The sequence below is a fragment of the Fibrobacter sp. genome (genome assembly GCF_045131395.1).
Lineage (GTDB): Bacteria > Fibrobacterota > Fibrobacteria > Fibrobacterales > Fibrobacteraceae > Fibrobacter.
This window is the reverse complement of sequence record NZ_JBGUQY010000045.1, coordinates 1-94,592: the sequence shown is the minus strand read 5'-3', so window position 1 is coordinate 94,592 and position 94,592 is coordinate 1. Positions and strand designations below refer to the sequence as shown.

Here is a 94,592-nt window from a genome sequence, read left to right as displayed (position 1 = left end):
GGACGAAGAACTTCTATCTGACCAGGAGAACGCCATGTCGATGAAAGAGGACTACGAGATTATCCTTGCAAGCACCGAAATCCGTGCCCGCCAGGAAGGCGAATCCGTTGGCGAGGCTCGTGGAGAACTGAAAAAAGCCCGCGAAATGGCAAAGGCTCTTAAGGGTCTAGACGTTTCAATTGAAAAAATCGCGGCGGCGTCTAAGCTTTCCGTAGCGGAAATCGAAGCCCTGTGATTTAAGGAAAAGTTGCTTTGGGCGGTCGTAAGGCCGCCTTTTTCGTTTAGTTTGTTATATTTTGCAAAAAATTTGAAGGTTAGGTGAGATTATGAAGAATGTTATTGCAGCAAGTCACCCTCGACTGGCAAGGAGGGGGTCCATACATCTCGTATTGGCTTTTGTTTTTGCAATCTTTGTTGCCGGTTGTGGTGACGATTCTTCCTCTTCAGTTTCCCCTGAACCGGCCTCTGAAAGCCTATCCTCGTCAAGTGTCACCCTGAGCGAAGTCGAAGGGTCTAGTTCTTCGGTCGGTATGGAAAAGTCTTCTTCGTCTGTAAAGTCCGGAGATGATTCGCAGAAGAGTTCTAGTTCTGTGAATGGCAGTGGCCGTAGCTCGACGCAGGAAGAGTCTTCTTCTTCGTCAGAGGTTTGCGTGCCGAATAAGCGCAATGATGATGGTAGCATAACTGTGTTGGAACGCTGCTGTAATGGAGATACGGCTTCTTTTTATGATGAAGATGGTGCGTTTGTTTATTATACATGCAGGGCTCATATGTGGTTGATGGACTCTATTGCTGGCCAAGACACCATAAAGCCCTATGTGCCGCACCCCAATATGGAAAAACAGTTTGCATCAAATATTGATTATGAAACATTTGTCGATGAACGCGATGGTCAGGAATATAAGATTGTTACAATTACAATTGATTATGGTCTTGCCAAAACGCGTACATTCTTTGCCGAAAACCTGAATTACGGAAAGCAAATTATGGCAAATGCGACGGAGTTTAGTGACTCCGTGGTGGAAAAAGTCTGCTACAACGACGACGAATGGTATTGCGATAACGGCTTTGGCGGTCTCTATTCATGGAGTGAGGCCATGAACATCCCTAAAAAGTATGATACAGTTGCCGTCGAAAAACTCGATACAACGTATTTTGATAATGGTGAATACATTAATCAATACATTCAGGGAATATGCCCGAAGGGTTGGCATATCATGACGGAAGATGAATGGCGCCTTATTGGAGGGGGTGGCAGAGTTAATTCCAGGGCTGTATGGGGAGGGTATGACCTTTACGGTTTCTCGCTTCTTCCGGCAGGGTATTCGTTAAAAGGAAAATTTTATGGGTATGAAACATTTGCGTATGTATGGCAGCCGAGTTTGATTCCGAAGTACGATGATTGCGGTAAAGCATCTGTGATAAGTAAAGATGGTATTGAGTGGGACTCTGGGGCTGAACGGTTTAGCTATTTACCGGTTCGCTGCACGAAGGACTATTAAACAGGGAAATTCCGGTGGCTTGGGGGTGTTAGGGGGTGTCCCCCTAGGCGAGAGGGTGATGGAAGCCTTGCTTGGATCCTTCGACGGAGTTTACCCTGAGTTTATCGAAGTGCCTAGGATGACACAAGCAAGGCTGCAATCAGGGAGAGACTTCTCCCTTTTTTTCTATCTTTGAGTCATGCCGTTTTTTACGAAGAGTAACCTTGTTGACTTGCGGGCGGAAGCCGAGCAGCTTTCGATTTGCGTGGAGCATTTTCTGTATGCGTCTGAGCGCGTGGTCGAAGGCGATTACAAAACGAAGGGTTTCTACGACAACTGTATCGAGAAATGCAATGGACGCCTGAAGGCGATTCACTTTTTGATGGAGTCCATTCGCCAGAACAGGCCCGTTTCGGAAGAAGAACTGGAAGAAACTTTGCCGGATTTTCTAAATTGCCAAAAGAACGCTAAAGACCAAAAGCGCAATGTTTGAGGACGAATTCGAAAACGAACGAGAGCCTAGACGTGTAAGGCCGACCCGCCGCGATCACCGCAGCAGGCGTATTGACGTTATGCGCGAATTGGAATCGGGTGTTGTGGATGAACGCCCCGTCAAGGAACGCTTCAGCCGCGAATTCAAGAATCCCCGCATCAAGAAGATTAAGGACCCCCTCGAAAAAATCGACGAAAAGGATTGCGTCGAGGGGTTGGTGGTGGAAGTGCACCGCCGGACATGTGAAGTCAGATTAGATCCTTCGGCTTCGCTTTGCTCCGCTCAGGATGACATTGGGCGCGAGACGGTGACTGCGATGTACCGCGCGACCACTTCGAAGGCTTTGGGCGAATTTCCGGCCGTGGGCGACCGCGTGTTGCTTGGCCAGGTGAACGAAGACGAAGATAGCGGCGAAGGCGTGGGCTCCCAGAAGTATTGCGTGGTGCGCGTGCTTCCGCGAAAGAGCGAACTCAAGCGCCCCGGTCCCCGCGACAGCTTTAGGCGTAAGCTTACCCTGGCGGCAAACATTGACCAGGTGGTGATTGTCGCGAGCGTGACGCAGCCGGAGTTCAATTACGGATTTATGGACCGCTTTTTGCTGGCGGCGAACCTGAACAACTTGCCTTTTGTGCTGGTGCTGACCAAGATGGACTTGCTCCCGAACGGCGAGGCCGACTTGTCAGACGATATCCGCGACTTTATGAGTATCGTGGACAAGGTGATTCCCGTGAGCGTGAAGTCGGGCGTGGGCCTGGAACGCTTGCGCGAGGAACTGCTGGGCAAGTCTTCGGTGTTCAGCGGACAGAGCGGTGTGGGCAAATCGACGCTGGTGAATGCGCTGGTGCCGGGGGCCGAACTTGAAACGGGCGCCGTGCGTGAACGCGACGGAAAGGGCCGGCATACGACGACTTCTTCGAGCCTGTTCGATTTTCCGGGGGGCGGATACGTGATCGATACGCCGGGGATTCGAAGCATTGGCCTTGCCGACGGCGACGACGACATGGACGGCGAAACTTTGGCGAAGATTTTCCCGGGATTCTTCGAGGGCGACTTGTTTACCTGCAAGTACAGCAACTGCAAGCATTTGAAGGAACCGGGCTGCTCGGTGCGCGAGGCGGTGGAGTCGGGGAAACTTTCCCGTGCACGCTATGCGAGTTATTTGCGAATTTTGAATTCTAGGAACTAGGTTTGATGGATATTGCGGTAAAAATTACCTTGGTGGCGTCCATTGTGCTGGTGGGTTATAACCTGCACCAGCTGGTGACGAGCTACGAGGCAATTTGCGAAAAAGTCAAAGAATTCAAGGCCTTGGCGCTGGAAAACGATTCGGACGAGGGCGCTGTGCGCCGTTCGAATTTGGTGCTGACGGGTACGCTTTCGCTTTTGTTTATTGCGCTGACTTACCTTTCGGACTTTGCCTACTGGGTGGTGGGCGCCGTATTCTTGAAACTTGCCATTTCCATGTATCTTTCCCATTTGGAAATTTCGCAGATTTTTAAGGAAGATTCTATCCGCCCGAAGTTTTTCAAGATTACCAAGGTCGATGCCGCGGTGAATGTCTTGATGGGCCTTGGGGTGGCTTTGATTTCTGTATCGTGAGGGCTTTATGAAAAAGTTAATCGCCTTGGTTATTCTTGCTCTGTTCGCCAGTGTGCCGGCCTGGTCCCAGGATGCCATGTCTATGGGTGCTGGTGGGGCACCGTCCGCAGGACCGTTGCTTAACGGAATCCGCACGCCCTTGATTTTGGGCGGAGCCCTTGGTTTTGGTTCGGGCACGGGCGTTGGTACGGAACGGGGAATCGGGCTTTACCAGATTGAACCCATGATCGGTATCTGGTACCCGGGACTCGGTGTGTTCCGCGTGGGATACGGCATGTTCTGCTATGACGAAGATATGGAAAATGGCGAAGAATACGACGTGGACCATTCTGAATTTGATTTTGAACTGGGTATCCATTTGCTGGGTGAAGTCTACCTGATGGGTAGCTATTCGCGCGTCAAGGAACTGAGCGACTTGGGCGATATCGCCTGGAACGAATGGGGCGCAAGCTTTGGTTCGCTGTTCTCGATTTTCTCGAAGACCTTGCTCTTTGCCGAAGTGGGTTACCGCTGGGTGTTGACCCATTACGACCCGTTTAAGGACAAGAAGGTTCATGGCGGTCGCTTGCAGCTGAATGTGGGCTTTGCCTCTTACGTGTTTTAGTTAAGGATTGATTTTGTCTGAATATACGAAGAATGTTGCTGTTTTAGGGGGAGCTTTCGATCCGGTGCACTTGGATCATATTCGGGTGGCTAAGACTTGCCTTGCAAAAAAGTTTTGCGATGAAGTCTGGTTCATGCCGAGTCCTGACCGTTGGGACAAAAAACTTAATGCTAGCCCCGAAGACCGCTTTGCCATGCTTGAACTAGCCATGGAAGGCGACCCGCGACTGATTCTTTCGGATTTGGAAATTCAACAGGGCGATTTTCGTGGTTCGTACGTGTTTTTGTGCGGGCTCAAGGAAAAATTCCCGGATATCAATTTCCGTTTGCTGACGGGCGCCGATACCTACGACGGCATTCCGCACTGGCGCGACCCCATGACGTTCTTCGGTACGAATTATAACGGACACTTGCTGTTGCGTGACATTGAACTGATTGTGTTCGCCCGCAACGGTTACCCGAAGCCGGACATGGAGGCTCACAAGGCGAAGGGCTATGCCGACCTTTTGTGGCTTGGCCCCGAAGAGGGTTTTGAAGGCGTGTATTCCAGCACGGCCATTCGCAAGGCGCTGTTGTGCGGCGACGAGCCCAAGGGTTTGCACCCGAAGGTGTACGAGTACATTAAGCAACATGGATTGTACAGGGACTAATGTCGCGCGCGCCTTCTGACATGTATTTTGAAAGCGTGGTGCAGCCCGAACACGAGGGCTGGCTGTTGCTGGATTCCTTGTGCAAACGCTTTACCTACCACAGCCGCGAACTTTGGGGCGAAAAGATTGCCGGCGGGTTCGTGAAGGTGAATGGGGAAGTGGCGAACCTTGAAACGGTGGCCCACCGTGGCGACAAGGTGATTTACCATGTGGCGAACTACACCGAGCCCGAAGTGCCCACGGATTTCAAGGTCGTTTTCGAAGACGATGAGTTTATGCTGGTGGCAAAGCCCGCGGGCGTGCCGGTTCACCACACGGGGCACATATTCTACAATACCTTTGCCTCGATTGTGCGCCGTGGGACTGATTACGAGACCGCGACCCCGATGCACCGCTTGGACCGCGACACGGGCGGGTTGATGCTGTTTGCGAAGTATGCCGAGTCGGCGGCGCGGTTCCAGAAGAATCTGGACCGAATCTTGCTGAAGAAGTTTTATATGGCGGTCGTGCGCGGGGACTTCGCGGTTGAGGGAACTCCTGCGAACGAGCCTGTGGACTGCACCATGCCTTTGCGCGAAGACCCCGCGGACCGCTTGCGGCTCCGCATGCACCACTTTGCCGATGGCAAGCCCTGCCACACCCGCTTTAGGAAGGTAGGCGTTGGTATATTGCCGCAGCCGGTGGGTGGCGAGACGAAGTATTCCGTGGTGGAGGCCGAACTCTTGACGGGCCGCAAGCACCAGATTCGTGCACACCTCGCCGAGCTCGGGTACCCGATTCTGGGCGACCGCCTGTACAGCTTCGATGGCGTTTACTACGAGAAGATGTCCCGCTCCTGGTCCCGCGATGCATCCGTGGACAATTCTGAAGCGGGACTTTCCGCCGAAGACCTGGCGGCCCTCGGCGGTAGTTCGCAGATGCTTTACGCCTACAAGGTGGAAATCCAGTTGCCTTACTGGAGAGAATCCCGCGTTTTTGAATGCGGAGATTTCCCTGCAGAGATGGCGGAGTTGGTGGAAAGGGCTGAAAGCGGCGTCTAAAATTGCAAAAAGCTCTCGAAAATGATTTTTTTCAAAAAAATCGCAAAAAATTCGCACTTACCCCTTGACGAAATATTCTGATTATCTATATTTGGTGCCGTCGATGAGAGCAATCTCAAAGGCAAAACCAAATTGCTTCATAGCTCAGTTGGTAGAGCCCGCGACTGTTAATCGCGTTGTCCTTGGTTCGAGTCCAAGTGAAGCAGTGAAAAAGGTTCCGATGAGAGTCGGGACCTTTTTCTTTTGCTATATCCAGGCGATTTGTATCTAGGAAATTTAAGAAATATTTTTATTTTTTAACAAATCAGTTCTATTTGGAGAATAGCACCGTGCGTTTTCTAAAAACATACCTCTTTTTAATTTTGTGGGTGGGGATTCCCTCGGTGTCTTTTGCTGACGACGACCTGTGGGGAAACGATAGCGAACTGGGCAGTTCAAATGCCGAAAACGACCTGTGGGGAACTCCGGCTCCCGAGGCGAAGCCTGTCAAAAAAGCTCCGGTTGCAAAACCTGCCGCAAAACCGGAGGCGAAGCCGGTTGCTAAACCTGTGGAAAAGCCTGTTGCGCAACCCGTTGCGGAACCTGTTGCCCAGCCCGCCGCGCAACCGGTTGCTCAGCCTGTAGCCCAGCCGGTTGTTGAACCGGTGGCCAAACCTGCACCGGAACCGATTATTCGCCGTGGCGATCCGCTGCCTCAGCAGGGTGAACCTGCGGTTACCGAACCAGCTCCTGTTGTTGCGGAACCTGTGCAAGAACAGCCTGTGGCTCCTGTAGTGGCAGAACCGGATTCGGCTTCTACGGAATTCGGTGCGGAGATGATTTCTGAATCGTCGGAAACGGTTGTGGATTCAAATGCCGTTGTTGATTCTCCGCTGGTGGATTCCTCTAAGACTGATGCCGCAGCAATGCCTGTGGCTGCTGTAGATTCTGTAGCAAAAGATACGGTGGCGCCGGTGGCGGCAAAGCCTGATTCTGCCGCGACTGCTACGGTCGATGGCTATGCCATGTACGATTCGCTCCATGCAGATAAAAAGGAATCTCCGCGTTTTTGGGGAATGGGACTTTTGGTAAACGGTTCCTATGGCTTGTTTAATCAGAAGTTGATGTCCAATTCCTTTACGGTTCCGAGTGCCGGAGCCGGCATTACGGCCATGATTGGCTATTCGCATTTTGCCTTGCGCCTTGAAGGTCTTTTCAAGTACGAACGGATCTATGTGAGCGAAGAGATGGGTACCGTTAACGAAGGGCTCTGGCGTTTGGGCGGCGGTGCCTTTGCCCGCTTCATGTCTGGACTGGAATGCGGCTTTGTGGCGGAAGTGGGCGCTTCGGTCTATTCGTCCTTGACGAATGACATTATGCTTTATGATGACGGTAGAACTGTGTGGGCCTTAAGGGCCTTGACCGAAATCCCCCTTGAAGTGGCGGTGGGTTATAAAATTCCTGTGAAGCCCGTTTCTTTTGAAGTGGATGCTTTTTTCAACTATGAATTGAGCAATTCCATGAATTTTGCCTTTAGCGGCGACTATAAGGCAACTGCTTGGCATGCCGGAATTCGTGCCGTTGCGTGGCTGTTCTAAGGAGGGCCGGAAAACATGTTCCGTTTAGGAAAAAAATATTGGGCCGTTGCCTCCTTGTTTGTGTTGGCCTTTTGTGGCTGTGAATCTACGGATATTACGACTTTGATTGAAATGGAAACCGCCCAAAGGCCCATTGAGGTGAAGTCGGTGCAGGATATATCCTACTTGGATGATTGTGATGATTTGCTGGAAGGACGTGTCTTTTTTGTAAAGACCGATGACAACCTGGTCGTGTGCAGGAACGGAGGTTGGGTTGAAACAGACAGCTCCATATTGCGTAATTCTGCTCCGGCAAATGAACCGGTGGAAAACCCTTCGAAACCTTCTAAAAATGAACCGGTGGTGAATTCTGGGATTGAACTTAGTTGCCCGGTTAATAAGCGTTCTTCTTCGAAGTTCTGTTTTGACGTGATTATCCGTGATTTTCAGGCGAACCATCCGGACTTTGAAAATTTTGTAGAAGAATATGCTGGTGTTACCAAAAGAGGTGTTGGCAAGAGGGATGCGATTGTTTCGGGAAAATATCCTGGATACGACGAGCTCTGGTATAGTAAAGACATGTATCACCTGACATGCGGAAATAAGGCATCTCATGCAGGATCTGCGATCGGTACGGATGGATTGCCGTTATTTGCGAATGCCGCATTGCCTCCCTATCTTCAGCAGTCCTCTCTTCAGCCCGCTTTGGCTTACGGGGAATGTCTTGAATCGGGCCGCGTTCGGAGAGGTTTTTACAATAATTATATCAATAACCCTGACATGTTGGCAAAGGCTTGTCCGGGGTCTAGAATGGCTTGGTCGGACGAAGTGTACTATACGCCGGGTATGGTTAGCTCGGACTTGTTATTTGATTCTGGCGATGCTGGCGAATATGGCATGCTGAATGGCGCGCGAATTGTAAAGGCCGCAGATCTCTGCGACAACCAGTATTTTGACCAGTGGTTCGCAGATGTTGCAGACGTTAATAAACGGACCAATACAACGCTTAATCTTGAACGTGTCGATGGCGAACGGGGTAACTTTGTTGTCGATTATGACTACAACAATGGCGGATTCTTCCCGTTAGATTCCATTGACCCTGCCACGGATATGTGGGTTTGCTCCAAGCCGTGTGGGGATTCGAAGGATGCTCACGACCAGTTTGGCCCCCAGAGTCTGTCTATTTATTGTCCTCCTTACGATTATGAGTATGCCTCGAACCAAGTAGACCGATTCGGCTATAGTACAACAAATCTTTGCTCTAGTTGGTTGTCGTACGGCGGTCCCCGTTCTGTTGAATCGGGATTCGGTTATAGCGCCGCATGGAACGCCGCGGCTGCTGCGGGATCTTTGGGCCTCCAGCATTTGCGCAATTATCATTTTACGGTGCAGGCTTATGCGCAGTTTGTGTACAAGGCTGAAGATGAGGGCTATCTGCAGTTCATGTCTATTGATGACATGTGGGTTTATGTGGATGGCGTTCTGGTTCATGACGGCGGTGGTGATCACCAGACGGTTCCGTCTCCGCAGATCAGCCTGAATATGCTGGCTGCGAACAATCACGGGTGCGGCGCTGCTGATCCCCTTGCCTCGAAGATGATCGATGAAGGTGCCTGTAATGAATACGGATGGGTCGACGGCTCGGTTCATCGCATCTGGGTTTTCTATGCCAACCGTCAAACAGATGGCTCCGCGTTCTTTATCCGTGCAAAAATCTAGCGTTGACGTCGGATAGTTTTTGTATATTGTTTCTAGGGAGACCTTATGCTTAAGAAATTATTGATTACCTTGTTTGCCTTTGCCGTTTTCGCCGTGGCAGATCCTATATCTATCGAAGGCCGCTTGACCGAGATTCCGGGCAAGATGCCGAGCAATGACTTGTACAGCTATGTGTATGTGTTCAAGTACAAGGTGCTCAAGGTGGAATCGGGCAAACTGGATGCCAAGGATGTGCTGGTGGGTGTCTATAACCCCCTGATCGCCCGTGGCAAGGTGAAAGACAAGATGGCAGACAAGTCCAAGGGCAATGTAGGCGAATTCAAGGCCAAGGCCAAGCATAAGCTTAAACTGGTGCCCCTCGAAGGCAACTGGGATGGCGCCGTAGAAGATGAATACTTCGACGACGAATCCCCCCGTTACCTGGCTATCGAAGTGAACGAGTAGTTCGTGGTTTTTTCTTCTCAGCTGTTTCTGTTCTATTTCTTGCCGACTTTTTTGGTCGGTTACTTCGTGCTGTACAAGTTGCACGCGAAGCATTCGACGCTGAATTTCTTCATTACGATTTTCAGCTACGTCTTTTACGGTTGGCTTGAACCGTGGCTTGTGTTCCTGATGTTCGGCTGCACCCTGGTGGTGTATGTGGCCGGGCGCTTTATTTCGGCTCCGGGAGCTTCCAATTTGCAACGGAACCTGGCACTGGGTGCTGCGATTGCGGTAAATCTCGGGGCTCTGGGGTTCTTTAAGTACTACATGTTTGGCATGGGGGTGCTAAACGATGTGGTTACGAAGCTGGGTTGTGAGTCCTTCTCGGTGATGACCGTACTTTTGCCGGTGGGTATTTCGTTCTATTCCTTCCAGTCCATGAGTTATGCCATTGACGTGTGGCGCGGTACGGCTCCTCCGGTAAAGGATTTTGCCACATTCGCCTGTTACGTGGCGCTTTTCCCGCAGCTGGTGGCGGGCCCCATTGTTCGCTACAATACGGTGGCCGAGGAACTGGCGACCCGTGAACATACCCTTGAAAATTTTGTACGAGGCATGGTATTTTTCTGTTTCGGTTTTGCCGAAAAGATTTTCCTTGCGAACCAGGTGGGCATTATTGCGGACCGCGTATTTGCCGCCGACGCTCCTGGCGTGCTCAACAGTTGGTGGGGCTCCCTGGCGTACATGTTCCAGATTTACTTTGACTTTTCGGCCTATTCCAATATGGCTATTGGGCTTGGCCTTATGCTCGGGTTCCATTTCCCGCGTAACTTCAATGGCCCTTACCGTTCCAAGAGCATTACGGAATTTTGGAAACGCTGGCATATCTCGCTTACGAGCTGGTTCCGCGATTACCTCTATATTCCCATGGGCGGAAACCGCGTGGGTACGGCGCGCCTGTACTTTAACCTTTTCATGGTGATGTTTGTCAGCGGCGTTTGGCACGGGGCTAACTGGACTTTTGTGTGCTGGGGCCTGTACCATGCCTTCTTCATGATCTTGGAACGTGCAAACAACAAGCAGGCGCTTTACTACAAGTTGCCCCTGGTGGTGCAGCTCTTGATTACGCAGGTGATTGTGCTCTTTGGCTGGGTGCTGTTCCGTGCCGACAATATCGGTGAAGCCTGGCGCATGTGGAAGTGCATGCTGGGGCTTAATGCGGTGAGCTCTGCCGATGCAATTCTGTCGGCGGAAATCTTTACGCCGAGTTGCCTGTTCTTTATGGCGCTGGCCTTTTTGCTTTCGTTCTGGAGATTCCGCAGTTATGACTGGTGCGATAAGGTGTCGCCCTACCGGGTGGCCATAGCCCTTGTCATCTTTGTGGTTGCAGTCCTTGCCCTGTTTACCCAGAGCTATAATCCGTTCCTTTATTTCCAATTCTAACGACGAGTTGGGAAAAAGAGTTCTATTAAAGTAAAAGAATGTTTGTAGAGTGGGCGTCGAGCTGCGTTTTTTCTAAATTTACGCCCGATGAATTATTTATTCCGTTCTTTGCTGACTTTGTGTGCATGCTCGTTTATTTGCCTGACGGGCTGCGATGTTCCATTTTCCAAGGAAGACCCGGTGGTGGTCTCGGTGGGAGAGGCTAAGCTGCGCGAATCTGAAGTTTACCGTCTTGTTCCTGAATGGGATTACATGACGGATCGCGAAAAGTTGACTTTCCTGGAACATTGGATTGATGAGGAAACCATTTACCAGGAAGCCATTGCCAAGGGTTTCTGGAAGGATCCTGCCTTGCAGGAACAGATCAAGCGTACCGAACGCAAGATAACGGTGGACTTTTATTTGCAGACCTTCGCCGATACCATGATGGTCGGCGATGCCGAAAAGCTGGATTACTACCATGCCCACCCGGAATTCTTCGTGCGCGGCCGCAACTTGGTGACGGGCGCAATCCTTTACTTTAAGGATTGGCAGATGGCCGACATGTATTACAAGAGCCATAAGAAGTTGACTTATGAAACTTATCCGGCTGCCAACTGGATGGTAAAGCGTATTGAAACCTTCGATACGGTCTCGGTTAGCCCCGATAGCTGCATGATTCCTTCGCTGGCTGATGCTGAACTGGGTACGCTTTCGACCATCAAGGTCTGCGGTGGCGCCATCAAGATGGCTGTGGTGGTGTCTAGGCTTGACTCCGCCGATGTGCTGCCCTATGCCGAAGTTGCCGAAGACGTGGCTGCCCGCGCTTGGGTCGAGCACCAGAAGACGGTTCTTTCTCGCCTGAAGAAGGAATGGAAGAAGGCCCGTCCGATTTTCTCGCAGATGAATGTTTTTAGTGAAAAGGAAAAGTAATGAAGTTTCCTGGTCGTTTGGTTTTTGCTTTGTGCATTCTCGGGATATCTTTTGCCGAGGCTGAACCAGCATTGATGGAAGGAATTGCTGCGGTTGTCGATGGCAAACCGATTATGCGTTCGGAGTACTTGAATAGCCTGTATCGCTTTCAGGAAACTCCCGAAGGAAACGCCATGTCGGAAGCGGACCAGCGCAAGTATGTGCTGGACCAGTTGATTGAAGAAAAGGTTCTGCTCAGCCGTATTGACCGCGATTCCATCGTGATTACCGATACCGAAGTGGACCAGCGTGTGAACGCCCACTTGTCTCAGCTTGCCGCAAGCCAGAATACGGACTTGGCTACTCTCGAAAAAGCTATTCGTGCCCAGCTTGGCATTAGCATGGCGCAGTACCGCGACCAGCTGTCTAAGCAGATTCGTGGCCATATTGAAATGGCCCGCGTGCGTCAGAGACACGTTGGTGCGATTACGCCCACCAAAAAAGAGGTGGATGCCTTTTTTGCCAATTACAAGGACTCAATTCCGCAGCAGTTCAACTGTGTGCTGTTGAGCCATATCCAGTTGCCCATTGTTCCCGATTCCATGATTGTGGACTCGGTGAAACGCATTGCCGATTCCTTGATTGATACCCTTAACTTGGGTATGAGCTTTGAACTTTTGGCCAAGGCCCATTCGCAGGACACTTCTGCTGCCAAGGGCGGCGACCTGGGATATTTCAAGCGCGGCCAGTTGGACCCGGCTTTTGAACGCGCTCTGGATGCCTTGAAGAACGGTCAGTATTCTTCTAACCCGGTGAAGACGAAGCTGGGCTGGCATATTGCCCGCGTGCTTGGCCGTAAAGAAGACGGTGTGCGTTCTGCCCAGATTTTGCTCCGCACGATTCCGACGGCTAAGGATACTGCCGCTGTGATCGCTCTTGCTGATTCCCTGCAGAAGAATATCAAGTCTACGGAAGCATTTGCCGCAGCCGCAAGGAAGTATAGCGAAGACAAGTCCAGCAACTTTGCCGGTGGTCGCCTCGGTTGGTTCCAGCGCAACGAAATGGAACCCGCTTATGTGGAACCAGTGGCCAATTTGGAAGTGGGCGAAATTTCGGAACCGGTGCTGATTGATGGCGCTTACCACTTGTTCCGCTTGGACGATTCTCGCCAGACTCGCGATTTGACTCTGGAAGAAGATTACGGCAAGATTGAGCAGATGGCTGCAACCCATCTTGAAAACCAGAAGCTTGAAGCTTTGGTGAAAAAGTGGCGCAACGAAGTCCATATCGAAATCCGCATGACGGAATAATTTATTTTTCGTTAAAACACTAAGTTGCGGGCCTTATGATTCACTTTAACCACGTCACTAAATCTTACGAGGATAATTGGAAGGCTCTTTCCAATGTGACGTTGCGCATTCATAAAGGTGAATTCGTTTTTCTGACAGGGCATTCGGGTGCCGGTAAGTCAACGCTCTTGAAGTTGATTTACATGGATGAACGCCCCGACGAAGAACGCGGCGGCCAGGTGATGGTGAAGTTTACGGGCGACTGCCTGTATGACAGCAAGAACACTCCCGATAACAAGATTCAGGCGCTTCGCCGTAAGATGGGAATTATTTTCCAGGACTTTAAGCTGCTGCCGGACCGCAATGTTTTCGAGAATGTGGCTCTTGCGCTCCGCATTGTGGGAACTCCCAGCAAGCTGATCAATGCGGCTGTATTTGATGCTTTGGCACTTGTGGGCATTAGCCAGAAACGTTTTGCCATGCCCTATACGCTTTCGGGCGGTGAACAGCAGCGCGTGGCGATTGCGCGAGCCATGGTACATAACCCGTACCTGCTTTTGGCTGACGAACCGACCGGTAACTTGGACCCGAAAAACGCCGAAGAAGTTTTCAGGATTTTCAAGGAAATCAATGCCCGCGGAACGACTGTGGTGATGGCTACCCATAACCCGGACTTTTACTTGAATAGCCCCTTCCGTCGCCTGGTGCTTGATCACGGCGAACTCTTGAATAGAGACTTGATTTAATTTATTTTAAATTCGGAGGGGTAGGGAATGGGAGCTTGGGTTAGGTGCTTTGTTTTCTTGCTCCTTTTTAGTTTATCTACACTCGCTTCAGAAGAAGATGTTGTGTATGAGCATTGGCGAGACAATACCCATAATGTGGTTTATGGCGGTGCCGATATCTCTACATGGTCCGATCATGTTGATTGCAATATGGTGGTTGAAGGGGGATCTCCCATTTTGAACCGCCTTTATTTGACGGCTGATTTGTTGAATGTCCATATTATGTCTGACAAGGACAGGGAAGATTCTGATTCGACTGCAAGAATAACGGGCATGAGTGGCCTTGTGTCGCTGGGATTTTTTCCGCTTGTTTTTGTTGGCTATATGCCTGAAAATATTTGGTATGGGGTGCTGGCCCTGATGAATCCAACTTTGGAGTATTATTTTTGGGAAGGTCTTACGACCGTATCGGTTGGAGTTGGTTATAAGACGGATTGGTTTGCTTTTAGTCCCGGCCGTGAGTTTTATTTTAGACCCCATGCAGATGTAAACTTGAATGTATTCTTGATTAGGATTTCTGCATCGTATGCCTATGTGGTCAAGGATACCTATGACCTGAAAAAAGGTTCTCGGTTTTATCTAAGAATCTATATGGGGAATTGGTATTAAGCTAGGTCTGGATGACCTTGATTTCGCCGGGCTTTAAATCGCCGAGAACGTATTTGTCGAATTGGATGCGCATGAGTCGCATGACTTCGTAGCCGAGGTGGGCGAGCATGCGGCGGATTTCGCGATTCTTGCCTTCGGTGAGGGTGAATTCAAGCCAGCAGTTCTTTTCGCCTTCGCTTAAGAGCGTGACGCGCTCGGCGTGCATGAATTCTTCTTTTTCTCCGAAGACGCGGGGCGCGACGTTGAAGCCTTTTTCCATTTGCGCGAGTTCTTCGCCGGTGGGCTTGCCGGAAACTTGCACGCGGTAGATTTTCTTGTGTGTGGGCGAGGTCAGCTGTTCGTCGGCCCATTGCGTGTCGTTGGTGAACAGTAACAGGCCTTCGCTGGCGGCGTCGAGACGGCCCACGGGCGAAATGTGGGGCATTTGCTTGCCCGGGTACATCTTGGTGAATTGCTCGCGGAATAAGTCCATGACGGTCTTGCGGCCCTTTTCATCGCTGGCGGTAGTGACGATTCCGCGGGGTTTGTTCATGGCGAAATAAACTTTGGCGTTGGCTTCAATCTTGTTGCCGTCTACGAGAATTTCGTCGTTTTCGTAGGTGGGGGTGTCGATGTCGAATACGACCTTTCCGCGGAGAGTCACGCGGCCTTCTTTCACCAGTTTTTCTGCCTGGCTACGGCTGCAATAGCCGCGCTTGGAAATCACGCGGGCGACGCCGTGGGCGCCTTGTTTTTGGGGCTTGTTGCGGTTATAGAATGCCATGGAGCCCCGTCAGTGTGTGAAAAAGTTTCTCGTTCAGCGCATTGTTGAGCGCATCTGCTGTGGATGTGTCCGCAAAGTCCATATCCCGGGCCCGTTCGCCGCAAATGTCAATGCTTAAAATCTTGTGGTTCTGCGTAAGCGCTGTAAGGGTTGCTGAGAGTTGCTCGTAGGTGAGCGATCCTTGATCCCAGTTGGTCGCCGCTTCTGCCGTAGAGAGTGCGTCCTTGTCGATGGAGATGTAAAGGGATGTGGAGTGTGGGATGTGTGATGTGAAATGAGAAGATAGGTCTGTGAGTTCGCTTTTCAATTCACTTTCGCGAATGAATTTGACTCTATCGAGCAAAGCTCCATTTACGTCATTGCGAGCGTCCGCAGGAAGCGAAGTAATCCATTCGCGGATTTCATCTACCAGGTGATCAGCGACACCAATCAGCGTGACGCTTTGCACGAAGGGATTGTTCTTCAAGACTTCCAGAACCCAGCCACCGCAACTTAAAATGCCTTCGAATCTAGGCGGTTGCATGTCGGGATGGTGGTCGAATACCACAAGATCAAAAGGTTCTTGGACGCGGTCCGTCCAGAGTTTGCTCATGTAGTGATAATTGCCGTTATCAAAGAAGTGAATGCCGGGGGCGGGTTCGGCGGTGGCGCCGGCTTCGTCCATCATTTTGTGAAGGACTGCTTGCGCTTCGTCATCGCAGTAGCAGTCGGTACCTTCTATCTTTGTGCAGTCTAGCCAATGAATGTTCTTGTCGGTAGCCGCAGACTCCCGCAGCTCTTGCATAAAGGGCTGCTCGGCGTAAACGCCTGTGAAATCATGAATGGTGACTATCGGCATCTTGACTCAAATATAAACTTATTTCCCGAAGCGCTTGCAAAAAGTACAGCTTTGGCAAAGCGGGTGGCGCAATTCGTGCTTTTCGAATCCTTCGCGCAGGTTCTTGGCCGCAGGCGATTCAAGAATTTCTGCAAGGCTCTGGTCCGCAATGTTCCCGAGGGTGATTTGACCACTGTAATCGAGGCAACAAGCGACCACGCGCCCGTCGTGCAAAATGGCTACATGCGTATCGAGGGCGCGGCATGTGCCGGCGACAGTCATATCGGTCGCGGAAGGCTTTTCGGGCCATTCAAAGCGGGAATCTTGATGGAGGTAAATTCTCCCGACGACATTAAAACTCTTATGACGGCTGCAGAAATGTTCCAGCGAAATCTGCATGCCAGATTCGGCGTTGGCGGAGTCCTCAACAGTGTTTCCGAAGGCTTCATTCACCTTGGCAAGCATCATCTCGTTCCAAGAATTGCTGGCCGCATCGCCGACATTCCAAAGCCTTAAATTAATGTAGAGGTCTGGTCGAACGGCATTCGCCATCTTGCAGAAGTCAAGAACATCTTGAAGGTGGCGGGTTGCCTCATCTTGCGGCAATTCTGCGTAGGCGTGGGTTGAAAAATTCACCTGTCGCACTGCAGGGGAAGCCAAAATCAATTTGCCGACGCGCGCAATGGTGGTGCCGTTGGTGGTCAAGTTCAACTTGAGCGGTGTCTGCTCCAGTCTTTTGAGGAACTGTCCGAAACCGGGGTGCAGCGTAGGTTCACCAAGAACATGAAAGAAGACGTTTTCGGCGACAGTGGCGGATTCCTCGATGCACTTTTCAAAAAGTTCCGTGCTCATGAACTCGCGGGGCCTATTTGCCGAATGGGACGATGATGAATTCGCCTTGCCGCAGGGGCAAAAGCTGCAATTCAAATTGCAAACGTCCGTGATTTCGATATAGACCGCGTTCATTTTTTTACGTCATTGCGAGCCTCGTTAGAGGCGCGGCAATCCTTCTTATTTGAGTCTCAATTTCTTCTGTGCGTAAATGCTTTGTCCGCCGTTGCAAACGAAGGCGACCACGCAAACGATAAAGAAGGCGGGGAGTGTATCAAATCCGAAGATTTCGGCTCCGATAAAGATGGGGGCGAATAGGGTGTTGGTGGCACCGCCAAAGACGGCCGCGTAACCGAGGGCAGCGGCAAGGGGCAGGGGTACGCCCACCATGGCGGCTACCCAAGTGCCAAAGGTTGCTCCGATGGCAAACAACGGGGTGACTTCGCCGCCCTTGAATCCGACGGCGACCGTCACGATGGTCAGCACGAATTTTAGAATCCAGTCGCAGGCGTAAATCGTGGAGGCATCTTGCGCTGAAGCTGCAAAGCTCAAGTCAATCAAGTTTGTGCCGAGGCCCGCATAACGGCCTTGCCAGAAAAGGAGAATCAATGCGCTGAGGGCAATGCCTACGAAGGCGATTCGCTTAAGCGGGTTGGGCAACTTATTTGCGAAAAGTTTCTTGGCAAGCGATAGCAACTTGGCAAAGCCGCCGCCTACGATTCCGAATAAAACGCCCAGCAGGGCAAGCTTCAACACAAAATGAATGTCAAGGCCATTTTCGTTCCACAGGAGACCTGCCACGTTCCAATTCGGGAACAGACCGCTCAAGTTCACCGAGAACTTTTCGAGCCCGAGCATTTCAGAAACTTTGTAGGCAGTAAATGCCGCGACCGTTGCCGGGAGCAACGCCGACAGATTCAAGTAACCCACGAGCAAAACTTCAAGAGCCAGCGCAATGGCGGCTAACGGTGTCTGGAAAAGGCCTGCAAAGCCTGCGGCCATACCGGCAATGAGCAGAATCTTGCCTGCGTTTTCGACATGAATCTTTTTGCTGATGTTGTGGCCGAGTGTTGCCCCAATCTGAATGGCGACGCCTTCGCGACCAGCGCTACCGCCGAACAAGTGGGTGAGCCAAGTGCTTACTGCAACCATGGGGATCATGCGCAGCGGAATTTCGCTTTCTTTCCCGTGGGCGACCCCAAAAACCATATCCATGCCGCGCTCGGTTCCCTTGCCGAATTTCTGGTAACCCAGGACAATGGCGACACCGATGAGGGCGAGCCCCGGAATCCAATAAATGGGGTTGGCATCGCGCAAGGCGCTGACAGTCAACAAAACCTGCCCAAAGAAGGCCGTAAGTGCTCCGACAACTGCGCCCAAGGCAACGGCGACAATCGTTAGAATGGGGAGCGAAAGCCATTTTTGAACAAATGCTTGAATGCGAGCCTTCATTTGTTCCTTCGCCATGCGCATCATCTGCTCCTTCATTTCGGGAGACATGCCGGCGAATTGTTCCTTGAACTGGTTGTATTTGCCAAAATCTCTAAAATTCATGGATAATCCTTGATTGCGCGGTAAATTTAGAAATTTAGACTGAAAAACAGATTTAGTATATTTTAATTATGAAATTTCTCGAATCCCGCTATAAAAAAATTTCAGTGGCAGTCTCCGTTCTGGCTGCTTTGACATGGTCCCTTTCTTCTTGCGCCTCTAGCAAGCAGGAGCCTGAGACGGCTCAGCCCAGTGTTTCTGCTGAAAGTCTACCTGCTGCATTGCCGCCCCAGCCTTCAACTCCTGTCACAATGTTCGAAATGAGGTTCTTGAATGCAGACAAGCAAGTGCGTGTGGTCAACAAGCCTACTCTTGCAGCCCTTGATTTTGCGGCATATTTCAACAATCCGATTCGCTTGGCGGGCAAAGAAGATAAACCTGAAAATTATACAGGCAAGATGGCTTCGGCAAAGCTTGCTGAATATCCGTTCCCGATGCTGGAATCCCTTTCGGAATACGAACCGGAGGCGGTTGCGGGCCGCCAGCCCTTGGCTTGGGAACCCCTTGCGAAGATTCTTTATGCGCAGACCGGGAGCGATTCCTTGGCTCAGGTGTTGAATTCCGTTGAAGCCGTCAAGTGGGATGAACCCGATGTATTCCGTGCTTTCCAGACGGTGACTCGTATGTGGGGTGTTCCCCTGAGCGATGGTTCCGTGGACTGGTGGGTCGAAGTGATGCCTGCGCAGTGGACGGAACGTTCCGTATTTTATGGCAAACTGAAACTTAGCTCTAAGGGTGAAACCGCTGAAATCCTGAATTACTATTTGACCGGCGAAATGAACATTGACGATGCCATGAATTGGGCTCGCACTTTGTCGTCTTACTGGTATCCGACTTTGAATACGGACTTGGAACCCCATACGGCCGGTGCCCCGTGGGAAGGCGACAAGAATAGGCCTTTTGCCGTGATGCGCGGCAACCCCATGGGTTCGCCGATGTGGGTTGCCTTTGAAGTGCCTGCATTCCGCCTGAGTGACGAAGCCCTGCGTGCCAAGCGTACGGCGGATTCCTTGGCCGAAGCGGGGGAGGTGGTGCCGGTGAACCGCGTTCTCGATACGAATTCCGCTTTCAGGCTCGAGACTCTTGCTTCGCTCGAAGGTTCCTGTCCCGAAAATGCGGCGACAAAGAAATTCCGTGAAAGTCTTTCGAAAAAGCTCAAAAATTTGCCTAAGGAGCAGAACGCTTGGGCTAATGGCGACATGCTTTGGTTCAGGCGCAATGCCAATTATCTGCTTGCGGATAAAATAACGCAACAGGATTCTTTGCATAATCCGCTTCCGCGCTTGTTGGAACTCAAAAAGTATCTGGATTCCCTGAACGTACAGCTTTTGGTAGTGCCGGTTCCCGTGAAAGAAGAAATTTATGGCGAACGCCTGGTAGATGGCACTGCGGCCGACCTTTGCGTGAACCCCGCTGGCCGTGAATTTACTCGCGAAATGCTTGCCGCGGGCCTTGACGTGCTGGATCTTTACCCGGCCTTGATGGCAGCCAAGTCTGGCGATGAACCGCCCCATTACAGTTACCAGCGTTACGATACTCACTGGGCATTGCCGGGTATGCTTGCGGCCATGGAATTGCTGGCTTCTCGCGTGACGCAGTATTCTTGGTACGCCGAATCGGGCGCTCAGCCGGGTTCCTTGAATTTGCAGGAAACAAAGACCCTTCGTGAAGGTGATTTGGTGGCTCATTTGCCCGATGCCGAAAAGTCCAAGTATCCGGCAGATACTTTGCCGGTCATGAAGATTTTCAAGGGCACTGAAGCTTACAAGGGCGGCAAGAATTCGCCGATTCTTTTGATGGGCGATTCCTTTACGGGCGTGTTTGAATCCGTCGATCAAAAGAGCGGCGGTCCTGGCTCGCTTCTGGCTTATGCAACGGGCCTTGACGTGCAAGTGCTTACCAGCTGGGGCGGCGGCCCTGGCGTGTATCACCGCATGATGAAAATGAAGAAGGATATGCAGAGCAAGCGTCTTGTGATTTACATGATGACGGCTCGTGACTTCTGGCAATCTCCCATGGAGTGGGACGGTCTTTAGTCTTTATGCTCGCTCGCCTTACCGCTCTCGCTAAACGATTCTTTTGGCCAGTGCTGATTGTCGTCTTTGCGGCATCGCTCGCGCTGGTGCTTTGGAGCGGACAAACCGAGAACATGAGCTTTAAAGATGCTGCTTGTTCTTTCGAAGACAAGTTGCCGGGCTGCTTGGAATCGGAGCCTGCGTGGAGTGAAGGGCTTGCTTTTTATGACAGCGCGTTGAAGGCTTCTAGTGATACCCTGCAGAGTCTGAAGGCTTTGCTTTGGGAACACTGGAATCTGGAATTTGCCGGTGCGGGGGAGCCTGCGGTGGCGAGAAATTCCATATTGCCCCTGCGGGTTCTTGAAACTAGAAAATCCGGCTGCATGGGCCTTTCTTGGCTTGCCATGATGGTGGCCGAGTCCAGACAAATTCCCCTTTCTGTCATCATGTTGCCGGGGCATGTTTTCTTGCGTTACGGAGCTGATTCTGCAACTGGCGTAAATTTGGAGCCCAATCGAGAGGGCTATTCCTATACCGACCAGGAGTACCGCGAAAAGTATAAAAAAGGCCCTTGGACTGGCCTTGAATTTAAGCCTCTGACCCCTACGCAATTTGTGGGCCTAGCCGCCTTCAACATGGGAAATCTTTACCTGGATAGCGACTTGCGCAAGGCTCTCACCTGGTATCGTATGGCAGAAGAATTCTTTTCGGAATATCCGGGAATCAAGGCTAACCAGGAAATTGCCAAAAGCCGCCTGCCAGACCATTTGTAAGCGGGCTTGTTTGCCGAATTTTCTATTTTTTGTAAATGCGTCTGTTTATTTGTATTGCGTTTTTCGTGCTGATTTGCGCCTGCTCCAATTCGGAGAGCGATTCTATTCCGCAGCAAAGTCCGTCGGTGGAAATTTTCGAAGACAGTCTTTCGGGAATGTTTCTTGTAAAGGCGACAGGTGCTGTCGCAGTCTTGGGTACGGATTCGAAAGAGGCTCGAGTAAACGAACAGCCCGCAATGCAGGTGAACTTTGACTACGATTTCTCCATAGGAAAGCACGAGGTGACCTGCGTTGAATTTGACGCTCTGATGAAATCTGCTACAGGGCTTGTGCTGAATTGCGACAATGACAGCTTGCCGGCCACGAATGTGACCTACTACGATGCGGTTCTTTTTGCAAATGAACGCAGCAAGGCCGAAGGATTCGATACTGCCTATACTTATTCCAACGCGGGCTTTGATAGCGACAAGCATTGTATTAATTTAGAGGGACTTATTTTTCATCCCGAAGTAAAGGCCTTCCGTATTCCCACCGAAGCGGAATGGGTGCTGGTTGCGGGCCGGAACTGGAATGTAGATTCAAGCTGGACAGCGCAGAATTCGGAATATAAATTGCATGCTGTCTGTACAAAGGGCCTGCTGGACGGAATTTGCGATATGGCCGGTAATGCCATGGAGTGGGTGAACGACTGGCTGGGTAGTTTCCGTGATACGACTTTGACGAACTATGTTGGCGCTCCCGATGGGGGTGCATTGGGTCAGCGAATCGTGAAGGGCGGGAGTTTCCGCAATATGGCCGAAACCATTAACTTGTATAGCCGTGGCGATACTTATATGGTAACTTCTTCGACTAGAGCGGATTATGTGGGTTTTCGTATGGCTGTTGGGACGATTCCTGATGCGGTTTGGATGGGTGCCGACGGTAGCGCAAATTCCAGTAGAGTGATTCCTATAGCTGATTTATCAATGATTCATTCGCTTGTTGGTACGTACAAGGCGAAAATAGCCTTTAGGAACGATCTTTCTGGAAATATCGCTTATGTAGACTATTCTAGTGGTGTTGTTTCGGTGATTGAAATAAAAGACACGATTGACGGATATCATCCTGAAATTTCTCCTGATGGTAAGCGTATTGCGTTCTGTACTGGGCTTGAAGGTGTTTCTGGGAACTCTTCTCTCTATGTCCGCGACTTGAATGCCGAAGGGTCGAATATTGTGAAGCTTGATGTGGAAAATGCTGCGATTCCTCGTTGGCGTGTTCTTGAAAATGGCGATACGGTAATTGTCTACGTGACTAGTGCCGGAAACAACAAGGATGAATCAGCATTTTTGTCGGCATCTACCTGGCAAGTAAAATTTTCCAATGGTAAGTTCGGTAAGCCTGAAAAATTGTTCGACGGGGCCTACCATGGCGGTGTCAGCGATGACAACACATTGGCTGTCACGGGGGCGCGGCTTCTTCGTGCCCGCGTCGCTGCAGAAGGTTCGACTCTGATGAATAATGCCCGCGATACCGTATGGTACAAGGATGAAGGTGATGCCGAGCAGGCTTGCAATGTGTCGCTGGCAAAAGATGGAAGCAAACGTACGGTTTTTCTGGATTTTGGCGGCAAAACGGGTCAAAAATTTGCAGGAAAGAACTATTCTACTCATGAACGTTTGCTGATTGCCGACAGCACTGGGATTTTATTGCTGTCTGTCGCCGCCCCATCTGGTTTTAGCTTTGATCATAGTGAATGGGTGGGTGGCGCTGAAAATAAAATCGTGGCGACGCTTGTCAGTCCTAGCGGATCGCATCAAAAGATTGTGGTGGTTGATTTGTCGGACAGCAGCGTTTCGGAATTGGTTTCTGGCGATGAAATTTGGCATCCGAGTTTTTGGGTGAATGCGCCCTTTGTTGATTCGGATGACGACATGCTTAACCTGGATAGTGCCGGCTTATATTTTGAAAATCATCCTGAAAACATTGTGCAGTCATCTTCGGTAGAATTGGCAATGAAATTGCAAATGTTCTGGAGTGAATACTCTGAATGGGAATGTATATTGTTGGGCAGTTCGATGTTGCTGGACGCCGTGATTGATACGGCAATGACATCGTACAAAGCCTTGAATATGGCCGTAACGTTGGCAGATATCCATTTGTTCAATTACCTTTTGAAAAACTACATATTCCCTTATGCAGATAACGTCAAGGCTGTCGTATTGGAACTTTCTCCGGGACTTTTTTATAGAAGCGAAGTCGCTTATTTGGACTTTATCCGAAAATATTCTCCCGGCTTGGCCTATGACGAACATCATTTGAATTCAGAAAACAAAGATATTATTGCTGCGCTAAGTTTGGAATATTCGTATCCTAGGGATCTCTTTACTCAGAATTACATAGAAAATACTTTCCTGATGCCTTCTGTTTCGTGGGGGGACACCTATGTTGCTTTGGATGTCTCTGCATTGCCTGTAGATAACCCCGTCACACAAGCTAATTTTGAAATTCTTGATGAACTGAGGGACGAAATGGATAAGCGGAATATAAAGCTGGTCCTGGCGATTACGCCTCGCAATCCTGCCTACGCAGAAACTGATGCTTATGGAGTCTTTGGTCCTAGTAGGGATGCTGCTAGAGAAATTATTGATATGTTAGTCGAAAAAGGTTACGTTGTTTTTGACGAAAATAAAGATGGCAAACATGATTATACGCCAGAAATGGCTTACAATAATACTCATCTAAGCTATTTAGGGGCGGATCAATTTACGGCGCGTTTGGATTCCCTTTTGAGAACTCTAAAATGATGAAGTTGCTTTTTACATTGTTAGCTTTTTTGATTTGCGCCTGCTCCAATTCGGAAGGCGATTCTGCATCGCAGCAAACTTCGCCGGTGGAATTTTCCGAAGATAGCCTTTCGGGAATGCTTCGTGTAAAGGCGACGGGTGCCGTTGCTGTTTTGGGAACAAATTCAGAAGAGGCCCGGGTAAACGAACGTCCTGCAATGTTAGTGAAATTCTATTATGATTTCTTGCTGGGGCAACATGAGGTGACTTGCGCGGAATTTGATTCTCTGATGAGCTTCGCTACAGGGCTTGCCTTGAACTGCGAAAACGATGAATTCCCGGCCATAAACGTAACTTACTATGATGCAGTTTTGTTTGCAAATGAACGCAGTAAGGCTGAAGGCTTTGATACGGCCTACACTTATGTCAATGCTACGTTTGATAACGAAAAACATTGCACAAATTTAGAGGGCTTTGCCTATTACCCCGAGGTTGACGCCTATCGACTGCCCAGCGAAGCGGAATGGGTGCTGGTGGCTCATCAGGCGTGGAATTTGGATTCTGCCTGGACGGCGCAAAATTCGGATTACAAGTTGCATGTGGTTTGTAGCATTGGCAAAATGAGTGGACTTTGCGATATGGCCGGCAATGCCATGGAATGGGTAAATGACTGGCTTGGCAATTTCCGCGATACGATTCTTGATAATTATGTGGGCGCCCCTGATGGGGGAGCGCTGGGCCAGCGTATTTTAAAAGGTGGCAGTTTCCGTAACGCTTTGGAATCCATTAGTTTGTATAGTCGCGGAGATGTGTATACGGTAACGTCTTCTACTCGTGCGGATTATGTGGGCTTTCGCTTGGCCTTTGGAAAAATTCCAAATGCTGTTTGGATGGGAACCAATGGTAAGGTGAATTCCAGTAGAGTGGTGCCGCTTGCGAATTCATCGACGATTCGTACTCTTGTAGGGTCTTACAAAGCAAAACTTGCTTTTAGAAATGATATCTCGGGAAATCTTGATTATATCGATTATTCTAGTGGTGTCATTTCTGTGGTTGAAATCGCCGATACCCTTGAAGTTTATCACCCTGATATTTCGCCCAATGGAAAACTGGTGGCGTTCTGCACCGGAATGGAAGGGGTGTCGGGTTTGTCTTCTGTTTATGTCCGCAATCTGGATGCCGGTGGTTCGAATCTTGTAAAGCTTGATGTAGAAAGTGCCGCTATTCCCCGTTGGCGAGTCCTTGAAAATGGTGATACGACTATCGTATATGTGACGGATGCGGGCAACAATAGGGATGAAACGACCTTCAAGAATACATCTACCTGGCAGGTGAAATTTTCAAAGGGCAAGTTTGGCAAGCCTCAAAAGTTGTTCGACGGCGCATATCATGATGGAATTAGTGATGATAATACCTTGGCTGTTACGGGAGCGCGTCTCTTGCGCGCCCGCCTTGCGAATAGCGGCTCGTCGATTGTGAATAGTGGTCGCGACACCGTATGGTACAAGAATGGTGAAAATGCGGAACAAGCTTGCAACGTGTCTCTCTCGAAGGATGGCAGCAAGCGTGTTCTGTTCCTCGATTTCGGTGGCAAGACGGGAAATGCCTTTGCTGGGGAAAGCTATGGTACTCATGAACGCCTGTTGATTGCTGACAGTGCTGGAAATTTGGTGCAAATCGTAGCGGCTCCCTCTGGCTATACCTTTGACCACAGCGAATGGGTGAACGGTGCTGAAAATAAAGCCGTGGCAACGCTTGCCAATTCAAATGGTTCGCACCAAAAGATTGTGGTGATTGATTTGTCTGACAGTAGCGTCTCGGAACTGGTTTCTGGTGATGAACTTTGGCATCCAAATTTGTGGGTAGCTGGGAAATCAGTTGATGTAGAAAATGAAAATCTCGACCTGGATAGTGCCGGTGTTTACATGAATCCCGATGATGAGTGGGGCCCAGTCCTGATGCGATACAATATGGAACTTCTGTGGCGTTTTCGCGATTCGGCAAATGTTGCCATTATTGGGTCTTCCCGTCCGCTTTATTCCATATCGCCAAAGGCTTTTTCTCCTGAATTCTTTGCGGTCAATTTTGCCCACACGCCCAATTCTATATATGCATCCCGCGATTATCTTGACAAATATCTGATACCCCATTTGAAAAACTTGAAATATGTGGTGGTTTCCTTAGATATTGATTTTTGGCATAAAATTGATGGCCCGGAAAGCGATAATTTCTTTGTTGTAACTTATAAGAAATATCCGGGATACCTTTATGATGAAAATCATGGGTATTGGAGTGACGGTTATCCGAAGGGACTGTTGGAAGCTACTGAAAATTCGATTTCGGTGACAGAGGCTCAGTCCTATTTGGAAGATCGGGGCCGCTATACGGCAACTTATTGTATAACATGGGGTGACCCGCCTGCAATTGATGCGGATTCGACTTATTTTGATGATAAAATGTATTTTATCGAAAATAGCCTTGATGCATTGAAGAATATTATTGAAATTTGCCTGAATCGTAACATATATGTGGTTGGGATGATTTTCCCCCAGAACCCCAGATATAAGGATACGGGTATTTTTGGCCGTTATGGAATGCGTCGCAGCTTGGCGAAATCTTTGATAGATCAGTTCCATGAATTAGAACGGATTTATCCGAACTTTACTTTGTTTGATGAAAACAAGATGGGTGCTCACGATTATACTGATATGGAAGCTGTGGATAGCGATCATTTGTGCTACAATGGAGCTCCCAAAATCACGGCACGCCTGGATTCTGTCCTGAAATCTTTGAAATGATTATAGCCGTAATTGTTGCCTTATTCGCGATTTTTCCGTTGACCGATACCGACATCTGGTGGCATTTGGCCTGTGCTCGCGAATGGGTGACTACATGGACGCCTGTCCGCGCGCCTGTTGTCAATGTGCATGAATACTTTCAGCAGGTTGTAGGCGTTGTCTACGGCTTGGGCGGCGCTCCGCTCTTGGTGGCTTTCAAGGCCGTGTTGTGGGGAGTTGTGTTTTGGCTTTTCCTTCGTGGCAATTCTCATGCTGAACGTCATTCCGGCCTCCGAGCCGGAATCGGCATAATCCTCCTCTTTATTTTTCGCTTCCATTTTGAAATTCGCCCGGTACTTTTTTCGCTCCTGTTCCTGGGCATCTATTGGAATGTCATTCCGTGGTTTTTCCGCTTACGTCATTGCGAGGAGCTTTGTGACGAAGCAATCCACAAGAAAATTGTTACAGTAATTTCTTTACTGGCAATTCAATGGTTCTGGTGCAAGTGTCAGGGCCTTTATATTCTTGGACCGATTTTTGCGACGCTCGTATTGTGCGCCTGCTTGCTTGAAGCTAAAAAACAGGGCGGACTCAGCGTGAAATTTGTTGTGCCGCAAATTGCTTTTGTATTGCTCCTTTGGCTAATGCCGTTTTTGCATCGTGAAAGTTTGGCCCTGTTTCTGTACCCCTTTGGACTCTTGGATCGTCTGCTGGGCCTTACGCCTTCTGCCGCAGTATTTGCAAGCCAGATTGCCGAGAACCGTTCTCCCGTAACGCTTTTGATGGCGGGGGAGAATGTCGTCGAATCGCTGCTGATGCTTGTGTGTTGTGTAGCGGGACTTTGCTACGGAGCTTATTCTACTTATACGTCATTGCGAGGACCGTTCCGGTCCGAAGCAATCTATAGTCGAATTGTTTTAATGGCAACAGCCGTCCTTGCCTTGATTGCTGAGCGTAACTTCGTGCTGTTCCTGCCGGTGTTCTTGGGTGCAGTCTGTAAAATTCGCTTTCTTGATGGGGTTCTTGAATCGGTTCGTTGCCAAGTCATCGCAAAATATGTGGGGCTTTTTGCCGCTGCGTTCATCGTGGGACTTTGGGCGCGTTCCCTTGCCGCCTATGATTATTCGATGGTCTCGTACCAGCGAGTCCCTGTGGATGCGGTGAGTTGGATGCAGCAGCACCCTCATTCGGGCAGGCTGTTTAACGATGACCGCGCCGGCGGTTATTTAGCGTTCATGAATCCCGCAGATTCCATTTACATCGACGGGCGATTCATCCTTAAGACCGCAGATTTCTTTGAACGTTACCTTGAGTACGCTCAAAATCCGTCGCTGTTTATGGCTGACGCCGATTCACTCGGAATAGGCCGCGCCCTATTCCCGCTGCAGTATTACGCCCGCTGGGATAATCTGATGCTTGCCCTCGATAGAGATATGCGCTGGCATCTGGTATACCGCGACGAATATTTCGCCGTATTTGATAAAAGATAGCCCGAATGGATATCACATTCTTGATTTTGCAATAGAGCCGAACGGTCTTATAAGGAAGAGCCCGGCACAATGGCCGGGCTCTCATCTCTCTCTCTTTGGGTTTAATTACTTAATCTGGAATGCGCGAACCATATTGGTTGACTTTCCGTGGATTCGTGCGAAATACTTCCCGACGGGGAGCTTGGCGAGCGAAAGCGTGCCACTCACGTTGTCGATAGCCATAAGCTTGTCGCCCTTCAAGCTGTAAATTTCGACCGTCATGGGTGCGCCTGCAATGTGCAAGGCGTTGCCAGAGAAGGTTACGTTGAAGTTCAGGTCGGTCTTTACAAAGATCGGGGTTTCATTTCCGTTGTTGGCTGCGCATTTTGTGTAACTGGTGGGGTTGGTGGCAAGGTAACCCTTCACGAGGTTGCCGGAAGCGGTGTATTGAAGAGAATTCTTGGTCGAAGAACCTTCAAATGCGGCTGTACCTTCGCTAATCTTGGATGCAGACCAGTTTGCCCACGAAAGCTTGTGCTTGTTGATGTATTCCTGCCAGCTCTGGTTGCGGCCCTGGTCCGGAGTGCCACCGCCGTCGGCAGTACCTGTGCCCCATTCCGAAACGAATACGGAAAGGCCTGCATTGATTGCTTGTTCGCCGTTAGTGCCTTCGCAAGTTCCACCCCAGTCGTAGGTGCCGCTCCAGCAGTGGCTATTGGCGTAGTAGTGCAAGGTGTAGGCGGTATTTTTCTTGGGGTCATTGACTTCATTTCCGATAGCTACTTGCGGGTTCTGGTCCCACTTGGGGGTACCCACAAGAATCAGGTTGTCGGAGTATTCGCGGATGACAGAAACCACCTGGTCGGCGTAATTTTTAATGGTGCCCCAAGCAATGTCGGTTGGTTCGTTGAACAACTCGAAAATCACGTTGTCGTATTTGCCGTAGGTCTGCGCCATTTGCTTGAAGAAGTTCTTGGAAGCCTCGGTCTGTTCGTTGGCGTTGTGCGAATGCCAGTCGATGATCACGTAGATATCGTTCTTGATGGCCGCTTCTACAACGGTCTTCATCAAGTTCATCTGTGTGTTGGGATCGCTGCCGTAGCCCTGATAGCCGTTGTTCCAGTCTTCATTGCCGGTTGCCATGGCGGCACGCACAATCTGGATGTTCATGTCGTTCACCATGGTGGAAACGCCTTCTTCACTCCAGAACTCGACGGCTTGCGGCATCAGGCTCCAGTAAAGGCTCATACCACGCACCTGCACTTCAGCACCATCTTTGACGCCTTCGCAGCTACCGTAAATGCGGCCTTGGCCCTGGGAGTTCTTGCCGGTCATGAGCTGACCGTACTGGCTAACAGGACCCACGCGGGTGGGGGTGATGTCTTGGGCGAGGGCAAAGGTGCTGCCCAGAGCCATTGCAGACAAAAGTGCGATTTTTGATAAATGTTTCATCATGAACATCCCTTTTTTTCTTGAAAATAGGTTTTCTGTGCCAAAAATGGAAAAAAAAGAACTTCTTTTTTGTTTACATGTGTGTAATATGTGCGCGTAGTCAAGTTTTTGGGGCTTTGGGTGCCGTTTTTTCGCTGTTTTTGAGGAGGAAATTACTAGATTGCGAGGTATGAAGAATGTGATGAAGTTTGCAATTCCCGCCTTATTGGCTTTTTCGACTGTTTTTGCCCAGCAGGGGGCTCCGACGGGTGCCGCTGTGGATCCGACTGCTGATGAACAAAAAGCCCTTTCTGCCCTCAAGGGTAAGCTCGAAGGTGCAATTGTCTGGGCCACGAGCCGAGCAAATTCTCATCACGATATCTGGATTATGAATGCCGACGGTACGAACGCTCGCGCTCTCACGCAGGGTGACAACGTGGACTGGTTCCCGCGCATTTCGCCGGATGGCTCGACGGTTTTGTTCAACCGTAGTAAGGGTGGCTGGGTGCCTGAAAACGACGCCAACTATCCTGAAAAGTGGGATTTGTGGATGGTCGACATTTCGGGCGAAAATGCTCGCAAGGTTGTCGATAACGCTACTTGGGGCACCTGGAGGCCCGACGGCAAGTCCATCGTCTTTAGCCGCGCCGGCAAGGTCTTTACCATGGACATCGCTTCTAAGGCTGAAAAGATGATTCTCGATGGCGAAAAGGCTTTCAACAAGTCCGGTGTGATTCTGCAGGAACCGAACATGAGCCCCGATGGTAAGCACTTGGCCATTACGCTCCGCGGCTCCATGCGCGAAACGGGCGTGTGGGACTTGGAAAAGAATGTCTGGACCAAGTCCGGTGACGGCTGCCAGATCGACTGGAATTTTGACGGTTCCAAACTTTACCGCGTGAACCCGACGGGTAACGGCGGTACCGCAGCTCCGAGTGAAATCCTCTGGTTCTCTGCCAAGGATGGCAAGCAGATCGAGAAGGTGGGTTTCTTCGGCATCCCGAAGAACGTGAAGCTGATGGACCTGCCCGGTCGCCGCAGTCACGAATACTTCCCGCGTCTTTCTCCCGATGGCAAGTGGCTAGTGTGGGGCGCAACCGACAAGGGTCACGACCATGACCTGTTTGACTACGAACTCTACATCTGGAAGATTGGTGAACCGGTGGAATCTGCAACGCGTATTACCTACCACAGTGGCAATGACCGCTGGCCGGACATTTGGCTCGGCAAGGTCCCCGTGAAGGAATCGGTTGCGGACAAGGTGGCATCTCAAGTGAAGGATGCTGTTTCCGGTGCTGCAAATGCCATTCAGACCGGCATCAGCGAAGCCAAGATGGATGAACTCATCAAGGCCATCGATCGCCTGACCGACGCTGTGAAGGCTTTGGCTCCTGCCAAATAATTTGAAGTAATTAGCGCTGCGCGCTTCTCAAACAGAATGCCATGATGGCAAAGGCTCCGGCGACGTTCATGCTCGCCTTGCGGCCAGCCATAGGAATGGTCACTTTCATTGTCGCCTCCGCCATGAGTTCGGGGGCGATTCCTAATTCTTCGTTGCCGAGAATTATCAGGCCTTTTTCTGGCCACTTGACGTCATTGATGCTTGGAATGTCTTCGCCGGTTTCAAGGGCGATGATTTCGTAACCGTTTTCCTTGTGCCATTTGACGCAATCGAAGGGGGAGTCCCAGCGCTTGATGGAGATCCATTCCTGGCAGCCGCGGGCAGCGCTCTTGACGGTCACATGGTCGGGACCGCAGCTGTAACCGCTGAGGTGGACTCCTTCGAGGCCGAAGCAGTCCGTGCTGCGGATAATGGAGCCTACGTTGAAGGCGCTGCGAAGGTTGTGCACCAGCACGGCGAACTGTATCGGTTTTTCGTTAGCGACTTCGCGGTCCCCCGGTTCCTGCTCCAGGTAAACGTCCCGTTCGAACCCGAGTCCTGCACGGGTGCGGAAGGTCTTGTACAGGTCGATCATTTGCGCCTGGTTTTTGCCGGTGAGGCGCTCACTTTCGGGGAGCTTCATCCATTCGGCGTAGGTCTCGAATTCTCGCTTGGCGCGGGGAACGTCGTCGCCCAATTGCAGGATGATGACGCGCAGTAATTCGGCCATGCGTTTGGCCTTGGAAGTCTCTTTTGTCGCTAGAAATTTCTTCTCGGAAAACATGCTCAAAAAGATAGCTAATGGAGCGTATTTTTACCCCTTTTTTTGAGTAAATTTTCTATCTTTTATCTTACATGTTAGAAGATCAAAAGACACGCGTTCTCATCGCAAACGATGATGGGATAAAAAGCGGCTATATGCTGGCTTTGGCGTGTGCCCTTGCGCCCATCGCAGAAGTGTATGTTTTTGCACCCGATGAGGAGCAGAGTGGGGTTTCTCACGCCTTTACGGTACGTAAGGCTTTATCTGTCAAAAAAGTGGATGTAGACGCTGCTGTGGAGGCCTATTCCATGTCCGGGACTCCGGCCGATTGCGTGAAGTTTGCGCTGGGCCATTTTGCCATGCACGGGCTTACTACCGAGGGGGCCGGTCCGGGTGCTTTTGACGTGTGTTTTTCGGGTGTCAATTTGGGTGAAAATTCCGGCGTGTCGTCCTTGTATTCGGGAACGGTGGCTGGAGCCCGCGAAGCTGCCCTTTGGGGTGTGCCAGGCATTGCCCTTTCGCTTAGGGGTACGACACCCAATATGCTGGAAACTGCAAAGGAATTTGCAGTGAAGGTGGTGAAGGAACGCCTGTTTGAGCGGATTCCCGTAGGCGTTTTCTGGAACGTGAATTTTCCAAAGGCTACCGCCGAGACCTTCAAGGGGTACAAGGCGACTAAGATGGCCCTCGGAATGTTTACGGACCACTACACCCACGAAGGGAATATGTGGCAACTGGACGGTGACAAGTTGTGGGACGAACAGCCCAAGGATAGCGATGACTATCTGCTGAATCAGGGCTATGCGACGATTACGCCCCACCGCATCGACCAGACCGACGAAGAAAGTTTAAATGAAATAAACGAAATGCTGGTGGAAACACCGGTGGATAATTAGAGGAAAAAGAATGTCAGAAGAATTGGTACCAGGTTCGCAAATCAGGTCCTTGATTGAAAAGGACATGCAGGATTGCTACCTCCGCTATTCCATGAGCGTGATCGTAGCGCGTGCACTCCCTGATGCGCGTGACGGTTTTAAGCCGGTACACCGCCGTGTGATGTACAGTATGCACAAGCTGGGCGTGGTGCCCAACAAGCCGACGGTGAAGTCTGCCCGTATCGTGGGTGACGTGATCGGTAAGTACCACCCCCATGGCGACTCTGCCGTGTACGAAACCTTGGTGCGTATGGCGCAGGACTTCTCGTTGCGCTACCCGCTGGTGTTCGGTCAGGGTAACTTCGGTTCTATCGACGGTGACGGCGCTGCCGCTATGCGTTACACCGAAGCCAAGATGAACAACATGGGCGCTCTCATGTTGGAAGACCTTGAAAAAGACACCGTGGACATGGGCCCGAACTTCGACGAATCTTTGGAAGAACCGAAGGTGTTGCCCTCCGCCCTCCCGAACATGCTGGTGAACGGTACCACGGGTATTGCTGTGGGTATGGCCACTTCCATGGCTCCGCACAACCTTCGTGAAATTTCGAATGCCATTCATGCTGTTGCTGAAAATCCGGACATTTCCGGCGAAGACCTGCTGCAGTATGTGTCTGGCCCGGACTTCCCGACCGGTGGTATCATTTGTGGCCGCGCAGGCATCCGCGATGCTTACCTCACGGGGCATGGCCGCGTACGCGTACGTGCCCGTACCGAAATCGATGTGGATGGCCGCGGTAAGCCGCGCATCGTCGTAAGCGAAATTCCTTACATGGTCAACAAGGCCGAACTCTGTAAGAAGATTGCAGAACTGGTGAAGGACAAGCGCGTCGACGGCATTACCGACATCCGCGATGAATCTAGCCGCGAAGGTATGCGCATTGTCATTGAAATGCGCAAGGATGTGGTGGCCGAAGTCGTTTTGAATAATTTGTTCAAAAATACGCAGCTCCAGACGACCTTCAGCATTTACAACCTGGCCCTCGTCAACAACCTGCCGAAGCTCCTGACTCTCAAGGACCTCATCCAGGTTTATGTGGACCACCGCTTGGAAGTGATTACGCGTTCCACGCAGTTCGACTTGAACAAGGCCGAAGCCCGCTTGCACATTATCGAAGGCCTGCGTATTGCCACGCAGAACATCGACGAAGTGGTGCAGATCATCAAGTCTAGCCCCACGACCGAAGCCGCAAAGACTGCCTTGCAGGACCGCTTCAACCTGGACGAAATTCAGTCCCAGGCTATCGTGGACATGCGTCTTGCCCAGCTCACGGGCCTGAACTTGGAAAAGTTGGAAAACGAATACAACGAACTCGTTGCTACCGTTGCCGACTTGAAGGACATTTTGGAAAAGCGCGAACGCCGCGTGAAGATCATGCTCGACCGCCTCGATGCTATCGTCGACAAGTGTGGCGATGACCGCCGTACTTCTATCGAAGACGCCGTCGATGACTACGACTACGAAGACCTGATTGCCGAAGAAGAACAGGTGATTACGCTCAGCCGCGAAGGCTACATCAAGCGTTTGCCGATTGATACCTTCAAGGCTCAGAACCGCGGTGGCAAGGGCATTATCGGCGCAACTCTCAAGGAAGAAGACAACGTCGAACAGATCTTTACTGCAAGCACTCACAGTTACTTGCTGGTGTTCACCAACAAGGGCCGTGCCTACTGGACCAAGGTTTATCGCCTCCCCGAAGGTACCCGCAACGGCAAGGGTCGCCCGATTATCAACTTTATCGGTCTTACCGAAGGCGAAAAGGTGCAGGCCATTGTGCCGGTGCGCAAGTTCGGCGGTTACTTCTGCCTCGTATTTGCAACCAAGAAGGGTGTCATCAACAAGATGGACCTCACGCTGTTCAGCCGTCCGCGCAAGGCTGGCGTTAACGCCATCAGCCTCGACGAAGACGATGAATTGGTGAAGGTGCAGCTCGTGGGCATGAGCGCCGAAGAATTCAACGCAAGCCAGGCTGCATCTGATGTCGACGAAGCCGAAGAAGCCCAGGCTGCCGAAGCCGCCATCGCCGAAGAAAGCGAAGACGCCGAAGACTTGGAAGCCCGCCCGATTGCTAAGGACTTGCTGATGCTTGCCACCAAGAATGGTCAGGCTGTCACCTTCCCGATCGGTTGCTTCCGCAACATGGGTCGTGGCACTCACGGCGTGAAGGGCATTACCTTGGCCGAAGGCGACGAAGTGATTTCTCTCCTGTGGCTCAAGGCCGGCAACAAGATCGTGACCATCACCGAAAACGGTTACGGCAAGCGCAGCGAACCTTCTACTTACCGCATTACTCGCCGCGGTAGCAAGGGCGTGCGTAACCTGAATGTGACCGACAAGGTGGGCCCGGCAGTGTTCGTGGAAAGCGTCGCCGACGACTACGACTTGATCATTACCAGCCGCGAAGGCCAGGTGATTCGTATCAAGGCCGCCGATATCCGCCTCACGGGCCGTAACGCCCAAGGCGTCAAGGCTATCAGCCTGCGCGAAGGCGATGTGGTGCAAGATGCTACCGCACTCCCGAGCGTCGAAGATATCGAACAGGATAGCGCCGAGGCGAAGGAAACCTTCGATCACGTGCAGGGCGTCGAAGTCGATGACGACTCCATGGAAAAGATTGAAGACAAGCCGGAACAGCAGATAGGTGTTCCGACCTCTGAAGATGATGCTTAATTGATTGTTGTTCGGCCCCGCTAAGGGGCCGAAACAATTTTGTACAGGACTGCCACACTAATGTCATCTTGGAGTCTGACATTCTGGATGGGGGTTGCTACATGGGAACGGTGGAATTGATGGCGGGTGCTGACATGGAACAGGCTTTGTTCCAGAAGTTCCTCAAGCTGGGTATGTACCTTGTAAAATAGGGTAGCTTCTTGACTCGCGTTCGTGTGAATCGTTAATCTAAGGAGTTTTCCGCACAATTCAGGAAAATCCCGTAAAAAAAACTCCTTGTTCTGTGGAAAAAAAGGACTCCTCACACACTGTTGTGGGGCGATTTTATATACACGAAAAGAATGCCGTATTTTGGCGTAAAATTGGCTTTTTTGTGTAAAAATTGTGGATTCGGTGTTGTTTTTTACAACAACGCCAATTGTCATACATGTATTCCAATTTGGATTTTGCAGATATATCTTTGGAATAGAACTTAAACATTCAGGAGTTATAAAATGAATAGGAGTATTGCGAAAATTGCGAAGATGGGGATTGCCATAGCTGCAATTACGTCATCCATTTCCTGGGGGCAGACGACCCTTACCTGCTCTGGTGGCACAGAGCAGAAGTTTGGTAGTGGCGCTGGCTATGATTACGAACTCTGGAGCCAGAATGGTGCCGGTAACGCAACTATGAAGCTTAACCCAAGCGATGAAAATGGTGGTGCTTTCTCCGTTGAATGGAGTGGTACTATCAACATGTTGGCCCGTGCCGGAAAGCGTTGGGGGTCTAACTCCACTGTTACCGTACAGAATGTGGGTAATATTACCGCCGAATTTGAAGTGGAATGGACCTCCTCCGACAACGTGAAGTATGTCAGTGTCTATGGCTGGGGCTATTACGACAAGGGTGACGCTCCCAGTGGTTTCAGCGATGAAATTGAATACTACATTGTCCAGGATCGCGGAAGCTACAATCCTACCCAGGGCGGTAAAAAGTGGGGTTCTGCAAAGATCGATGGTATTGACTACGATTTCTATACTACCGACCGTATTAACCAGCCTTCTCTTTCGGGTAACAGCACCTTTAAGCAGTATTGGTCCATCCCGTCGAATACGAGCCAGCATCGTACCAAGGGTACCATTTCTATTTCCAAGCACTTCAAAGCATGGGCTGATGCGGGTATGAAGATGGGTAGACTGTATGAAGTTGCTTCCATGAAAATTGAATCCTACACCGGACAAGGTGGCAATGCAAGAGGTTCTGCTACTGTTAAGAAGAACATTCTGAAAATCGGTGGCAGTGCCGATGAACTTGGCCTCAATGTAACTGCATCTCCGGCTGCTGCAGGTTCTGTGACAAAGAGCCCGAGCGCTAACTATTATGCTCCGAATTCAACTGTACAGCTCACCGCCAAAGCCAACGAAGGCTGGAGGTTTGTGGGTTGGGAAGGTGCTGTTACCGGCACTTCTGAAACCGTTTCTGTAACCATGGACAAGGATAAGTCTGTGGTCGCCAAGTTTGAATTGGTAGGCGAAACCACAGTGAACCTTCTTAAGGATGGTGATTTCCCGAGCAGCAACGTGATTTCTACAAGCCAAGATGCATCTTGGTTCCTGGGTCAGGGTACAAACTGGGGTAACTCTGCTGCAAAGACTTCTGTTGCTGGTGGCACGGCTACGGTTGATGTTACCACTATTGGTACAGAAAGTTACCAGCCGCAGCTTGTTCAGTACAATCTGGCTCTTGATAAGGGCATGAAGTACAAGTTGTCCTTTAAGGCTAGCGCTGATGTAGATCGCAAGATTGAAGTTAATTTCCAACAATCCGTAGACCCCTGGGGTGCATACGCCACTAAGGAATTTGACATCACCACTACGGAACAGGAATACACATTTATCTTTGCTATGGAAGAAGATTCTGATGATGCCGCTCAGTTTGCCATCAATTTGGGACAAGCTACAGGTGCAGTCAAGATTAGTGACGTCAAGCTGGTCTTCACCAATGCTGAACCGGGTTCCGAAGGCACGACTGCGATTGCTCTGCCGGTCCGCTTGAACAAGGTCTCTGGCACGGTCCAGGTGTTTGACATGCAGGGTCGCGCTCTCGGCAAGGTTGAAGTTGCCGCTGGTGCATCCATCTCTGATGCTCTCTTCGCCAAGTTCCAGCAGACTGGAATCTACATGGTGAAGCAGGGAAGCAAGTTCCAGCAGGTTCGTGTGACTCGCTAAATCTTAACATCCAAATGCTCCTATATTGTGGATGAGGAACGTCTTGCGAAAGCAAGACGTTTTTTTTTAAACAATAAAAACAAGGCTTTTTATTTAATTCGTGTAAGAAAGGACTGACTAGTAACTGATAACTTTTTATTTTTGGTGATGAGGTATAAATCATGAAATTCTTTGTGACGGGTGTGGGTGGCCAGCTGGGCCACGACGTAATGAATGAACTTGCAAAGCGCGGCCATACAGGCGTCGGCTCCGACATGGCTCCGGTATACAGCGGTGTGGCTGACGGTTCTGCCGTGACCACAATGCCTTACGTGCAGCTCGACATTACGGACTCTGTTGCCGTCGACAAGGCTCTTTCTGAAATCAAGCCCGATGCCGTGATCCACTGCGCCGCATGGACTGCAGTCGACATGGCCGAAGACGATGCCAACGTGGCAAAGGTCCGCGCGGTGAATGCGGGCGGTACCCAGAATATTGCCGACGCTTGCAAGCGCCTGGGCTGCAAGATGACCTATATCAGCACCGACTACGTGTTCAACGGCCTGGGCACGGAACCTTGGAAGCCCGACTGCAAGGATTACAAACCTCTCAACGTTTACGGCCAGACCAAGCTGGAAGGCGAACTCGCTGTCGCCAATACGCTTTCCAAGTATTTCATTGTGCGTATCGCTTGGGTGTTCGGCCTCAATGGCAAGAACTTTATCAAGACCATGCTCAACGTGGGCAAGACTCACGATACCGTGCGCGTGGTGAACGACCAGATCGGCACCCCGACTTATACGCTGGATCTTTCTCGCTTGCTCGTGGACATGAACGAAACGGAAAAGTACGGCTACTACCACGCCACCAACGAAGGCGGATTCATTAGCTGGTACGACTTCACTTGCGAAATTTACAAGCAGGCCGGTCTATCTACGAAGGTGTTGCCGGTGACCACCGCCGAATATGGCTTAAGCAAGGCGGCACGCCCCTTCAACAGCCGTCTGGACAAGAGCAAATTGGTGGAAGCTGGTTTCAAGCCGCTCCCCACATGGCAAGACGCCTTGGCCCGTTACCTCAAGGAAATCGGAGAATAAACGATGGCAGAAAAAGAGACTTACCGCGAAGTCATGCCGGGTGAACTCCCGTGCGAAGTGCCGGAATGCGACGGCGTGATGGTCGTTGACCCCGATAACAGCTACAAGCTTACCTGCGACAAGTGCGGACACATAAAGGAATGACGCTTCAGCGTCATCCTGAGCGGAACGCCGTTAGGCGTGCAGTCGAAGGATACAAATCTGCGTTAAAAAAATGGTTGCTGCTAACTTGAAAATCGAGTACCCGGAACTTCCCGTTGTTGAACATCGGGAAGAATTTTTTGAGTTGCTTGAAAAGCACCAGGTGGTGATTGTCAAGGCCGATACGGGCTCGGGTAAATCGACGCAGCTACCGAAATTTCTTTTAGAATGGTTCGCGGGCGCCAAGAATCAAAATGGATTGCTTCGCATCAATGATGCTCGCAATGACGTTGATAAAAATGCCTTCAAGATCGGCGTCACGGAACCGAGGCGTTTGGCGGCTATTTCTATTGCAGACCGCTTGCGCGAAGAACTGAAAGACGAAACCCTCGTCAGCACCAAGATTCGTTTCTGGGAGCAAGGTGATAGCGCGGCCCCCATCAAGGTGATGACCGACGGTATCTTGCTGCAGGAATTCCGCCGCGACAGACTCTTTCGCCAGTATTCGGCGATTGTGATTGACGAAGCCCACGAACGCTCGCTGAATATCGACATCTTGCTCGGCATTTTCAAGACGGTGCTGAAGGAACGCGCTGACTTCAAGCTGATTGTGGCTTCTGCGACGCTGGATGCCAAGCTTTTCGAAAAATTTTACGACAACAGCTGCGTGATGGAAGCCGAGGGGCGCACCTTCCCGGTGGATGTGGAGTATTACTTTGACGGTAGCGCTGCGGCCCGGGCTGCCCTCGACATTAGCGGTAAGGGTGATTCCGGCTTATTGGATGAGGCCCGCGATGCGATTTTAGATTTGGAAACTCGCCACCGTGACCATCTGCTTTGCTTTTTGCCCACGGAACGCGACATTCAAGATTTAGCGGGGGAGCTTGCCCACGAACTGGATTCGGCGAGTTTCGATATCTTGCCGCTTTATGGTCGCATGAGTCCCGATGAACAGCGTCGCATTTTCAAGCATACGGGCAAGACTCGCGTGGTGCTGGCGACGAATATCGCTGAAACCTCGCTTACGATTCCGGGAATCGCCTACGTGGTAGATACGGGCATGGCCCGAATCTCGCGTTACAATGCGCAGTCGAGAATCCAGGGCTTGCCTGTGGAAGAAATCTCGAAGGCGAGCGCAAGGCAGCGCACGGGGCGAGCGGGCCGCGTGAAGCCCGGTGTGTGTATCCGACTTTATTCGCCCGAAGAATTTGAGAAGCGAGACGAGTTTACGGAGCCGGAAATCCGGCGCAGTAATCTCGCGAACGTGGTTCTGCAGTTGCGCAGCCTCGGGCTTGAATTGGAAAACTTCCCGTTCTTGCAGTCGCCACCACATTCCGCTTTCCGTGGCGCCTACAAGACTCTGTTTGAACTGGGCGCCTTGACCGCGGACAATTCCACCGGCCATGTGACGAAACTTGGCCGCGAAATGACGCGCTTGCCTATGGATGTGGCGCTTTCGGCGGTTTTGCTCCGGGCGCGAGAAGCGGGAGTGCTGCAGCCGGCTTTGATTGTCTGCTCGGCTCTCAGCATTCAAGACCCTCGCGTAGTCCCCAGCGAAGAGCCGGAACGCACCCGCATCCGCCAGCTGCACCGCAAGTTTGCGGGGCATAAGAGCGACTTCCTCACTTTTGTTTGCATGTGGAATGCCTTCTGTGCCGAATGGGATGGAAAATCCTGGAACAAGTTGCGCAAATTCTGCGACAAGTTCAGCCTGCATTTTCTGCGTTGTCGCGAATGGATTGACCTTTACGAACAATTTGGCCGCATTCTCGACGTGAAATACGAAAATCGCGTCTGCCCGTTGGATTCTTTCCACCGCGACAATTTGCATGTGGCGCTTCTTTCGGGATTCCTCGGTGGCATTGCCCGCCGCGATATTGAAAATGGCTGCTACCGATTGGTGAGCGGTCGCGAAACCCACGTGTTCCCCGGCAGCGATTTGTACGGCAAGAGCGTGGAATGGCTCTTTAGCGCCGAAGTCCGCGAAACCAGCCGCATCTTTTTGAACAAGGGTGCCGAAATCAAGCCCGAATGGATTATGCAGGTGGCGGAACCCTTCTGCACCCGCCGCTGGTATTCGCCCATGTGGAACCAGGAACGCGGTTTTGTGGAAGCGGTAGAAGAAGTGAGCTTCAGGGGCCTCGTGATCAGCCGCGGTCATCGAGTGGATTACGCTCGCGTAAACCCCGACGAATGTGCCGAAATTTTCTGGCGCGAAGCGGTGGTACTCGGCCAGATGGCCCGCCCGTTCCCCTTCATGAAGCAGAATGACCGGGTGGTCGAAGACTTGCACGGCCTCGAAGCCCGCAAACGCCAATTCGGCCTCGCTCCCAGCGAAGATGCTTTGGTGGATTATTACGTGCGCATCGCCCCGCGGGTGAATTCCATCAAGACCCTCCGCGACTATATTGCCGAACACACCGACCAGTTCCTGAAATTTGACGCCAAGTTCTGGCTGGACCAGAATGAGAGCGGTTACGTCATTGCGAGCCCCGAAGGGGCGAAGCAATCCCTGGGCGATTTCCTCGACAATAAAAACAAGCTGAAAAAGGCGGCCAAGGCTCCGGAACCCGCTCTCGGTGGCAGTATTGAACAGTTCCGTGTGGAAGGCCTTGACCGGGTGAGTCGTATGGTGGTGGGCGAGATGGTCTTTGATGCCACCAAGGAATACGACGGCATTACCTTGGACTTGCCTTACGACATGCTCCCGCAGCTTACGCCTGCGAAGCTAGCTCTTTCCATTCACCAGTGGCGCGAATGGATGGCGGAATCGATTATCCGCGAAATGCCGAAGGCCGCCAAGAAGCAACTGGAAAACCGCCGCACTTTTATCGACGACGCTTTCTGCGACAAACTGAAGGCGAACCCGCACAAGGCACCGCTCCTGCTCCTGTACGAAGTTTTCGCTGGCATGAAGCAGCTGGATTGCGATATTCCGACGGTGACGCCCGAAAAGGAAAACCACCTGCGCTTGCATGCCAAGATTTTCAAGCAGGGCTTCCCGGAAAAGTTCGCCGTCGAAATCAATCCGGAATGGGGGAGCTTCCGCCTGTTCCTGGCGGTGCGCCCGGTGGTGGTGACATTTGGCATTGATTTTGCTTTGGACGAAATGCGCTTTGGCTGGCGTCTCGGCGAATCCGCCCTGATGACCTCCGAAGAATCCTCTTTCTGGCAAAGCTTCCGCAAGCGTGTGGAAGGTCGCGCGACTCCCGCGCCCGAAGCTTCCGATCCGCACACGGCCCTCATTACTGACCGCCTAAATCTGCTGGAAACCGGTGGCCTTTATGCTGACGGATTCAAGACGGCCCTCAAGGCCTGGGTCCTCAAGTCCCTCGCCGCCGACAATCTGGATGCGAACCGCTGCGTGCGTTTCTCGGGCCTGGAATTTTCCCGCGGCAAGAAAATCAACGATTTCAAGAACCTAGCTGTGTCCTCCCGCAGTGAAGATGACGAGGTGCGCCTCGCCCTGGTGCGGGCTACCTACGAATCTGCCCTGCTCGGTGCTGAACCGTTTGTCGCCTTCTGGGACATTCTCCGCGAATTCTCTGTCGCTGTGCGCCAAGGCGGCGACCATGCCCGCGATGCCCTCGGCGTCATTACGGCTAACCACAAGTCTATCGGCAAGGTCATTGCCCTTTATACCTCCGACAAAGTGACGACTTTGTTCGAGCGCCTTTGTCTTCTGAGCGATTCTGCGGCTCCGGCTCGCCCCGAACTTTCGGTGCGCACGCTCCGCGAAAAGTTCCGCCCCTTCCTCAAGGCCCGCTTTATGAAGGATCACGAGCTCAAAAATGCCCGCGACCTTCTTTCGAAAATGGAACGCCTTTCCGCCGACGACACCGAATTCCCGGAACTCTACCTGCAGGCCTGCGCCTTGATTGAAGACTTCGAAATCCTCAAATTCAAGCGAAAAGGCGACGATTCCGAAGAAACCATCGAAGACGATGCCCTCGCTAAGCTCAAGGGTCGTTTCGGTCGACTCTAGGGCCGGCGCTAAAATTTATATTTCAAGAAAAGAATTTCTCAACGAGGTCCCCGATGCAAATTTCCGAATTCTCGACATGGCTCGATAACCTGCTTGAACCCAAATTGTTCAAGGATTACTGTGTCGATGGTCTTTGTGTCGAAGCCTCCGACAAGGTCTCTCGAATCGTTACGGGAGTCTCTTTCAGGGACCGCCTCATCGATGCCGCCATCGAAAATAAGGCCGATTGCATTATCGTTCACCATCCGAATGGCTTCTGGAAGGGTGAAAACTGCAGGCTGGTGGGCAAGTTTGGCGAACGCATGCGCCGCCTCATGCAGAACGGAATCTCTCTTTACGGCTTCCACCTGCCCCTGGACGGTCACATGGAAGTGGGGAATAACATCTTGATTGCCAACGCCTTCGGCCTCCAGAATGTAGAAGGCTTCCTCCGCGAAGGCGAAAGGACCATCGGGGTCGTGGGCGAGTTTGCCGAACCCGTTGCCGCTAAAGACTTCGTGGAAAAGGCGAATGAAGTGTTCGAACATGGGGTGCAGCACGCCCTCCTGTACGGTAAGCCTTCCATTAAAAAGCTGGCTGTCTGCAGCGGCTCGGCAGGTGCTCCTGCCATCGAGGAAGCAATCGCTCTCGGTTGCGACGCTTTCGTCACCGGCGAAATCAAGGAGGCCGTTCCTATCGCTTGTGAAGAACTGGGGTTCAACCTCCTCAGCTGCGGCCACCACCGTACCGAAATCTTCGGGGTGAGGGCTTTGGCAGCCAAAATCCAGGCCGAACTGGGTATTCCGGCCTGCTTCGTAGACATCGATAACGAAGTCTAAATCCCCCTTTTTCAACCCTTTTGAATGTTACTTTTTCCTTTCATGGAAAAAGCGTTTTTGCTGTTTTTAAGCTAAAAAAGCCGTTTTTGACCCGTTTTACCCCCCGTATGACCCCCGTCACACTATTAGGCGTTGCCATTTAAGACCTTTTTGCTATCTTTTCGCCCGTGAATTTTTACAAGACAACCATACACTTTCAGAACTCCTCGAAGTCTATGACCGTCCACATGCCGGCCTTCCTGTTCAAGGCATGGCCCGTGCTTAGGATCTTTGTAGCGATTGGTGTATTGTTGTTTATCGTCCAGATGGTTTCGACCACTATCTATGATGGGATCCTGAACCACCAGTTGAACGAACGCCAGAAACTGGACAAGGAAATGTCCCAGATCCAGGGAACCCTGGACTACCTGTCCAACACCACGGCTTCTTTCTTTTCTGACGAAAATCGCCTTTATGCTAGCTTTGGACTGCCCGTGCAGGATGAAGCTTCCCGCGAACTGGGTACGGGTGGTTCTGTTAGCCCTAACTCCCTTTTGTTGCGCAAGACGTCCCCGGTCTATGAACGCATGTCCATCTTGAATGAAACCGCTCAGCGCATTCAGGGCAAGCTTGCGAACAACGATTCCTCTTTCCGCACGCTGAACAAGTTCATGGGCCAAAAGCACTATATGTGGCGCTTTATCCCGTCTATCTCTCCGACGAATGGTCGTTATGCTTCGGCTTTCGGTCCCCGTATCCATCCGGTCACGGGTGAAGTCGGCAAGATGCACCAGGGTGTGGATATTGCTAACGAACGCTGGACCCCGATTTATGCCTCTGCCGATGGCGTGGTAGAAGTGGCCCAGATGAGTTCGACCTTCGGTAACTTTGTAACTATTGATCACGGAAACGGCATCAAGACGCGCTATGGTCACATGCAGCTGTCTATTGTGCACCCGGGTCAGTACTTGCACCGTTATCAGGTAATTGGTTATATGGGTAACACCGGCCGTTCCGTGGGTCCCCACCTCCATTACGAGGTCTGGGTCCGCAACAGCCCTGTGAACCCGCTTGCCTATATGTTGCCTAACGGATATACCGTTGACTAACGGATCCAAGGTAACGCCCTGCCCCTAAAATATGGCGCCGGCTTGACTGGCTAAGGGCAGCACCCCCTAGGGGGTCTCATGAATCTTAATGCAGTTTTGCGTTTGAACACGCTTCTTTTAAGCGTGGTGTTTTTTCTTTTCGGTTCTGCCTGGTCGGAGACTCCGGATCTCTATTTTACAGAAATTCACCATTGCCCTGCGGAACCGGAGCCTGAATGGGTGGAAGTCTACAATGCGTCGGGGCGGTCACTCCCTATAGAGGAGTACCGTTTTTGCAACCGGACCAAGAACTGGAGTGTAGGCAAGAGCCGGGGGCGGGATTCCATTGCCCCTTACGAAACAGTCCTTTTTTCAAGGGACACGCTGCTTTTGCGGGAGTACCTGGGGTTCAAGGATGTGCGGCTCATTCAGTATGCCATGGGGTACTTGAACAATACGGCGGGTTCTATTGCGATTTGCAAGGGTGACACGGTAATCGATAGTGTGGCCTGGGACCGGTCAACGGTGGCTTGCCCATCGGGGTTCAATCCCCGGACGCTGCGGGCGGAGAATACGCCGGGTTTCCAGAAAGCCTATGAAAATCCGGAGGCTGGTGGCCGCCGGGGAAGTGCCCGACGTGAACCCGAGGCACCCTTTACCTTCAAGCTGTCGACCCGGGTGGTGCGCTTGAACAAGACCCCTTTGCGGGTTTATATAGAAAGTGAACAGTCGGTGGCGCTGAAATTGCTGGATTCGATGGGGCGGGAACAATGGAAAATGGAGGTGCCGCCCTATACCAACGCATGGCTGAATGTCCCATTACAACAGCTCTCGGATATAGGTGTTATCTATATCTCCCTGTCTTCGGGACGCTATGAAAAGTTGGTGGGATTGCTGGTGAGGCCTTGAATGAAGGGCGTCCTATTATTAATAGTATGGCTGGCGTCCCTTGCTCTGGCTATGGATTTTCCCGGAGAATTTGTCCAAAATCCTGGGGGTTCCTTGGCCCTTTCGGGGTTGCCGGGATACAGGTCTTCTCCTGCCCGCCGTTTAGGCGAAGGGGAATTTGGCGGCTTCGGGCTGGCTTATGCCCAGGTTCCGGACGCGTCTCTGCAGGTGGCGAGTGCGGCTGGCGAAATGGGGCTTGGGCTTTTCCGCATGGCTTTTTTTAGTTCCTATACGGAAATGGATACCCTTTACCGGCAGGTGTATTCCGAGTTGCAGACTTCGGTAGCTCATTCATGGTTTGTCGGGGGGCTGGGCTACGGAGTGTCGGTGGATATTCTTCCGGGCCAAGAAAACTGGACCTGTAACCGCTATAAGGCGGGGCTTGCCCTCATGAAAAGCTCCTTGTCTGTTTCCGGAATGGTCGCTTTAGTGAATCAGGGGGACTATTTTGACATGGATTATGGGGTGGCCCTTCGGTTCGACGGGGCTCGCTTTGGCGCCTTTGCGGAATATGACGGCGAATCCTTTGATGTGGGGAATTACCTGAAATTTGCGCATTTGTCCGTGATATCGGCTTATCGCTTTCCTGAATTTGCCATTTCGGTTTCACTGGTGCTTTCAGTCGGAAACTGGTCCCTTTCGGGAGCGTATGGCAATGCTTACCCCATATGGGATTGGTTTGGCTTTACGGCATCGAAATCAATACGAAAAAAGACTATATTATAGGCATGCAGGTACCAGTAGGTCTTTTAATTGCAGTGTCCTTTGTCTGTTTTTTGGTGATAACAGCATTTGTGATTTCTGTGCTCTTGATTAGGGATTTGCTGAACAAGCAAAAGATTTATTCCAATTTTGCGGGCTACCTGAGCGATTTCTTGGTGATTATTTCTAAAGAAGGGCGACTCATCGATGCGTCTCCCACCTTTATTTCGGACCCTCTTTATGATCTGATTCTTCGTCAAAAGTCCTTCAAGAAGGTCTTTTCGGCTGCAGAATTCAAGCGCTTTTCGGAATATGTCAGAGGCCTTGACGCCTATCCCGATATTCCCTTTGTCTTTTCCCAAGACATGGGCGATGGTCTGAACTGGTATGAAATCCGTGCCAGGCAAAGGCAGGGTGGCGATGTCCACATGGTGCTTTTGCTCAAGAACGTGACTTTGGATGTGGAATCCCGTACGCAGCGCGATGAACTGAAGGAGAAAGTTGACTTGTTGCTCCAGAGCACGGGGGATTTTCTGTGGTCCATGGATGTGGACACCCGTACCTTTACCTTCTTGACACCTCTTGTCGATGATGAAGGCAGGGCAATCCCCAGAACCCAGGGCGTTCAGGATATTCGCGCCATGATGCCCGAAGACGATTACCTGTTCTTTGACAAGCACTTGAATTCCCGCATTGTGGAATTTCGTGCCAAGGGCCAGGATTCCAGCGAAAACCGCGGCGTGAGATTGCGCCTGATGGGTGAAGACGGCAATTTGGACTGGTATGCATTCTGCGGTCGTCTTTACACCGAAGAAAATGCAAAAATCGTATTCCGCGGTTCTGCCCGCAAGCTAGACCTGCAGCTTGAAAAGCCTATTACCGAAGAATCCGAGGTCAGTGAATCGACCCAGGTGGCGGCTCTTGCCTTCCCGGATATCCGTCTTTTCTGGATTGATAGGGATTATAAGATTTGTGGTTGCAATCAGGCTTTTTCCCTGGCTTTCGGTAGCCCCATTCCCAAGGAAATCGAAGGCAAACGTTTGCTGGAAGTGGTGCGCCCCCGGTATTTCTCGCTGTTCCACGGTGTACTTTCGGAAGTGTTCGAAAAAGGCCTTTCTAAATCTTGGAAGGGGCCTTTCGGGATGGGGCGTCGCCTGCTTTGGTTTAATGCGGTGCCTCTTAAGCGCGATGACGGTTACACCTACCGCGTGTTGGGTGTATACCTGCAGCTAGACGAAAATGATTTTGAATCCGTAAATAAATTAACCATGGAGAAATAATGAAAAAGTTGATTTTGATTGCTGTGACTTCGTTATTCATGTTTGCAGGATGCGAAGAAAAGAAGGCCGAAGAAGCTCAAGTCCAGGCTCAGCCCGCTGTGGAACAGCCTGTGGCAAAAAAGGCTCCGACTCCTTCTGAAGTGGCCGTGCGTGCCGGCGTACAATCGATTGACTGGGACAAGGCTATCGAAATGAATGCTGCCGGTGCCGTTTACGTGGACGTGCGTAATCCGTCGGAACTGAACGAAGGCTTTGCTCCTCATGCCGTGAATATTCCGCTGGGTGACCTGAGACAGCGTTTTGGCGAACTTTCGAAGGATCAGGATTTGCTGATTTACTGTCGTTCTGGCCGTCGCAGCGAAGCCGCTACCAAGTTCCTGATGGACCAGGGCTATACTCGCGTGTATAACGTTCTCGGTGGTTACCTCGCTTACCCGAAAAAGTAATGAACGCGCCGTTGGCGTTGTTTGATGCATGAACTATTTGCAACTGGCATTCGAGCAATCCCTATTTTCTATAGGGATTAGCCGCCCGAACCCTGCGGTGGGGGCGGTTGTTGTCCGCGACGGAATCGTCGTGGGGAAGGGGCGTACACAGCGCCCGGGGAATGCCCATGCAGAAGTCATGGCGCTGCGTGACGCGGGCGAACTCGCCCGCGGGGCGGCCATCTACGTGACGCTGGAACCCTGCTGCCATTATGGCCGCACGCCCCCTTGCACCAAGGCAATCATCGAAGCCGGCATCAAGGAAGTCTACTTCGCCCATGCCGACCCGAATCCTGTGGTGCGCGGCAAGAGCCGTAGCATTCTCGAAGAAGCGGGCATCAAGGTGTACGAAGGCCTGGAAGCTTGCGAAAAGGCAATCTCCGAAAACGGCTGGGACGATTCCTGCTTTCACGACGGTTGCAAGGTCCTTTCGGGCGAAGAACCGATGACTTTAGCCGAGACCCGCGCCGAATCTCGCATGCTCTTTCACGAAATCGAACGCTTCTTCGAAGCCTACGATTTCCATGTCCGCACCAAGACGACTTTTGTCGAACTCAAGTCCGCCATTTCCCAAGAAGGCTACATGGGCGCGCTTGCCTCAGACGGTTTGCATGCGCCTCTCAAGATTACCGCTCAAGGCGCCAACTGCTGGAACCATGAGCTCCGCGCCATGAGCGACGCTGTTCTCGTGGGCGCGGGCACGCTCCTTGCCGACAACCCCGCTCTCGATGTGCGCTATGCACAAGGGAACAATCCCGTCAAAATCATCTGGGCGGGGCATCATGAATTTACCGCTGCCGAGATCTCGGGCCTTCGCGTGTTCCAAGCTCCTGTAGAAGAGGGCAAGGCACCCATTGTTTTCACATGCGTGCCACAGCCGGCTCTTGAAAAATTGAGTGTCGCGGGGGAGTCGCTGACAGTTGAAGTTGTGGCTTTAAGCAATGCATCCTTCGTTGCCAACTGGCACGAAATGCATGCGAATCTCTCGGCCCGTGGCATGCACCGCCTGATGGTGGAACCTGGCGCCCGCCTGGCTGAAGAAATCTTTAAATGCGGTTTGTGGAATCGCCTGGATCTATGGCAGTCCTCGGACCCCGCGGTCGAACGCGCTCTTGAATCCAGCGGCGCCACCGGCCTCGCTTATCCGGAATTGCCGACGAACCTTGTGGCTAAAGAATCGTTTATGATCGGTCCGGATGTGCTGACCGTCTACGAGAAATAAAAAAATCCTCCCTAACTTGGTCAGGGAGGACAATCTTCATTAAATCATCTGCATCAGGCGTTTCTTGGCCGGTCCTTCGGGCAGCGGCAAGAAGAGTTCCTTCGCAAAGGAGCGTGTCAGCATGGCTCGCGCCTTGTCCGCCGGAATTCCGCGGCTGGTCAAATAGAACATTTGATCCTTGTCCAGTTCGCCTACGGTATTGCCGTGGGTGCATTCCACGTCGTCGTGGTAAATCTTGAGAACCGGCTTCACCGAAACGCTGGGGCCATCGCTCAACAGAATCGTGTTCACCAGCTGGCTCGAATTCACCTTGGGGCAGTTGTAGCCGACCACCACCTGGCCGTCATAACTGGTGTAGGCGTTTTCGTCCAGAATATTGCGCACGAACTGCGTGCTCACTGTTTCGGGAGCGTTATGCAAAATCGTCAGGCGCTGGTGCTTGGAGGCGTTTCCCTTCAGAATATTCAGGCTGCGGTAATCAAAATTGGCGCCTTCGCCGTTGAGCTCGATGCGGGCGCTAATGCGGCCGATGCCGGCGTCTTGCAGAATGTTTGCAAAGCGTACGGTAGAGTGTGCAGCCTGCTTGATGTCGAAATGCCTGAAGGTCAGCGGAAGTTCGTTTTCGGGATTTGCAAAGAAAATTTCCAATTCGGCGTTTTCTTTGACAACAATGTCAAAACGCTCGGCGGCAATTTCATGCATCACCTTGTTGTCCAAAATTTCCAGCGAAACCTTGGCGCCTTTTTCAATAATGAACTGGCTGTGTCCAAAGTCGTCGCGGCTCTTGATGATTCCCATCTCGGTTTCGCCAGCGGCAAAGACCTTCTTCATGAGCGGGGCAGACTTGGCAATCGGCAACAATGCGGCGAAATCGTCTTCGCTTGCAATGCCGAAATCATCGCAATTTGTCATTCCGGTAGAAACTGGAGTTTCGGCTGTGTTTTCGGGAATCTTGTTTACCGGGAAAAATGTCCACAACTCGTTATTGCGGCGCGGCATTCCAATCGCCTTTAGGCGGGCGGCTGCGGCCATCGATATTTCGGTCACGTCGTAACTCATGCCTATTCCTCGATCCAGTCGTAGCCCTGTTCTTCAAGCTTCAGCGCCAGTTCCGGGCCGCCCGAAAGAATGATTTTACCATGGCGGAGCACATGCACGTAAGTCGGCTTGATGTAGTCCAGAAGTCTCTGGTAGTGGGTCACCAGGATTACAGCCTTTTCGGGGGACATAATCTGGTTGATTCCGTGAGCCACGATGCGGAGGGCGTCAATGTCGAGGCCAGAGTCCGTTTCGTCAAGGAAGGATACCTTCGGGTCCAAGATAGCCATCTGCAGAATTTCGTTGCGCTTCTTTTCACCGCCGCTAAAGCCGTCGTTTACACCGCGGTCACGGTAACGGTCATCCATTTCGAGCATGGCCATCTTTTCTTCGCAAAGCTTCTTGAAGTCGGCGTCGCTCAGCGGTTCAAGACCCAGGTAGGCGCGCTTGGAGTTGAGCGCCATTTGCAAGAATTCCACGTTGTTCACGCCCGGAATTTCGGTGGGGTACTGGGTGCTGATGAACAGGCCAGAATTGGCGCGTTCGCAGATTTCCATGGAGAGCAGGTCCTTGCCGTCCAGGGTCACGGAGCCATCGTTCACGGTGTAGGCGGGGTGGCCTGCAATCACCTTCGAAAGCGTACTTTTACCGGAACCGTTGGGGCCCATGATGGCATGGACTTCGCCCGGTTTCACTTCCAGGTTGATACCCTTCAAAATCTGGGTTCCGTCTTCGATACTTGCTTTCAGGTTCTTGATGGACAGCATAGAATTCTCCATTTTCACGGCCCAAATTTAGAAAAACTTGCGGCCCGCGTCTTATCAATTCTTTCTATAATCAGATGAACTGATTAGCCGAAGTCGTCAAAGTCGTTGCCCATGTTGTCGTCACCGCCGTAAGAATATTCTTCGTCATCTTCAGGCGGCGGGGGTTCAAAACCTTCGGGCGGTTCTTCGGCAGACATTTGTTCTTCGGTGAAATTTTCTTCAGTGTATCCAGCCGGAGCCTGGGGCGGCTCTTCCATAAATTGCGGTGCACTGGGTTGTGCGTTTTGCGGTGCCGGGGCAACTGCCGGGGTAGGGGCCATTGCCGGTGCTACTGGGGCGGGGGCTGCCGGCATTATTGGGGCTGCACTCATGGGTTCGCCCTGAATCGCTCCCTGGAACTGGATCAGCTGAGCCTTGCTACGAACCACCTGGTCGGCGAAGGCGTCGATGGTAATCTTTTCGGCGTTGAACAGAGCGTTCAACTTCTGCATGCCCTGGGTGAACTTGGACATCTGCATGCGGATTTCAACCGCTTCGTTGCTGGTCAGCGGAATCTGGTGCTTTTGTCGGTCGCAGAGTTTTTTAGAAAATTCAGTGAGCGTCTGGTAAAATTCGATAATTTCTTGAGGCGTTTTCCAGACTTCTTCGGACAGCCCTTCCAAAAAGAGTCGCAGGGTGGGGGACACGTAGTCGTAGAGCAACTGCGGCGATACGGCTCCCGTTTCGGCGTACAAGGCGATGGCCGAATTCACGAATTCTTCCACAACCGGCGATTCGAACATGCAAATTCCGCTGGCGGCCCAGTCCATGTCAAAGTATTCCAGAGCCCGGTCCATAAGCGTGGGGTTTCTGAGAATCAGGTTCGCAAAACGGATTTCCATGGGCGGAATGCTTGCCCAGTTCAGGCTGGCTTCCTGTTCCAGCTGCGGAATGGTTTCTACGTTCGGGCTTTGCGGCTCCTGAACGTGACGCCGTTCCTCGAAAGTCTTTTGTGGCTTGAGGGCTTTTACTTGCGCCAGGGATCGGTCGGTATTGAGCCTTTCCGAAATCAGCTTTACATACTGGTTTCTCAGTTCGCGGTCGGGAATGCTCTTGACCAGGGCTTTGGTAAAGTTGATGAGCTTTGCCCGTTCTTCAGGACTTTGCATATCCTGCAGCCGCATCAAATAAGAGAGCCAGTCTTCAGATCCTTTCAGCGCTTCTCTAAAGGCTTCGGCGCCTCTTTCGTTCACAAAATTGTCGGGGTCAATCTTTGTGCCATCGGGGCGGGAAAGAGCGAATACCCTGGGAGCGATTCCCTTGGGCAATACAATCTGTAAACTCTTGTAGGTAGCTTCTCTGCCGGCCTTATCACCGTCAAAAACCAGGTAGGCCTTTTCGGCATAGCGGGCGAGGATACTGGCGTGGGTTTCTGTCAGGGCTGTTCCCGAAGCCGCCACGACGTTGGTGACTCCACCCTGGAAAAGGCTGATCATGTCGAAATAGCCTTCTACGATAATCACGGCCTTTTCTTTGGCAATGCTTTGGCGCGTATGGTGCAATCCGAATAGAATGTCGCTCTTGTGGTACAGCGACGTTTCTGGACTGTTCATGTACTTGGCGCGCTTAAAGTCCTTGTTTTCGCTCAGGTCGCGGCCTCCAAAGGCTACGATTGCACCCGAAAGGTTCTGGATGGCGATCATCAGACGGTCCCGGAACTTGTCCGAGATTCCGCCATTTTCTTTTTGGACGGCCAGTCCCGCCTTGACGCAGTCCAGGGGCGAAAATCCGTTCTTGGCGGCGTAGCTGATTAAACCTTCTCTGCCATCGGGGGCGTAGCCGATGTGGAACAGCTTGCGGGTTTCGTCGGTAATGTGGCGGCTGGAAAGGTATTGCAGCGCCTTGGGCGAAAGAGTTAGCTGCTGTTCGAACCACTCGCAGGCAAGTTCGTTGAGCCTGCGAACCATGGCACGTTCTTCGGTAATTTCGTTGTCTTCGGCTGCGCCCAGTTTAGGGAGTGCAAAGCCGGTATAGTTGGCCACCCATTCTACGGCGCCCTTAAAATCCATTTTTTCGTGTTCTTGCACGAACTTGAAAACGTCACCGCCGGCACCACAGGCAAAGCACTTGTAAATGCCTAGACTGGGGTTTACGTTCATGGAGGGGCTGCGATCATCATGGAAGGGGCAAACGCCTACAAAGCGTCCATTTCCCGAACGTTTCAGCGGTACAAAATTCTCGATGACCGACGCAATATCTGCGTGGGCTTTGAGCTGCTGAATGATTTCGTTAGAGTAGAACGCCACGTTTATAAAATAGAAAAAGATGCGCCTTTTTTGTGAGCAACGAACCGCTCGGGGTATGGTGCGTACTTAGTATGATTAGGCGAGAGCGCATAAAAAAGAACCCGTCCTTATGAAGGACGGGTTTCTTTTAGTAGCGGGGGCAGGACTTGAACGCTGCGACCTTCGGGTTATGAGCCCGACGAGCTACCAACTGCTCCACCCCGCGTCGAGGTATGCCCATATATAGTAAAATTCGATACCTATGTCAAGGGTTTTTAAACGAATTTTTTGAGGATGTGCTTGCTGGCAACGAAATAATCGATGCCGCTAATAATGGTAATCGCAGTAATGACGCCCATCACAGCCTGGGGGAAAACGCTCCAGAATGCCTGATAATTGGGAATAATGGCGCTCATGGGGTCCAATGCTCCCAGCAGAATGGCAACGATACCGATTCCCTGGAGGGCGGTTTTCCACTTGCCGCTACGGCGTGCCGGCATAATCAGGCCTTCGCTGGCAGCCAGAGTGCGGAGGGTTTCAACGCTGGATTCGCGGAAGTAAATGAGTGCCACCATCCACACCGGAGCATAACCTGTAGCGATAAAGCACATGAAAATCGTCATGTTGGAAATCTTGTCGCTGAACGGGTCCAAGTACTTGCCGAGCGTGCTCACTTCGCCCAGTTTGCGGGCCAGGTAACCGTCCAAAAAGTCCGTCAGCATAAAGCCAAGCACCATCACCAGCGAAAGGCTCTTGAAAACCAGGCTGTTGTTGCTGTAATCCAGATCGTTATCGTAGAAGAATACCCACAAGAAGAAGGGCGTCAGCACGATGCGGCTCATGGTGAGCTGGCTTGCAATGGAGAGCGGCTTGCGGTGGGCGGGGTCGCGGTAATACCAGTAGGCGTATGCAACGGTAGAGGCGATAATCAAGAGAATCGATGTTACCATGCAAATCTGCTGGTAGTCTTCGAGATTCAGCAAGTACACGCCCATGGTCACGGTAATGGCGATGTTCGACATCTTGCTCCAGCGACGCTTGCGGGGGAGTGATTTTCCTTCGCGAAGCACGCCGAGGCTAAATAGCGTGTGGGCCACCAGGCGGGCCAGCAAGAATACGCAACCGACGGCCAACAATTTTTCGGCCTGGTCGTTTTGCAGCAAGTCGCGCACAAAAATGCTTGTCATCACCGCAAACGAAAGGAATCCGTCAATCACGTTCAGCCAAAGCCTGTAATAGGGCTTTTCGATTTCCTGCGAACGGAGTTGGTACAAATTAACCCAACCCATAAAGAGGGCGATTGCTACCAGGGCGGTTGCGGTCTTGGCCATGCCCATCCATATAAAGACGATGACGGCTATAAAAACCATAGCCCTCAAAACGCTCCATACGCGGGAGCGTAACCTGATGTCGGATGTCTGTTCTTCTGTCATTTAAAGCCTCTGTCAAACTTTTAATAGTTGCCTTGCATGTTCGCGAATGGTTTCGCTTTCGCCACCCAGCATGCGCGTGAGCTCGGTTACGCGGCCTTCGTGGTCCAGTTCAACCACGTGCGTAAAGGTTCGTCCTTCGATTTCTTCTTTGCTCACTGCAAGTTGGTTCTTAGCGCGACTTGCAACCTGGTGTAAGTGCGTAATGGTAAGCACCTGGTGGTGCTGTCCTAAATTCTTTAGTGCTTCGCCAATGCTGTTGCCGATTTCGCCGCTGATTCCGGAATCCACTTCGTCAAAAATCAGCAGGGGAACGCGGTCTAAATCAGCCATGACGCTCTTGATGGAGAGCAATACGCGGCTGAGTTCACCGCCCGAAACCGCTTTTTGCAGGCTCTTGAAGCCTTCGCCGGGGTTTGGGGCGAGCGTAAATTCAATCTTGTCTGCGCCGTTGGGCGAAAGCATCTGGGTCTCAATCGAAGTCTCGAAAATCGCTTTAGGCATGCCCAGTGTATTCAAAATTTCGCTGACGGCCTTGTCGTATCGGGCGGCAGCTTCCTGGCGAGAGGTGGTCAGCTTGAGGGCGGTTGCCTGCAATGCTTCAAGGGCCTTCTTGGACTGACGGGCAAGTTCTTCCAGGTCCGCATCCAAGTTTTCCAGGCTGGAAAGTTCTTCCTTCCGCTGTTCCGTCAAGGCAATCAGGCCCGCCACATCGGTGCGGTATTTGCGCTTGAGCTTTTGAATCTGGGCGATGCGGGCGTTGGCGCGGTCGATATCTGCGGCGCTCATGGCGGCAGAGGGGCGCAGGCGCAGCAAGTCCTTGCAAACGCTTTCGTAAGGGTCCGTCACTTCTTCAAGGGACTTCAGGTATTCTTCGTAATCCGGGAGCTTTGCTGCCAACGAACGCAACTTGGCCTGCAAAATCTGCACCTGGTCCAGGAGGCCGTTTTCACCACCCAGCATTCCCTGAATGTCGTTCAGGTAGCGGGTTTCCGCTTCCTGCTTGCTGGCGCTATTCACCTTTTCTTCCAGGGCTTCTTCTTCGCCTTCCTTAAGGGAGGCCTTCGAAAGTTCGTCGAACTGGAACTTCAAAAAGTCCTTTTGGGCGGCCAGGTTCTTGGCACGTTCTTCTGTTTCCTTGATCTTGTCCTGGATTTCGTTCCAGGCAGCCCATTCCTTTGCATATTGGGCGGTAAGTTCGCCGTTGCCGGCAAAGTCGTCCAACATCTTGGTATGGGTGCGGGTGTCGCGCAGCAGGAGCTGTTCGCTCTGGCCATGCATCTGGATCAGTTCTTCGCCTAGACGCTGCAAGTCGGGGAGCGTTACGATTGCTCCATTGACACGAGCTCTGCTTTTTCCATTTTCTGCAATTTCGCGACGTAAAACCAGTTCGTCATCGCTGTCAATTTCCAGTTCTTCAAGAACCTTCTTGACCTGGGGCTCGTTTGCAATATCAAAAGTCGCTTCGACAACGGCTTTTTCTTCGCCGGTACGCACCATCGAGGCCTGCGCCTTGTCTCCGCACACGATGCGGAGCGCCTTGAGCAATACGGATTTTCCTGCGCCGGTCTCGCCAGTGATGGCTGTAAAACCCTCGCGGAAGGGAACGTTAGCTTCGGCAATAAGCGTAAAACCTTTAATCGACAGTGACTTTAACATAGCGGCAAAAAATTAGCAAAAACCCTTGACACTAAGTGTCATTTTTCGAATTCGACAACGCTACGGTAGATGGGGCGACCTTCCTTGCGGTACTTCTTTTCGAAGCCGGTCATGATCCCTTCGGTGGGTTCTGCGGTATTGCGTTCCAGAATCTTGCAACCCTTGAAGTTGTCGAAAACTTCGAGTGCGACTTCGTTATATTCCTGGTGGTCGGTACCCCAGTAGAAAATTCTCTTGCCGGGCTTCAGCACGCGGGCAACTTCAACCAAGAAGTCCGGGCGCAAAAGGCGGTTCTTGTGATGGCGTTCCTTGGGCCACGGGTCCGGGAAATACATGTGGAAGGCATCCACCGTGTTGTCTTTCACGCAGTCACGCAAGAAGAAGAATACATCGCCGCGAAGCATGGTGGCGTTGGCCAAGGCGCCGGCCTTGTCCATTTTGCGCTGGGCAAACTTGGCCCAGGTGTAATCCCATTCGCTACCCATAATCACGGTATCGGGGTGCTTGGGGGCATATTCCGAAAGGAATCCGCCCTTGCCGCTGCCGATTTCGACTTCAACTTTGCCGCCTTCAGCGAGCTGCGGGAACATGTCCTTCCAGTTAAAGTCAAGCTTGTGGGGGAGTCCATCGGGGGTGGCAATGGGCTTGCGGTCGCCGTGGGTACGGAACACGTAATGCCACAATCCCTTCGATTCCGGATCTTCTTTCAGGTCGCGGTAAAATTCAGGAATCACCACGTCCTTTTCAACTTTTTCTTCGCTTTCGTTCAGTGCTTCTTCGTTTGCCATAAAAATCTCTTAAATAAACGCAACTATTCTGTCCAGGAATTTCTCCGGAATTTCTTTTGCAATCATTTCGCGAATGTACTTTTCAGAGTACTTCATCGAGAAATGGGCAAGGATAATCTTCTCGCATTTCACCTGGTCGCCCATGCGGTTCAACGCATCTGCAATCTGGCTAATGTGGGTATGGCCCTTCTTGTGGCTCATTTCGTAATCTTCGGGCGCAAGGAAGGTGCATTCCGTAATCAGCACCTTCGACTGGAATACGCGCTGGTTTTCCAACAGGCTTTCGCCCATGCAGTCGCCCATAAAGCTCACCAGCGGATCGTACACTTCTCGGGTAATCTCGGTTCCGCTTTCCCGCAGCTTGATGATTTCGTCGGGCGTTTTTCCCAGGTATTCGTCCTTGAGTTTTTTCTTGTAATGGTAAATGGTTCCGCCCATGGCGTAAATGGAGTGCTTGACTTCAAAAGCTTCTAGGGCCAAGTCCTTGCGATGTTCCAAAAACTGGAGCTCTCCAGCGTTTACGCCCACAATTTCGGGGTAGCGGAACTTGGTCTCGGGCACCCCTTCGAACATGGCCTCGGAGCGAATCCAGTTACGGGCCCCATCGCAAATGCGTTCGGGCATGTAGTAAACACTTTCCCGTTCAACGCCCATCATCTTGCGCAGGCTGTGGTGACGCATCAGGCAGCGGGCGTGATCTCCGTGGGCATGAGTCAAGAATACGTGATTCAGCGAAGTCGCCGAAAGGGGGCATTCGCCCATATCGATGCAAAAATCCAGCTCCGGGAGCTGAATATAGGTCGCAAGTCCCGAAATCGAGAAGCCGACAACGGTGGTACACGAGGTGTTCACGTGAACTTGCTTTAGGGCGTTATGAATGTATTTGCTCTCTGCCATGACGTTTCTGCGCCAAATATAAAAAAAACGCGCCTCTCGGCGCGATTTCTTTTCATGAAGTCTGAACAGAACTTTGAATTTACTTGGTCTTTGCGTTTTCTGCAACCAGTCGGTCAAAGTCGGCGCAGCTCAAGGCTTCGATATGGTTACCCATGGCGACGCTACGGGTACGGGCGTTACCCTTCTTTTCGGGAATACGGAAACAGAATTCGTAGGTATTGCCCTTGTCGGTAGGAATGCCCATCTTGAAAATACGGATACGTTCTACACCCTTGTTGTAAATTTCGTGGTAGTCGTAGGAATTCTTGATCTTTTCGAGGCGCTTCTGCTGGGAGAATTCAAGTTCGTCGGCAATGGGGCCGTCCAGATAGAGGGGCAAAGAGTTCTGGAAACGCAGTTCAATCTTGCCATTACTTTTAACAATCGAGGTCTCTTGCGGCTTAATCAGGTAACGCTGCTGGGGAATGTTTTTATAGGCCAGGGTGCGTACTGTGCGGACTCCACACATTTCGCGCATATCGGGCTGTTCTACAAAGTCGATGTCGCGGCAAATCGGGGGGAGGTTCGTCGGGACTTCCAGATTTTCGCCAGAGTTTGAACCGGCACAGGCGGAAAGGAGAGCAGCTACAGCGAGACCAGAAAATAGCAGGATTGTAGATTTCATGCCTTAAATATAATTTTATTATTTTGAATTGCATTTATTTTCTTAAGAAAGTGTGATTTTTTTTATTTTTGCAATGTAAACTTTTGTTTTCTCTAGTTCGTTTTTGAGCAGAAAACTCCGACTCCGGGTTTATGAAATCATCTTTACGCCCTGGTGCTTTAAAAAAAATGTATCTTTGCCGCGGATTAAGAATTGGGTAAAACATGAATATTTATAGCTGGAACGTAAATGGGCTGCGCTCTGCCCTTAAGAAGGGCTTTACGGACTGGTTCGCTGCAACAAAGCCCGACATCTTGTGTCTGCAAGAAGTCCGTGCCGAAGTAGACCAGATTCCTGAAGAAGTTGCAAATCCCGACGGCTACTTTACCTACTGGAACCCTTGCCGTCGCAAGAAGGGTTATAGCGGGGTAGGTGTTTATACCCAGATTGAACCTGACCGTGTCAACTATGGCTTTGACATCGAGGAATTCGACGAAGAAGGCCGCGTTCTGCAGCTGGTCTTCCCGGATTGGGTTCTCAATAGTATTTATTTCCCCAATGGTGGTCAGGGCGACGATCGCCTGGACTACAAGTTGCGTTTCTACGATGCCTTCCTCGAAAACAGCAAGCGCTGGATTGCCGATGGCAAGCACGTGTTGACCCTGGGTGACTACAATACCTGTCACAAGGAAATCGATATTGCCCGCCCCAAGGAAAATGCCGACGTGAGCGGCTTTTTGCCCATTGAACGTGCGTGGATGGACAAGTATGTGGAAAATGGCTTTGTGGATTCCTTCCGCAAGCTGCACCCCGATGAACGGGACCGCTATTCTTGGTGGTCAAACCGTTTTGGCGCCCGCAAGCGTAACGTGGGCTGGCGTATTGACTATGCCTTCGTGGATGAAGGCCTTGTGCCCAATATCGTGAGTGCCGACATCCATTCCGATGTCATGGGCTCAGACCATTGCCCCATCAGTATCGAACTGGAACCCCCGTTCGCACCCCTCCCCATTAGCCACGAAGTTTAGTGGGCTTTTACAATAGACCAGGCGTCGTCAAAGAGCTTGGTTGCTGCACCCGGATCCCGCAGGAATACCATGCGGTCGATTTCTTCCCTGGTGGGGTTGATGACACGGTTTTGCTTGAACTTGTCGTCGATGAGTTTCAGTGCAGCGCTATTGGGTGTTGCAAAGTTGATGGTAGTTGCAAGCTTTGCGCCGTTCTGGGCGTCGAGAATGTAATTCATGAAGGCGTGGGCTCCGTCGGAGTTTTGGGCGTGACTGCTAAGCGTCATGGCGTCAACCCACATAAAGCTTCCTTCTGCAGGAATGGCGTATTGAAGCGTCGGGTCTTCCGCGATAGCGTCCATGGCTTCGCCGTTGAACACGATTGCTGCCCAGTTTTCTTTCGATATCACCTTGTCCTTTGCGCTGACAGATCCCTTGAAACCGGCAAAGTTCGGGTCCCTCTTGATTTCCCGAATCCATTCTACGGCCTTGTTGATGTCTTCTATCTTCACGCTGTTGGCGTTCAAGCCCTTGGCTTGCAATGCCATGGAAAGCATGGAACGGGATTCGTCCAGCAAACAGAATTTGCCCTTGACTTGCTTGGGGTTGAAAAGCATGTTGTAGCTGATGCTGTTCACGTCCAGGGCTGTGTCGCGGTAGAGAATGCCGGTGGTTCCCCACAGGTAGGGTAACGTGAAGTTGTTGCCCGGGTCGTAAACCGGATTCTTGAATTGATCGGCGATGTTTACTTTGTTCGGAACCATGTCCAGGTCCAGGGGGGCAATCAGTCCCAGGTGGATCATTTGCTGGATGACCACGTCCGAAGCAATCACCACGTCGTAGTGCTTGTCTTTTGCAGACTGCAGCTTGTTGATCATTTCCTCTTGGGCTTCGTATTCTTCAATCTGCAACTTGTAGCCGGTTTTCATTTGAAAATCGGTTATCATTTCTGGAGCGATGTATTCGCTGTAGGTAAGAACTGTAACGGTTACGGGGTGCTGTTGCGATTTTTTGTCGCAACCACAGAAAAACCCTGTTGCAAGGAGGACCATCGCAACTGTGATGTGTGAAACCAATTTTTTCATACCCTCTCCTTCTTCTACAGTCCTCCTAATCCCCATAGAGTTAACTAGCTGTGCAAGTATTCCACGATTGCGTCGTGAATCGTGGTGAACACTTCCCTCAGTTCCTCTTCGTCTTCTTCCAGAAGCGTCACACGGAATCCCTTCAAATCCGTGCAGAAGCTGGTGCTAGGCACAACACAAATCCCCTTTGCGCCCAGCAGGTAGTAAACGAAGCGGTAGTCCAAGTTGTTTGTCTTGCTGCACCATTCTTCCACTTTCTTCTTGATAATCGGATTGTCGATCTTCAAGGTCTGGTGGCTGTTCAGCGTACCTTCGCGGAAGATGATGGTGTTGTAGAATGCACCGTAGGTCGGGTTGAAATACAGTTCCGGAATGTCGGAAAGGATTTCATTGATGATGGCGCTACGGCGGCCAATCTTTTCGTTCAAGGCGTCGCGGTGTTCCTTGAAGCGCTTGTCGCCAAGGACGCGGGGAATGGTCATCTGCGGGAGCGTGGTCGAGCAGACTTCCACCATCTTGGCGTTGTCCAAAGCGCGGCAGAAGGCGTCGAACTGTTCGTCCTTGTCGCGGTTGTAGTATTCAGCCCAGCCGCAGCGAGCGCCCGGCCACGGGTATTCCTTGGAAATACCCTTGAGGGCGATACCCGGCACATCGCCGATGTATTCGGCGAGAGCGTAAGCATGGGCACCATTGTACGTAATCTTGTTGTAGATTTCGTCGCAAATGATGAACAGGTTGTAGCGCCTTGCAATATCCACGATCTTCTGGAGAATTTCCAGCGGGTAGACCATGCCTGTCGGATTATCCGGGTTCAAGATCAAGATGCCCGCAATGCTCGGGTTGTACTTCACCTTGTTTTCCAGTTCTTCCAGGTCCGGATACCAGTGGTTTTCGGGCTGGAGCCTGTAGGTAATCGGGGCCGTGTGGGCGTGAGCCGCTTCGGCAGAACTGTGGGTGGAATAAGCCGGAGCCGGTCCGATAATGCGGGTGGTCATGGACAGAAGGCCGTAAATGGTGGCGATGGCGTCGCCGAGGCCGTTGAAGAACAGAATGTCGTCAACGTTAATCTGGGCACCACCCAGCTTGTTGTTTTCCTTCACTAGGAATTCGCGGGTTTCAAGCATGCCCTTGGACGGACAATAACCGTAGCTGCGGTTTGTCTTTGCCAAGTCGACCACAATATCCTTAATCCAGTCAGGAATCTGACATTTCTTTTCGATGGGGTCACCAATGTTTTCCCAATGAATGGGGAGGCCGAGTGCCTTGAGCTGGTTTGCCTTCTTTACGATCTCACGGATTTCGTAAGAGAGTTCCTTGGCACCTTCGCTCAATAGTCTTCTGCGCATTTTAAGCTCCTGTATAGGGATCAAAAATTCTCATTATGTTACAATGTAATAATAGAATATAATTTTGTAAGAATTTCCGATTTTCCGTATGGTTAATGGTTAAAAAGGTAAAAAACAAAAAAGACAGCCTTTTACGGGGCTGCCCTTGAAACTTGCTATCTGGATTTAAGCGTTATGCTTTACAGATTTTGGTTTCTCTGGACAGCCCCACAATAGCTCGGGCTGCTGCCGGGCTTGCTGCTTTCGCTGCTGCTGCGATGTTCTGTCCAAAGATTTTATTCATTGCCCTAAATATACTTTCAGTTATGCGAGATTGTCAAGATTGATTAGGTAATTTTTTATTTTTGCGGCATGACTCACGGCATGATATATGACCCGATTCGCAGCAAGGATGTTCCCGACACGCCCGAAGAACGGGTGCGTCAGGCGACCATTAAGTTCCTGATAGACGAGGTCAAGGTTCCGCAGAATTTGATTGCCGTGGAATTCGCGCTTTCGACGGTGGAGCCCAAGACCGATGACCGTGTGGATTTGCTGGTGCAAGATTTCAAGGCCTCCGGTGATTTGAAACACCCCTGGCTTCTGGTGGAATGCAAGGCGCCCGGCGAATATACCTGGCAGGCTTTGCAGGTGCAGCTGAACAAGTACTTGCAAATTCTTTCGCCTAAGTACGTGATGCTTTCGCTAGGCGATGCGGTACGTTACTTTGCGCTGGATGCCGCTACCAAGCGATTCCAGAAAATCGAGAAGTTGCCGGAATTCACTTCACCACAGAAGTAACACTGCCATCCTTGAAACGCGTGGTAAGTGTGTCGCCGGGCTTTAGCTGGCTCTTGTTACGTACAAATTTACCGTTGGCGTCTAATGTAAGCGTGTAGCCTTTCGAAAGCGTTGTTTCGGGGTCGGCATTTTTCACGCGAAGTTCGATAAGGCTGAACTTCGATTTTTCCAAGTCCAGAATTTTGCGGGAACCCTGGTGCAAGCCTTCGCTGTCGCGGGCAATGCGTTCCCGTTCGGCCCTAAAGACAAACTGCAAATCCTTTTGCATATTGCTCTTGTAGAGCGAAAGCTTCATGGCTTCTTTTTGAATGAGCCCGTTTACCTTTTGCTGCAAGCGGTTGCCCGTATTGGAAAGCTCCTGCTTGTAACCGTGGATCGCTTCTTTTGTCTGTAATGCGATTTCTTGTGCTGTAGCAAGCATCTTGTTCCAACTGTCCGCAACGCGGTCAATCAGACGCTTCGCGGTATCGGTCGGGGTAATGCAGGATTGGTAGGCCACTTCGTCCAAGAGACTGCGGTCGATTTCGTGACCGATTCCCGTGAATACGGGTAGCGGGTAGTTGGCCACGGCGCGACACAATGCTTCGCTGTCAAAGAAGTTCAAGTCGGTCTTGCTTCCGCCACCGCGAATAATGCAGACTACGTCAAGTTCCGAATCTTTTGCTAACTCTTCAAGGGCGGCAAGAACGGTGGGTTCCGTGTCGGCGCCCTGCATCTTGGCGTAGGCCGTTTTCACCTTGAATGCAAAAGGGGATTCTGCAAGCTTGGTGGTAAAGTCCTTGTAGGCGGCGGTTCCTTCGCCGGTAATCAGGCCCACGCGAATGGGAACGTCGGCTAGGGTAAGGGCCTTGTTCTTTTCAAGCAGACCTTCTAATGCGAGCCGCTTTAGAATGGCGCTTTTGGTAAGGGCCAGTTCGCCCAAGGTATAAACCGGGTCAATGTCCAGAATTTGTGCTTGCAACTTTCCGTAAGGCACGTAAAGGTCGGCCTTGATCAAGAAGCTCACCTTGAGCTGTTCTTTTAAAACAAATGGCTGGGGGTAGTTTGCCACTTTCGCCCGGATGGCGGCGAATTTTGCTGCGTAGCAATATAACGGAACCGTTGCCAGCGGACTCACGTTCCCTTCTTCGAAGTCCGCAATGCTCAGGTAAACGACTTTCGATTTCTCGTTAATCTGGGTAATCACGCCACGCACCCATACGGCAGGGGTGGATTCCACCTTCTGCTTCAAGGCTTTCATGTATTGCATGACGGTATAGGACTTGTTCTCGGGTTCCATGCGCAGAATATACTATTTTTAGGCCATGTCTAAAGTTGTCTCTGCCATGGAAGTCCGCCAGAATTTTGGCTCGATGTTGAACCAGGTTTCTCTCAAGGACGAAGAAATCGTCATCGAACGTGCGGGCAAACCCCTGGCACGCCTCGTGAGCGTTAACGCTCCGACGGCAGGCCTTCTTGATTTTCGCGATATCGGTAAGCTTCCCAATAATATCTGGGAAGACTAGTCCGCTTTTGTAATAATCGAAATCTGCAGGGTGTCGCGCATGGAGGGGTCGGCAACACTCTGGGCAATCAGTTCAATCTTGTCGCTGTTTTCGCTGACTTTTCTTGCAATCAGGTAGTCCGAAGAGATTTCCTGTTCCTCGTCACTGTCATCGCAGCTGTAGCTGTTGGTTCCGTTGTTCAGGAATTCGAGAGAGGCACAGGGGACAAACCAGTCGATGTCAGAACCGATTTCTTTCCAGGGGCTGCTGGAATGCTGAGCCATCTGCAAGGTAAAGATCTTGAATCGAATGGTGTCGCCTTCCGTATAGATCTGTTCCTTCATGACTGCATCTTTTTCGGAATCGTAGAATTGCATGGTCTTCAAAAGTCCCGGCTGCTGCACCATGGTCGAAAGCTGCAGTACATAACGGAGGCTGTCTACCACACCTGCCAAGGGGTAGGAATTCAAACGAAGATAATGCAGGTAGTAGGGGCCTTCGGGCCACTTGCTGCCAATCTTGAAGTTGCCGCCGTAAACGCTGCTGATGGTGTCTCTCGGCTTCTTGTCCTTGTCCAGGATTTCCAGCAAGACGTTCTCGTAGCTTTCATCGTTGTAGTTCTGAATCCAGTGTTTCACGATCAGCGAATCGCCTCTCTTGTAGTCACCGATCCAGACGAACTGTTCCTGGCGCAAGTTGTACTTGTAAACGCCCAGGTCGTCCTTGGGGCGCGTACGCATGAATTCTTCGCCGGGGTACTGAATGGAGTCCGGCTTCGAGAAGTATTCGCCCTGCTCCAGTTCGCGGGCCTTGGTAACGGCTTCGAAGGAGGCGAAGGGGCCCGTCCAGATGCTGGAGAAAGATTCAGGCTTAATCTTGATAGACCAGTTCACGGAATCGTTGGGCACCAGCATGGTGTCCAGGTTCGTCTTGGAAGAACCCAGTTCCTTGTCGCCATCCATGAGCTTGTAAAGGATGATGTTTTCGCCCACCGTGGTAAGGTTTACGCTGTAACCTTCTTTTGCGGAGAATGCAATGGACACCTGGTCGGGGGACTTGTCGATTAGCATGATGCCGCGCAAGGTGTCGCTCATCTTCATGGAAATCTTTTCTTCTTCGCCGGTGTATTCGTAGTAGGCGGAATCCACAAGGACCTTGAGTCTCAAGCTGGATTCGTCCTTGAACTTGCCTGCAATTTCAAGGTAGTAATGGTTTTCGCTAAAGGTAACGAAGGTGTTGGAATCCCTGAAGGTGGCGCTGGTGTCTTCGCCGAAGCTCGGAATCAATGCGTTCCTGTAGACGGAGTCCTTTCTGGAGGCGTCCTTGGGGGCGGCCTTGATTGCCTGCAAGTAATCGCCCAGTTCGCTCTTGATCAGAATCTGGTCGTTCTTGATATTCGAGGTCGTTGCGAATACCTTGATGCGGCTTCCTTTGGGGAATTCGCCTAGGTACATGGGAACGCTGTTTGCGGCGCTGTCCAGGTAGATTTCGCTTTCATCCATCTTGGAACTGTCGCCCTTGAACAGTTCCAAGTAAATGCGGAGCGTGTCGCCCAGCTTTACGGTGTCCTTGTAGTCGATGTCGGCGCGATTGCTTAAAGAGCTGCTGGACCTAAAAGACGGTACCGAAGAACTGGACTCTTCGTCAGAGGCCGAAGAACTGGAGTCGTCGCCGCAGGCCATAAAGGTCGCAGATAAAAACAGTGCGGCGCTTATTTTTAAAAAGTTTTTGAATTGCATAGGGCGTCTCCTAGTTCAGGATATAGAATTTCTGTTCGGCGGTAAATGCTTCGCCAATCACGCGCAAGGTGTACTTGCCGGTGGGGAAGGCGAAGGCCTTGAATTTAAAGTGGGTCTTCTTTTCACCATCGAGATCGCGGGCGGCCACAGTCAGCATGCGCTTTCCGAATTCGTTGATGATTTCGATTTGCACGAACTGCGGGTAACCCACGGTCAGGTCAAAGTCGCAGTCCAGGCTGTAAATGTCAATGTTCACCTTGGTCAGCGTGTAACCGCCATCCATGGCTTCGCCACCCACCGAGCGGGAGTTGTCGAAGTAGCCCACGAAGAGCGACGGTGCATATTCTCTGCCCGCTGCGGGGCTGGGGAGAACGATTTCTCCAGGTTCAACCGCTGTAAGGATCAGCGTGTAAAGCTGGGAGGCGTGCTTGCGCTTGAAGAATTCCGTCAGTGTCGGAGTGCGCAAGAATGCACCCAGGGGAGCCTTCGGGTTGATGGTGATAATGCCCAGGAAGTCTGCGTACTTGGTGTCCACGCCGCCACCGGAGTTTTTGCGGATGTTGAACTGGCCGCCGGTCTGCGGAATGTTGGCAGGAGCGTTTTCCCAGGTGAGTTCGTAGGGAGCCCAGTCAATGCCCAGCTTCTGGTCGCCAAAGTTCATGTCCTTGCTTGTTTCTTTCAAGCCAAAGATGTTCAGCTGAACGGGCTTCTTGATAGAATCCTTGTTGAATTCTAGCTTGAGGGCTGCATCGAATAGCGGTCCTGGCAGCGAAGACAAGTCGAAGCGCAGGTAAATCTTTCCGGAAGCACCGCCCGTCTTGTTGGCAACGTGCATTTCGGGGTCGGAGTTGTGGGGACTGAAGTTGTCGAATTCAGAAATCCAGGTGGCAGCACCCTTTCCGCTGGTGGTTCCATCGCCCATGTTGTCGAGGGTGGTGTAGTGCTTGTCGAACACGTAAACCTTACCGGTGTCGGAACCGGTTTGGTAACCGTCATCGGCTGTAAAGATGATGTTGTAGCGGCCACTGGCGGTAAAGGATACGTCGGTCTCGTAGGCCATACTGTCAGAGAAAGCCACCTTACCAGGTCCAAGGCCCTTCTTCCAGCGAACCGGGTCTTCGCAAAGGCCGTCACCGCGACCGTCGTCAACAACGGAACCCTTGATCTTGAGCAGGTTGGGCTGCACTAGCACCATTTCGTGAGGAATAGATGCCTTCGGTTTTTCGTTGGCTCCGAGTCTGGGGGCGTATCCGGTAAACAGCGGAATCATCACGCCGCCGCTGGGGGTGTGCTTCAAATCTTTTCCGTACAGGGACTTGATAGAAGATGCCTTTCTGGATTCTTCCACAATGGTGGGGTAAGCGTTTCCGCGGGTTAGGGTTTCGCGCAAGCCAGAAATAGAAAGGGAGGCGTTATCGTTGATGAACATGGGGCGGTCTTTCGCCTTGTCGCTGGAAACGATTTCTACGCCAATCAGTTCGGCGTGGGCCTTGTTGAAGTTCTGGATAATGGTATTGCCCTTCTTGGCGGTCAAACCGAGAATCCAGACAGAACCGCCATTGTTCGTGATCTTCGGCCCCTTGGTGTCGCCAATCAAGGCCACCTGGCGGCCCCATACCTTCTGGTAGTTCAGCTGGATGGTTCCGAGGGTAACGTCTTCTAGGTAGATTTCGCCACCGCCGATTTCGTCGGTCTCAAGAGAGCGGACCATCATGTTCTTCAACAGCAGGTTGCGCTTGGCCTTCATGATAATGCCGTTGCCGAACTCCGAGAAACGTTCAATCGTCAGTTCGTTGAATGCGCCTTGTTCGATAATGAACTTGCCCTTGCCGTCGATACGTCCTTCGATACCGATAATCTGGCGTACGCGGTTGCGGATATAAATGTCGCGGTTAATGGTCCAGCGGCCTCCGGGCGGGAAGTAGATGGTTTCTGCGCCGTCATCGATGGCTTCCTGAATGGCCTTGGAGTCGTCGGAACCCGTGTTGGATTTTCCACCGTAGTCGCCAGCAACCGTAATCCAGTTGTCGGCCTTCTGTTCAGGGAAGGCCGGGGTCTCTGCAACGGCCAGACGCATGGACTGCTTGGGGCTGTGGCAAAGTTGCGGGGTTTCCTGCGTGGCAAATTCAATGATTTCGCCCTGGATCATTTCTTCGTTGTATCCCTTCTTCTTGGACTGGATCATGGTCTTGTAGCGGGATACCTTCATGGAGCGAATAAACATGTGGCTTTCGTTTTCGATTGCCGTGGGTGCTTTGACCTTCTTGTTTTCGTTGTCAAATTCCAGCAAACCGTCCAGCAAGCTCATCATGGCGAATTCGCCGTGGTTATAAACGGCGGGCACATGGCCTTTAAAGCGGAGGGCGCGAATGGCGAGGTTCATGTTTTCGTTTTCGACGCCGTACTTTCTTTGGCCGCCCATGGTTACATGTTCAAGAGTGGCCGTGCCAGTTTCGCCCTTGGCGTAGATGCCGATGTTAAATCCGCGGATTTCGGTGTTCTTGATCAAGAGGGGGCCAATACCTTCGGTAAAGCCCAAGTCAATGCCGTACACGCCAGACGAGTCGCCGGAGTAAATTTTCACATTGTGGATTGTACCCTGGTTCGAGGCGTTAAACTGAATACCGATTGCACCGGGGTTTCCTTTACCGGTACGGATCGTCATGTCGCGGATTGCGTTTCTGTATTTAGGACCCGGACCTTCGCCGGTAAAAATAAGGGCCTTGGGAAAATCGGCGTTGTCAAAGCCGTAAGTGGTATCGGCCAACTGGATAATCGTTCCGCCGATGCTTTGACCCTGCAAAATGGTACGACGGCTGGAAGACTCCTGCTTCTGAGTCTTGGGCCAGACCAACTGATCGGTAATCTTGTAAATGCCGTGGGGCAAGTAAATAATGAAGTCACCATCGGGGTGATCGTTCAGAGCCCTCTGAATGGCTTCAGTATCGTCGTTTTTTCCGTCACCCTTGGCATAGTATGGATCCTTCGTGACGTTAACGATCTTGGACGCCATGGGGAATTCCACCTGGGCAAATACCGATACAGCAAAAAAGGCAATAAAAAAGAATAGGGTCCTATACATACTAACCTCGTTTGTAAATATATGTAAAAAAAAGAACGGGGTCAATAGCCTAGAGTCAATAGACTTTAGTTTATTTTAGGCGTTTTTTGCGCTTTTTTAGCCAAGTAATACCGAATTACTCACATTTTTCGTACACAAAGGGGTTGTGGTCCCCTTGAACCTTGAAAATTCGGCGGTCTCGTTCGCATTCCTTGGGGGTTACAGGGTATGTCTTGTCCCAGGCCTCGAAAAGTTTCCGGTCCTGTTTAGACAAATTAACGCCGTAGGTCTTTTCCATGTACAAATAGGCGCGGGCAATGATTCCGCGGGCTTCTTCGCGGGGTTGAGCCTTTTTTTGCTTAAAGTCCACGATGGTCTTACAGTTGCCGTACATGGGTTCCGGATTGTTGGTCCACTGGTTGTACATAAAGTTGTTGCGGTCCCCGTTGATTTCGCCAATGGCCGGGTACAGGTTGTGCATGTCGCCTTCCATGACCTTGAAGGTGGTGTCGTTGGCGCTGCAGTTCTTGCGGCCGCCTTCCCGCCAGCAGGGGAGGTGCTGTCCCATGTTGTGGGCGGTTACCATGTGCTCCCATTCAATGCGTTCTGCTCGCTTGAAGCTTTTGCGGTTCGGGTTTTCACGGGGCTTGAAATCGCAGCTCGAAAAGTCCACGTTCTTCTTGTCGTCGTATCTGCAGCCGCAGTAGAGGGTTTCCTGCAGTTCGCCGTAGTACACGCGCCTAAGCTGCTTACTGGCGTCGCGGTAGTTGTAATGTTTCGGCGCCGCCGTGGGGTCAACCCGAGACCAGGCCACAGCAATTAAAACTGCCAAGAGCAGAATCGTTCCCAAAAATTTCATATAAAAAACCATGTAATAACATAACGGAAGATAGAAAACTATATTTGGCGCATGCAATCGCTTGGTATGGATTTTTTGAATTCGCGGCTCATGTTCGGCATGGTGCCGGGGCTTGAATCGACTCGCAAACTCTGCAACGCTCTCGGGAATCCGGAACGCTCTTTCAAGACCATCCATATCGTAGGTACCAACGGCAAAGGTTCTACCAGCTATTATCTTGCTGGCATCTTGCAGGCCCACGGCTTCAAGACGGGACTTTTCACGAGTCCCCACCTGGTAAGTCTCCGGGAGCGAATCCGCGTCAATGACATGCCCATTGGCGATGATGATTTGGACCGCTTGCTTCTTCAGGTGAAAGATGCCGCCGAGCGTGTTCAGGCGGAACCCACCTTCTTTGAAGTTCTGACCCTGGTTTCTTTCCTCTATTATGCGGAACAGGGTGTGGATGTGGTGGCCATGGAAGCGGGCATGGGCGGTCGCCTAGACAGTACGGCGGTGGCTTGCGGCAATATCGTTGTGCTCACGAGCATCGGGCTGGAGCATACCGAAGTCCTGGGACCTACCGAAAGTGCCATTCTCAAAGAAAAGATGGCTGTTGTGGAGGCGGACCGTCGTCGCAATAAGACTTTTGTGGTGGGCGGCCTTTCCGAAGAATTGCTGGTCGAAGCCCGTACTTTTGCAAGCGAACATGATGCTGAATGCATCGCTCCTGCAATCCGGACCGACGTCAAGCTCCCGAATCTGGGGCACCATTACATTGAAAATGCGAGCCTTTCTTTGGCCGCTGCAGAATATTTTATAAAGGGGAGCGACCGTCCTTATGACGAAGCGTTGGCCCTAAAGACTCTGGAAACCCGCTCCTGGGCGGGGCGCATGCAGCAACTTTCCGATAAAAACGGAGTTGTACGCTACATTTTGGACGGGGCCCATAATTCCCACGCGGTACGTCGTTTGGTAGAAACTTTGGCGGAATACTATCCGGGCGTCAAGTTCCACTGCGTTTTCGGAGCCCTCAAAGATAAAGACGTGGGGGAGATGCTTAAGCTGATGGCTCCGTTCGTGAGCCACTGGCACATTACCAAGACTCCTTACCCCCGTTTCCGGGAACTGGACGATTTAAAGTCCGAACTCTCGAATTTGGGCCTGAATGTTTCCAGCGAGGGCGAACTTAGCCGAAATTATCTGGATAAAGTATCTTCCATCGCCGTTTCAGATAATGAAAAGATTCCGGTTCTTGTAACAGGCAGTTTATATATGATTGGCGAAACGGTCCAGGCCCTCAAGGACGATTTTGAAGGTCTGGCCTTTTTCCGCAAACTAACGCCGACCACCAACGAACATCGCTAATTTCGCAAAACGTAAAGCTAAGTAATTAGATGTTTACAAAATATGGAATTTTCATCACGAAAATTCCTGTTTTCATCTGAATTTTTCAAAAAATTTGCGATTTTTTTGAACATTTGGGTGAAATTACTTGTATATTAGTATCAAAATTTTCCCAAAGGGCTCTTTTGGTGCATTTTTTGCTATAGAGAGTTCCTTGGAAACGTCATTGGAGATGATATATGGCAGAAGACTTGCAATACCTTATGGAACGCATCCAGAAAGATGCCGTCGATAAAGCAGAAAACGACGCCGCGGCGATTATTGCCAAAGCCAAGGAAAAAGCAGCTGAAATTGTAAAAGCTGCCGAAGCCGAGGCAAGCGCCAAACTGGAAAAGGCCGATAAGGACGCAGAAGCATTTACTGAACGTAGTGAACGCACGCTGGAACAGGCTGCACGCGATTTGCTGCTCTCTGTGGGCAAGAACCTTGAAAAGATGATTATGGACCTTTTGAATCTCGAAGTGGAAAAGTCCCTGGACGAATCCACTGTGAAGTCCATGCTTCTGACTCTCGCCAAGAATTATTCTTCCGACGTCGAAGTCGATTTCTCTGAAGCCGATGCCCGCAAGCTCAGCTCCTTTGTGATGGGCGAATTCGCCAAGCAGCTCAAGGGTGGCGTCAAGGTCGAAAGCGATAAGGGCGTCAAGTTCGGTTTCCGCGTCAAGCTTGACGGCGGACACGTTACCCATGAATTTACTGAGGCTGCCATGGCCGACGCTCTTTCGGCCCTCCTCCGTCCGCAACTTTCTCGCGTAGTCAACGCAGCAGCTCAGGCCAAGTAGGATACGATGAGCAGTCCTTCTTACTTGATGGCCTCTCTCCCGATGATCGAGTTGGGCGATGTCCCGCCGCTCACCCTGGAAGAGTTCCGCCACCGCTGTATTGGTATGCTGGACGAATCCGAGCTCAACGCTCTGGATGCGCTCCTTGCTGGCGAAGAATGTGACGACGAGTTCGTGGCCGCTTACCAGGCTCACGAAATACAGATGAAGAACGTTTCGGGAAGGCTCCGCGCTCAGGCGTGGGGGCCTGAAGTCCGTTTTACGGAAAGATCCTTCCCGGGCTACGACGTTACCTTTGCCAAGATGATTCAGGACGCGTTTGCCAAGTCGAATCCCATGGAAAAAGAGCTGGATATCGACAAGGCCCGTTTCTGGCTTGTAGATTTCCTTGCCGGCGTAGGCGAGGGAACAGTCAAGCATGTTTATGCGTATGCGATCAAGCTTCAGATTTGTGAGCGTTGGGCACGCCTCTCCGAGAGTGCGGGCGACGCTGCCGTGTTAAGTGTTATAAATGCAAACGATCCTGCCTATGCCGCACAGGCTTCGCAGGAATGACCGGAGGTCCATTTTCAATGGCTAGTATCGGAAAAATCACCGGCGTGAACGGTAACTTGATTCGAGTCAAGTTCGAAACCGCCGTATCTCAGAACGAAGTGGCTTATGCCAAACTTTCTCAGAAGAACAAGGAAGGCAAAACCGAAATTATTCCCCTTAAGAGCGAAGTCATCCGTATCCGCGGCGACTACGCCGAACTTCAGGTGTTCGAAGACACCACCGGCCTTAAGACCGGCGACGAAGTGGAATTTACTGGCGAACTCCTTTCTGTTGAACTTGGCCCCGGACTTTTGACTCAGGTTTTTGACGGTCTGCAGAACCCGCTGCCGAAGCTTGCTGAAGAATGCGGCTTCTTCCTGCAGCGTGGTAAGTACCTCAAGGCCCTCCCGCGCGACAAGAAGTGGAACTTTACCCCGGTTGCCAAGGCTGGCGACGTGGTGGTGGCGGGCGATACGCTCGGTACCGTTCCCGAAGGCGTGTTCACGCACCGCATCATGGTGCCGTTCAAGCTGCTCGGCAAGTGGACGGTTGAATCCGTCGTGGCCGCAGGCGAACATGTCGTCGAAGATGTGGTAGCCGTTCTTAAGAGTGCCAAGGGCGAGACCGTGAATGTTTCCATGGTTCAGACCTGGCCGGTGAAGATGCCGATCAAGGCTTTCGAAGAACGCCTCCGTCCGTCTAAGCCCCTGACCATGCAGCAGCGCATTATCGATACCTTCTTCCCCGTGATGCAGGGCGGTACGTTCTGTACGCCGGGCCCCTTCGGTGCCGGTAAGACCGTGCTTCAGCAGCTCATGAGCCGCTATGCCGACGTGGATATCGTGATTTTGGCCGCTTGCGGTGAACGTGCTGGTGAAGTGGTGGAAACCCTTCGCGAATTCCCTGAACTGATTGACCCGCGTACGGGTAAGTCTCTCATGGAACGTACGCTGATTATTTGTAACACGTCTTCCATGCCGGTGGCTGCTCGTGAAGCTTCCGTTTACACCGGCGTGACCCTCGCTGAATACTACCGTCAGATGGGTCTGAACGTGCTCTTGCTCGCTGACTCTACTTCTCGTTGGGCTCAGGCTCTGCGTGAAATGAGCGGCCGCTTGGAAGAAATCCCCGGTGAAGAAGCCTTCCCGGCTTACCTCGAATCTGTGATTGCCGCCTTCTATGAACGCGGTGGTGTGGTTCGCCTGAAGGATGGTTCTACCGGTTCCGTGACGATTTGCGGATCTGTTTCTCCGGCAGGTGGTAACTTCGAAGAACCCGTGACCCAGGCTACCTTGAAGGTGGTGGGCGCATTCCTCGGCCTTTCCCGTGAACGTTCTGACCAACGCCGCTTCCCGGCTATTCACCCCCTTGATTCCTGGTCCAAGTACGAAGGCATCATCGACGTGAAGAAGGTGGCCGAAGCCCGCAGCATTCTTGCGAACGGCGTGGACGTGAACAACATGATGAAGGTGGTGGGCGAAGAAGGTACCTCCATCGATGACTTTGTGATTTACTTGAAGTCTGAATACCTGGATAGCGTTTACCTGCAGCAGGACGCTTATAACGAAATCGACGCCGCCTGCTCCGCAGAACGTCAGGTTTACGTGTTCGACAAGGTCTACCAGATTCTGAAGACCCCGATGAAGTTTGCCGAAAAGGATGTCGCCCGTACATTCTTCCTCAAGCTTACTCAGGCCACCAAGGACTGGAACCGCGTCAAGTTCGATTCCCAGGAATTCAAGGACCTCGAGTCCAGTATCTTTGCTTCCGTGAAGGAGGTTTCCGCTAATGCATAATGTCGCATACCATCGTATTGAACGCATCGCCGGTTCTGTGATTACCCTTAGAGCCGAAGGTGTGGCTAACCAGGAACTTGCCCAGGTGACCAGTTCTTTTGGTACATCTCTTGCCCGCGTGATCCGTATTGACGGCGACATGGTGGACTTGCAGGTGTTCGCAGGTGCCCGTGGTATTTCCACCGACTCCGAAGTGCGCTTCTTGGGCGAACCGATGAAGGTTCCTTACAGCGAAGCTTTGCTTGGCCGCGTGTTTAACGGTGCCGGCAAGCCCCGCGACAATGGCCCCGAAGTGGATGGCGAACGCATTACCATTGGTGGCCCCTCGGTGAACCCCGCCAAGCGTATTATTCCGAAGACCATGGTGCGTACGGGTATCCCGATGATCGACGTGTTCAACACGCTCGTGGTTTCTCAGAAGCTCCCGATTTTCTCTATCGCTGGTGAACCCTACAACGAACTCTTGGCACGTATTGCCTTGCAGGCCGAAGTGGACGTGATTATCCTCGGCGGTATGGGCCTTAAGCACGACGACTACCTCTACCTCAAGGACTTCCTTGAAAAGAACGGTGCCCTTAGCCGTACGGTGATGTTCATGCATACCGCCTCTGACCCGATTGTGGAATGCTTGCTGGTGCCGGATGCATCTTTGGCTGTGGCTGAAAAGTTCGCTACCGAAGGCAAGAACGTGCTCGTGCTCCTCACCGACATGACGAACTTTGCAGACGCCATGAAGGAAATCGCTATTACGATGGAACAGATTCCGTCGAACCGTGGTTATCCTGGCGACCTTTACTCTCAGCTTGCTAGCCGTTACGAAAAGGCTGTGGACTTTACCGACGCCGGTTCTATCACCATTCTGGCTGTGACGACCATGCCGGGCGATGACGTGACCCACCCGGTTCCGGACAACACCGGTTACATTACCGAAGGTCAGTTCTACCTGCGTAAGGGCCGTATCGAACCGTTCGGTTCTCTGTCTCGTTTGAAACAGCAGGTGAACGGTAAGACTCGTAGCGACCACCGTACCATCATGAACACCATGATCCAGCTGTACGCAAGCTACAAGGAAACTTTGGAAAAGCAGTCCATGGGCTTCAACATGAGTAACTGGGACCAGAAGCTGTTGAAGTACGGTCAGCGTTTCGAAAAGGAAATGATGGACCTCTCCGTGAACATTCCGCTTGAAAAGGCTTTGGACCTTGGCTGGGAAATCCTTGCCGACTGCTTCGCTCCTGAAGAAACCGGTATTCCGACCAAGATGATCAACGAATATTGGCCCAAGAAGGGGTAATATGGCGAAGGTCAAGTTAACTAAAAACGCCCTCAAGGCGGAACGCGACGCGTTGAAGCGCTTCAAGCGCTATCTGCCGACGTTGCTGCTCAAGAAGCAGCAGCTGCAGATGGAAATGCGTACGCTCCAGGAGAGGGTGATGGCTAAGCGAGAGGAAGAAGACAAGCTCCGCAAGAGCATGGCTTCTTGGATTTCGCTGTATGCCGAACCGATTGAATGGTCGAAGTACCTGTCGGTGAAGGAAGTCCGCCAAGGCGAAGGCAATATCGCCGGCGTGAAGATTCCGACATTCGACGGGGTAGACTTCAATCTGGCCATTCCCGACTTTTTTACCACCCCCGTGTGGATTGACGACGGTATCCGCAGCTTGCAGGGCCTGATTTCGCTCCGTCTCGAACGCCGCGTGCTCGAAAAGCAGTATGAACTCCTTTCCAAGGAACTCCGTACCACGAGCCAGCGCGTGAACCTGTTCGAAAAGGTGAAAATCCCCGAAGCCAAGGAAAACATCCGCGTCATCAATATCTTCCTGGGTGACCAGCAGACATCTGGCGTTGCACGCAGTAAGCTTGCCAAGGGCAAGGCGACTGCACGTACCGCAGCCCTCGATGCTCTGGCCCAGAAAAACAAGGAGGCCGCCGCATGATTACTCCCATGAAAAAGGTGACCATCCTGACGGTGTCGAGTGCTGTCGAACAGACTTTGACGGCGCTCCGTAGCCTCGAAATTTTACACCTCACGCCGCTCCAGGCTGCAGCAGGTGCAAAGCTCAACCAAGCCCGCGGTGAAATGACCCGCGTGCAGAAGGTTCTCGAAACCGTGCCGGACAAGGCTCCCAAGGGTATCAAGCCCGTGGATGGCGTTGCCGATACTTCGGTCAAGAGCCTGGTGGAAGAAGTGCATCAGCTGATTGCCGAAAGCAAGCAGGCCGAAATCGACAAGGATCAGGCCGAAGAAGAACTCTCTAAGCTCGATAAGTTCGGTAACATCGACCCCGAAACGGTTGCCGCACTGCAGGCCAAGGGAATCTTCGTGAAGCTTTACCAGGTTCAGCCGGGCAAAATCCCGTTTGAACTCGATGGAGAAGGCGTCATTGAACAATTTGGAAGTGACGATAATGGTTCCTATGTGGCCGTCATCAGCAGGGGAGAAGCTCCTGTGGCGGTCAAGGGCATCTATACCGAACTTTCCATGCCTCCCAAGTCCCTGGCAGAATTCCGCGATATGGATGCACGTGCCAAGGAAACGCTTGCCCGCGTCGAAAAGCGTCTGGGCGAACTTTCCGGTGCAAAGTCCAAGATCGAAGAACGCCTGGACGAGGTGACTGACGATTACAAGATGGTGGAAGCAGAATCGACCATGGTGGGCGACAAGAATGTGGCTGCACTGCAGGGATTCTGCCCCGCTCCCCGCGTTGGCGAACTGGAAAAGGCCGCACGTGAAAACGGATGGGGTCTCCTGGTCGATGATCCGACCGACGATGACAACATCCCCACGCTGCTGAGCTACAACAAGCTCACGAAACCCATGAAGTTCCTCTACGATATCATCGGTATTTCGCCGGGATACAAGGAAGTGGACGTTTCGAGCGTGTTCCTGTGCTTCTTCAGCATCTTCTTTGCGATGATCGTGGGCGACAGCGCTTATGGCCTGTTGTTCCTCGGCTTGGCATTGTTTGCTCGCTCGAAGATGCCGAAAGCGCCTGCCGCCGGTTTCCACTTTATCTACTTGATGAGTGGTGCAACCATCGTGTGGGGCCTCATCAACGCAAGCTTCTTGGGCCTGAGCCCTGAACTTGCCAGTTGGACTGCCTATCTCGACTTGACCAATTACGGCTTCTTGCCTGAACCGCTGAAGAACGCGATGCTCTGGATTCGTACCAGTGCACCTGCCGATCCTGCGAAGTTCGAAGCCTACAAGACATTCGCCGAGTCCTTTACAAGCCTTCCCGCATCCTTCGTTCCGAAGGGCCCCGGTGCATCCCAGATGCAGCACATTCAGCTGTTCTGCTTCTGCATCGCCGTGGTTCACCTTTCGATTGCGCACATCTGGAATATCTGCGTGCGCATTCAGCGCAAGGATTCGACCTTCATGGCTCAGGTGGGCTGGCTCATCGGCTGCTGGGTAATGTTCTTCCTGGCTTGCCAGATGGTGCTCGGTATCGACATGCCGAAGTTCGTGATCCCGATGTTCATCGTGGAAGCGGTGCTCCTGGTACTCTTTACGGTACCGCCGAAGCGCCTCAAACAGGACTTCATCAGCATCCCGATGCTCGTGCTGGACGTGGTGAACAGCTTTACGGACGTCATCAGTTACATCCGTCTGTTTGCCGTGGGTATGTCCGGTGCGGCTATCGCCGAAGCGTTCAACGACATGCTTTCGCCGCTGTTCGGCTCTGCTGTCGGTATCGCCGGTGCGGCGTTCCTGCTGCTCTTTGTGCATGGCTTGAATATTGCGCTTGCGGTCATGGGCGTCGCCGTCCACGCTGTGCGTCTTAACACACTCGAATTTTCAAATGGACTTGGCCAGGAATGGAGCGGCTTTGCCTTTACTCCTTTTGCCAAGCAGAAAAATTAAACCAAGGGATCATTCCCGCTACTTAATGAGGAAAAAACAATGGAACCGAATACAATGGTTACTCTCGCTAAAATGGGTGCTGCAGCTGCGCTTGGCATTGCGGCTATGGGCTCTGCCCTTGGTTGCGGAACGGCCGGTATGTCCGCCATCACCATCTGGAAGAAGGCTTACGCTCAGGGCAAGAGCGCTCTCTTCACTTTGCTGGTGTTCGTGGGTGCCCCGATTTCCCAGACGATTTACGGCATGTTGCTGATGAACTTCATCCTCTCGAAGGTTGCTGAAAACGGCTTCACCAACTGGGGCGGCTGCCTCGGTGCCGGTATCTTTGGCGGTCTCGGCATGATGGCTTCTGCCTGGTATCAGGGCAAGGCCGGTGCAGTGGCTTGCGACGCCCTCGGCGAAACCGGTAAGGGCATGGTGAACTACCTCATGGTGCTCGGTATCGTTGAAACCGTGGCCCTGTTCGTTCTCGTGTTCTCGATGATGGTGCTCTAATCCGGCGAGGTAAAACGTATGGATCAAGCACAACTTTTGACGCTCGCGAAGCTTGGAGCGGTGGCGGCCTTGGGCCTTGCCGCGATGGGTTCCGCGCTCGGCTGCGGTACTGCCGGCATGGCAGCTATCGGAGCCTGGAAAAAGGCGTATCTCAAGGGTAAGAATGCGTTGTTTACGCTGCTCATTTTCGTGGGCGCGCCGATTGCGCAGACCATCTACGGGATGCTCCTGATGATGTACATCCTGAACAAGTCTCAGGCCAATCCGGACAACTGGGCTGCCTACCTCGGCGTAGGTATCTTCGGTGGTGTCGGTATGATGGCCAGCGCTTGGTACGTGGGCAAGTCCGCTGCGGACGCTTGCAACGCCTTGGGCGAAACCGGCAAGGGCTTGGTGAACTACCTGATGGTGCTCGGCGTCGGCGAAACCGTCGCGCTGTTTGTCATGGTGTTCTCCATGATGCTGGTATCTTAAGAGACCGTTCGCGCTAGAATCGGGGCTGCTTCTCCGGTCGGCGCTCACTCTCGCAAACGCGACCCGTTAACACCGGGTCGCTTTTTTGCTCACAGGAAACCGCTTCGCTCGGCTCTATTGCATCGACAAGAATGTGATAGAGTCTCGCTCGGGTTAATGAAAAAGGACTGCTTAAAAGCAGTCCTTTTTGTAATTGCTTAAGTTAATGGCGGTTGCTTACTTGCAGCAGCGGAATCCGACGCTGGGGTATTGGTTCTGCGGGTAGAAGCTGAACTTGCTGTCGGTGCATTTGCTTTCGTTGTTGGTGTTCCAGGCACCACCGACGACCAGGTACATGTTGGGGTGATCCTTGCTGGTGGTGGATGTCCATTCCCAGAGGTTTCCGTTCATGTCGTACATACCGTACCAGCTGCGGCATTGTTCCTTGCGGCCGCTGCGCTTGGCTGCCTTGGTGTTGGTGTTGCACTTGTTCTGCTTGTAGCTGTCGCCATAGCTGTAACGAGTGTTGTCCTTGCTCTTGCAGGCGGCTTGCCATTCGGCGAGGCTGCAGAGATGCTTGCCTTCTTGCTGGCAGAGGCTTGCGGCCTGTTCCTGGCTCACCATGTCGCGGGGATTTTCATCGGCCTTGTTGGGGTATTCGTAGGCGTCTACGCAAACGGTCTTGCCGCCGAGGGGGACGGGGTAGGCGTTCTTGCCGCAAACGTTATCGCTGGCCATGTCGTACTTGGCTTCTTCCCATGCGGAGCGGTTGCCCACGGAGTCTTCGGCGTAGAAGAATACGGAGCCAGTCTTGTTGTATTCGATTGCCTTACCGGCTTCTTGGGCGTGGAGGGTGTCGCCAATGGAGAGGAATGTCTTGCACTTGATTTCTTCGCACTTGACCTTGAGCTTGATGGGGTCGTAGTAGCGGCCTGCGGGTGGTGCGATTTCGGCAACGGGCGGCACTTGGTCGGCGGCGCGGATGCTGTCCAGGACGCGCTGTTTTTCCAGGGAATCGGCACGAGCTTTTTCAATAACGGCCAGGGAGTCCGCAATGCGCTGCAGGCTATCGGCGCGGGCCTTGTCGATGGCGGCGAGGCTGTCCTTGATGCGGTTCAGGCTATCGCGCACGTGGCGGATGCTGTCGCGGTTCACGTTGTTCTGGAGGGCGGCCAGGGAGTCTGCAATGCGCAGGCTATCGGCGATGCGTGCGCTGTCGGCGCTGAGCTTAGCTAAGGAATCTGCCATGCGGATGCTGTCGGCGCGGGCCTGCTCCAAGGCGCGGAGGCTATCCAGCGTGTGACGGCGCTGCATTTCAAGGGCGGTTTCCTGTTCCTTGGCCAGAGCGTCTTGCTTAATCTGGTCCAAATGACACTGTACAATAAAAAGGGCCAGCAGCAAAAGGAACATCAAAACCAGAATGGCGATGTTTTTCTTTTTGCGGCGAGATTTTGCCTGGTCTTCAGTTTCGTTGTTGCTCATAAAATAAATTCCTCAAAATGGATTGCTTCGCTGCGCTCGCAATGACGTTAGCCGACCTTGTCTTCTGCAGTTTCGGTCTTTGCGGATTCGCGTACGTCGTTGAACAGTTCGCCCCAGTGGCGAATGATTTCTTGCTTGAGTTCCTGAACGCTGATGTTGCGGCGCAGGCTGTTACGGTAGGCGATAGAGATATAGCCGGTTTCTTCGGAGACTACGATTACGAGGGCATCACATTCGGCGGCCAGAGCCTTTGCAGCGCGGTGGCGCATGCCGTAGCCAGCTTCTTTTTCGGCGTTGCCGGTGGGCATGGGCAAAATACAGCCGGCGGCAACAATGCGCTTGCTGTTCATGATCACGGCACCATCGTGGAGCGCTGAGTTCGGGAAGAACAAGGCGCGCAAAAGTCTGGAACTGATGCGGGCATCCAGAATTTCACCGGTGTCGGCGTAGTTACGCAGGCCCACGCGCTTTTCAAGCACAATCAATGCACCCGTGTGGGTCTTGGCCAAGTCCTGTGCGGCGCTGGCGATAGTTTTGGTGATTTCGTCGAGGCCGCTGGAATGGAAAAACAGGTTGTGGAAATCCAATTTACTGGCGGCCTGACCGATACGGGTGAGGGCGCTTCGGATTTCGGGCTGGAAAAGAATCACGAGGGCGATAATACCGAGGGTAGCCAGGTTACTGATAAGCCACACGACAGTGTGGAGTTCCCACCATTGCGCAATAATCCATGCCAAGATCAGCAAGAGTCCACCGAAAATCATCTGGGCGGCGCGAGTGCCGCGGAACAGCAAGAAGATGTAGTAGATGATGATGGATATCAGGAGTACATCCAGAATATCCGCCATGCGGACATCGATTATTCCGAATAGTTTAAACAGAACCATTTCTCAATGCCTCCAGATAAAGCAAGGACTCCTTCGCCTCTTTCACGTCGTGCACGCGAATGCAGCTGGCTCCGCCAAGAACGGCCACGATTCCCGCCGTTACGGTGGGAATGAGCCTGTCGCTGGTTTCAAGGCCGGGCATCTTACCGATATAGGACTTGCGCGAGGTTCCGATCAGAACGGGGTAGCCGTCTTTCAGGAATTCTTCGGTGGATTTCATCAAATCGATGTTGTCCTGTGCAGTTTTGCCGAATCCGATACCCGGGTCGATGCAAATCTTTTCACGTTCCACGCCCAGGTCCAAAAGCTTTTGCACTTGCGAAAGAAGCTCTTCGCGGACTTCTTGCACCACGTTGGTATAAGGCTTGAAGTCCTGCTGCATGGTACCGAAGTTTCCGCGGATGTGGTTCAGAACCACTGCGGCCTTGGTGTCTGCAACCGTCTGGAGCATGTTCGGGTCCATGGCGCAGGCGCTAATGTCGTTAATAATGTGGGCGCCCAGTTTCATGGTCTCTTCGGCGACTTTGGCCTTCACCGTGTCCACCGAGATGTAGAATTCCCGTTCCTTGCTCAGCTTGGCCAAGCGTTCTACCACGGGGCACACGCGGTCCAGTTCTTCTTGTAGGCTGACGGGTGCGCTGCCCGGGCGGCTGCTTTCGCCACCGATGTCCAAGATTTCTGCGCCCTGATCCAAAAGCATAAGGGCGTGTTCGTAAGCGGCGTCAGGCTTGTTGTGCTTGCCGCCGTCGAAAAAACTATCCGGAGTCACATTCACAATGCCCATGATAAGCGGGGTCTTGCAAGGCAGAACCTTGTTCCCGATTTTCCAAGGGAGTGCACGACTATGATCCAGAACTTCTTTGAACATTACGAATTATCCTGATTAGATTCTACAGAAGACGATTGAGCTTCGCCATCTTTTGCCGGAGTGGATCCGGTGGCGGGGCTAGGCTTGATTTCTGCAATGGGGGCGTCGGCCACGGGGGCAACCGGCGGTTGCTTGCCCGGGTCAGGAGGAGGCGTGTTTTCACGCTTCTTCTTTTCTTCCATTTCCTCGAGAGCCTTGTACTGGCGGCTCTTCTTGGTGCCGGTCAGTTTTTCGCCTGCCATCACGCGGTCAATTTCTTCGCGGTCGAGTACTTCGAATTCGAAGAGTGCTTCGGCCAGGTCAATCAGTTTGTCCTTGTTTTCTTCGATGAGCTTCTTGGCGGCCTGATCGAGACGCTTGATGAGACTGTTCACCGCGTTGTCGATCTTTTCGGCCATCATTTCGGACATTTCCTTGGGCTTGCTGATTTCGCGGCCCAGGAACACTTCGCCATCGGCGCGGCTGTAGCAGACCGGTCCGATTTCGTCGTCGAAGCCCCATTCGGTCACCATCTTGCGGGCCAGTTCGGTGGCGCGCTGGATGTCGTTGCTGGCACCCGTGCTCTGGTGGTTGAAGAAGATGAGTTCGGCGAGACGGCCAGACATCATAATCATGATGCGTTCTTCGGCGTATTCGCGGCTGTAGCTCACCTGGTCGCGCTCGGGCAGACTCATGGTTACGCCGAGGGCGCGGCCGCGGGGAATAATCGTTATCTTGTGAAGCGGGTCAGAATGCTTGCACAAGAGAGTCATGAGCGCATGGCCTGCTTCGTGGTAGGCGGTATGGCGCTTTTCTTCGTCGGTCATGAGGAGCGTTCGGCGCTCGGCACCCATGCTGAGCTTGTCGCGGGCTTCTTCGAAGTCCAGCATCGTGACATTCTTGTTGTTGAAACGTGCTGCGAGCAAGGCGGCTTCGTTCACCAGGTTTTCGAGGTCTGCACCGGCGAGTCCAGGAGTTCCCTTTGCAACGGCCTTCACATCTACGTCGTCGGCCAGCGGCACCTTGCGCTTCTTCAGGTGGACCTTCAAGATTTCTTCGCGTCCCTTCAGGTCGGGGAGTCCCACCACAATCTGGCGGTCAAAGCGACCCGGGCGCAACAAAGCCTTGTCGAGAACGTCGGGGCGGTTGGTGGCGGCAATCAAAATCACGCCTTCGTTGGCGGTGAAGCCGTCCATTTCCACCAGCAACTGGTTCAAGGTCTGTTCACGTTCATCGTGACCGCCGCCGAGGCCTGCACCACGCTGGCGACCCACGGCATCGATTTCGTCGATGAACAGAATGCAGGGGGCGTTTTTCTTGCCGGTTTCGAACAAGTCGCGCACGCGGCTAGCACCCACGCCCACGAACATTTCTACGAAGTCCGAACCCGACATGCTAAAGAACGGCACGCCTGCTTCGCCAGCCACAGCGCGGGCGAGCAATGTCTTACCGGTACCCGGAGGGCCAACCAGCAAGGCGCCCTTTGGAATGCGTCCGCCCAGGGCATCAAACTTTTTCGGATCCTTCAAGAATTCCACCAGTTCCTGCAAGTCCTGCTTGGCTTCGTCGCAGCCGGCCACATCGTTAAAGGTGGTTTTCTGCTTGCCGTTGAGCTGGCGAGCCTGGCTCTTGCCGAAACTGAAGGGGCTCTTGCCGCCGCCACCCATCTGGCGGTTCATCATCAGGTAGAAGAATACAATCAACAAGATGGCGGGGAGGAATGCCACCAGGGTATCGATCCAAGTGGATGATTCGTGGATGACCTTGACCTTGACGCCCTTGAACATTTCCCAGGCGGTAATCTGGTCATTGGAAACTTCCAGCATGTGGCTGCGGAAAGATTTCGTATTCCCGTTGTCGTTAGACCTTGTAAAGCGGGCGATGGCGCTCTGGTTCTTTTTAGATTCGGCCTTTTCTTCGGCGCTCATTTCGCGCTTGCCTTCGATAATCACGCCATCGGGGGTCTTCTGCAAGGTGAGTTCGGTAATCACCTTGGTGGAATCGCCCATCATGGCCAAAAATTCGGTGCGCGTGATATCGTTTTCGCCATCTTTCCCGGCTAGGGGGAACATGACGAACAACAAAAGAATCATCACCAGTAAAATGATAAAGTTCTTGCTTTTATAGGGGGGAGTAGGTTTTCCTTGACTCATAAATTCCTTTTATACGTTCACTTGCAAGATACAAATTTTAGGGCTGCCTCGACGGTTTCAAATTCACAAATCCTGACAGTTGAGCCGTTTTTGGCGATTGCCCGCTTGCGGTAAGCGGCCCGTACGGGAATTTTAACATGGGCAGGCTCTTTTTGGTCGAAAAAGAACCCGATCGGGAAACGGAAACCCTGCTCCGAGAGCCACAACCGGAACATTTCTGAAAGGTCTGTGTCGGCGTGAGCGAGAAGGATTTTGCGGAGGGATTTCTTGTTTAAGAAAGTGGTGCGTCCGGTATCCATACATTCGTTGTTTGCTCCTGTCATCCCTGCTTCTTTTTCTTGCTGTAACGCCGGATTAAACAACTCCTCGCATTTTTCCATCACCTTCCCATAGGCCTTATCCGCTAACCCTGCAACCTTGCAAAGCTGTTTTGTTGCTCCTGCATTACTTTGTTCTAATTGCGGTAGCCACTCGTGCCGCACCTTGTTTCGTGCGAATTTGACGTCTGCATTGCTTTCGTCTTCGCACCACGTGAGGTTATGCTCGCGAGCGTATTCGAGTAATTCGGCTCGAGTAGTGTTTAGCAGCGGTCGGTAGATACAATGTGTAATGTGAGGTGTGTAATGTGTAGTGATCTCTTTTTCATTCCACATTTCACACTCCACATCGCAAATTTCTCTTGTCTCTTGAATACCCCTAAGCCCAGCCAGCGTTGTTCCGCGGCGGAGTCGCATGTACATGGTTTCCGCCTGGTCACCTGCATGATGCGCCGTGACGATGATGCACTCAAAGTCATCCTGCCGCGAAGCGGCGGGATCCATACAGTTTCTATTTGATCGTGTTGAAGCTATTTCCACAAGTGCCTTGTACCTTGCATCTCTCGCATTCTCTTCCAGCGAACCTTCCGCTGTCTTTAGCGCTTCGCCATCTAGCTTCTTCAAGAAAAAGGGAATGTCATATTTGCGGGCGAATGCCTCGACAAATGCTGCGTCGCGGTCGGCAGTTCCTTCGCGCAGTCCATGATGCACATGTGCAATTCCCAGCCATTCAATGCCGAGCGCTTCACGATTCTGGGTGAAATAATGCGCCAGGCAAATAGAATCTAAACCGCCCGAAACTGCAAGCAGCAGGCGCTTGAACCCATGATGGCGAATTCTGTTTGCAATGTCAAAAGACAAAATAAAGGCCCTTTACGTGACAAAGATAATAACTTATATTTGTCCCTCAAGGAGGCCTCTATGGCTAAACACAATAGTAAGGCGGCAGGCAAACTGGCTGAAACCGCCAAGGAGAGCGCCATGTTGCGCATGCTCCGCATAGACGGCTCCCAGAACGGAGCCAAATTACGGACAAGAATCGTCCGCGACAAGACGAAGTACACCAGAACCCTTAAACACAAAAAATCCCTCGCCGAAGCGGGGGATTTTCCTTTATTGAATTCTTATTTCAGGTTGAATTGCTTGGTGCATTCTTCGAATTCGTTGTCGTTGTCGCTAGAGCCTTGAAGTTGTTTGATGAATGTTCGATGGATGTTGCTGAATTCGCTTTCAACGTTATCTTGGCTGTGGTCGCCGTTTTCGCAGTACTCTTGCGTTATTTCGACATTTTTTTGCCACCAAGTGCAGGTGCTTCCTTGATAGGTTATTTTTTTAGTGAATGTTGAAATTTGCGTGGGGTCCATCTCTAATATGTGGTTGAATGATACTTCGAAGATTTGGTCGTTTACGGAAAGGTCTGCCTTATCTAAATCCTTGGCGAGAATCCACATGTCGTTGCTTATAAAGACTGTGTCAGTCGAAAGAGCCTGAATGTTTTGAAGTTTATTGTTGCAGAGCTCTTCTCTTTGCTCATCATTAAATAAATCATAGATGACGCCGCAATATTGGCGTGGTTCGGGTGTGTATTTTGATCCCATGATTTTGCTGCGTGTTGTTATGGTTCTCTGCTGAGGTGCCAGTGTAAGGGTAATTTTATAGTTAGATGGTATTTCAGAGTATTCTCCTTTATAAATTCTTCCGACACATTCCCATGTTGAAAAAATAGATTTGGAAGTGCCGACGTATACTGTTGCGGTTTTTATGGTGTCGCAGGCATCTCCGATGTAATCGCATTCGTAAAGGGTGTCGTTAGACATCTTGTAGCCGAAGGAGTGATAAATCAAAAATTTAAGAGAGTCTCCTCCAAATCGTTCTTCTAATTCTGAACTATTATATTTGTTAAATGCTTCCATGTAATCTTCGGCGACCCACTTGAATGTGTTCGTGGTGGAATCGTAGTCGCATTCTTCTTCAAGGAAGTAGTACCTTAGGTGTTTTTCATCGAAGAAAGAGAAATTATCGGTGCTCACCGTAGTGACCCAGCCGTCTTCGGAAATGATTTCCTTCGATGAAGATGATGATTCGATAGAGGCCTCTTCCGAAGAAGAGGAAAGTTCGTCATCACTGGCAGATGAAGATTTGTCGTCGCCGCAAGCGAGCATGATGATTGGAATTAAAGCTAATGGAATGAACTTACGCATTTTCTCCTCGTAATTTTTTTTACGACAAAATAACAAAAAATCCTCGCGTTGGCGAGGATTTGTCTTAGTTTTTCCGATAGAATGCTCTTACGTCATCCCAGCGGTAATACGGCGCTGCGGGGCAGTTTTTTACGGTTGCAGTATCGCATGTGACGGGCAACTTTTGCTCGATTTCGTTGAGCATTACCTTCACCAGAATGGGGGAGCCTTTCTTGGCGGACTTGTAGAAGATAAATTGCACGTTCGCGGCCATCGGGGTGATTTCGTAGTCGCGCCAGACTTTGTGCAGGTTTTCCATGTCGGCAGTTTCGATGCCGGTGTTCTGCGTGCCGTTTTCTAGCTGTAAAAGCACTGCAAACGGGAAAATCACCGTATCGTGGCCGAAGCGGAGCGTCGCGGTGGTCTTTTTCGCGGGTTTAGCGGCCTTGGCTGCTTTATCTGCTTTTGCCGTGTCTGCGGCAATCACCTTGTCTGCCTCATCCAAAACATTCTTCAGCAGCGGGCGGGCGTTATCGAGGCCCTGTTTCTTGGAGAAGGGATTGTTGCCGAGAACGCTGTACCACCAGGCGTTTTGCGCATGCCAGCGGGCGGCAAGCTCCTCGGCGGTCCACAAGTCGTCAAAGCTGAATTCGATTTCGGGGCTGCCTTGCAGGCTGTTGCCGATTTCATAAATCTTGCTTAAAAGATCTCCTCCGTCTACATTTTTCTTGATGTAGTTGGAATCGTTGAAAATAGCGCGCATCATGCGAGTCGGATTCACATGGCTGTAAAGTTTTTCGTTTTCTTTTTGCCAGGCGGGGGTGTTAGATTCACCGATAATCTTGCCGAAATCAAGCGGACTGATAAAACTCATCAAGTATTTGCCTGATTCCTGGTGAATCTCGACCTTGGGCTTTTGCGCATGCAGTTCTTCGAGGAATGCGGCCATGCTCACGACGCAGCGTACGCTGGTGCTGGCGTAGGCTTCAACGTAGGCGTCGTTCTTGAACACTTCGGGAAAGTTCTTGACCATGCGTTTTGCAATTCCCTGGTGCTGGGCTACGCCGAGCTGGGTCAAATCACCTGCGCGTGGGGCGGCGTATTCGTCCAGGTACTTGGCGCGTTCAAGCAGGCTTTTGCCCAAATCGGTGAGTTTGCCTAAAGAATCGGCCTTGGCGAGCGTGTTGTAGAGTGCATGGTAATGGTCGGCAGGCTGGTGAAAGCGGCTGCCGTGTCTGCCGTAATGGCTCAGGTAAAACGGCTTGTAGCCGGCGGGAGCCTTGGTGTACTTGTCGGTCGGAGTGGGGTAGGCGTAGTAATTGCTACCCATTTTTCGAAAATCTTTGGTGATTTCAGTCTTGATGGAATCGGTCTGGGCAAAGCAAGCGGTAGCGATAAAAAGAAGGAATGCGATTTTCTTCATTATGAATCTCCTATCGCAAAAAATAATAAAGTCAGGCTTTAAAAAAGTAGACTCAGGTTCATTCCTGCGGAATTATTTGTGACGTTGAAGGTCGGTGTCAGAACGAGCTTTGCACCTTCATTTATTTCCTGTCGTCTCCGCTTGTAAATGTCGTGGGCGCGTTTGTATGAATCAAGCCGGTTGTAAAGCCCGTCTTTGTTGTATAAAGCGTAAAGATTGTATGAAAGTCCGATTGTACCAACGGCTATGAGGCCTATACCAATTATAACTGCTTCTGTTTTAAAGACTTCCTTAATCGATTCTCGATCCTTGGAACTTGAACCGTTGTCTTTAAAAATGAGGACGCTGAATCCTATTCCTGCTCCCAAAGCAATTCCGCTGATGCCGCCTTTTGTGATTTTAGTGTCTATTTCTTCTTGTTCTTGTTTAATCAAATTTTTATAGTGTTCTTCATAGTCAATTTGAATGTCTTGCGCCCTTTTTTCGGCATCAAGAGAATCTCTTTCGGAGATCCCCTGCGCAAGACTGATGGTAGTCAATGCAAATAAAAAGACGAAAATGTTCTTGATAAGGCGCATGCTAGAAAGATAAATAACTTTATACGAAAAAGCCTAGTTTTATAGAGAAAACTAGGCGAATGTATAAAAGTGGCCGATGAACGGTTATCGGGGTTTGTTATTTGTCGCAGACTTTAAAGAAACAGCTGCGGGCGCCTGTGTGGCAAGCCACTTGCGGGCCCTGCATACGCACCTTGAAAAGCAGTGCGTCAGAGTCGCAGTCGGCGGCCCATTCCACCACGGTCATCACGTTGCCGCTGGTGTCGCCCTTGTGCCAGTATTCCTTGCGGCTACGGCTCCAGAACACCATTTCGCCGCATTCGTGGGTGCGGCGGAGAGCTTCTTCGTTCATCCAGGCCATCATCAGAACGTCGCCCTTGTCGGCATCTTGAACGATTGCCGGTGCAAGTGCTACGCCGTCTACTTCGACTTCGAACTTCACTTCTTTAATCAAATCTTCGAACTTCATGATTAACCTCTCACCTGGCCGTTGCCGCGGAGAATCCACTTGTAGCTGCAGAGGCTTTCCACGCCCATGGGGCCACGGGCATGCAACTTGTCGGTCGAAATACCCACTTCGGCACCGAGGCCGTATTCGCCACCGTCGGCAAAGCGTGTGCTGGCGTTCACCATCACGCTGCTGCTGTCCACGTTCGCGACGAAGTAGTCCTGAACGCTTGCGTCTTCGGCAACGACTGCTTCGGTGTGGCGGCTGCTGTTCTTTTCGATATGGTCGCAGGCTTCGGCAACATTATCGACGAACTTGACGCTTGCCTTGAGGGCCAGGTATTCATGGTGGTAATTGCTGTCGTCGCCAATGTCCTTGATTCGGCTGTCGTGGCTCTGGGCGTCCTTGTTGCCAAAGAGTTCTACGCCACGGTCGGCGAGGCAATCGATCAATTTCTTGGTGGTGGCTGCATCGATATGGCGGTCGATAATCACGCATTCCATGGAGTTGCAGGCGCTAGTGCGTTGCGTCTTGGCGTTGATCAGAATTGTTTCTGCCTTTTGAATGTCTGCGGACTTATCGATATACACGTGGCAGATTCCATTGTAGTGCTTGATCACAGGAATCTTGCTCTGTTCCACGACGGCGCGGATCAGGCGTTCACCGCCGCGAGGAATGACGAGGTCGATGCAGTCGCTGCGCTGCAGGAGCATGCCTACCAAGTCGTGGCTTGTTTCGGTCACGAGCTGCACTGCGTCTTGGTCGATGCCTTGTTCGGTGAGTGCTTCGTGGAAGATTCCGGCGAGGTACTTTGCTGAATTGAGCGATTCCTTACCGCCACGGAGAATTACTGCATCGCCCGCCTTGAAGCAAAGGCAAGCGCCATCGATCGTTACGTTCGGGCGGCTTTCAAAAATAAAGAACACGGAACCGATAGGCACGGCTACTCGGCTAATCTTGATGCCGTTCTTGAGTTCGCGGCTTTCGAGCACCCTGTTCAGGGGGTCTGCAAAGGCGGCGATTTCTTCGGCACCCTTGGCCATGGCCTCGATACGTGCGTCGTTCAAGGTCAATCGGTCCATCTTGGCGTCGTCGAGCTTTCCGGCGGCGGCTTCAAGGTCTAACTTATTGGCAGCAAGGATTTCTGGCTTACGGTCGCGCAAGAGCTGGGCGACGCGATTCAGCACGGCGCTACGCTTTTCTCCCGGCAGGGTACGGAGCGTCTTGCTTGCCTTCTGGGCGTTTTTTGCCAGAAGGTCGGAGTATTCTTCCAAGTTGGAATATTTCAAGTTGGAGCAAGTCATAAGCCGTTTTTCCTTATTTTTCAAACATTGTTGAAATGTTTTTCTTTATTTACAGTGTGAGAACTTGATTTTTATCACACGTAAATATACTTTCTTGATACAGGTTTGTTATTACCCGCGACGCTGTGGAATTGTTGCAAGGTATCGGACTTGGGTGTTTAGACTCGGTGCATTCCTTCTCTCTCGGGGAGCACCGAGTCCTTTTTATTTTGTTCGAAAACGACTAAAGCAGGTTCACGATAGTGGCGAACAGCTTGTCGGCGAGCACGTTGGTTTCCAATCCTTCGAAAACGTTGAACTGGTTAAACATGATCTTGCCGTTACCGAACGGGTAGAGCTGCAGGTCAGAACCGGTCTTGACTTCGCCGTCCTTCAGTGTGGCAGAGCGAGCAAACACCTTGGCGCCCGGCAGTTCGTTCAGCGAAATGCTCGGCATAATGGCGGCTGCGTTGCTGTCGAGAACCGTTGCTTCGCCGAATACCGGTGCAAGTTCGGAATCCTTGGGCAGGTAGTGCAGGCTGAGTTCGTTTGCGCCCGTGCTCCAGTGGGATTCGATGTTGCAGTCGAATTGGTGGCTCTGGTTCATGTAGTCGATATCTTCTTGCGTCAAGTCCGAAAGCAAGAGAGTCTTGCCGCCGTTCTTCACCACGTCCACGATCTTGTCCAGGATTTCGTCGGGCCAAGAGCTCAGGTTGGCGGTAAAGATCACCTGTTCCGGACCGGTGAGTGCGGCGAGGGCGTCGCTGGATTCTTCGCTGTTGTCCAAGAAGCAAACCTTCTTCATGGCACTCTTCACGTCGGCTTCGGCGATGACGATCAAGTCTTCTTCGGTGGTGTGAATCTTCTTGCCATCATTGATGAGCGTCACCTGCAGCTTGTACTTGCCTTCGGCGCGCGGAGCCATCATGGTGCAAATACCCATCTGCGTAAGGCTGGTCTTGCCGGCGGGTTCTTCAGGAGAAATCTTGTCGGTGGAAAGTTCCTTGCCCTTGTCGTCCACCAGCTTGACTTCGACAGAAACGTCTTCGTAACGGCTGTTGTTCAGGAGCGTCACCTGGAAGCTGATTTCGCTCTGCGGGGCGACCACGTGTTCCAGTTCGCTGATGAGGGCGCGGCTCGGGGTCGTGATTTCCTTGGAGAATTCTTCGAAACCCTTGCTGACGCGGTTTTCATCGCACAGACCGTCAAATTCGGTGCCGCAGTCGGCCCACTGGTCCAAGAAGAAACCTGCAATCTGCGGGTTACTCTGGAGGGCGGTAATCTGATCGAGCTTACTCTTGATGGCGATGCGGTTCGCGTCGGCAACAAAGCTCTTGTAGTCCTTCCAAATGGACATGTCGCTTTCCACGAAGGTTTCGACAGCCTTGATGGCGTTCTTGATGGCCTTCTGGTTCTTGGAGCTGCGCGGTCCCTTGATGTTGGTGGCCGTTTCCGGGAGAAGCGTGTGGTTCTTGAGCGTCACCAGCATCTTGTTGTTGATGTCGCTGACTACATTTTCTTCTTCGTCCTGGAAGTGGCTATCGCCGAGGCCCGTATCCGGCACGGAAATTTCTTCGGCGTCGCGGTCAAAGCTGTGTGCCAAGAAGTGCGTGTAGGCGGCGTTGGGCGTCATGCGCGGGTTCATGCGGAGCGTAGCGTAGGTCGAAATCTTGTCGACGGACACGGGCAAGAGCTTGCCGGTATCCTTGCGGAAGTTGCCTTCGTTGTCGATGTAGATACTGTTCAGGTTGCTGATGACCGGGCGGGTCATGTCCACCGGGCTAATAGCGTTCAATAGCTTGTTGCCGTTCTGCAGCAGGAGCGTGCCGTTTTCGGCACCCATGACCCATGCGCCGATGCAGGGGTGGTTGTGCTGTTCGGCCACGATGTCGTTGATCAGTTTCTTGACAATTTCAAGACCCTGGGCGGTAGACCTCATGGTGTGGATCGGGAATTCCTGGAACACAATCAGGCCCAGCTTGTCGCAAATGTCCAAAGCCTGGTTCGAAAGCGGAGCACCGCAGCTACGAATAGCATTGTAACCGGCAGCCTTCACTGCCTGCAGGTCCTTTTCGAGCTTCGGGTTGTCGAACGTCCAGAGGCCGCCTTCGCTCCATTGCTGGTTGTAGGTAATGCCCTGGATCTTCAAGATCTGGTCGTTCAGGTAGTAGTCGCCCTTGAGGCAGTCAAACTTGCGGAAACCGAAGGTGCGCACCACGGGGAATGCGTATTCGGCGCGCTTGATTTCCTTGCCGTCCTTTTCCTTGCCGGCCTTGATTTCCATCTGGAATTCAATGGCGTAGACGTTGGGGTGTTCGGGGCTCCACTGGAACTTGTGGCGCTGCTGTTCCTTGACTTCGAAAACAAAACGCTGGGTCATGTTTTCCTTGTCGAGCTTCAGGTTGTTCACGAACTGCTCGTAAACGTCGCCATCGGGGTTGCGCATGAGAACGCGGAGCCTGGTCTGGAAGCCGCGGGGGTTGTTGAAGCTGATTTCGCAGGCGATACGCTGGGTATCGGCATCGGGTTCCAGCTTTACGTCGGAAATAAAGGCTGCGGTACCGAGAATCAGGTCCACATGGCCGAAAATACCGCCGAACGGGTACTGGGTCCAGGGGAGGCCGACCGGGAGTTCGCCCGGGTGTACAAAACGGTCGTCGGCACCGTCGGCGCTTTCGCGGCCGAAGTCGATGCGGCTGTTTAGGGCGCCCATGTTGGCCACGCGCACGCAGAGCACGTTTTCTTCGCCCAGCTTCAAGGCCTTCTGGAGTTCAATAATAAAGGGGGTGTAGGCGCCGAAGTGGGTGCCCAAAAGCTTGCCGTTCAGCCAAACAGTGGCATGGCTGGCAATACGTTCAAAACGCAAGAAAATGCGCTTTGCGACCTGTTTTTCGTCATCGATGGTAAAACGCTTGAAATAGAAGGCGCAGTCGTGCGACATCAAAAGCTTGTCAAAAGCCCTTTCCCAAATGTGGGGAACTTGCACTTCCTGGGTGTCTTTGGGGTAAGTAGCGTACCAACGATTAGAAATACCGGCATCTTCGGTGTCCCAAATCATCTGCCAGTCGCCATCAAGGCTCAAAATCTTGCTCATTCGAGTTTCCTTTATGAAATTTTGAGGTGAAATTTAGAAAAATTGTCATCTTTGAGCCGCCACGACGGACGCCAAAGGCGTCAAAAATGGGTAGATTGCAGCTGGATGTGTATGGAAAAAATAAGAATTTGTATGTAATCAACCAATTTTTGTTTAATTTTGACGGAAAAATGGAATAGCGATTACTTTTACTATTTTTTAGATTGGGTTAGGAGTTTTTTGGTGGGATTATACAACTGGAGGTCTTCTGTGAAGATTTTTAAAAGCGTTCTTGTCTTGTCCGTTCTCCTGACAATGCTTGTT

79 protein-coding genes and 2 tRNA genes are annotated in these 94,592 nt (G+C 51.7%); 49 read left to right on the top strand and 32 right to left on the bottom strand.

Features of this window, described 5'->3' with window-relative positions; all coding sequences use genetic code 11:
• From ACJMNB_RS11230 to ACJMNB_RS11150, 17 genes are all read left to right on the top strand, one after another.
• On the top strand, window positions 1-235 hold a 235-nt coding region (locus ACJMNB_RS11230; RefSeq protein ID WP_405342464.1), incomplete at its 5' end, for a hypothetical protein.
• A 91-nt stretch (window positions 236-326) separates the two neighbouring features.
• Complete coding sequence (locus ACJMNB_RS11225) at window positions 327-1,502, top strand: FISUMP domain-containing protein (protein ID WP_405342462.1); 1,176 nt, start codon at window positions 327-329, stop codon at window positions 1,500-1,502.
• A 178-nt stretch (window positions 1,503-1,680) separates the two neighbouring features.
• Complete coding sequence (locus tag ACJMNB_RS11220) at window positions 1,681-1,974, top strand: hypothetical protein (protein WP_405342460.1); 294 nt, start codon at window positions 1,681-1,683, stop codon at window positions 1,972-1,974.
• 79 nt (window positions 1,975-2,053) lie between these two features.
• Window positions 2,054-3,160: a ribosome small subunit-dependent GTPase A gene (gene rsgA / locus ACJMNB_RS11215; protein WP_405342458.1), complete on the top strand. Its 1,107-nt coding sequence runs from the start codon at window positions 2,054-2,056 to the stop codon at window positions 3,158-3,160.
• A 5-nt stretch (window positions 3,161-3,165) separates the two neighbouring features.
• Window positions 3,166-3,573, top strand: coding sequence for a hypothetical protein (locus ACJMNB_RS11210; protein WP_405342457.1), 408 nt, complete (start codon window positions 3,166-3,168; stop codon window positions 3,571-3,573).
• Between the two features lie 7 nt (window positions 3,574-3,580).
• Complete coding sequence (locus tag ACJMNB_RS11205; RefSeq protein ID WP_405342455.1) at window positions 3,581-4,177, top strand: hypothetical protein; 597 nt, start codon at window positions 3,581-3,583, stop codon at window positions 4,175-4,177.
• A 13-nt stretch (window positions 4,178-4,190) separates the two neighbouring features.
• Window positions 4,191-4,826 (top strand): nicotinate-nicotinamide nucleotide adenylyltransferase, encoded by a 636-nt coding sequence (locus ACJMNB_RS11200; RefSeq protein WP_405342453.1) that lies wholly within the window; start codon window positions 4,191-4,193, stop codon window positions 4,824-4,826.
• Entirely contained in the window at window positions 4,826-5,866 is a 1,041-nt protein-coding gene (locus tag ACJMNB_RS11195; RefSeq protein WP_405342452.1) for an RluA family pseudouridine synthase, read from the top strand. Before ACJMNB_RS11200 ends, ACJMNB_RS11195 begins: the two co-directional genes overlap by 1 nt.
• Before the next feature lie 133 nt (window positions 5,867-5,999).
• Window positions 6,000-6,072: transfer RNA gene (locus ACJMNB_RS11190), tRNA-Asn, on the top strand.
• 177 nt (window positions 6,073-6,249) lie between these two features.
• On the top strand, window positions 6,250-7,443 hold the full coding sequence (locus ACJMNB_RS11185) for a hypothetical protein (protein ID WP_405342451.1): 1,194 nt from the start codon (window positions 6,250-6,252) through the stop codon (window positions 7,441-7,443).
• A gap of 15 nt (window positions 7,444-7,458) precedes the next feature.
• Window positions 7,459-9,141: a hypothetical protein gene (locus ACJMNB_RS11180; protein ID WP_405342450.1), complete on the top strand. Its 1,683-nt coding sequence runs from the start codon at window positions 7,459-7,461 to the stop codon at window positions 9,139-9,141.
• Between the two features lie 45 nt (window positions 9,142-9,186).
• Window positions 9,187-9,585: a hypothetical protein gene (locus tag ACJMNB_RS11175; protein WP_405342448.1), complete on the top strand. Its 399-nt coding sequence runs from the start codon at window positions 9,187-9,189 to the stop codon at window positions 9,583-9,585.
• Between the two features lie 3 nt (window positions 9,586-9,588).
• Complete coding sequence (locus ACJMNB_RS11170; protein ID WP_405342447.1) at window positions 9,589-11,007, top strand: MBOAT family O-acyltransferase; 1,419 nt, start codon at window positions 9,589-9,591, stop codon at window positions 11,005-11,007.
• Between the two features lie 87 nt (window positions 11,008-11,094).
• Window positions 11,095-11,919 carry a hypothetical protein gene (locus tag ACJMNB_RS11165; RefSeq protein ID WP_405342445.1) on the top strand — a complete coding sequence of 275 codons (825 nt, stop codon included), beginning with the start codon at window positions 11,095-11,097 and terminating at the stop codon, window positions 11,917-11,919.
• The gene (locus ACJMNB_RS11160) at window positions 11,919-13,208 is read left to right on the top strand and encodes a peptidylprolyl isomerase (protein ID WP_405342443.1); all 1,290 of its coding nucleotides are present in this window, start codon (window positions 11,919-11,921) and stop codon (window positions 13,206-13,208) included. Before ACJMNB_RS11165 ends, ACJMNB_RS11160 begins: the two co-directional genes overlap by 1 nt.
• Before the next feature lie 35 nt (window positions 13,209-13,243).
• Window positions 13,244-13,933: a cell division ATP-binding protein FtsE gene (gene ftsE, locus ACJMNB_RS11155; protein WP_405342441.1), complete on the top strand. Its 690-nt coding sequence runs from the start codon at window positions 13,244-13,246 to the stop codon at window positions 13,931-13,933.
• 27 nt (window positions 13,934-13,960) lie between these two features.
• Window positions 13,961-14,581, top strand: coding sequence for a hypothetical protein (locus ACJMNB_RS11150; protein WP_405342439.1), 621 nt, complete (start codon window positions 13,961-13,963; stop codon window positions 14,579-14,581).
• Window position 14,582: 1 nt separating this feature from the next.
• Here ACJMNB_RS11150 and ACJMNB_RS11145 read toward each other — a convergent pair whose 3' ends face one another.
• Genes ACJMNB_RS11145 through ACJMNB_RS11130 form a run of 4 tightly spaced genes read right to left on the bottom strand, consistent with a single transcriptional unit; the run spans window position 14,583 to window position 18,444 of the window.
• Window positions 14,583-15,344, bottom strand: coding sequence for a pseudouridine synthase (locus ACJMNB_RS11145; RefSeq protein WP_405342437.1), 762 nt, complete (start codon window positions 15,342-15,344; stop codon window positions 14,583-14,585).
• Entirely contained in the window at window positions 15,331-16,182 is an 852-nt protein-coding gene (locus ACJMNB_RS11140; protein ID WP_405342435.1) for an arginase family protein, read from the bottom strand. The genes ACJMNB_RS11145 and ACJMNB_RS11140 overlap by 14 nt, the downstream gene beginning before the upstream one ends.
• An 18-nt stretch (window positions 16,183-16,200) precedes the next feature.
• Window positions 16,201-17,127 (bottom strand): radical SAM/SPASM domain-containing protein, encoded by a 927-nt coding sequence (locus tag ACJMNB_RS11135; RefSeq protein ID WP_405342433.1) that lies wholly within the window; start codon window positions 17,125-17,127, stop codon window positions 16,201-16,203.
• A 45-nt stretch (window positions 17,128-17,172) separates the two neighbouring features.
• Window positions 17,173-18,444, bottom strand: a complete 1,272-nt coding sequence (locus tag ACJMNB_RS11130) for a chloride channel protein (RefSeq protein ID WP_405342468.1) — start codon at window positions 18,442-18,444, stop codon at window positions 17,173-17,175.
• Window positions 18,445-18,614: 170 nt separating this feature from the next.
• On the opposite strand from ACJMNB_RS11130, the gene ACJMNB_RS11125 reads away from it, so the two are divergent.
• The 5 genes from ACJMNB_RS11125 to ACJMNB_RS11105 are packed head-to-tail and all read left to right on the top strand — an operon-like array spanning window position 18,615 to window position 28,363.
• Window positions 18,615-20,579: a hypothetical protein gene (locus ACJMNB_RS11125; RefSeq protein ID WP_405342431.1), complete on the top strand. Its 1,965-nt coding sequence runs from the start codon at window positions 18,615-18,617 to the stop codon at window positions 20,577-20,579.
• A 5-nt stretch (window positions 20,580-20,584) separates the two neighbouring features.
• Window positions 20,585-21,331, top strand: a complete 747-nt coding sequence (locus ACJMNB_RS11120) for a transglutaminase family protein (protein WP_405342429.1) — start codon at window positions 20,585-20,587, stop codon at window positions 21,329-21,331.
• A 35-nt stretch (window positions 21,332-21,366) separates the two neighbouring features.
• The gene (locus ACJMNB_RS11115; RefSeq protein WP_405342427.1) at window positions 21,367-24,117 is read left to right on the top strand and encodes a TIGR02171 family lipoprotein; all 2,751 of its coding nucleotides are present in this window, start codon (window positions 21,367-21,369) and stop codon (window positions 24,115-24,117) included.
• Window positions 24,117-26,894 carry a TIGR02171 family lipoprotein gene (locus ACJMNB_RS11110; protein WP_405342466.1) on the top strand — a complete coding sequence of 926 codons (2,778 nt, stop codon included), beginning with the start codon at window positions 24,117-24,119 and terminating at the stop codon, window positions 26,892-26,894. Before ACJMNB_RS11115 ends, ACJMNB_RS11110 begins: the two co-directional genes overlap by 1 nt.
• Window positions 26,891-28,363 (top strand): hypothetical protein, encoded by a 1,473-nt coding sequence (locus ACJMNB_RS11105; RefSeq protein ID WP_405342425.1) that lies wholly within the window; start codon window positions 26,891-26,893, stop codon window positions 28,361-28,363. The genes ACJMNB_RS11110 and ACJMNB_RS11105 overlap by 4 nt, the downstream gene beginning before the upstream one ends.
• Window positions 28,364-28,468: 105 nt before the next feature.
• Here the strand turns inward: ACJMNB_RS11105 and ACJMNB_RS11100 are convergent, their stop codons facing one another.
• Window positions 28,469-29,797: a glycoside hydrolase family 5 protein gene (locus ACJMNB_RS11100; protein WP_405342423.1), complete on the bottom strand. Its 1,329-nt coding sequence runs from the start codon at window positions 29,795-29,797 to the stop codon at window positions 28,469-28,471.
• Window positions 29,798-29,963: 166 nt separating this feature from the next.
• On the opposite strand from ACJMNB_RS11100, the gene ACJMNB_RS11095 reads away from it, so the two are divergent.
• The gene (locus ACJMNB_RS11095) at window positions 29,964-31,175 is read left to right on the top strand and encodes a hypothetical protein (RefSeq protein WP_405342421.1); all 1,212 of its coding nucleotides are present in this window, start codon (window positions 29,964-29,966) and stop codon (window positions 31,173-31,175) included.
• A gap of 10 nt (window positions 31,176-31,185) precedes the next feature.
• Here ACJMNB_RS11095 and ACJMNB_RS11090 read toward each other — a convergent pair whose 3' ends face one another.
• A complete protein-coding gene (locus tag ACJMNB_RS11090; RefSeq protein WP_405342419.1) occupies window positions 31,186-31,938 on the bottom strand; it encodes a TrmH family RNA methyltransferase in 753 nt (250 codons plus the stop codon).
• 71 nt (window positions 31,939-32,009) lie between these two features.
• Here ACJMNB_RS11090 and surE point away from each other — a divergent pair, with 71 nt between their 5' ends.
• The 13 genes from surE to ACJMNB_RS11025 all read left to right on the top strand — a co-directional run bounded on the left by surE (window position 32,010) and on the right by ACJMNB_RS11025 (window position 49,457).
• Window positions 32,010-32,813, top strand: coding sequence for a 5'/3'-nucleotidase SurE (gene surE / locus ACJMNB_RS11085; RefSeq protein WP_405342417.1), 804 nt, complete (start codon window positions 32,010-32,012; stop codon window positions 32,811-32,813).
• Window positions 32,814-32,823: 10 nt separating this feature from the next.
• Entirely contained in the window at window positions 32,824-35,523 is a 2,700-nt protein-coding gene (gene gyrA / locus ACJMNB_RS11080; RefSeq protein ID WP_405342415.1) for a DNA gyrase subunit A, read from the top strand.
• A gap of 494 nt (window positions 35,524-36,017) precedes the next feature.
• On the top strand, window positions 36,018-37,733 hold the full coding sequence (locus tag ACJMNB_RS11075; protein ID WP_405342413.1) for a glycoside hydrolase family 11 protein: 1,716 nt from the start codon (window positions 36,018-36,020) through the stop codon (window positions 37,731-37,733).
• Between the two features lie 161 nt (window positions 37,734-37,894).
• A complete protein-coding gene (gene rfbD, locus ACJMNB_RS11070) occupies window positions 37,895-38,809 on the top strand; it encodes a dTDP-4-dehydrorhamnose reductase (protein WP_405342411.1) in 915 nt (304 codons plus the stop codon).
• A gap of 3 nt (window positions 38,810-38,812) precedes the next feature.
• A complete protein-coding gene (locus ACJMNB_RS11065; protein WP_158212913.1) occupies window positions 38,813-38,953 on the top strand; it encodes a hypothetical protein in 141 nt (46 codons plus the stop codon).
• A gap of 70 nt (window positions 38,954-39,023) precedes the next feature.
• Window positions 39,024-42,935: an ATP-dependent RNA helicase HrpA gene (hrpA, locus tag ACJMNB_RS11060; protein ID WP_405342409.1), complete on the top strand. Its 3,912-nt coding sequence runs from the start codon at window positions 39,024-39,026 to the stop codon at window positions 42,933-42,935.
• Between the two features lie 53 nt (window positions 42,936-42,988).
• Window positions 42,989-43,753: a Nif3-like dinuclear metal center hexameric protein gene (locus tag ACJMNB_RS11055; protein ID WP_405342407.1), complete on the top strand. Its 765-nt coding sequence runs from the start codon at window positions 42,989-42,991 to the stop codon at window positions 43,751-43,753.
• A gap of 167 nt (window positions 43,754-43,920) precedes the next feature.
• Window positions 43,921-44,841: a M23 family metallopeptidase gene (locus ACJMNB_RS11050; RefSeq protein WP_405342405.1), complete on the top strand. Its 921-nt coding sequence runs from the start codon at window positions 43,921-43,923 to the stop codon at window positions 44,839-44,841.
• Between the two features lie 78 nt (window positions 44,842-44,919).
• A complete protein-coding gene (locus ACJMNB_RS11045; RefSeq protein ID WP_405342403.1) occupies window positions 44,920-45,729 on the top strand; it encodes a hypothetical protein in 810 nt (269 codons plus the stop codon).
• A gap of 51 nt (window positions 45,730-45,780) precedes the next feature.
• Entirely contained in the window at window positions 45,781-46,494 is a 714-nt protein-coding gene (locus ACJMNB_RS11040; protein WP_405342401.1) for a hypothetical protein, read from the top strand.
• Between the two features lie 2 nt (window positions 46,495-46,496).
• Window positions 46,497-47,750, top strand: a complete 1,254-nt coding sequence (locus tag ACJMNB_RS11035; protein ID WP_405342399.1) for a hypothetical protein — start codon at window positions 46,497-46,499, stop codon at window positions 47,748-47,750.
• Entirely contained in the window at window positions 47,750-48,196 is a 447-nt protein-coding gene (locus tag ACJMNB_RS11030; protein WP_405342397.1) for a rhodanese-like domain-containing protein, read from the top strand. The genes ACJMNB_RS11035 and ACJMNB_RS11030 overlap by 1 nt, the downstream gene beginning before the upstream one ends.
• Window positions 48,197-48,224: 28 nt before the next feature.
• Window positions 48,225-49,457, top strand: a complete 1,233-nt coding sequence (locus ACJMNB_RS11025; protein WP_405342395.1) for a bifunctional diaminohydroxyphosphoribosylaminopyrimidine deaminase/5-amino-6-(5-phosphoribosylamino)uracil reductase — start codon at window positions 48,225-48,227, stop codon at window positions 49,455-49,457.
• A gap of 39 nt (window positions 49,458-49,496) precedes the next feature.
• Here the strand turns inward: ACJMNB_RS11025 and ACJMNB_RS11020 are convergent, their stop codons facing one another.
• The 9 genes from ACJMNB_RS11020 to ACJMNB_RS10980 form a co-directional block, all read right to left on the bottom strand.
• Window positions 49,497-50,516, bottom strand: a complete 1,020-nt coding sequence (locus ACJMNB_RS11020) for a SufB/SufD family protein (protein WP_405342393.1) — start codon at window positions 50,514-50,516, stop codon at window positions 49,497-49,499.
• A gap of 2 nt (window positions 50,517-50,518) precedes the next feature.
• Window positions 50,519-51,262, bottom strand: a complete 744-nt coding sequence (gene sufC / locus ACJMNB_RS11015) for a Fe-S cluster assembly ATPase SufC (protein WP_405342391.1) — start codon at window positions 51,260-51,262, stop codon at window positions 50,519-50,521.
• An 83-nt stretch (window positions 51,263-51,345) separates the two neighbouring features.
• A complete protein-coding gene (gene dnaG / locus ACJMNB_RS11010; protein WP_405342389.1) occupies window positions 51,346-53,547 on the bottom strand; it encodes a DNA primase in 2,202 nt (733 codons plus the stop codon).
• A gap of 131 nt (window positions 53,548-53,678) precedes the next feature.
• A tRNA-Met gene (locus tag ACJMNB_RS11005) sits at window positions 53,679-53,752 on the bottom strand.
• A gap of 49 nt (window positions 53,753-53,801) precedes the next feature.
• Entirely contained in the window at window positions 53,802-54,959 is a 1,158-nt protein-coding gene (pgsA, locus tag ACJMNB_RS11000; RefSeq protein ID WP_405342387.1) for a CDP-diacylglycerol--glycerol-3-phosphate 3-phosphatidyltransferase, read from the bottom strand.
• A gap of 12 nt (window positions 54,960-54,971) precedes the next feature.
• Complete coding sequence (gene recN / locus ACJMNB_RS10995) at window positions 54,972-56,615, bottom strand: DNA repair protein RecN (protein WP_405342385.1); 1,644 nt, start codon at window positions 56,613-56,615, stop codon at window positions 54,972-54,974.
• 38 nt (window positions 56,616-56,653) lie between these two features.
• Complete coding sequence (locus ACJMNB_RS10990) at window positions 56,654-57,403, bottom strand: tRNA (guanine(46)-N(7))-methyltransferase TrmB (RefSeq protein ID WP_405342383.1); 750 nt, start codon at window positions 57,401-57,403, stop codon at window positions 56,654-56,656.
• Between the two features lie 9 nt (window positions 57,404-57,412).
• Window positions 57,413-58,300 (bottom strand): MBL fold metallo-hydrolase, encoded by an 888-nt coding sequence (locus ACJMNB_RS10985; RefSeq protein ID WP_405342381.1) that lies wholly within the window; start codon window positions 58,298-58,300, stop codon window positions 57,413-57,415.
• Between the two features lie 79 nt (window positions 58,301-58,379).
• Entirely contained in the window at window positions 58,380-58,964 is a 585-nt protein-coding gene (locus ACJMNB_RS10980; RefSeq protein ID WP_405342379.1) for a hypothetical protein, read from the bottom strand.
• 203 nt (window positions 58,965-59,167) lie between these two features.
• Between ACJMNB_RS10980 and ACJMNB_RS10975 the strand changes: the two genes are divergently transcribed.
• Window positions 59,168-59,971, top strand: a complete 804-nt coding sequence (locus ACJMNB_RS10975) for an exodeoxyribonuclease III (RefSeq protein WP_405342377.1) — start codon at window positions 59,168-59,170, stop codon at window positions 59,969-59,971.
• Here ACJMNB_RS10975 and ACJMNB_RS10970 read toward each other — a convergent pair.
• Together ACJMNB_RS10970 and ACJMNB_RS10965 are read right to left on the bottom strand one after the other, a co-directional pair.
• Window positions 59,968-61,035: a spermidine/putrescine ABC transporter substrate-binding protein gene (locus ACJMNB_RS10970; protein ID WP_405342375.1), complete on the bottom strand. Its 1,068-nt coding sequence runs from the start codon at window positions 61,033-61,035 to the stop codon at window positions 59,968-59,970. The genes ACJMNB_RS10975 and ACJMNB_RS10970 overlap by 4 nt on opposite strands.
• A 44-nt stretch (window positions 61,036-61,079) precedes the next feature.
• On the bottom strand, window positions 61,080-62,381 hold the full coding sequence (locus ACJMNB_RS10965; RefSeq protein ID WP_405342373.1) for a pyridoxal phosphate-dependent aminotransferase: 1,302 nt from the start codon (window positions 62,379-62,381) through the stop codon (window positions 61,080-61,082).
• 351 nt (window positions 62,382-62,732) lie between these two features.
• On the opposite strand from ACJMNB_RS10965, the gene ACJMNB_RS10960 reads away from it, so the two are divergent.
• Window positions 62,733-63,161 carry a type I restriction enzyme HsdR N-terminal domain-containing protein gene (locus ACJMNB_RS10960; protein ID WP_405342371.1) on the top strand — a complete coding sequence of 143 codons (429 nt, stop codon included), beginning with the start codon at window positions 62,733-62,735 and terminating at the stop codon, window positions 63,159-63,161.
• Here ACJMNB_RS10960 and xseA read toward each other — a convergent pair.
• Window positions 63,142-64,440, bottom strand: a complete 1,299-nt coding sequence (xseA, locus tag ACJMNB_RS10955) for an exodeoxyribonuclease VII large subunit (protein WP_405342369.1) — start codon at window positions 64,438-64,440, stop codon at window positions 63,142-63,144. The genes ACJMNB_RS10960 and xseA overlap by 20 nt on opposite strands.
• A 25-nt stretch (window positions 64,441-64,465) precedes the next feature.
• Between xseA and ACJMNB_RS10950 the strand changes: the two genes are divergently transcribed.
• Window positions 64,466-64,666, top strand: a complete 201-nt coding sequence (locus ACJMNB_RS10950) for a type II toxin-antitoxin system Phd/YefM family antitoxin (RefSeq protein WP_173351940.1) — start codon at window positions 64,466-64,468, stop codon at window positions 64,664-64,666.
• On the opposite strand, the gene ACJMNB_RS10945 is transcribed toward ACJMNB_RS10950, so the two are convergent.
• The 3 genes from ACJMNB_RS10945 to ACJMNB_RS10935 all read right to left on the bottom strand — a co-directional run bounded on the left by ACJMNB_RS10945 (window position 64,663) and on the right by ACJMNB_RS10935 (window position 70,304).
• Complete coding sequence (locus ACJMNB_RS10945; RefSeq protein WP_405342367.1) at window positions 64,663-66,384, bottom strand: hypothetical protein; 1,722 nt, start codon at window positions 66,382-66,384, stop codon at window positions 64,663-64,665. The two genes, ACJMNB_RS10950 and ACJMNB_RS10945, sit on opposite strands and share 4 nt — an antisense overlap.
• Before the next feature lie 10 nt (window positions 66,385-66,394).
• Complete coding sequence (locus ACJMNB_RS10940; RefSeq protein ID WP_405342365.1) at window positions 66,395-69,466, bottom strand: glycosyl hydrolase family 28-related protein; 3,072 nt, start codon at window positions 69,464-69,466, stop codon at window positions 66,395-66,397.
• Window positions 69,467-69,581: 115 nt separating this feature from the next.
• On the bottom strand, window positions 69,582-70,304 hold the full coding sequence (locus tag ACJMNB_RS10935; protein ID WP_405342363.1) for an endonuclease: 723 nt from the start codon (window positions 70,302-70,304) through the stop codon (window positions 69,582-69,584).
• 51 nt (window positions 70,305-70,355) lie between these two features.
• On the opposite strand from ACJMNB_RS10935, the gene ACJMNB_RS10930 reads away from it, so the two are divergent.
• The 9 genes from ACJMNB_RS10930 (at window position 70,356) to ACJMNB_RS10890 (ending at window position 79,639) form a co-directional block, all read left to right on the top strand.
• Complete coding sequence (locus tag ACJMNB_RS10930; RefSeq protein WP_405342361.1) at window positions 70,356-71,651, top strand: bifunctional folylpolyglutamate synthase/dihydrofolate synthase; 1,296 nt, start codon at window positions 70,356-70,358, stop codon at window positions 71,649-71,651.
• Window positions 71,652-71,869: 218 nt separating this feature from the next.
• Complete coding sequence (locus ACJMNB_RS10925; protein WP_405342359.1) at window positions 71,870-72,472, top strand: ATPase; 603 nt, start codon at window positions 71,870-71,872, stop codon at window positions 72,470-72,472.
• Window positions 72,473-72,478: 6 nt separating this feature from the next.
• The gene (locus ACJMNB_RS10920; RefSeq protein WP_405342357.1) at window positions 72,479-73,027 is read left to right on the top strand and encodes a hypothetical protein; all 549 of its coding nucleotides are present in this window, start codon (window positions 72,479-72,481) and stop codon (window positions 73,025-73,027) included.
• A gap of 17 nt (window positions 73,028-73,044) precedes the next feature.
• On the top strand, window positions 73,045-74,802 hold the full coding sequence (locus ACJMNB_RS10915; protein WP_405342355.1) for a V-type ATP synthase subunit A: 1,758 nt from the start codon (window positions 73,045-73,047) through the stop codon (window positions 74,800-74,802).
• A complete protein-coding gene (locus ACJMNB_RS10910; RefSeq protein ID WP_405342353.1) occupies window positions 74,795-76,096 on the top strand; it encodes a V-type ATP synthase subunit B in 1,302 nt (433 codons plus the stop codon). The genes ACJMNB_RS10915 and ACJMNB_RS10910 overlap by 8 nt, the downstream gene beginning before the upstream one ends.
• A 1-nt stretch (window position 76,097) precedes the next feature.
• Window positions 76,098-76,739 (top strand): V-type ATP synthase subunit D, encoded by a 642-nt coding sequence (locus ACJMNB_RS10905; protein WP_405342351.1) that lies wholly within the window; start codon window positions 76,098-76,100, stop codon window positions 76,737-76,739.
• Window positions 76,736-78,670, top strand: a complete 1,935-nt coding sequence (locus ACJMNB_RS10900; protein ID WP_405342349.1) for a V-type ATP synthase subunit I — start codon at window positions 76,736-76,738, stop codon at window positions 78,668-78,670. Before ACJMNB_RS10905 ends, ACJMNB_RS10900 begins: the two co-directional genes overlap by 4 nt.
• 39 nt (window positions 78,671-78,709) lie before the next feature.
• A complete protein-coding gene (locus ACJMNB_RS10895) occupies window positions 78,710-79,165 on the top strand; it encodes a V-type ATP synthase subunit K (RefSeq protein WP_405342347.1) in 456 nt (151 codons plus the stop codon).
• A gap of 18 nt (window positions 79,166-79,183) precedes the next feature.
• Window positions 79,184-79,639 (top strand): V-type ATP synthase subunit K, encoded by a 456-nt coding sequence (locus ACJMNB_RS10890; protein ID WP_405342345.1) that lies wholly within the window; start codon window positions 79,184-79,186, stop codon window positions 79,637-79,639.
• Between the two features lie 216 nt (window positions 79,640-79,855).
• On the opposite strand, the gene ACJMNB_RS10885 is transcribed toward ACJMNB_RS10890, so the two are convergent.
• Genes ACJMNB_RS10885 through tilS form a run of 5 tightly spaced genes read right to left on the bottom strand, consistent with a single transcriptional unit; the run spans window position 79,856 to window position 86,165 of the window.
• Window positions 79,856-81,100 carry an SUMF1/EgtB/PvdO family nonheme iron enzyme gene (locus ACJMNB_RS10885; RefSeq protein ID WP_405342343.1) on the bottom strand — a complete coding sequence of 415 codons (1,245 nt, stop codon included), beginning with the start codon at window positions 81,098-81,100 and terminating at the stop codon, window positions 79,856-79,858.
• Window positions 81,101-81,147: 47 nt separating this feature from the next.
• A complete protein-coding gene (cdaA, locus tag ACJMNB_RS10880) occupies window positions 81,148-81,987 on the bottom strand; it encodes a diadenylate cyclase CdaA (RefSeq protein ID WP_405342341.1) in 840 nt (279 codons plus the stop codon).
• Window positions 81,974-82,855 (bottom strand): dihydropteroate synthase, encoded by an 882-nt coding sequence (gene folP, locus ACJMNB_RS10875; RefSeq protein WP_405342339.1) that lies wholly within the window; start codon window positions 82,853-82,855, stop codon window positions 81,974-81,976. Before folP ends, cdaA begins: the two co-directional genes overlap by 14 nt.
• Complete coding sequence (gene ftsH / locus ACJMNB_RS10870; RefSeq protein WP_405342337.1) at window positions 82,855-84,987, bottom strand: ATP-dependent zinc metalloprotease FtsH; 2,133 nt, start codon at window positions 84,985-84,987, stop codon at window positions 82,855-82,857. Before ftsH ends, folP begins: the two co-directional genes overlap by 1 nt.
• A 17-nt stretch (window positions 84,988-85,004) precedes the next feature.
• Window positions 85,005-86,165, bottom strand: a complete 1,161-nt coding sequence (tilS, locus tag ACJMNB_RS10865) for a tRNA lysidine(34) synthetase TilS (protein ID WP_405342335.1) — start codon at window positions 86,163-86,165, stop codon at window positions 85,005-85,007.
• Window positions 86,166-86,225: 60 nt separating this feature from the next.
• Here tilS and ACJMNB_RS10860 point away from each other — a divergent pair, with 60 nt between their 5' ends.
• On the top strand, window positions 86,226-86,492 hold the full coding sequence (locus tag ACJMNB_RS10860) for a hypothetical protein (protein ID WP_405342333.1): 267 nt from the start codon (window positions 86,226-86,228) through the stop codon (window positions 86,490-86,492).
• On the opposite strand, the gene ACJMNB_RS10855 is transcribed toward ACJMNB_RS10860, so the two are convergent.
• From ACJMNB_RS10855 to ACJMNB_RS10830, 6 genes are all read right to left on the bottom strand, one after another.
• Entirely contained in the window at window positions 86,429-87,505 is a 1,077-nt protein-coding gene (locus ACJMNB_RS10855) for a hypothetical protein (protein WP_405342331.1), read from the bottom strand. The two genes, ACJMNB_RS10860 and ACJMNB_RS10855, sit on opposite strands and share 64 nt — an antisense overlap.
• 64 nt (window positions 87,506-87,569) lie before the next feature.
• Window positions 87,570-88,907: a histidine-type phosphatase gene (locus ACJMNB_RS10850; protein WP_405342329.1), complete on the bottom strand. Its 1,338-nt coding sequence runs from the start codon at window positions 88,905-88,907 to the stop codon at window positions 87,570-87,572.
• A 38-nt stretch (window positions 88,908-88,945) separates the two neighbouring features.
• Entirely contained in the window at window positions 88,946-89,485 is a 540-nt protein-coding gene (locus ACJMNB_RS10845) for a hypothetical protein (protein WP_405342327.1), read from the bottom strand.
• A gap of 97 nt (window positions 89,486-89,582) precedes the next feature.
• Window positions 89,583-89,933 carry a phosphoribosyl-AMP cyclohydrolase gene (hisI, locus tag ACJMNB_RS10840; RefSeq protein ID WP_405342325.1) on the bottom strand — a complete coding sequence of 117 codons (351 nt, stop codon included), beginning with the start codon at window positions 89,931-89,933 and terminating at the stop codon, window positions 89,583-89,585.
• A gap of 2 nt (window positions 89,934-89,935) precedes the next feature.
• Window positions 89,936-91,240 (bottom strand): glutamate-5-semialdehyde dehydrogenase, encoded by a 1,305-nt coding sequence (locus tag ACJMNB_RS10835; RefSeq protein WP_405342323.1) that lies wholly within the window; start codon window positions 91,238-91,240, stop codon window positions 89,936-89,938.
• A 199-nt stretch (window positions 91,241-91,439) separates the two neighbouring features.
• The gene (locus tag ACJMNB_RS10830; protein WP_405342321.1) at window positions 91,440-94,289 is read right to left on the bottom strand and encodes a glycoside hydrolase family 2 protein; all 2,850 of its coding nucleotides are present in this window, start codon (window positions 94,287-94,289) and stop codon (window positions 91,440-91,442) included.
• Between the last annotated feature and the right edge of the window lie 303 nt (window positions 94,290-94,592).

Excerpts from the sequence above, each read along its gene's own strand:
- ACJMNB_RS11130 (WP_405342468.1), bottom strand. The coding sequence starts at position 18,444 with ATGAAGGCTCGCATTCAAGCATTTGTTCAAAAATGGCTTTCGCTCCCC.
- ACJMNB_RS11105 (WP_405342425.1), top strand. The coding sequence starts at position 26,891 with ATGATTATAGCCGTAATTGTTGCCTTATTCGCGATTTTTCCGTTGACC.
- rfbD (WP_405342411.1), top strand. The coding sequence starts at position 37,895 with ATGAAATTCTTTGTGACGGGTGTGGGTGGCCAGCTGGGCCACGACGTA.
- ACJMNB_RS10830 (WP_405342321.1), bottom strand. The coding sequence starts at position 94,289 with ATGAGCAAGATTTTGAGCCTTGATGGCGACTGGCAGATGATTTGGGAC.
- ACJMNB_RS11165 (WP_405342445.1), top strand. The coding sequence starts at position 11,095 with ATGAATTATTTATTCCGTTCTTTGCTGACTTTGTGTGCATGCTCGTTT.
- rsgA (WP_405342458.1), top strand. The coding sequence starts at position 2,054 with ATGCGCGAATTGGAATCGGGTGTTGTGGATGAACGCCCCGTCAAGGAA.
- ACJMNB_RS11075 (WP_405342413.1), top strand. The coding sequence starts at position 36,018 with ATGAATAGGAGTATTGCGAAAATTGCGAAGATGGGGATTGCCATAGCT.
- ACJMNB_RS10890 (WP_405342345.1), top strand. The coding sequence starts at position 79,184 with ATGGATCAAGCACAACTTTTGACGCTCGCGAAGCTTGGAGCGGTGGCG.
- ACJMNB_RS11125 (WP_405342431.1), top strand. The coding sequence starts at position 18,615 with ATGAAATTTCTCGAATCCCGCTATAAAAAAATTTCAGTGGCAGTCTCC.
- ACJMNB_RS11180 (WP_405342450.1), top strand. The coding sequence starts at position 7,459 with ATGTTCCGTTTAGGAAAAAAATATTGGGCCGTTGCCTCCTTGTTTGTG.
- hrpA (WP_405342409.1), top strand. The coding sequence starts at position 39,024 with ATGGTTGCTGCTAACTTGAAAATCGAGTACCCGGAACTTCCCGTTGTT.
- ACJMNB_RS11205 (WP_405342455.1), top strand. The coding sequence starts at position 3,581 with ATGAAAAAGTTAATCGCCTTGGTTATTCTTGCTCTGTTCGCCAGTGTG.
- folP (WP_405342339.1), bottom strand. The coding sequence starts at position 82,855 with ATGTTCAAAGAAGTTCTGGATCATAGTCGTGCACTCCCTTGGAAAATC.
- ACJMNB_RS10900 (WP_405342349.1), top strand. The coding sequence starts at position 76,736 with ATGATTACTCCCATGAAAAAGGTGACCATCCTGACGGTGTCGAGTGCT.
- ACJMNB_RS11040 (WP_405342401.1), top strand. The coding sequence starts at position 45,781 with ATGGATTTTCCCGGAGAATTTGTCCAAAATCCTGGGGGTTCCTTGGCC.
- ACJMNB_RS11020 (WP_405342393.1), bottom strand. The coding sequence starts at position 50,516 with ATGAGTTACGACGTGACCGAAATATCGATGGCCGCAGCCGCCCGCCTA.
- ACJMNB_RS10990 (WP_405342383.1), bottom strand. The coding sequence starts at position 57,403 with ATGGCAAACGAAGAAGCACTGAACGAAAGCGAAGAAAAAGTTGAAAAG.
- ACJMNB_RS10970 (WP_405342375.1), bottom strand. The coding sequence starts at position 61,035 with ATGAAAAAATTGGTTTCACACATCACAGTTGCGATGGTCCTCCTTGCA.
- ACJMNB_RS10845 (WP_405342327.1), bottom strand. The coding sequence starts at position 89,485 with ATGCGCCTTATCAAGAACATTTTCGTCTTTTTATTTGCATTGACTACC.
- ACJMNB_RS11065 (WP_158212913.1), top strand. The coding sequence starts at position 38,813 with ATGGCAGAAAAAGAGACTTACCGCGAAGTCATGCCGGGTGAACTCCCG.
- ACJMNB_RS11110 (WP_405342466.1), top strand. The coding sequence starts at position 24,117 with ATGAAGTTGCTTTTTACATTGTTAGCTTTTTTGATTTGCGCCTGCTCC.
- ACJMNB_RS10945 (WP_405342367.1), bottom strand. The coding sequence starts at position 66,384 with ATGCAATTCAAAAACTTTTTAAAAATAAGCGCCGCACTGTTTTTATCT.
- ACJMNB_RS10930 (WP_405342361.1), top strand. The coding sequence starts at position 70,356 with ATGCAATCGCTTGGTATGGATTTTTTGAATTCGCGGCTCATGTTCGGC.
- ACJMNB_RS10960 (WP_405342371.1), top strand. The coding sequence starts at position 62,733 with ATGACTCACGGCATGATATATGACCCGATTCGCAGCAAGGATGTTCCC.
- ACJMNB_RS11225 (WP_405342462.1), top strand. The coding sequence starts at position 327 with ATGAAGAATGTTATTGCAGCAAGTCACCCTCGACTGGCAAGGAGGGGG.
- ACJMNB_RS10885 (WP_405342343.1), bottom strand. The coding sequence starts at position 81,100 with ATGAGCAACAACGAAACTGAAGACCAGGCAAAATCTCGCCGCAAAAAG.
- ACJMNB_RS10980 (WP_405342379.1), bottom strand. The coding sequence starts at position 58,964 with ATGAAATCTACAATCCTGCTATTTTCTGGTCTCGCTGTAGCTGCTCTC.
- ACJMNB_RS10975 (WP_405342377.1), top strand. The coding sequence starts at position 59,168 with ATGAATATTTATAGCTGGAACGTAAATGGGCTGCGCTCTGCCCTTAAG.
- ACJMNB_RS10850 (WP_405342329.1), bottom strand. The coding sequence starts at position 88,907 with ATGAAGAAAATCGCATTCCTTCTTTTTATCGCTACCGCTTGCTTTGCC.
- ACJMNB_RS11055 (WP_405342407.1), top strand. The coding sequence starts at position 42,989 with ATGCAAATTTCCGAATTCTCGACATGGCTCGATAACCTGCTTGAACCC.
- ACJMNB_RS10910 (WP_405342353.1), top strand. The coding sequence starts at position 74,795 with ATGCATAATGTCGCATACCATCGTATTGAACGCATCGCCGGTTCTGTG.
- xseA (WP_405342369.1), bottom strand. The coding sequence starts at position 64,440 with ATGGAACCCGAGAACAAGTCCTATACCGTCATGCAATACATGAAAGCC.
- ACJMNB_RS11095 (WP_405342421.1), top strand. The coding sequence starts at position 29,964 with ATGAAGAATGTGATGAAGTTTGCAATTCCCGCCTTATTGGCTTTTTCG.
- ACJMNB_RS11045 (WP_405342403.1), top strand. The coding sequence starts at position 44,920 with ATGAATCTTAATGCAGTTTTGCGTTTGAACACGCTTCTTTTAAGCGTG.
- ACJMNB_RS10950 (WP_173351940.1), top strand. The coding sequence starts at position 64,466 with ATGTCTAAAGTTGTCTCTGCCATGGAAGTCCGCCAGAATTTTGGCTCG.
- cdaA (WP_405342341.1), bottom strand. The coding sequence starts at position 81,987 with ATGGTTCTGTTTAAACTATTCGGAATAATCGATGTCCGCATGGCGGAT.
- recN (WP_405342385.1), bottom strand. The coding sequence starts at position 56,615 with ATGTTAAAGTCACTGTCGATTAAAGGTTTTACGCTTATTGCCGAAGCT.
- ACJMNB_RS10935 (WP_405342363.1), bottom strand. The coding sequence starts at position 70,304 with ATGAAATTTTTGGGAACGATTCTGCTCTTGGCAGTTTTAATTGCTGTG.
- ACJMNB_RS10985 (WP_405342381.1), bottom strand. The coding sequence starts at position 58,300 with ATGGCAGAGAGCAAATACATTCATAACGCCCTAAAGCAAGTTCACGTG.
- ACJMNB_RS10965 (WP_405342373.1), bottom strand. The coding sequence starts at position 62,381 with ATGCGCAGAAGACTATTGAGCGAAGGTGCCAAGGAACTCTCTTACGAA.
- ACJMNB_RS11160 (WP_405342443.1), top strand. The coding sequence starts at position 11,919 with ATGAAGTTTCCTGGTCGTTTGGTTTTTGCTTTGTGCATTCTCGGGATA.
- ACJMNB_RS10920 (WP_405342357.1), top strand. The coding sequence starts at position 72,479 with ATGAGCAGTCCTTCTTACTTGATGGCCTCTCTCCCGATGATCGAGTTG.
- ACJMNB_RS10925 (WP_405342359.1), top strand. The coding sequence starts at position 71,870 with ATGGCAGAAGACTTGCAATACCTTATGGAACGCATCCAGAAAGATGCC.
- ACJMNB_RS11135 (WP_405342433.1), bottom strand. The coding sequence starts at position 17,127 with ATGAACGCGGTCTATATCGAAATCACGGACGTTTGCAATTTGAATTGC.
- ftsH (WP_405342337.1), bottom strand. The coding sequence starts at position 84,987 with ATGAGTCAAGGAAAACCTACTCCCCCCTATAAAAGCAAGAACTTTATC.
- ACJMNB_RS11090 (WP_405342419.1), bottom strand. The coding sequence starts at position 31,938 with ATGTTTTCCGAGAAGAAATTTCTAGCGACAAAAGAGACTTCCAAGGCC.
- ACJMNB_RS11140 (WP_405342435.1), bottom strand. The coding sequence starts at position 16,182 with ATGCCGATAGTCACCATTCATGATTTCACAGGCGTTTACGCCGAGCAG.
- ACJMNB_RS11100 (WP_405342423.1), bottom strand. The coding sequence starts at position 29,797 with ATGATGAAACATTTATCAAAAATCGCACTTTTGTCTGCAATGGCTCTG.
- ACJMNB_RS11145 (WP_405342437.1), bottom strand. The coding sequence starts at position 15,344 with ATGGCATTCTATAACCGCAACAAGCCCCAAAAACAAGGCGCCCACGGC.
- ACJMNB_RS11220 (WP_405342460.1), top strand. The coding sequence starts at position 1,681 with ATGCCGTTTTTTACGAAGAGTAACCTTGTTGACTTGCGGGCGGAAGCC.
- ACJMNB_RS10905 (WP_405342351.1), top strand. The coding sequence starts at position 76,098 with ATGGCGAAGGTCAAGTTAACTAAAAACGCCCTCAAGGCGGAACGCGAC.
- surE (WP_405342417.1), top strand. The coding sequence starts at position 32,010 with ATGTTAGAAGATCAAAAGACACGCGTTCTCATCGCAAACGATGATGGG.
- ACJMNB_RS10860 (WP_405342333.1), top strand. The coding sequence starts at position 86,226 with ATGGCTAAACACAATAGTAAGGCGGCAGGCAAACTGGCTGAAACCGCC.
- ACJMNB_RS11175 (WP_405342448.1), top strand. The coding sequence starts at position 9,187 with ATGCTTAAGAAATTATTGATTACCTTGTTTGCCTTTGCCGTTTTCGCC.
- sufC (WP_405342391.1), bottom strand. The coding sequence starts at position 51,262 with ATGCTGTCCATCAAGAACCTGAAAGCAAGTATCGAAGACGGAACCCAG.
- ACJMNB_RS11150 (WP_405342439.1), top strand. The coding sequence starts at position 13,961 with ATGGGAGCTTGGGTTAGGTGCTTTGTTTTCTTGCTCCTTTTTAGTTTA.
- ACJMNB_RS11030 (WP_405342397.1), top strand. The coding sequence starts at position 47,750 with ATGAAAAAGTTGATTTTGATTGCTGTGACTTCGTTATTCATGTTTGCA.
- ACJMNB_RS11025 (WP_405342395.1), top strand. The coding sequence starts at position 48,225 with ATGAACTATTTGCAACTGGCATTCGAGCAATCCCTATTTTCTATAGGG.
- pgsA (WP_405342387.1), bottom strand. The coding sequence starts at position 54,959 with ATGACAGAAGAACAGACATCCGACATCAGGTTACGCTCCCGCGTATGG.
- hisI (WP_405342325.1), bottom strand. The coding sequence starts at position 89,933 with ATGAAGTTCGAAGATTTGATTAAAGAAGTGAAGTTCGAAGTCGAAGTA.
- ftsE (WP_405342441.1), top strand. The coding sequence starts at position 13,244 with ATGATTCACTTTAACCACGTCACTAAATCTTACGAGGATAATTGGAAG.
- ACJMNB_RS10855 (WP_405342331.1), bottom strand. The coding sequence starts at position 87,505 with ATGCGTAAGTTCATTCCATTAGCTTTAATTCCAATCATCATGCTCGCT.
- ACJMNB_RS10940 (WP_405342365.1), bottom strand. The coding sequence starts at position 69,466 with ATGTATAGGACCCTATTCTTTTTTATTGCCTTTTTTGCTGTATCGGTA.
- ACJMNB_RS11120 (WP_405342429.1), top strand. The coding sequence starts at position 20,585 with ATGCTCGCTCGCCTTACCGCTCTCGCTAAACGATTCTTTTGGCCAGTG.
- ACJMNB_RS11210 (WP_405342457.1), top strand. The coding sequence starts at position 3,166 with ATGGATATTGCGGTAAAAATTACCTTGGTGGCGTCCATTGTGCTGGTG.
- ACJMNB_RS11115 (WP_405342427.1), top strand. The coding sequence starts at position 21,367 with ATGCGTCTGTTTATTTGTATTGCGTTTTTCGTGCTGATTTGCGCCTGC.
- gyrA (WP_405342415.1), top strand. The coding sequence starts at position 32,824 with ATGTCAGAAGAATTGGTACCAGGTTCGCAAATCAGGTCCTTGATTGAA.
- ACJMNB_RS10895 (WP_405342347.1), top strand. The coding sequence starts at position 78,710 with ATGGAACCGAATACAATGGTTACTCTCGCTAAAATGGGTGCTGCAGCT.
- ACJMNB_RS11035 (WP_405342399.1), top strand. The coding sequence starts at position 46,497 with ATGCAGGTACCAGTAGGTCTTTTAATTGCAGTGTCCTTTGTCTGTTTT.
- ACJMNB_RS10915 (WP_405342355.1), top strand. The coding sequence starts at position 73,045 with ATGGCTAGTATCGGAAAAATCACCGGCGTGAACGGTAACTTGATTCGA.
- ACJMNB_RS11195 (WP_405342452.1), top strand. The coding sequence starts at position 4,826 with ATGTCGCGCGCGCCTTCTGACATGTATTTTGAAAGCGTGGTGCAGCCC.